Source organism: Staphylococcus arlettae (genome assembly GCF_025560845.1).
Taxonomy (GTDB): Bacteria; Bacillota; Bacilli; order Staphylococcales; family Staphylococcaceae; genus Staphylococcus; species Staphylococcus arlettae.
The window spans coordinates 1499455-1614797 of the sequence record NZ_CP094803.1 but is presented as its reverse complement, the minus strand read 5'-3'; the positions used below and the strand labels follow the sequence as shown (position 1 = coordinate 1614797).

The 115343-nt window shown below is 32.7% G+C and carries 133 protein-coding genes and 3 pseudogenes (2 of these 136 only partly in view); 111 read left to right on the top strand and 25 right to left on the bottom strand.

Annotation, left to right across the window (positions count from 1 at the left end; translation table 11 throughout):
* From MUA37_RS07965 to hfq, 4 genes are all read left to right on the top strand, one after another.
* A protein-coding gene (locus MUA37_RS07965) for a glycerol-3-phosphate dehydrogenase/oxidase (protein WP_021458837.1) crosses the window boundary here: on the top strand, positions 1 to 1246 show its 3' portion. 428 nt of this gene lie to the left of the window's left edge; only the last 1246 of its 1674 coding nucleotides appear in the window; its start codon lies beyond the left edge, outside the window; it ends in the stop codon at positions 1244 to 1246.
* Between the two features lie 280 nt (positions 1247 to 1526).
* A complete protein-coding gene (locus MUA37_RS07960; RefSeq protein ID WP_262624478.1) occupies positions 1527 to 2450 on the top strand; it encodes an alpha/beta hydrolase in 924 nt (307 codons plus the stop codon).
* 24 nt (positions 2451 to 2474) lie between these two features.
* Positions 2475 to 3422, top strand: a complete 948-nt coding sequence (gene miaA, locus MUA37_RS07955; protein ID WP_002511029.1) for a tRNA (adenosine(37)-N6)-dimethylallyltransferase MiaA — start codon at positions 2475 to 2477, stop codon at positions 3420 to 3422.
* Position 3423: 1 nt separating this feature from the next.
* Positions 3424 to 3633, top strand: coding sequence for an RNA chaperone Hfq (gene hfq / locus MUA37_RS07950; RefSeq protein ID WP_002511030.1), 210 nt, complete (start codon positions 3424 to 3426; stop codon positions 3631 to 3633).
* Between the two features lie 98 nt (positions 3634 to 3731).
* Here hfq and MUA37_RS07945 read toward each other — a convergent pair whose 3' ends face one another.
* The gene (locus MUA37_RS07945; RefSeq protein WP_394371096.1) at positions 3732 to 4208 is read right to left on the bottom strand and encodes a glutathione peroxidase; all 477 of its coding nucleotides are present in this window, start codon (positions 4206 to 4208) and stop codon (positions 3732 to 3734) included.
* Positions 4209 to 4314: 106 nt separating this feature from the next.
* Between MUA37_RS07945 and hflX the strand changes: the two genes are divergently transcribed.
* The 7 genes and pseudogenes from hflX (at position 4315) to MUA37_RS07915 (ending at position 10711) form a co-directional block, all read left to right on the top strand.
* Positions 4315 to 5550, top strand: a complete 1236-nt coding sequence (hflX, locus tag MUA37_RS07940) for a GTPase HflX (RefSeq protein ID WP_002511032.1) — start codon at positions 4315 to 4317, stop codon at positions 5548 to 5550.
* Between the two features lie 18 nt (positions 5551 to 5568).
* Complete coding sequence (locus tag MUA37_RS07935; protein WP_103387938.1) at positions 5569 to 6807, top strand: methionine gamma-lyase family protein; 1239 nt, start codon at positions 5569 to 5571, stop codon at positions 6805 to 6807.
* A 237-nt stretch (positions 6808 to 7044) separates the two neighbouring features.
* Entirely contained in the window at positions 7045 to 7413 is a 369-nt protein-coding gene (locus MUA37_RS07930) for a MerR family transcriptional regulator (RefSeq protein ID WP_002511034.1), read from the top strand.
* Between the two features lie 19 nt (positions 7414 to 7432).
* Positions 7433 to 8773 (top strand): type I glutamate--ammonia ligase, encoded by a 1341-nt coding sequence (glnA, locus tag MUA37_RS07925; protein ID WP_262624477.1) that lies wholly within the window; start codon positions 7433 to 7435, stop codon positions 8771 to 8773.
* Positions 8774 to 9570: 797 nt separating this feature from the next.
* Positions 9571 to 9903 carry a P-loop NTPase family protein gene (locus MUA37_RS07920; RefSeq protein WP_002511036.1) on the top strand — a complete coding sequence of 111 codons (333 nt, stop codon included), beginning with the start codon at positions 9571 to 9573 and terminating at the stop codon, positions 9901 to 9903.
* A gap of 128 nt (positions 9904 to 10031) precedes the next feature.
* A pseudogene (locus tag MUA37_RS13360) lies at positions 10032 to 10157 on the top strand (DNA methyltransferase); the annotation flags it as partial.
* A 119-nt stretch (positions 10158 to 10276) separates the two neighbouring features.
* Positions 10277 to 10711 carry a hypothetical protein gene (locus tag MUA37_RS07915; protein WP_021458835.1) on the top strand — a complete coding sequence of 145 codons (435 nt, stop codon included), beginning with the start codon at positions 10277 to 10279 and terminating at the stop codon, positions 10709 to 10711.
* A 30-nt stretch (positions 10712 to 10741) separates the two neighbouring features.
* Here the strand turns inward: MUA37_RS07915 and MUA37_RS07910 are convergent, their stop codons facing one another.
* A complete protein-coding gene (locus tag MUA37_RS07910; protein WP_002511037.1) occupies positions 10742 to 11335 on the bottom strand; it encodes a hypothetical protein in 594 nt (197 codons plus the stop codon).
* A 128-nt stretch (positions 11336 to 11463) separates the two neighbouring features.
* On the opposite strand from MUA37_RS07910, the gene MUA37_RS07905 reads away from it, so the two are divergent.
* The 6 genes from MUA37_RS07905 (at position 11464) to MUA37_RS07880 (ending at position 14378) form a co-directional block, all read left to right on the top strand.
* Positions 11464 to 11904, top strand: coding sequence for an ArpU family phage packaging/lysis transcriptional regulator (locus tag MUA37_RS07905; RefSeq protein ID WP_002511038.1), 441 nt, complete (start codon positions 11464 to 11466; stop codon positions 11902 to 11904).
* A 195-nt stretch (positions 11905 to 12099) separates the two neighbouring features.
* On the top strand, positions 12100 to 12360 hold the full coding sequence (locus tag MUA37_RS07900; protein ID WP_002511039.1) for a hypothetical protein: 261 nt from the start codon (positions 12100 to 12102) through the stop codon (positions 12358 to 12360).
* Between the two features lie 75 nt (positions 12361 to 12435).
* Positions 12436 to 12537, top strand: a complete 102-nt coding sequence (locus tag MUA37_RS07895) for a terminase small subunit (protein ID WP_002511040.1) — start codon at positions 12436 to 12438, stop codon at positions 12535 to 12537.
* A gap of 89 nt (positions 12538 to 12626) precedes the next feature.
* Complete coding sequence (locus MUA37_RS07890) at positions 12627 to 12839, top strand: phage portal protein (RefSeq protein ID WP_002511041.1); 213 nt, start codon at positions 12627 to 12629, stop codon at positions 12837 to 12839.
* Between the two features lie 385 nt (positions 12840 to 13224).
* Positions 13225 to 13542, top strand: a complete 318-nt coding sequence (locus MUA37_RS07885) for a hypothetical protein (protein ID WP_002511042.1) — start codon at positions 13225 to 13227, stop codon at positions 13540 to 13542.
* 638 nt (positions 13543 to 14180) lie between these two features.
* On the top strand, positions 14181 to 14378 hold the full coding sequence (locus tag MUA37_RS07880) for a hypothetical protein (RefSeq protein ID WP_002511043.1): 198 nt from the start codon (positions 14181 to 14183) through the stop codon (positions 14376 to 14378).
* A gap of 111 nt (positions 14379 to 14489) precedes the next feature.
* On the opposite strand, the gene MUA37_RS07875 is transcribed toward MUA37_RS07880, so the two are convergent.
* The gene (locus MUA37_RS07875; protein ID WP_021458834.1) at positions 14490 to 14651 is read right to left on the bottom strand and encodes a hypothetical protein; all 162 of its coding nucleotides are present in this window, start codon (positions 14649 to 14651) and stop codon (positions 14490 to 14492) included.
* A 169-nt stretch (positions 14652 to 14820) separates the two neighbouring features.
* Positions 14821 to 15006: a hypothetical protein gene (locus MUA37_RS07870; RefSeq protein WP_103387934.1), complete on the bottom strand. Its 186-nt coding sequence runs from the start codon at positions 15004 to 15006 to the stop codon at positions 14821 to 14823.
* Positions 15007 to 15197: 191 nt separating this feature from the next.
* Here MUA37_RS07870 and nucI point away from each other — a divergent pair, with 191 nt between their 5' ends.
* Positions 15198 to 15728 carry a thermonuclease NucI gene (gene nucI / locus MUA37_RS07865; RefSeq protein WP_262624476.1) on the top strand — a complete coding sequence of 177 codons (531 nt, stop codon included), beginning with the start codon at positions 15198 to 15200 and terminating at the stop codon, positions 15726 to 15728.
* Positions 15729 to 15842: 114 nt separating this feature from the next.
* On the opposite strand, the gene glcP is transcribed toward nucI, so the two are convergent.
* Together glcP and MUA37_RS07855 are read right to left on the bottom strand one after the other, a co-directional pair.
* Complete coding sequence (gene glcP, locus MUA37_RS07860) at positions 15843 to 17186, bottom strand: glucose transporter GlcP (RefSeq protein ID WP_021458833.1); 1344 nt, start codon at positions 17184 to 17186, stop codon at positions 15843 to 15845.
* Positions 17187 to 17437: 251 nt separating this feature from the next.
* A complete protein-coding gene (locus MUA37_RS07855; RefSeq protein ID WP_002511046.1) occupies positions 17438 to 18304 on the bottom strand; it encodes an NERD domain-containing protein in 867 nt (288 codons plus the stop codon).
* Between the two features lie 271 nt (positions 18305 to 18575).
* Between MUA37_RS07855 and MUA37_RS07850 the strand changes: the two genes are divergently transcribed.
* Positions 18576 to 19028 carry a sugar phosphate isomerase family gene (locus MUA37_RS07850; RefSeq protein WP_021458832.1) on the top strand — a complete coding sequence of 151 codons (453 nt, stop codon included), beginning with the start codon at positions 18576 to 18578 and terminating at the stop codon, positions 19026 to 19028.
* A 106-nt stretch (positions 19029 to 19134) separates the two neighbouring features.
* Positions 19135 to 19728, top strand: a complete 594-nt coding sequence (locus MUA37_RS07845; RefSeq protein WP_002511048.1) for a hypothetical protein — start codon at positions 19135 to 19137, stop codon at positions 19726 to 19728.
* Positions 19729 to 19791: 63 nt separating this feature from the next.
* Here the strand turns inward: MUA37_RS07845 and MUA37_RS07840 are convergent, their stop codons facing one another.
* Positions 19792 to 21159, bottom strand: coding sequence for an aspartate kinase (locus MUA37_RS07840; protein ID WP_021458831.1), 1368 nt, complete (start codon positions 21157 to 21159; stop codon positions 19792 to 19794).
* A gap of 188 nt (positions 21160 to 21347) precedes the next feature.
* Between MUA37_RS07840 and MUA37_RS07835 the strand changes: the two genes are divergently transcribed.
* From MUA37_RS07835 to MUA37_RS07820, 4 genes are read left to right on the top strand one after another with little or no spacing between them, the layout of a single operon-like run.
* Positions 21348 to 22637 (top strand): homoserine dehydrogenase, encoded by a 1290-nt coding sequence (locus MUA37_RS07835; protein ID WP_002511050.1) that lies wholly within the window; start codon positions 21348 to 21350, stop codon positions 22635 to 22637.
* Positions 22637 to 23698: a threonine synthase gene (thrC, locus tag MUA37_RS07830; RefSeq protein WP_002511051.1), complete on the top strand. Its 1062-nt coding sequence runs from the start codon at positions 22637 to 22639 to the stop codon at positions 23696 to 23698. Before MUA37_RS07835 ends, thrC begins: the two co-directional genes overlap by 1 nt.
* 1 nt (position 23699) lies before the next feature.
* Positions 23700 to 24617, top strand: coding sequence for a homoserine kinase (thrB, locus tag MUA37_RS07825; RefSeq protein WP_002511052.1), 918 nt, complete (start codon positions 23700 to 23702; stop codon positions 24615 to 24617).
* A gap of 52 nt (positions 24618 to 24669) precedes the next feature.
* On the top strand, positions 24670 to 25473 hold the full coding sequence (locus MUA37_RS07820; RefSeq protein ID WP_021458830.1) for a Cof-type HAD-IIB family hydrolase: 804 nt from the start codon (positions 24670 to 24672) through the stop codon (positions 25471 to 25473).
* 289 nt (positions 25474 to 25762) lie between these two features.
* Here MUA37_RS07820 and MUA37_RS07815 read toward each other — a convergent pair whose 3' ends face one another.
* The gene (locus tag MUA37_RS07815) at positions 25763 to 26077 is read right to left on the bottom strand and encodes a hypothetical protein (RefSeq protein ID WP_002511054.1); all 315 of its coding nucleotides are present in this window, start codon (positions 26075 to 26077) and stop codon (positions 25763 to 25765) included.
* A gap of 165 nt (positions 26078 to 26242) precedes the next feature.
* The gene (locus MUA37_RS07810; protein WP_002511055.1) at positions 26243 to 27685 is read right to left on the bottom strand and encodes an amino acid permease; all 1443 of its coding nucleotides are present in this window, start codon (positions 27683 to 27685) and stop codon (positions 26243 to 26245) included.
* Positions 27686 to 27907: 222 nt separating this feature from the next.
* Between MUA37_RS07810 and MUA37_RS07805 the strand changes: the two genes are divergently transcribed.
* A complete protein-coding gene (locus MUA37_RS07805; protein ID WP_021458829.1) occupies positions 27908 to 29395 on the top strand; it encodes a catalase in 1488 nt (495 codons plus the stop codon).
* A gap of 176 nt (positions 29396 to 29571) precedes the next feature.
* Here MUA37_RS07805 and rpmG read toward each other — a convergent pair whose 3' ends face one another.
* On the bottom strand, positions 29572 to 29721 hold the full coding sequence (rpmG, locus tag MUA37_RS07800; RefSeq protein ID WP_002511057.1) for a 50S ribosomal protein L33: 150 nt from the start codon (positions 29719 to 29721) through the stop codon (positions 29572 to 29574).
* Between the two features lie 321 nt (positions 29722 to 30042).
* On the opposite strand from rpmG, the gene rpsN reads away from it, so the two are divergent.
* From rpsN to MUA37_RS07785, 3 genes are all read left to right on the top strand, one after another.
* Complete coding sequence (gene rpsN, locus MUA37_RS07795; RefSeq protein ID WP_002511058.1) at positions 30043 to 30312, top strand: 30S ribosomal protein S14; 270 nt, start codon at positions 30043 to 30045, stop codon at positions 30310 to 30312.
* Between the two features lie 184 nt (positions 30313 to 30496).
* Complete coding sequence (gene guaC / locus MUA37_RS07790; RefSeq protein ID WP_002511059.1) at positions 30497 to 31474, top strand: GMP reductase; 978 nt, start codon at positions 30497 to 30499, stop codon at positions 31472 to 31474.
* 9 nt (positions 31475 to 31483) lie between these two features.
* Positions 31484 to 32506, top strand: a complete 1023-nt coding sequence (locus MUA37_RS07785) for a CAP domain-containing protein (RefSeq protein ID WP_262624475.1) — start codon at positions 31484 to 31486, stop codon at positions 32504 to 32506.
* 234 nt (positions 32507 to 32740) lie between these two features.
* On the opposite strand, the gene lexA is transcribed toward MUA37_RS07785, so the two are convergent.
* On the bottom strand, positions 32741 to 33364 hold the full coding sequence (gene lexA, locus MUA37_RS07780) for a transcriptional repressor LexA (protein WP_002511061.1): 624 nt from the start codon (positions 33362 to 33364) through the stop codon (positions 32741 to 32743).
* Between the two features lie 141 nt (positions 33365 to 33505).
* On the opposite strand from lexA, the gene sosA reads away from it, so the two are divergent.
* From sosA to MUA37_RS07760, 4 genes are all read left to right on the top strand, one after another.
* Positions 33506 to 33739 carry a DNA damage-induced cell division inhibitor SosA gene (gene sosA, locus MUA37_RS07775; RefSeq protein ID WP_002511062.1) on the top strand — a complete coding sequence of 78 codons (234 nt, stop codon included), beginning with the start codon at positions 33506 to 33508 and terminating at the stop codon, positions 33737 to 33739.
* A gap of 85 nt (positions 33740 to 33824) precedes the next feature.
* Positions 33825 to 34070, top strand: a complete 246-nt coding sequence (locus MUA37_RS07770) for a DUF896 domain-containing protein (RefSeq protein ID WP_002511063.1) — start codon at positions 33825 to 33827, stop codon at positions 34068 to 34070.
* Between the two features lie 80 nt (positions 34071 to 34150).
* Positions 34151 to 36139, top strand: a complete 1989-nt coding sequence (gene tkt / locus MUA37_RS07765; protein ID WP_262614850.1) for a transketolase — start codon at positions 34151 to 34153, stop codon at positions 36137 to 36139.
* A gap of 336 nt (positions 36140 to 36475) precedes the next feature.
* Positions 36476 to 36715: a YneF family protein gene (locus MUA37_RS07760; protein WP_002511064.1), complete on the top strand. Its 240-nt coding sequence runs from the start codon at positions 36476 to 36478 to the stop codon at positions 36713 to 36715.
* Between the two features lie 84 nt (positions 36716 to 36799).
* Here the strand turns inward: MUA37_RS07760 and MUA37_RS07755 are convergent, their stop codons facing one another.
* The 6 genes from MUA37_RS07755 to MUA37_RS07730 form a co-directional block, all read right to left on the bottom strand.
* The gene (locus MUA37_RS07755) at positions 36800 to 37885 is read right to left on the bottom strand and encodes a tyrosine-type recombinase/integrase (protein ID WP_262624474.1); all 1086 of its coding nucleotides are present in this window, start codon (positions 37883 to 37885) and stop codon (positions 36800 to 36802) included.
* On the bottom strand, positions 37885 to 38337 hold the full coding sequence (locus tag MUA37_RS07750; protein ID WP_262624473.1) for an ImmA/IrrE family metallo-endopeptidase: 453 nt from the start codon (positions 38335 to 38337) through the stop codon (positions 37885 to 37887). The genes MUA37_RS07755 and MUA37_RS07750 overlap by 1 nt, the downstream gene beginning before the upstream one ends.
* 61 nt (positions 38338 to 38398) lie before the next feature.
* Positions 38399 to 38752, bottom strand: a complete 354-nt coding sequence (locus tag MUA37_RS07745; RefSeq protein WP_262624472.1) for a helix-turn-helix domain-containing protein — start codon at positions 38750 to 38752, stop codon at positions 38399 to 38401.
* 45 nt (positions 38753 to 38797) lie between these two features.
* Positions 38798 to 38950: a hypothetical protein gene (locus MUA37_RS07740; protein ID WP_262624471.1), complete on the bottom strand. Its 153-nt coding sequence runs from the start codon at positions 38948 to 38950 to the stop codon at positions 38798 to 38800.
* Positions 38943 to 39461 (bottom strand): hypothetical protein, encoded by a 519-nt coding sequence (locus MUA37_RS07735; protein ID WP_262624470.1) that lies wholly within the window; start codon positions 39459 to 39461, stop codon positions 38943 to 38945. The genes MUA37_RS07740 and MUA37_RS07735 overlap by 8 nt, the downstream gene beginning before the upstream one ends.
* A 48-nt stretch (positions 39462 to 39509) precedes the next feature.
* Positions 39510 to 39863, bottom strand: a complete 354-nt coding sequence (locus tag MUA37_RS07730) for a helix-turn-helix domain-containing protein (RefSeq protein WP_262624469.1) — start codon at positions 39861 to 39863, stop codon at positions 39510 to 39512.
* A gap of 251 nt (positions 39864 to 40114) precedes the next feature.
* Here MUA37_RS07730 and MUA37_RS07725 point away from each other — a divergent pair, with 251 nt between their 5' ends.
* The 7 genes from MUA37_RS07725 (at position 40115) to MUA37_RS07695 (ending at position 42576) form a co-directional block, all read left to right on the top strand.
* On the top strand, positions 40115 to 40306 hold the full coding sequence (locus MUA37_RS07725; protein ID WP_002512332.1) for a helix-turn-helix domain-containing protein: 192 nt from the start codon (positions 40115 to 40117) through the stop codon (positions 40304 to 40306).
* A 15-nt stretch (positions 40307 to 40321) separates the two neighbouring features.
* Complete coding sequence (locus MUA37_RS07720) at positions 40322 to 41083, top strand: phage regulatory protein/antirepressor Ant (RefSeq protein WP_262624468.1); 762 nt, start codon at positions 40322 to 40324, stop codon at positions 41081 to 41083.
* Between the two features lie 23 nt (positions 41084 to 41106).
* Entirely contained in the window at positions 41107 to 41325 is a 219-nt protein-coding gene (locus MUA37_RS07715; RefSeq protein ID WP_262624467.1) for a helix-turn-helix transcriptional regulator, read from the top strand.
* Positions 41326 to 41337: 12 nt separating this feature from the next.
* On the top strand, positions 41338 to 41646 hold the full coding sequence (locus tag MUA37_RS07710; protein ID WP_262624466.1) for an ImmA/IrrE family metallo-endopeptidase: 309 nt from the start codon (positions 41338 to 41340) through the stop codon (positions 41644 to 41646).
* Positions 41647 to 41673: 27 nt separating this feature from the next.
* A complete protein-coding gene (locus MUA37_RS07705; protein ID WP_262624465.1) occupies positions 41674 to 41910 on the top strand; it encodes a hypothetical protein in 237 nt (78 codons plus the stop codon).
* A gap of 57 nt (positions 41911 to 41967) precedes the next feature.
* Entirely contained in the window at positions 41968 to 42210 is a 243-nt protein-coding gene (locus tag MUA37_RS07700; RefSeq protein WP_262624464.1) for a hypothetical protein, read from the top strand.
* Positions 42211 to 42414: 204 nt separating this feature from the next.
* Positions 42415 to 42576 carry a hypothetical protein gene (locus MUA37_RS07695; protein ID WP_262624463.1) on the top strand — a complete coding sequence of 54 codons (162 nt, stop codon included), beginning with the start codon at positions 42415 to 42417 and terminating at the stop codon, positions 42574 to 42576.
* On the opposite strand, the gene MUA37_RS07690 is transcribed toward MUA37_RS07695, so the two are convergent.
* Positions 42537 to 42704: a hypothetical protein gene (locus MUA37_RS07690; protein ID WP_262624462.1), complete on the bottom strand. Its 168-nt coding sequence runs from the start codon at positions 42702 to 42704 to the stop codon at positions 42537 to 42539. The genes MUA37_RS07695 and MUA37_RS07690 overlap by 40 nt on opposite strands.
* A 59-nt stretch (positions 42705 to 42763) precedes the next feature.
* Between MUA37_RS07690 and MUA37_RS07685 the strand changes: the two genes are divergently transcribed.
* Positions 42764 to 42946: a hypothetical protein gene (locus tag MUA37_RS07685; protein ID WP_262624461.1), complete on the top strand. Its 183-nt coding sequence runs from the start codon at positions 42764 to 42766 to the stop codon at positions 42944 to 42946.
* On the opposite strand, the gene MUA37_RS07680 is transcribed toward MUA37_RS07685, so the two are convergent.
* The gene (locus MUA37_RS07680) at positions 42941 to 43318 is read right to left on the bottom strand and encodes a DUF2513 domain-containing protein (RefSeq protein ID WP_262624460.1); all 378 of its coding nucleotides are present in this window, start codon (positions 43316 to 43318) and stop codon (positions 42941 to 42943) included. The two genes, MUA37_RS07685 and MUA37_RS07680, sit on opposite strands and share 6 nt — an antisense overlap.
* Before the next feature lie 97 nt (positions 43319 to 43415).
* Here MUA37_RS07680 and MUA37_RS07675 point away from each other — a divergent pair, with 97 nt between their 5' ends.
* The 59 genes from MUA37_RS07675 to sbcC all read left to right on the top strand — a co-directional run bounded on the left by MUA37_RS07675 (position 43416) and on the right by sbcC (position 92566).
* Positions 43416 to 43649: a helix-turn-helix transcriptional regulator gene (locus MUA37_RS07675; RefSeq protein WP_262624458.1), complete on the top strand. Its 234-nt coding sequence runs from the start codon at positions 43416 to 43418 to the stop codon at positions 43647 to 43649.
* Positions 43650 to 43870: 221 nt separating this feature from the next.
* Entirely contained in the window at positions 43871 to 44008 is a 138-nt protein-coding gene (locus MUA37_RS07670; RefSeq protein WP_262624457.1) for a hypothetical protein, read from the top strand.
* A 92-nt stretch (positions 44009 to 44100) separates the two neighbouring features.
* Entirely contained in the window at positions 44101 to 45063 is a 963-nt protein-coding gene (locus MUA37_RS07665) for a YqaJ viral recombinase family nuclease (protein WP_262624456.1), read from the top strand.
* Between the two features lie 122 nt (positions 45064 to 45185).
* On the top strand, positions 45186 to 46001 hold the full coding sequence (locus MUA37_RS07660) for a recombinase RecT (RefSeq protein ID WP_262624455.1): 816 nt from the start codon (positions 45186 to 45188) through the stop codon (positions 45999 to 46001).
* A 1-nt stretch (position 46002) separates the two neighbouring features.
* A complete protein-coding gene (locus MUA37_RS07655; RefSeq protein ID WP_262624454.1) occupies positions 46003 to 46155 on the top strand; it encodes a hypothetical protein in 153 nt (50 codons plus the stop codon).
* Between the two features lie 4 nt (positions 46156 to 46159).
* On the top strand, positions 46160 to 46411 hold the full coding sequence (locus MUA37_RS07650; RefSeq protein ID WP_262624453.1) for a hypothetical protein: 252 nt from the start codon (positions 46160 to 46162) through the stop codon (positions 46409 to 46411).
* Positions 46412 to 46424: 13 nt separating this feature from the next.
* Positions 46425 to 47204, top strand: coding sequence for a DnaD domain protein (locus MUA37_RS07645; protein ID WP_262624452.1), 780 nt, complete (start codon positions 46425 to 46427; stop codon positions 47202 to 47204).
* Between the two features lie 11 nt (positions 47205 to 47215).
* A complete protein-coding gene (locus MUA37_RS07640; protein WP_262624451.1) occupies positions 47216 to 48001 on the top strand; it encodes an ATP-binding protein in 786 nt (261 codons plus the stop codon).
* Positions 47995 to 48237: a hypothetical protein gene (locus MUA37_RS07635; RefSeq protein ID WP_262624450.1), complete on the top strand. Its 243-nt coding sequence runs from the start codon at positions 47995 to 47997 to the stop codon at positions 48235 to 48237. The genes MUA37_RS07640 and MUA37_RS07635 overlap by 7 nt, the downstream gene beginning before the upstream one ends.
* A 77-nt stretch (positions 48238 to 48314) precedes the next feature.
* Positions 48315 to 48731: a hypothetical protein gene (locus MUA37_RS07630; RefSeq protein ID WP_262624449.1), complete on the top strand. Its 417-nt coding sequence runs from the start codon at positions 48315 to 48317 to the stop codon at positions 48729 to 48731.
* A 1-nt stretch (position 48732) separates the two neighbouring features.
* Positions 48733 to 49236 (top strand): single-stranded DNA-binding protein, encoded by a 504-nt coding sequence (locus MUA37_RS07625; protein WP_262624448.1) that lies wholly within the window; start codon positions 48733 to 48735, stop codon positions 49234 to 49236.
* A 134-nt stretch (positions 49237 to 49370) separates the two neighbouring features.
* Positions 49371 to 49763 (top strand): hypothetical protein, encoded by a 393-nt coding sequence (locus tag MUA37_RS07620; RefSeq protein WP_262624447.1) that lies wholly within the window; start codon positions 49371 to 49373, stop codon positions 49761 to 49763.
* 2 nt (positions 49764 to 49765) lie between these two features.
* A complete protein-coding gene (locus tag MUA37_RS07615; protein WP_262624446.1) occupies positions 49766 to 49978 on the top strand; it encodes a DUF3269 family protein in 213 nt (70 codons plus the stop codon).
* Positions 49979 to 50005: 27 nt separating this feature from the next.
* Positions 50006 to 50251 carry a hypothetical protein gene (locus MUA37_RS07610; RefSeq protein WP_262624445.1) on the top strand — a complete coding sequence of 82 codons (246 nt, stop codon included), beginning with the start codon at positions 50006 to 50008 and terminating at the stop codon, positions 50249 to 50251.
* A gap of 20 nt (positions 50252 to 50271) precedes the next feature.
* Positions 50272 to 50676: a hypothetical protein gene (locus MUA37_RS07605; protein ID WP_262624444.1), complete on the top strand. Its 405-nt coding sequence runs from the start codon at positions 50272 to 50274 to the stop codon at positions 50674 to 50676.
* Positions 50677 to 50691: 15 nt separating this feature from the next.
* Complete coding sequence (locus MUA37_RS07600; protein WP_262624443.1) at positions 50692 to 51009, top strand: hypothetical protein; 318 nt, start codon at positions 50692 to 50694, stop codon at positions 51007 to 51009.
* Positions 51010 to 51138 (top strand): hypothetical protein, encoded by a 129-nt coding sequence (locus MUA37_RS07595; protein ID WP_262624442.1) that lies wholly within the window; start codon positions 51010 to 51012, stop codon positions 51136 to 51138.
* Positions 51139 to 51678, top strand: coding sequence for a dUTPase (locus MUA37_RS07590; protein WP_262624441.1), 540 nt, complete (start codon positions 51139 to 51141; stop codon positions 51676 to 51678). It begins immediately after the preceding gene.
* A gap of 50 nt (positions 51679 to 51728) precedes the next feature.
* On the top strand, positions 51729 to 51953 hold the full coding sequence (locus MUA37_RS07585; protein ID WP_262562046.1) for a helix-turn-helix domain-containing protein: 225 nt from the start codon (positions 51729 to 51731) through the stop codon (positions 51951 to 51953).
* Between the two features lie 86 nt (positions 51954 to 52039).
* Complete coding sequence (locus MUA37_RS07580) at positions 52040 to 52246, top strand: hypothetical protein (RefSeq protein WP_262624440.1); 207 nt, start codon at positions 52040 to 52042, stop codon at positions 52244 to 52246.
* Between the two features lie 913 nt (positions 52247 to 53159).
* Positions 53160 to 53402 (top strand): hypothetical protein, encoded by a 243-nt coding sequence (locus MUA37_RS07575; protein WP_262624439.1) that lies wholly within the window; start codon positions 53160 to 53162, stop codon positions 53400 to 53402.
* Positions 53395 to 53877 (top strand): Holliday junction resolvase RecU, encoded by a 483-nt coding sequence (locus MUA37_RS07570; RefSeq protein ID WP_262624438.1) that lies wholly within the window; start codon positions 53395 to 53397, stop codon positions 53875 to 53877. Before MUA37_RS07575 ends, MUA37_RS07570 begins: the two co-directional genes overlap by 8 nt.
* Before the next feature lie 27 nt (positions 53878 to 53904).
* Positions 53905 to 54354 (top strand): hypothetical protein, encoded by a 450-nt coding sequence (locus MUA37_RS07565; RefSeq protein WP_262624437.1) that lies wholly within the window; start codon positions 53905 to 53907, stop codon positions 54352 to 54354.
* A 201-nt stretch (positions 54355 to 54555) separates the two neighbouring features.
* Positions 54556 to 55020 (top strand): helix-turn-helix domain-containing protein, encoded by a 465-nt coding sequence (locus MUA37_RS07560; RefSeq protein ID WP_262624436.1) that lies wholly within the window; start codon positions 54556 to 54558, stop codon positions 55018 to 55020.
* Positions 55017 to 56411 (top strand): phage terminase large subunit, encoded by a 1395-nt coding sequence (gene terL / locus MUA37_RS07555; protein WP_262624435.1) that lies wholly within the window; start codon positions 55017 to 55019, stop codon positions 56409 to 56411. The genes MUA37_RS07560 and terL overlap by 4 nt, the downstream gene beginning before the upstream one ends.
* A gap of 53 nt (positions 56412 to 56464) precedes the next feature.
* Positions 56465 to 58183 (top strand): hypothetical protein, encoded by a 1719-nt coding sequence (locus MUA37_RS07550; protein ID WP_262624434.1) that lies wholly within the window; start codon positions 56465 to 56467, stop codon positions 58181 to 58183.
* Between the two features lie 9 nt (positions 58184 to 58192).
* Positions 58193 to 60079, top strand: coding sequence for a phage minor capsid protein (locus MUA37_RS07545; protein WP_262624433.1), 1887 nt, complete (start codon positions 58193 to 58195; stop codon positions 60077 to 60079).
* Positions 60072 to 60326: a hypothetical protein gene (locus tag MUA37_RS07540; RefSeq protein ID WP_262562063.1), complete on the top strand. Its 255-nt coding sequence runs from the start codon at positions 60072 to 60074 to the stop codon at positions 60324 to 60326. Before MUA37_RS07545 ends, MUA37_RS07540 begins: the two co-directional genes overlap by 8 nt.
* Positions 60327 to 60577: 251 nt before the next feature.
* The gene (locus MUA37_RS07535; protein ID WP_262624432.1) at positions 60578 to 61228 is read left to right on the top strand and encodes a phage scaffolding protein; all 651 of its coding nucleotides are present in this window, start codon (positions 60578 to 60580) and stop codon (positions 61226 to 61228) included.
* A 3-nt stretch (positions 61229 to 61231) separates the two neighbouring features.
* Positions 61232 to 61600: a hypothetical protein gene (locus tag MUA37_RS07530; protein WP_262624431.1), complete on the top strand. Its 369-nt coding sequence runs from the start codon at positions 61232 to 61234 to the stop codon at positions 61598 to 61600.
* A gap of 29 nt (positions 61601 to 61629) precedes the next feature.
* A complete protein-coding gene (locus MUA37_RS07525) occupies positions 61630 to 62727 on the top strand; it encodes a major capsid protein E (RefSeq protein WP_262624430.1) in 1098 nt (365 codons plus the stop codon).
* A 17-nt stretch (positions 62728 to 62744) separates the two neighbouring features.
* Complete coding sequence (locus MUA37_RS07520) at positions 62745 to 63032, top strand: Rho termination factor N-terminal domain-containing protein (RefSeq protein ID WP_262624429.1); 288 nt, start codon at positions 62745 to 62747, stop codon at positions 63030 to 63032.
* Between the two features lie 10 nt (positions 63033 to 63042).
* Positions 63043 to 63423, top strand: coding sequence for a hypothetical protein (locus MUA37_RS07515; RefSeq protein ID WP_262624428.1), 381 nt, complete (start codon positions 63043 to 63045; stop codon positions 63421 to 63423).
* Entirely contained in the window at positions 63420 to 63764 is a 345-nt protein-coding gene (locus MUA37_RS07510) for a hypothetical protein (RefSeq protein ID WP_262624427.1), read from the top strand. Before MUA37_RS07515 ends, MUA37_RS07510 begins: the two co-directional genes overlap by 4 nt.
* A complete protein-coding gene (locus tag MUA37_RS07505; RefSeq protein WP_262624426.1) occupies positions 63754 to 64233 on the top strand; it encodes an HK97 gp10 family phage protein in 480 nt (159 codons plus the stop codon). Before MUA37_RS07510 ends, MUA37_RS07505 begins: the two co-directional genes overlap by 11 nt.
* A 2-nt stretch (positions 64234 to 64235) precedes the next feature.
* A complete protein-coding gene (locus MUA37_RS07500) occupies positions 64236 to 64646 on the top strand; it encodes a minor capsid protein (protein WP_262624425.1) in 411 nt (136 codons plus the stop codon).
* 37 nt (positions 64647 to 64683) lie between these two features.
* Positions 64684 to 65676 carry an Ig-like domain-containing protein gene (locus MUA37_RS07495; RefSeq protein WP_262624424.1) on the top strand — a complete coding sequence of 331 codons (993 nt, stop codon included), beginning with the start codon at positions 64684 to 64686 and terminating at the stop codon, positions 65674 to 65676.
* A 93-nt stretch (positions 65677 to 65769) separates the two neighbouring features.
* A complete protein-coding gene (locus MUA37_RS07490) occupies positions 65770 to 66282 on the top strand; it encodes a hypothetical protein (protein ID WP_262624423.1) in 513 nt (170 codons plus the stop codon).
* Positions 66283 to 66656: 374 nt separating this feature from the next.
* Positions 66657 to 71987 carry a peptidoglycan DD-metalloendopeptidase family protein gene (locus tag MUA37_RS07485; protein WP_262624422.1) on the top strand — a complete coding sequence of 1777 codons (5331 nt, stop codon included), beginning with the start codon at positions 66657 to 66659 and terminating at the stop codon, positions 71985 to 71987.
* Positions 71988 to 72001: 14 nt separating this feature from the next.
* On the top strand, positions 72002 to 73483 hold the full coding sequence (locus MUA37_RS07480; protein WP_262624421.1) for a distal tail protein Dit: 1482 nt from the start codon (positions 72002 to 72004) through the stop codon (positions 73481 to 73483).
* Between the two features lie 19 nt (positions 73484 to 73502).
* A complete protein-coding gene (locus MUA37_RS07475; protein WP_262624420.1) occupies positions 73503 to 78401 on the top strand; it encodes a phage tail spike protein in 4899 nt (1632 codons plus the stop codon).
* Positions 78391 to 78561: a hypothetical protein gene (locus MUA37_RS07470; RefSeq protein WP_002512374.1), complete on the top strand. Its 171-nt coding sequence runs from the start codon at positions 78391 to 78393 to the stop codon at positions 78559 to 78561. Before MUA37_RS07475 ends, MUA37_RS07470 begins: the two co-directional genes overlap by 11 nt.
* Before the next feature lie 49 nt (positions 78562 to 78610).
* Complete coding sequence (locus MUA37_RS07465) at positions 78611 to 78925, top strand: hypothetical protein (protein WP_262624419.1); 315 nt, start codon at positions 78611 to 78613, stop codon at positions 78923 to 78925.
* Between the two features lie 65 nt (positions 78926 to 78990).
* Positions 78991 to 79398 carry a hypothetical protein gene (locus MUA37_RS07460; protein ID WP_262624418.1) on the top strand — a complete coding sequence of 136 codons (408 nt, stop codon included), beginning with the start codon at positions 78991 to 78993 and terminating at the stop codon, positions 79396 to 79398.
* Between the two features lie 156 nt (positions 79399 to 79554).
* Positions 79555 to 79857, top strand: coding sequence for a holin (locus MUA37_RS07455; protein ID WP_262562086.1), 303 nt, complete (start codon positions 79555 to 79557; stop codon positions 79855 to 79857).
* A gap of 65 nt (positions 79858 to 79922) precedes the next feature.
* Positions 79923 to 81632: a peptidoglycan recognition protein family protein gene (locus MUA37_RS07450; RefSeq protein ID WP_262624417.1), complete on the top strand. Its 1710-nt coding sequence runs from the start codon at positions 79923 to 79925 to the stop codon at positions 81630 to 81632.
* Between the two features lie 158 nt (positions 81633 to 81790).
* The gene (locus MUA37_RS07445; protein ID WP_262624416.1) at positions 81791 to 82168 is read left to right on the top strand and encodes a hypothetical protein; all 378 of its coding nucleotides are present in this window, start codon (positions 81791 to 81793) and stop codon (positions 82166 to 82168) included.
* Positions 82169 to 82330: 162 nt separating this feature from the next.
* Positions 82331 to 83365 carry a hypothetical protein gene (locus MUA37_RS07440; protein WP_262624415.1) on the top strand — a complete coding sequence of 345 codons (1035 nt, stop codon included), beginning with the start codon at positions 82331 to 82333 and terminating at the stop codon, positions 83363 to 83365.
* Positions 83304 to 83678, top strand: coding sequence for a hypothetical protein (locus tag MUA37_RS07435; RefSeq protein WP_262624414.1), 375 nt, complete (start codon positions 83304 to 83306; stop codon positions 83676 to 83678). Before MUA37_RS07440 ends, MUA37_RS07435 begins: the two co-directional genes overlap by 62 nt.
* Positions 83671 to 84333: a restriction endonuclease gene (locus tag MUA37_RS07430; protein WP_262624413.1), complete on the top strand. Its 663-nt coding sequence runs from the start codon at positions 83671 to 83673 to the stop codon at positions 84331 to 84333. The genes MUA37_RS07435 and MUA37_RS07430 overlap by 8 nt, the downstream gene beginning before the upstream one ends.
* A gap of 111 nt (positions 84334 to 84444) precedes the next feature.
* On the top strand, positions 84445 to 84855 hold the full coding sequence (locus MUA37_RS07425; protein WP_262624412.1) for a YolD-like family protein: 411 nt from the start codon (positions 84445 to 84447) through the stop codon (positions 84853 to 84855).
* A gap of 107 nt (positions 84856 to 84962) precedes the next feature.
* The gene (locus MUA37_RS07420) at positions 84963 to 85097 is read left to right on the top strand and encodes a hypothetical protein (protein WP_017723195.1); all 135 of its coding nucleotides are present in this window, start codon (positions 84963 to 84965) and stop codon (positions 85095 to 85097) included.
* A 78-nt stretch (positions 85098 to 85175) separates the two neighbouring features.
* Positions 85176 to 85343, top strand: a complete 168-nt coding sequence (locus MUA37_RS07415; protein ID WP_262615728.1) for a hypothetical protein — start codon at positions 85176 to 85178, stop codon at positions 85341 to 85343.
* A gap of 1 nt (position 85344) precedes the next feature.
* Positions 85345 to 85533, top strand: coding sequence for a hypothetical protein (locus MUA37_RS07410; RefSeq protein ID WP_262624411.1), 189 nt, complete (start codon positions 85345 to 85347; stop codon positions 85531 to 85533).
* Positions 85534 to 85851: 318 nt separating this feature from the next.
* Entirely contained in the window at positions 85852 to 86229 is a 378-nt protein-coding gene (locus MUA37_RS07405; protein WP_262624410.1) for a hypothetical protein, read from the top strand.
* Positions 86230 to 87252: 1023 nt separating this feature from the next.
* Positions 87253 to 87426, top strand: coding sequence for a hypothetical protein (locus MUA37_RS07400; RefSeq protein ID WP_002511073.1), 174 nt, complete (start codon positions 87253 to 87255; stop codon positions 87424 to 87426).
* A 208-nt stretch (positions 87427 to 87634) separates the two neighbouring features.
* Complete coding sequence (locus MUA37_RS07395) at positions 87635 to 88099, top strand: CcdC family protein (RefSeq protein WP_002511074.1); 465 nt, start codon at positions 87635 to 87637, stop codon at positions 88097 to 88099.
* A gap of 306 nt (positions 88100 to 88405) precedes the next feature.
* Positions 88406 to 89533: an exonuclease subunit SbcD gene (sbcD, locus tag MUA37_RS07390; RefSeq protein WP_262624409.1), complete on the top strand. Its 1128-nt coding sequence runs from the start codon at positions 88406 to 88408 to the stop codon at positions 89531 to 89533.
* Between the two features lie 3 nt (positions 89534 to 89536).
* Positions 89537 to 92566, top strand: coding sequence for an exonuclease subunit SbcC (gene sbcC / locus MUA37_RS07385; RefSeq protein ID WP_262624408.1), 3030 nt, complete (start codon positions 89537 to 89539; stop codon positions 92564 to 92566).
* A 99-nt stretch (positions 92567 to 92665) separates the two neighbouring features.
* On the opposite strand, the pseudogene MUA37_RS13375 reads toward sbcC, so the two are convergent.
* From MUA37_RS13375 to mscL, 3 genes and pseudogenes are all read right to left on the bottom strand, one after another.
* Positions 92666 to 92856: pseudogene (locus MUA37_RS13375) on the bottom strand (IS5/IS1182 family transposase); the annotation flags it as partial.
* Positions 92853 to 93026: pseudogene (locus MUA37_RS07380) on the bottom strand (IS5/IS1182 family transposase); the annotation flags it as partial. The pseudogenes MUA37_RS13375 and MUA37_RS07380, both read right to left, overlap by 4 nt.
* A 273-nt stretch (positions 93027 to 93299) precedes the next feature.
* Positions 93300 to 93650: a large conductance mechanosensitive channel protein MscL gene (gene mscL, locus MUA37_RS07375; RefSeq protein ID WP_002511077.1), complete on the bottom strand. Its 351-nt coding sequence runs from the start codon at positions 93648 to 93650 to the stop codon at positions 93300 to 93302.
* A gap of 238 nt (positions 93651 to 93888) precedes the next feature.
* Between mscL and MUA37_RS07370 the strand changes: the two genes are divergently transcribed.
* From MUA37_RS07370 to menI, 3 genes are all read left to right on the top strand, one after another.
* Positions 93889 to 95523, top strand: coding sequence for a BCCT family transporter (locus MUA37_RS07370; RefSeq protein ID WP_107373454.1), 1635 nt, complete (start codon positions 93889 to 93891; stop codon positions 95521 to 95523).
* A 245-nt stretch (positions 95524 to 95768) separates the two neighbouring features.
* Positions 95769 to 98471 carry an aconitate hydratase AcnA gene (gene acnA / locus MUA37_RS07365; RefSeq protein WP_002511080.1) on the top strand — a complete coding sequence of 901 codons (2703 nt, stop codon included), beginning with the start codon at positions 95769 to 95771 and terminating at the stop codon, positions 98469 to 98471.
* Between the two features lie 100 nt (positions 98472 to 98571).
* On the top strand, positions 98572 to 99024 hold the full coding sequence (menI, locus tag MUA37_RS07360) for a 1,4-dihydroxy-2-naphthoyl-CoA hydrolase MenI (RefSeq protein WP_142019670.1): 453 nt from the start codon (positions 98572 to 98574) through the stop codon (positions 99022 to 99024).
* A gap of 135 nt (positions 99025 to 99159) precedes the next feature.
* Here the strand turns inward: menI and MUA37_RS07355 are convergent, their stop codons facing one another.
* A complete protein-coding gene (locus tag MUA37_RS07355; protein WP_002511082.1) occupies positions 99160 to 99456 on the bottom strand; it encodes a HesB/YadR/YfhF family protein in 297 nt (98 codons plus the stop codon).
* A 338-nt stretch (positions 99457 to 99794) separates the two neighbouring features.
* Positions 99795 to 100403, bottom strand: a complete 609-nt coding sequence (gene plsY, locus MUA37_RS07350) for a glycerol-3-phosphate 1-O-acyltransferase PlsY (RefSeq protein WP_002511083.1) — start codon at positions 100401 to 100403, stop codon at positions 99795 to 99797.
* 202 nt (positions 100404 to 100605) lie between these two features.
* Between plsY and parE the strand changes: the two genes are divergently transcribed.
* The 8 genes from parE to mprF all read left to right on the top strand — a co-directional run bounded on the left by parE (position 100606) and on the right by mprF (position 113747).
* Entirely contained in the window at positions 100606 to 102600 is a 1995-nt protein-coding gene (gene parE / locus MUA37_RS07345) for a DNA topoisomerase IV subunit B (RefSeq protein ID WP_031266484.1), read from the top strand.
* On the top strand, positions 102597 to 104999 hold the full coding sequence (parC, locus tag MUA37_RS07340; RefSeq protein WP_262614840.1) for a DNA topoisomerase IV subunit A: 2403 nt from the start codon (positions 102597 to 102599) through the stop codon (positions 104997 to 104999). Before parE ends, parC begins: the two co-directional genes overlap by 4 nt.
* 183 nt (positions 105000 to 105182) lie before the next feature.
* The gene (locus MUA37_RS07335) at positions 105183 to 106643 is read left to right on the top strand and encodes a glutamine transporter AlsT (RefSeq protein WP_002511086.1); all 1461 of its coding nucleotides are present in this window, start codon (positions 105183 to 105185) and stop codon (positions 106641 to 106643) included.
* 216 nt (positions 106644 to 106859) lie between these two features.
* Positions 106860 to 107705, top strand: coding sequence for a glucose PTS transporter transcription antiterminator GlcT (gene glcT, locus MUA37_RS07330; RefSeq protein ID WP_002511087.1), 846 nt, complete (start codon positions 106860 to 106862; stop codon positions 107703 to 107705).
* A gap of 233 nt (positions 107706 to 107938) precedes the next feature.
* Positions 107939 to 108673, top strand: coding sequence for an acyltransferase (locus MUA37_RS13335; protein WP_316965039.1), 735 nt, complete (start codon positions 107939 to 107941; stop codon positions 108671 to 108673).
* A complete protein-coding gene (locus MUA37_RS13330) occupies positions 108642 to 109058 on the top strand; it encodes an acyltransferase family protein (RefSeq protein ID WP_316965038.1) in 417 nt (138 codons plus the stop codon). The genes MUA37_RS13335 and MUA37_RS13330 overlap by 32 nt, the downstream gene beginning before the upstream one ends.
* A gap of 257 nt (positions 109059 to 109315) precedes the next feature.
* Positions 109316 to 110548, top strand: a complete 1233-nt coding sequence (locus MUA37_RS07320; protein ID WP_107377066.1) for an AI-2E family transporter — start codon at positions 109316 to 109318, stop codon at positions 110546 to 110548.
* A 679-nt stretch (positions 110549 to 111227) separates the two neighbouring features.
* Positions 111228 to 113747 (top strand): bifunctional lysylphosphatidylglycerol flippase/synthetase MprF, encoded by a 2520-nt coding sequence (gene mprF / locus MUA37_RS07315; RefSeq protein WP_232190692.1) that lies wholly within the window; start codon positions 111228 to 111230, stop codon positions 113745 to 113747.
* A gap of 380 nt (positions 113748 to 114127) precedes the next feature.
* On the opposite strand, the gene msrA is transcribed toward mprF, so the two are convergent.
* Complete coding sequence (msrA, locus tag MUA37_RS07310; RefSeq protein ID WP_002511091.1) at positions 114128 to 114631, bottom strand: peptide-methionine (S)-S-oxide reductase MsrA; 504 nt, start codon at positions 114629 to 114631, stop codon at positions 114128 to 114130.
* Between the two features lie 140 nt (positions 114632 to 114771).
* Here msrA and MUA37_RS07305 point away from each other — a divergent pair, with 140 nt between their 5' ends.
* Positions 114772 to 115343 carry the 5' portion of an LCP family protein gene (locus MUA37_RS07305; RefSeq protein ID WP_262624407.1) on the top strand. The gene runs 412 nt beyond the window's last position, so the window shows 572 of its 984 coding nt (coding positions 1–572); the start codon lies at positions 114772 to 114774; its stop codon lies beyond the right edge, outside the window.

Sequence of the window (115343 nt, the reverse complement as noted above, 5' to 3'; positions counted from 1 at the left end):
AGAAACATTGGCCAAAGAACCATTAGTTAAACAAGCTGGATTAAAAGGTGGCGGTTCTTATGTTGAGTATCGTACGGATGATGCACGTTTAACAATCGAAGTAATGAAACGTGCTGAAGAAAAAGGTGCGACAATTATTAACCACAGTAAATCAATGCATTTCACATATGATAATAATGAAAAAGTGAATGGTATTAATGTAGAAGACCAAATCTCTGGTGAAACTTATACAATTGGTGCTAAAAAAGTTATCAATGCAAGTGGTCCATGGGTAGATGAAGTACGTAGTGGTGACTATGCACGTAATAATAAACAATTACGTTTAACAAAAGGTGTCCACATTGTTATCGATCAATCTAAATTCCCATTAGGTCAAGCAGTATACTTTGATACTGAAAAAGATGGTCGTATGATTTTTGCAATTCCACGTGAAGGCAAAGCGTATGTTGGTACAACAGATACGTTTTATGACAACGACAAAACATCACCTTTAGCAACACAAGAAGATAGAGATTATTTAATAGATGCAATTAATTATATGTTCCCTGATGTTCAAGTTGAAGATAGCGATATTGAATCATCATGGGCAGGTGTTAGACCACTTATTTTAGAAGAAGGTAAAGATCCTTCAGAAATTTCTCGTAAAGACGAAGTATGGGAAGGTAAATCAGGCTTATTAACTATCGCAGGTGGTAAATTAACTGGATACCGTCATATGGCATTAGAAATTGTTGATTTATTAGCAAAACGTCTAAAAGAAGAATATAAATTAAAATTCAAACCATGTGAAACAAAACATTTACCAATTTCAGGCGGTGACGTTGGTGGTAGTCAAAACTTCGACAATTATATTGAAGAAAAAGTGAAAGACGCTAAAGCTTATCAAATTGATGAACCATTAGCACGTCATATTGTATCTAAATATGGTTCAAATGCAGAAGAACTATTCAAAATTGCACAAACAGCTCAATATCAAGATACAGGTTTACCTTTAGATATATATACTGAACTTATTTATTCAATTCAAAATGAAATGGTATATCGTCCAACAGATTTCTTTATTCGTCGTACAGGTAAATTATACTTCAAAATTGATGACGTCTTAAATTACAAAGAACAAGTTATCGATGTTATGTCTGAATTACTTGGTTATAGTGATGTACAAAAAGAACTTTATAAACAAGAATTAGAAACTGCAATAAATGAAGCACAAACAGGCAATAATCAACCAGCAGTTAAAGAATAATTAAACAATGCATAAATGTTAATTAGCTATAAGCTAATTGATTAATAACAAATAAATAGCCATATATGAGGCGAGTAGATGAAATCAACTATTGATTTCACTCTCGTCTTTTTTATATTGATAAATCATAATTGTGTCTCATAACAGACTATAAATAATGATTAAATGATTAGGGTATAGATATTTAATAGCAAGTTAAAGATGTTATACTTATATATGAATACAAGCTGAACACATATTATATCAACAAACTATAAGTCACAAATGGAGGGCTAAAACCATGGGTCAAAAAGAATTAAATATCACAGTTGCAGATGGCACAATGATACCAGTAAAACTTGATAAAGCTAAAAAAACTACTATTGGTGTCATACATATATTTCACGGTATGGCTGAACATATGGATAGATATGATGGGTTGGTAATGTCGTTAAACCAACAAGGTTACGATGTAATACGTCATAATCATAGGGGACACGGACCAACATGTAATCAACAAGATAGAGGTCATATAGATAGCTTTGAACAAGTAGCAGATGATGCGTTTGAAATAGCGCAAACATTATGTACAAACCATGAAGGATTACCTTATATTGTTATAGGCCATTCTATGGGTTCTATTATTGCACGTTTATTTGTCACGAAATATCCTGATGCTGCAAATGGTTTGATTCTAAGTGGTACAGGTTATTTTTCAAAAATTGCAGGTTACTCAATTGCAACATTGTTGAAGATAATCACGTTGATATTTGGTAAAAGCAAGAGATTGAAGTGGGTAAATAATCTAATGTATAAAACACTGAATAAAAAAATCAATAATCCTAAAACGACTAGTGATTGGATATCTTCAGATGAACAATATGTCAAAAATTTTATTGACGACGAATATACGGGCTTTCTCGTATCTAACCAATTGATCTATGAAACAGTCAGATACATTAATAAATTAAATAGACAAAAATATATACGTAAAATGCATAGAGCAATGCCGATTTTGATGATTTCCGGTAAAGATGACCCATTAGGTAACTATGGTAAAGGTATTCATCGTCTTGGTAAGATCTTCAAACAAGGTCATATAAACCATGTGACCATTCAAATATATAAAAATAAAAGACATGAAATATTATTTGAGCGTGAGCATGAAATAATTTGGCAACATATGTATGATTGGATTCAAAAACAGATTTTAACAGCAAAATGATATAGGAAAAGTGAGTGATTTGAAGTGCAACAAGATAAACCATTTATCATAGTTATAGTGGGACCAACGGGTGTAGGTAAAACAGAACTTAGTATAAAGTTAGCGAAAGAAATTAATGGGGAAGTTATTAGTGGTGATTCCATGCAAGTTTATAAAGGTATGGATATCGGCACTGCAAAAATATCAGTTCCAGAAATGGAAGGTATAACACATCATATGCTTGATATACTAATGCCTGATGAGACTTTTTCTGCATATGATTTTAAAACACGCGCACAACAATTGATATCTGAAATTACTGCTCGTGGAAACGTACCTATTATTGTAGGCGGTACAGGTCTTTATATACAATCGTTAATTTATGATTATGCTTTTCAAGATGAGACGATAACAGAAACAAAAGCAAATGAAGTTGAGCAGCGATTGACGGAGTTGGAAGCACTAAATAATCATGATTTACATGAGTATTTAAAAAGTTTTGATCCAGCATCAGCTGAAGCAATACATCCCAATAATAGAAAAAGAGTAGTGCGTGCAATTCAATATTATTTAAAAACCGAAAAACTTTTAAGTGAACGTAAGAAAGTTCAACAATTTACAGAAAATTATGATACATTATTATTAGGGATGGAAATGACGCGTGAAACATTATATGAAAGAATAAATAAAAGAGTTGATATAATGTTGCGTGATGGATTATTAGAAGAAGTTCAACAACTTGTAGACAAAGGTTATGAAGAATGTCAAAGTATGCAAGCAATTGGTTATAAAGAAATAATCCCAGTTGTTAAAGGTTCTGTATCACTTGAGGAAGGTACGGAGAAATTAAAACAGCATTCCCGCAATTATGCCAAGCGTCAAATGACATGGTTTAAGAACAAAATGAATGTGCATTGGTTAGATAAAGAGAAACAATCACTTTTTTCAATCTTTGATGAAATTTCCGTCTTAATACAGAAAAGGAGAAGGTAATATGCATGCAAAGGAAAACAACCAAGATCAATTACTAAATCAATTTAAAACTGAAAAGACAGATATTATTGTTTTTCTAGTTAATGGTTTTCAAATGAAAGGTCAAATTGAAAACTTTGATGAAAGTAGTGTGACTTTATTTTCCCAAAACAAGCAGCATCTCATTTATAAACATGCCATCAGCACGTTTACAATCGATGATGGGGAATAAAATAAAACATTAAAATTATAAAAGGTTGCAATATAACTAAGACACTTTTTACGACTAAAGTCGAGACGAAGGGGTTCAGTTATATTGCAACCTTATTTTTATAGTAATGTTTCGATATCTTGCTTAAATTGATTTGGGTTTTTCTGTGGAGAAAAACGATTGATTACATTTCCTTCACGATCAACTAAAAATTTAGTAAAGTTCCATTTGATTTTTTCGTTAAAAAAGCCATTTTGTGCTTCCGTTAAAAATTTATACAATGGATGTTGATTTTCCCCTTTGACATCAATTTTTTCATGAATAGGGAAAGTTACTCCGTAATTAATCTTGCAGTTTTGTGTAGCTTCTTCACCAGTTCCAGGTTCTTGCCCGCCGAATTGATTACAAGGGAAACCAAGTATTACGAAGCCTTGATCCTTATATTCTTCATATAGTGCTTGTAAATCTTCGAATTGTGGAGTGAAGCCACATTCACTTGCTGTATTAACAATTAACATAACTTGGCCTTTATATTTATCCAAAGTGTAACTGCTACCATCAGGCATTTGTACGTTTATATCATAAATGTTCATTATGCTTTCACCTCTTTATATTACTAACTTAACATACTTTACTACTGTAGTCTTTAGATATACACTATGGTAAAATAGCTTAGAAAACTTTAAAGAGAGGTGGCATGTTATGAGCCAAGCTAAAAGCTATACGACGAAGAAGCAATTAGAAACGGCGGTATTAGTTGGCGTACATGCTGATGATGAACTACATTTTGATTTCACTTCTACAATGGAAGAATTAGAGTCTTTATCAACGACTTGTAAATTAGATGTGAAAAGTCAATTTACTCAAAACCGTAATCACTTTGATAATAAATATTATGTTGGAAAAGGTAAATTGGAAGAAATAAAAAATTATGTTGAGCATTTTGAAATAGATGTAGTAGTCACAAATGATGAATTAACTACGGCTCAATCTAAATCTTTAAATGGTCAACTGAACGTTAAAGTAATTGATAGAACTCAATTGATTTTAGAAATCTTTGCGTTACGTGCTCGCAGTAAAGAAGGTAAATTACAAGTTGAATTTGCGCAACTTGATTATTTACTACCAAGACTACAAGGACATGGTCGTAGTTTATCTAGATTAGGTGGAGGCATTGGTACACGTGGTCCAGGTGAAACAAAATTAGAAATGGATCGCCGTCACATTCGTACACGTATGAATGAGATCAAACATCAACTATCCACTGTAGTAGAGCATCGAGAGCGTTATCGTCAGCAAAGGGGAAAAAACAATGTATTCCAAGTCGCTTTAATTGGTTATACAAATGCAGGAAAATCATCGTGGTTTAATGCGCTAGTAAATGAAGAGACTTATGAACAAGATTTATTATTTGCTACGTTAGATCCTAAAACGCGCCAGTTACAAATTAATAACGGATTTAATTTGATTATTTCTGATACTGTAGGCTTTATACAAAAACTGCCTACGACTTTAATTGCTGCCTTTAAATCAACGTTAGAAGAAGCGAAAGATGCTGATTTATTACTACATGTTGTAGACAGTAGTCATCCTGAATATAAAACGCAATATGATACCGTTAATCGTATCATTGGAGATTTAGACATGGGTCAAATTCCGCAAGCGATTCTTTTTAATAAGAAAGATTTGCATAGTGGTGAAATACCAACGTCTAGTCATCCTAATGTCTTTGTATCTAGCAAGCAACAAGACGATATTGAAAAGGTAAAATCATTGTTACAACAGCAAATTAAAAAAATATTGTCGTATTACGAAGAAACAGTAAATAGTGCAGATGCAGATCATTTATATTATTTGAAACAGCATACATTGGTTACTGAATTAACATTTGATGAAACTGAAGAAGTATATAAAGTTCAAGGTTATAGAAAAGAATAGAGAAAGAAGTTATGAAAAATGGAATATATTACGCAACTGATAGAAGAAGTCGAAAGTACATTAACGCCTTATTTTAAATCAATTGATGACACTGCTTATATTAATCAAGCAAAGGTGTTAGATGCTTTTCATGCAGTGAAAGTTTCTGAAAGTGATTTACAAGGAACTACTGGATATGGATATGATGATTTTGGTCGTGACCATTTAGAAGAGATTTATGCACAAGTGTTTCAAGCAGAGGAAGCACTCGTTCGACCGCAAATAATTTCCGGTACACATGCCATCACTCTTGCATTGCAGAGTACTTTAAAGCATGGTGATGAATTGATGTATATTACAGGTGCACCATACGATACATTGCTCGAAGTTATTGGAGTGAATGGTAATGGTATCGAAAGTTTAAAGGAACATGGAGTAACCTATAATGAAGTACCATTAACAGATGGTGCAATAGATATTGAGAAAGTACTGACAGCCGTAACACCTGCAACAAAAGTAATAGCTATACAACGCTCGCGAGGTTATGACCAACGACCATCGATAAATTTAGCGCAAATCGAACAGGCTATTTCTGAAATTAAAAAGCATTATCCTGAAATTATTGTATTTGTCGATAATTGTTATGGTGAATTTGTAGAAGAGAGAGAACCTATTGAATGTGGTGCTGATATCATTGCAGGCTCGTTAATTAAAAATCCCGGTGGAGGTCTAGCTAAAATTGGCGGATATATTGCGGGTCGCTCTGATTTAATTCAACGATGCGGTTATCGTTTAACAGCGCCTGGTATCGGTAAAGAAGCTGGAGCATCATTGAATAGTTTACATGAAATGTATCAAGGATTCTTTTTAGCACCTCACGTAGTCAGTCAAAGTTTAAAAGGTGCGTTATTTACAAGTTTATTATTGGCAAAAGTTAATATGCAGACTTCGCCAGCATTCGATGAACATCGTACTGATTTAATACAGACAGTATCCTTTAAAGATAAAGCGCAAATGATTCGTTTTTGCCAAAGCATCCAACATGCCTCACCTATTAATGCTCATTTCAGTCCAGAGCCGGCTTATATGCCTGGTTACGAAGATGATGTGATTATGGCTGCTGGTACGTTTGTACAGGGATCTTCTATTGAGCTATCAGCAGATGGTCCAATACGTCCACCATATGAAGCATATATACAAGGTGGCTTGACTTATGAACATGTTAAATTAGCAGTAACACGAGCAGTAGAACAATTACAACAAGACAACTTATTGTGATATTAAGTAATAATTTAGTTTGTTTAGTTTTTTTCTTCGTTAAGAAGGAAAAATTAAACAAACTTTTTTTATAAAATTAGCTATATTTTTGAATAATCTGAAAATTTTAGTGCGTTTATAGCTCTCAAGGCTTGGTATCATAGGATTTAAATTTTATGTCAGAAAACCTAACATATTTTTGAAATACGAGTTAGTCTATGCTAAATTATTAATAAGTTCAAAAATAGAGGTGAGGGAATGAAGTCAAATGATGCATTGAGACGTAATATGGCTGTCTTCTCTATGAGTGTAGTAAGTAAGTTAAGTGAGTTGTCTCCAAGACAAATTCGCTATTACGAAACACATGAACTTATAAAACCGACTAGAACTGATGGAAATAAAAGATTATTTTCATTAAATGATCTGGAACAATTATTAGAAATTAAAAACTTAATTGAAAAAGGTTTCAACATCAAAGGAATTAAACAAATTTTTAATGATGACCAAAATCATTTATCACAGGATGAACAAGAAATTCGAAAACAAATGATTGTAGATACTACCCAGAAACCACAACGAGAAACGATTCCGATTAATCGTGGAGATTTATCACGCTTTATCAAATAAAACACTGGAGGATTTTACGATGCCAAAACGTACATTTACAAAGGAAGACATTCATAAGTTTGCAAAAGAAGAAAATGTTAGATACTTAAGATTACAATTCACAGATATTCTTGGAACAATTAAAAATGTTGAAGTACCTGTAAGTCAATTAGAAAAAGTTTTAGATAACCAAATGATGTTTGATGGTTCATCAATTGAAGGATTCGTTCGTATTGAGGAATCAGATATGTACTTACATCCTGATTTAGATACTTGGGTAATTTTCCCATGGACAGCAGGACAAGGAAAAGTTGCACGTTTAATTTGTGATATTTATAAAACAGATGGTACACCATTCGAAGGGGATCCACGTGCAAACTTGAAACGCGTATTAAACGAAATGAAAGATTTAGGCTTTACTGATTTGAATTTAGGGCCAGAACCAGAATTCTTCTTATTTAAATTAGATGAAAGAGGCGAACCAACATTAGAATTAAATGACAATGGTGGATATTTCGATTTAGCACCTACAGATTTAGGTGAAAACTGTCGTCGTGACATCGTATTAGAACTTGAAGATATGGGCTTTGATATCGAAGCAAGTCACCATGAAGTAGCGCCTGGACAACATGAAATTGATTTCAAATACGCTGATGCAGTTACTGCATGTGACAATATCCAAACATTTAAATTAGTTGTTAAAACAATTGCACGTCAACATAATTTACATGCTACATTTATGCCAAAACCTTTATTTGGTGTTAACGGTAGTGGAATGCACTTTAACGTATCATTATTTAAAGGTAAAGAAAATGCATTCTTCGATCCTGAAAGTGACATGCAATTGACTAAAGATGCATATCATTTTATTGCAGGTAACTTGAAAAATGCTCGTGGTTTTACAGCAGTATGTAACCCATTAGTGAATTCATACAAACGATTAGTTCCTGGTTATGAAGCACCATGTTACATCGCTTGGAGTGGTAAAAACCGTTCACCATTAATCCGTGTACCATCTTCACGTGGATTGTCTACACGTGTTGAGATTCGTTCAGTAGACCCTGCTGCAAATCCATATATGGCATTAGCTGCTATACTTGAAGCAGGTTTAGATGGCATTAAAAATAAATTAGAAGTTCCTGAACCAGTGAATCAAAATATTTATGAAATGAACCGTGAAGAACGTGAAGCGGTTGGTATCCAAGATCTACCATCAACTTTATATACAGCAATTAAAGCAATGCGTGAAAACCCAACAATTAAAAAAGCAATGGGTAATCATATCTATAATCAATTTATTAACTCAAAATCAATTGAATGGGACTATTACAGATCACAAGTCTCAGAATGGGAAAGAGAACAATACATGAAACAATACTAGGTGCTAATCAAGAGGGGAAACACTTGATTTTAAGGCAACTCGAGTCATTCTATTAGAATGATTTCGGGTTGTTTTTTGCACCCAATTATTTTTTAAGAGTCATTTGGGTGCAAATTGGGTGCAAACTTTTTAAAAAACTCTTTTTCTTGTATTAATTTTTTGGAAATCAACTTTAGCTGTATTGTTCATGATTTTTGTTACGTAGCTCTATATACTTGTACTGTATAGCTCATTACTTTCAAGTAAAAGTGCCACATGTGTATGTCATAATTTATGAATACTCAAACCTCAAACCGTTTTTAGGTTTCACAATTTTTCTGTTACATGTTTTATTGTGTTGTGCAACGTGGTATAGGGCCATCAAATGAATTGCAAAATATAAAATTATAAGGATCATTATACATACTTTCATTTGCTATTCTGATTAAATTTTTAGCTATTTCAATTAAGTTAATTCTTTCGCTAAATCTTTAGTTAAATATATAACACGGTCTTTTTTATTTTGGTAGAATTTCATCTGTTATTTTTTGATTATAAGATTTTGTATTATTAACAGTTTAATTTTTTATCATAATCAGACTATAACAATGCATTAGCTAAGTATACCAGTTTCTATCATAAATATGGACATATAGTATTGATATATCACGTTTTTTAACTACATTTAAAAACGATTTAATTTTATCTCTAAGTGTTTATTTTGCTTTTCCGAAGCTTTTAAGTCTCTTTGAAACCACCTTATAGCAAAGTTAAAATCAGATAGTTATGGCAATACTAATTAATTTAGTAGGGGAATTATGGTAGGTAAATGTGTAAATAAAATATTTATGAATCTCTCCAATTGTATTAATATACGTTACAAGTATAAATCTTGTGGCATGAACACTAAAGAAATGGCACAGTTACTAAAATATTACAGATTTAATGATAGAATTATTTTGTTTAGTCAAGAACCATATACAAAAAATTTAAGGAATTACAATGAAGTAACTGAAATTAAATTTAATTATCCTATGATTTGGAAGAAAAATAACTTCGGAAATCCACTTGATAAGTGGGAAGATTTTAAAAACTATAATGAATTAAGGAAGTTGAAAAAATTATATTTGAGAACTTTCAATTTACAATAGGAAAGAGTCATGTTCCTAAGGTTTTAGAATTTAATAAAGATAGCAAAAGTTTTCACCTGACACAGAAGACAGTAGAACTTTTAGAATATTTGATAAAAGTGTATAGCAATTGAGACGAGACTGTTTTAGATAGTTGCATGGGGTCAGGAAGTACTGGTGTTGCAGCATTAAATATAAATAGAAAATTTATGTGTTTTGAGTTAGATAAGAATTTTTATGAGATTGCTAAAAAACGAATAGAAAACGTTGAATAGTTACAAGCTTAATTAAAAAAGTAAAGCTTTTGATAAAACAAACAAAGGAAATATTATTCTTTATATGTACAATTAATTTAATAGAGAGAATTAAAATTAATTGGAAGGATGAATAATTAATGAAAGACAAAAATAAATTGGTCTTTATTAGTTCTGTGGTATTTTTAATCTATTTATTAGCTTATATATTATTAGCTATATTTCATTTTATATTTTTGCAATCTGGTATGAATAAATGGTGGTTTATAGCATCAATAATATTAGTATTATTGGCATTTGCGTTTATTATAACAATGCAGAAAAATCCTGCTACTAACAAAATACTTAAATTATTAGATTATGCAGGTTATGTATTATTTATAATGTATACCATCATATTTTTTGTTTCTTTAAAATATAATGACTCTAAAACTATAGATGCGTTATTGATAATAACTTGCCATATAGTAATGGTTTTAACATTTATATATTTTGGTTTGAAAAAAATTAAGACATTATCTTTTACTACATTGATATTATTATTTATTCTTTATGTATTATATACACTAATATAAATCAAGAGAGACAAAGTCTCTCTTGATCAACTAATATTTTTTCATCCAAGTAGCATGGTATAGCCAGGTTAATTTTGGAGTAGTGTAGTAACCTTTTCTATATAATTTCTTATAAGCAATTCCGCCTATCTTAATACCTTTATATCTTTTATTTTTATTTAAACTTGATAGACCACCTAAAATCGGGCCAGAAGCAGAAATGACTGGATGCTTTACCAAACGAGATAATCCTACTAAGATTCCACCCACACCTTTTAAAGCATTTGATATTTGATATTTAGTATAGTTATGTGACCATTTCTTCTTGCCATATACTTTTCCGTATTGAGGAGCTCGATATTCTGTAACCGACTTATTACTTTGTATTTCTCGAATATCATTTTCAGAAACACCATGTTGTCTAAGTTGCGCCACAGTTAATAAATTAGGATCTATAACTACAGGCTCTTTAGCGTTTGTAAATTCATCATAAGAATGAACTTCTTTAGGTAATTTTTCATATAAATCAGTATTATCTATTTGAATATTAGTTCTATTATTTTCTGCTGCTTCTAACATTGGTGTGAACGTACCTAATAACAAAGAATACACTACAGTTATAGTAATAATTTTTCTTGATTTCATGTTGAAACCTCCCGTTGTTAAAAATTTATACAATTTTAAATATATAAAATGTCATTTATATAACAAGGGTTTGTTTGATATAAGTAAAAAATAGCTGGTTAAAAGTATAAATATAGTAGGGGAATAAAATGCATAAAATTTTTAGTACAATTGAAGTAGATTATAAAAAGACTAGGAAACAAGTCTATAAGCTATTTGATCGTTATAGATACTTAGTCGAATTGCTGCCTTTAGAAGTATCACCAAGACTTACGCAAAACTTTAGTTTTATTCCTCCATCAACTAAACAAACATTAAACGGTATTGAATCTATAGTGCATAGAAAGATAGAAAGGCAGATGTTAGAAGAAGAATTAGAACTTCTAGGCAATAGATTAAATGAAGCATTACAAGTGTTAAATTTTGAAGAACGTAGAATTATCTATAATAGATATTTAAAATATGAAAATGACACTGATTATATTCTTTACACAGAGTTACATTTAGGCAAGACAAAGTACCATGAAATGAAAAATAGAGCTGTAAATAAAATAGGAATACATCTTAATTTAGAAGTGTACAAAGAATAAAACGCGAACTTTTTACGAACTTTTTGCGAACTACATTTAAATATAACTATGCTATATTGGTATTGTGGTTATCCATCCACATATATTGTACTAATACTATATTATATTTAAGCGCATCACTTTGTGGTGTGCCTTTTTATGAGATATAGGCTATAATAAAAGCGTAGTACAATAAAATAATGGAGGAATAAGGATATGGAAATTACATTTTATAATCAAAATGAGGAAATAGGCAAAACAAACGATTTATATTTATATTCTATTCTGAATATAGATTACAACAAATTTAGTGAACAAGAGAGATACGATGAAATAAAAAGGAAATTAGAAAATGCTAAGATGAATTCTAGCGAAATTACACTACAAGATGATTCTAAATTTAATGCCAGAGAGATAGATAGTATAGAAGTAAGACATCATAACATGTCTAAGCCGAAACCTTTTACAATTTATTAATCCCACGCCTTAAAAGGGCGTTTTTTAGTGCCCAAATTTAAATAAGCAATTAGCATAAGAGGGTGATTGAATGACATGAAATTAACAGTCAAACAACAGAAATTTGCTGATGAATATATAATCAGTGGTAATGCAATAAAGACTGCGATAATCGCTGGATATAGTAAAAAAAGCTAGAGTAGTAGGTGCGGAAAACTTAACAAAACCTAACGTTTCTGAATATATAAATAAAAGTACCTGTCGAAAATAGAGAAAGATATTTAAAGATGTTGTATGACAATATTATGTTATTTGGTCAAGCTGTTGATTTTAGTTCTGACAAATTCGGTTCTGCACCAAGTGGTGTTGCATTGGAATTTTTATATACAAATTTAATGGCTGATAAATTAGCACGCAAAACGAAAGTGGCAGTTCAAGAATTACTTTGGTATGTAATAGAACATCACAACTTAAAGGTGATTATAAGGATATCGATATAAAGTTTAAGTATAACAAAGTAGCCAACACTGAATTACAAATACAAATGGCTCAATCTTCAATGAGCATTTTAAGCCATGAAACTGTTATAGAAAACACCAATTTGTAGAAGATTTAGAAGTGGAATTGCAGAGGTTAGAAAAAGAGCAAATTGAATTAAGCATATGAACAGTAGCATTGATTTTACTAAATGAAAGATTATTATTATCAATTTATCTTGCTTATTTACTGTGCATATTAAAGTGAATATATTAAGTGTATGGAAGTTTCAAATTTAATCCACTTATTGAATTTCCTATAATAAATCTATTTTTTATATTAGAGTTAAAGTAAGTAAAATAAATTTGAGATGAGCATTCAATTAACATAAGAAAAGCGAAGATCTATATGCAGAATAACTTAATAAATAGCATTATAAAGTCATATATGGATGAATGTAATATAAAATTTGAACATAAGGTTAATTATCAAATAGAAGAAGGAAACATAATATATGAAGTATTGAATAGAAACGTCACAGGTTTTTCTAAAAAAACAGTTATAACTTTAGAAATAATAATGAATCTTTTTGGTACTGTAGGAGTTAAGTTTAGACAGCAGACAAATTATGTTTTAAATTCGGATAATATCGATAATATTTTATTGATAACCTCTGCTGTAGAATTTAATAAGTTAGAGCAACATTTCAAAAAACTATTTGAATAAATACGTTAAAAGCAGTTGAATAAATGCATAAATTTACTTTAAGAATTACTATATTTACTATAGTTGTATATACTGTTTACCTATTATAATAAATTCATTATGATGCAGTTATGGATATTTAATATCCGTAGTTCCCTTTAGTTATATAAGTAATTTGTGAATTAAATAGTTTTGCTTATAGAGGCTAGGACAGCATTGATGCGTCCTAGCCTCTTTTTAAATTATCTGTATATGATATTGGTGGACAGATTTGTGAGATAATAGTCATTCTGCATGTGGAGTGATGAATGACTATAAGATTAGATTTCTCACTGAGTATAAACTTATTCACTTCTAATAAAAAAACAGCGCTAATTAGCGCTGTTTAATTAAAAATGGCGTGCACAAATGGTGTTATATATAATAATAATAAAGTAAAACTAATTGCCAAATAGAACATAAATGCACGCGTTTGTTTCATCTTAAAGAAAATAATCACCTCATTTAGTACAGTGATAACATAATTGTAATGTAAAACTATAAAATCAGTCAATTTTAAGCTCTAATAAATTAGGTTACTGTTTATTTTGCATCTCTATTCATATAAGTGTAAAATAACAATTGTACGCAATAATTATAAAATTAAGGATGTGATGGTCGTGCAACAGGTTAAATTAAAAACAGTCAAAGCAAAAACAATTGAGCAATTAGAAGAAGAAATTAATGCAGTTTTGCAAGAAGAAACTGAATTTCAGTTACTCAACACAACGATTAGAGAATTTGAAGCGCACAAATATCCTACGACAGAAGACGCATTTACAGCAATGTTAACACTGGTCACAACGGTTAACTCATAGAAGCTCAAACTTTGTAGAACAACATGAAATTACTATAAGTTTAGTATAAAAAAATTATGTAAACTAAAGTACTATAAAAAATCGCACCCAAAATTGAATAGGTGCGAGTTTTTATATTTTATGAGCATTATATTCTTCAACAATCGTTAAAATTTTAATCACCTTATCTGAGGGTGTATCAATAGGTAATCGATGTTGCAATAAAGTGCCATCTGTTGTTTTAATCGTATAAAGTATATGTTGATCTTCTTTGAGGCATTTTATTATTTGCATATATTCTCTGTCCCTTCAGTTTCATAAATAACACAATTAATATTTGAATATGATAATCTGCAAATATTAACATATTATGTTATACCCTGTATATTCACTTTAAATCTTAAGCGTGCAAAATATAAATAATAAATTATAAAGATAAAACATTACTTACAAATTAAAGTTACTAATTTTTCTTATTAAATATTGATCGGATAACAAAAATAATGAAACCAATAAATATACCCATGAATATGGCTAACATAGCTGATACTAATAAAGGTAATTGCAACTGATATTGTAAAACAAGACCTATTATAATAGCAACGACGATAGCTATAAGCGTTATCATATTTTCTTTAAATATACTCAACTGTATCAACTCCATTCAAAAAAAATTATAACATTTAAAATAGTATTTAACATGTATTCATAAAGATTGTCACAAAAATGATGTATATGTAATTAGACATTACTTATTTTATATATATTGAAGTAAATATTGACGCCTGCATGGTTATTTTATATGATAAATCGGGACAATAAAAAAAGTAGGTGCCAACTATGAAATCAACCAAAAAAATTTCCAGCTTAATTGTAGTGATAGTTGTATTAGGTGTATTATTATTCCAATTTATTAATCATACTGGTCCATTTAATAATAACGAATCATCATCACAAAACGGACCTGAAGATGCTGAACAAGTACATATAGAACGGGTAGTAGACGGAGATACTTTTGTTGCTAAGGATAAGAATAATAAAAGTGTAAAAGTTCGCTTAATTGGTGTAGATACACCTGAGACAGTTAAACCTAATACACCTGTCCAACCATACTGTAAGGAAGCATCTAATTACTCTAAAGAAAAATTGACTAACCAAGATGTCTTCTTAGAATACGATAAGGAAAAAGAAGACAGATATGGCAGAGTATTAGCATATGTATGGTTAGATAAAAAAACTATGTTTAATGAACAATTAGTAAAAGAAGGTTTAGCAAGAGAAAAATATTTTGCACCTAATGGCAAATATAAAAACGTATTTAAAGAAGCTGAATCAGCAGCAAAAGCTGAACATAAAAATATATGGAGTTAAAAAAGTGGGGCGACAACCATGTTAAATACTATGGTTGCTGCCCCACTTTTTTTATCATTATTAAAACTTTATAATCTTTTTAGTAGCTAATTTAAAGCTTAAAAGTTGATAGATTTATTTTGATTTTGCACCTGTACGTAAACGTAAATCATATTCGATTTCTTCTAAACTTCGACCTCTTGTTTCAGGTAAATATTTAATGACAAATGCTAGTGCAAAGACACCAATCATTGCGAAAATCAAGAAAACCCATTCTGTACTTAAAGCATTATTTAATATAGGGAACAGCTGCGCTACAATTAGTGTTCCTATATTTAAAACTAGTGTCGCAACACCTGTGGCAGCACCTCTAGCACGTGTAGGGAACATTTCAGGTAACATAACCCATAAAATTGGTCCCCATGTAATACCGAAAAATACAATAAATAGTGATAAGCAAATAATGATAATCCACGATGAAGATGTAATCCCTATAGTCCAAATTAATACGGCCATTATAATTAAAGATGTGACCATACCGATATTTCCTGTGACTAATAGTTTTTTACGATCAACTTTATCAACTATAAATACTGCTATAATCGTAACTAATACATTAATAGTACCAATACCCACAGTTCCTAAAATTGATGTGGCTTCTCCGAGACCTGCTTTACTAAAAATAGTCGGTGCATAGAAGATAATGGCATTAATGCCGACAATTTGTTGGAATAACGCGAATATACAGCCAATAATTAAAGTTGGGCGCAGCCATGGCGACTTAATTACTGCCCAAGTAGACTCGGAAATAGCTGAAATTTCACGCATTTCCTTAATTTCAGAATTAATTTCTTCGTTATTATCAAAAGTTATTTTCATTACATCTCTTGCAGCTTGTTCACTTCGATGTTCGAGTAACCATCTAGGACTTTCTGGCATAAAGACGATACCAATTAGTAATATTATTGAAGGCACGACTGCTAAACCTAACATCCAACGCCAACCTTCAATATCAGCGAATGCATAATTAACTATGTAAGCACTTAATATTCCGATTGTAATCATTAATTGGTTTAACGTACCTAATGAACCCCTTAATTCAGTTGGAGCCATTTCTGATAAATAAACTGGCACTGTGGCCATAGATCCGCCGACTGCTAGACCGATAATTAACCGACCAATTACTAAAATAGTAATATTTGGAGCAATAAATAACGTGATTGAACCAATAATGTATATAATAGCAATAAAAAGCACTAAGCGACGACGACCTAACTTATCTGCTAAGGGACCACTCGCACCGGAGCCAATAATGGCACCTATTAACATTGATGATACGACTAACCCCTCTGTAAAACTGTTTAGTGGAATATCATTATCTATAAATAATAATGCACCTGAGATGACACCGTTATCATAACCGTATAATAAACCACCTAATGCACCTAAAATAAAGATCAAATACTTCGTAATTTTCATTTTTAATCAACCCCTTTTAAATTAAAAATAATTATAGTTCAAAAATGAAAAATTTACAAAGTATAATGTCACATAAATTTATAATTATCATATAAATTAACGATTATTAATATTTCTGCTATGTGTATCCAACAGTTAATAGTTTTGAATAAAATTCAACCATTAAAAAGGTAGTATGTACTAAAATTGAGTACATACTACCTTTTTGAATGTTTATATGTTTTTAGATGATTTGTTTATAGGCTGTATAATTAATTAAATATTGCTACCAGTTTATCGAATTGCTCTTGTGATAATGCTTCTGTAGATTGTTCTACCGTTTTTGTAATGACCTCGCGTAAATTAGATTTAGACGATACAGTTTCAGCATATTGTTCGCGTTTAGTAGGACCGTCAATTAAATTAACAGAGCCATCTGCAAAGTAAACTAAGCCGATATTGCTTATAGAGTGATTCGATTTTTCTTTGATTTTATTTTCTAACAGTTGTGTGTTAGATGCAGCTTCTTTATATGGATCATGACTGTAAAAGTCATAGACAACTGAATTATTTTTAATGCGTTCTATAAAAGTATAGCTCGTAGGATGAGTAGATTGGAATTGACTATGGAACTGTTGTGCAATGTATCTACCTACAGCTTGGTCAATAGTATTTACATCATCACCATCAGTTGTCGTAATATTAGCATCCGCATTAAAGTGATAAAATGTTTTTTGTTTCCAATTTTTAACATCAATATTGAATAATCCTTTTTCAGTAATTACTATATAATCAAAAGGACGTGCATAGTCGAATAGTGGATGCCTAACTGCTAAACTACTCGTATTAATAATTTCGAAAAAGTTAATTTTTTCAGTATCGATTAAAGTATTCATAATGTCAGTTAATTCTTGTTTTGCTTTGCGAATACCGTGATGATGTTTGTCATTGTTAGCATCTATATTAAGCATTTCGTTTTTTAAATACGTATTTTCTGACGTTAACGAACTAATTTTCGTTACGAGCTGTGTCTTGGCATACGTCTCAGTATCTAGTTTGTTTTGCATAAAATGATGGTTTAAAAATAGTATGACAATTAATAATATAATTATTATTAAAAGTGTAATAGTGAGGAACATAATAATCATCCTAATCTAATTGAAATTTGTAATTAAAAGTATTAACTTGTGAAATGTGGATTGTTTCAAACCACAATTATGATTAATTTTAAATTTAATTATATAGATTATATAATAACACTCGTATCTATAATAACAATACTAGTAGCATACTAAATCGTGAAAAATTTTCTATATTGCACTAAATTTACACAGATTTACTTATAAAAAGTATTTTAGGGTACAAAAAAGTAGCGATTTTATATTTAAAATTCAAACTCGGAGGAACGTCATGCATACTTCAAAAGCAATATTAAAGATACTACAAGAAGAAATACAAAATGATGATGTGATTGCATTTGATCATCATCCTATTGCATATAATGTCATAGACACATTAGTCAGAAATAATATAAAAATTTCTATCATTACTTTCTCTACTGATATTATTCAATATGTCAGTAAGTATACTAATTTTAACATTATTATACCTTCTGCCACTGTTTGTTCTACATTTCATGTACTTGTAGGAGAAAGTGTACAGGATACTTTTAAACAATATAACATTAAACAATATTTTATATCAGCACCATACTATGTAGAAAATCAATTGTTTCAGACGTTTCATGCTGTTGCTCCAATTCAACAAACATTAATTAAAAATGCACAACGCATATATGTTATGAATCAACCCGATCTAAGCTTACCTATAAATATAAATTATTATTGTTTAGGAACTTTTTAAAATTGCTTTATTCCATGCAAAATTTAATAAAATAATGATTTGAAAAATGTGCCAACAAACTATATAATGTAGGTAATGGAAACGCTTACTTTTGGAGGTGAACTTTTTGTGTGACCAAAAATTTAAAAACGTAAGCCCTTTAATGAATGAGTTAATAGATAAAGCGAAAAATATATTTAAATTTAATGGTGAAATCGCTAAACAATTATTTTTATATGATGCATTTGATTTAAATCAGAAAGTTGATATTAGTGTAGAACGTATGTATTTTTCAGAAGTAATTAAACATGTCCCTAAAACGTTTACGATTAAACTGTTTGATGAGCATCAATCTTCTTCTGACTTTTCTGTAATTGATTTTAAAACATTGACACATGCAAATGTGTACGATGGTGACACGATGGTTTTAACTATTATTGTCTATGATACAGAAGGCGATGATTGGATGTTTAGACTAAATAACGATATTAGGTTACCTGCAAAGCATATATATTTTCACTCAATCAAATGGGACGTAGACTATGTTAAACCTGAAATTGTGTTAATGTATGAATTGTTGGATCCCATTGATTATCATCAATTGCCAAATTATAAAAACGTTATTGAGGCACTAAGTTATTATCAATTTGTAATGCTAAGATTGGTCGTAGGCGATGATCGAATTAATCAAGCATTGATTTCTGAGAGAAAAGCAATATAAAATCCTTTAAATCTATCGAAGCATAATTTTAAAATTATACTGCTAGATTTAAAGGATTATTTTTTATGTCAATAGACACTTACCGTTATAACAATATTCATATGTTGCTTTTACCGCTTTTTCAGCATCATTGACATCGATACCAAACATCATCGATATTTCTGATGCACCTTGGTTCATCATTTTTAAGTTGATATTAGCTTCTGCTAATGCATGTGTAATTCGGCTAGCAGTACCAACAATTCTATGCATACCTTCGCCGACAACCATTAGGACAGCTAAATCATGTTCTACTCCTAGTTCGTCAACATCACAGTGCTTACGAATATCATTTAGTACTTGTTCTTCAATATTTTTAATTTCTTTGGAGCGCATAATGATACTAATACTGTCTATACCTGAAGGCATATGATCAAAGGAAATATCATAGTCTTCTAAAACACCTAATACTTTTCGAGTAAAACCAACTTGTCTATTCATTAAATATTTCTTAATGTTGATTACTGTAAATCCAGTGTCACAACTAATACCACTAACCACATTATTAGTATTTATCTCTCGATCATGTCTAATAAATGTACCCAAATCATCAGGACGATTTGTATTTTTAATCACTACTGGAATCCTATCTTTATGTAAAGGTTGTAACGCCTCATCGTGGAATACACCAAATCCAGCGTATGACAACTCTCGCATTTCACGATAAGTAATTTCATCAATGACTTGTGGTTGTTTAACAATACCAGGATGTGCACGATAAATCCCCGATACATCTGTGAAGTTCTCATAAATATTTGCTCGGACACCTCTAGCGACAATAGCTCCTGTTATATCGGAACCACCTCTTGGGAATGTCACTACAAAATTTTGGCGTGATATACCAAAGAAACCAGGGATAATTAACTTCTCTTTATAATCTCTTAATTGATATAAATTCTCGTAAGCTTGATCTAAAATTTGAGCATTTTGTGGTAAATCACTTACTACGATACCAGCCTCACCAGGAGAAATATAACGTGTTGGAATACCTTGACTATTATTGTATGCAGCAATTAACTGAGCATTAAAGTCTTCGCCACAAGATAATAACGCATCAAGTAGACGAGATGGTTTTGACTTTAAGTTAAATATATATTGAGTCAATGTGTGATCAAATGTAGTTAACATTGCATCATCCATTTCTAACGCATATACAATATCTGCATAACGTTGAATAATTTCTTCTTGCTTAGGACGATAATCTAAACCTTCTATTACTTTTTCATATAAACGAATAAGCAAATCAGTTGTTTTTGTGTCGTCACTAGTTCTTTTTCCTGGTGCTGATACAATTACAATTTTACGCTCTGGATCAGCATTTACAATATTTAATACTTTTTTTATTTGTTCTGCATTAGATACAGAACTGCCACCGAATTTAGTTACTTTCATAATTTTACAACCTTTCTAAAAAATCAGAAAATTTTGTTTAGTTTTACCTATAACAATGATAGGATATAAATATGTTTCAACAACTTGAGCTTTACAAATTTTGGGAATGAACTTATACTATACCATATTCTAGTATTTTTCAACTGTACAATTGTATTTTTTAGAAGAACAATCGGAGGAATGAACTTATGAAGGAATTAAATGTAGCATTACTTGGTCTAGGTACTGTAGGATCAGGTGTAGTAAAGATTATTGAAGAAAATAGACAACAAATTATTGATACGATTAATAAAGATATTAATATTAAACATATATTAGTGAAAGATAAATCACGTAAAAGACCAATTAATGTTTCTAAATATCATTTAACTGAAGATGTAAACGATATTTTAGAAGATGATTCAGTAGATATTGTAGTAGAAGTTATGGGAGGTATTGAACCAACAGTAGATTGGTTGAAAGGTGCCTTGAGTCAGAAGAAACATGTCATTACTGCAAATAAAGATCTTCTAGCTGTGCATTTAAGAGTATTAGAAGATTTAGCAGAACAAAATGGTGTCGCATTGAAATATGAAGCAAGTGTTGCAGGTGGCATTCCGATAGTAAATGCAATTAATAATGGATTAAATGCAAATAACATTAGTAAATTTATGGGGATTCTCAACGGTACATCTAACTTCATCCTAAGTAAGATGACTCGCGAAGAAACATCTTTTGACGACGCTTTAGCTGAAGCACAGCGTCTAGGATTTGCTGAAGCGGACCCAACTGATGATGTCGAAGGTATCGATGCAGCTCGAAAAGTGGTTATCACTTCTTATTTATCATTTAATCAGGTCATTAATCTAACTGATGTGCAACGCACGGGTATTAGTGATGTTAGTTTAGCAGACATAAAAGTTGCTGATGAACTTGGCTATAAAATTAAATTGATTGGTAAAGGAACATATGAAAATGGGCAAGTGAATGCTTCTGTGGCACCAACATTAATAAGTAAAGCACATCAACTAGCTTCAGTGGAAGATGAATTTAATGCAATTTATGTAATCGGTGATGCAGTCGGTGAAACTATGTTCTATGGTAAAGGTGCTGGTAGTTTAGCTACTGGTAGTGCCGTAGCAAGTGATCTATTAAACGTAGCATTACATTTTGAATATGATTTACACACACTGCCGCCACATTTTGAATTGAAAACAGAAAAAACAAAAGAAATGATCGACGATGAATCTGATACGATTACATTAAAAGAAAAAGAAAACTACTATGTAGTAGTAGACAAGCAAGGTTTAACTGCAAAAGATATTGCAGAAACTATTAAAGGTGCATTACCATTGCACAAAAATTTAGATGTTCAAGAAAGAAATCAAGATACGGTAAGTTTAATTGTTTATGGTGTAGACGATTCACCGCAACAATCAATTGAAGCAGCAGGTTTACAAGTAAATAAAGTATATCCAGTAGAAGGGGTTCATGCATAATGAAAAGATGGCAAGGTTTAGTAGAGGAATTTAAAACATTTTTACCAGTTAATGAAAATACACCTAAAGTAACTTTAAATGAAGGGCAAACACCTTTAATTTATTGTGAAAATTTATCAGAAATGTTAGATATCGAATTATACGTAAAATATGAGGGTGCAAATCCTACTGGTTCATTTAAAGATAGAGGCATGGTTATGGCAATGACTAAAGCAAAAGAAGAAGGCAAAAAAATTGTTATATGTGCATCCACTGGTAATACATCAGCTTCTGCTGCTGCTTATGCAGCAAGAGCAGGTTTAAAAGCAATTGTTGTAATTCCAGAGGGCAAAATTGCTTTAGGTAAATTATCACAGGCAGTTATGTATGGTGCTGAAATTGTCTCAATAGAAGGAAATTTTGATGAAGCTTTAGAAATTGTTAAAGAAGTTGCAGAAAACGGCGAAATTGAGTTGGTTAACTCTGTTAATCCTTATCGTATCGAAGGACAAAAAACAGGTGCTTTTGAAGTAGTTCACCAACTTGACGGTGAGGCACCTGATATTTTAGCTATTCCAGTTGGCAATGCTGGTAATATTACAGCTTATTGGAAAGGTTTTAAAGAATATCATGATCAATTAAATACCCAATTACCACAATTGTTTGGATTCCAAGCAGAAGGAGCTTCACCTATCGTTCAAAATAAAGTAGTGAAAAATCCAGAAACAGTTGCAACTGCAATACGTATTGGTAACCCTGCAAGTTGGTCTAAAGCTACGAATGCTTTGGAGGAATCAAATGGTCAAATCGATAGTGTAACAGATGAGGAAATTTTAGAAGCTTATAAACTGATGACAACTAAAGAAGGCGTATTTAGTGAACCAGCTAGTAATGCTTCCATTGCTGGTTTGATTAAACTTCACCGAGCAAACAAATTACCTAAAGGTAAAAAAGTAGTGGCAGTATTAACAGGCAATGGTTTAAAAGACCCAGATACTGCTATTTCATTATTAGATAACCCTATTAAACCTCTACCAAACGATAGACAAAGCATTCTAGATTATATTAAAGGGGCACTATAGTATGGTGAAAAGTTTAAATATCAAAATACCGGCATCTACAGCTAATTTAGGTGTCGGTTTTGATTCTATTGGTATGGCATTAAATAAATTTTTGTATTTACAAGTAACAATTACGAATGATGAACAATGGCATTTTCATCATATAGGTCCGAATGTAGAAGGATTACCTACTGACGAATCACATTATATTTATCAAATAGCACAACAAGTTGCCTTAAAATATGATGTAGTTTTGCCTGCATTATCCATCGAAATGCGCAGTGATATTCCCTTAGCACGTGGCTTAGGTTCATCAGCGTCAGCGTTAGTTGGTGCTTTATACATAGCAAATTATTTTGGTGATATTGAGCTCTCGCAGTATGAATTATTACAATTAGCTACTGAATTCGAGGGACATCCTGATAACGTAGCACCAACGATTTATGGTGGTCTAGTGTTAGGCTACTATAATGAAGTGGAAAATGTTACTGAAGTTTCTAGTATCGATACACCTAAAGTGGATGTAATTATCACAGTGCCGTCATATGAATTACGTACAGATGATTCAAGAAATGTGCTGCCAGACACATTTTCGTATAAAAAGGCAGTGCAAAATAGTGCAATCAGTAATACTATGATCAGTGCGTTAATTCAACATAATTATGAATTGGCAGGCAAAATGATGGAGCAAGATGGGTTTCATGAGCCTTTCCGACAACATTTAATACCGGAGTTTGCACAAGTTAAAGCAATTGCAAAATCTCATCAAGCATACGCAACTGTAATTAGTGGTGCAGGTCCTACCATATTAACGCTTATAAGCAAGGAAAAAAGTGGGAAATTAGTAAGAGCGTTAAAAAATGAATTTTCACAGTGTCGCTCAGAACTAGTGACAATTAATGAAACTGGTGTAACATCTGAACTCGTATACCATTCATAATTTTTTGTAGTATGATAGGACTATAGGGTTAATTGGAAAGGAGCACTACAACATGAGTAAATATAAGTTAATTGTCATGGACATGGATGATACATTGATGAACCATGAAAATCAAGTAGGAGAAGAAACAAAAGACTATCTTATTAAAATACAAGACGAAGGTTACAAAGTAGTATTAGCATCAGGTAGACCGACTGAAGGTATGCTACCTACAGCACGATTGTTAAATTTAGATGCACATCAAAGTCATGTTATCAGTTATAATGGTGGCAATACTGTGGATGTAGCTACGGAAAATGTAACAGTCAATAAACCAGTATCAAAAGAAAACTTTGATCAAATTGTTGATTACTGCAGAAAAAAATCATTTTTCGTTTTAACATATCATGATGGCCACATTATTTATGAAGGTGAACATGAATACATGAATATTGAAGCTGAATTAACGGGTTTACCTATGAAAAAAGTTGATGATTTAAAAGCCTATATTCAAGATGCTGTGCCGAAAGTTATGGGTGTAGATTATGTCTGTAATATTGTATTAGCTAAAAGTGATCTTGCTGGTTCCTTCAACGATGAAATAGATGTTACTACAAGTAAACCATACTTCCTTGAATTTATGGCTAAAGATGTTTCAAAGGGGAATGCGGTGAGTGCGTTGTGTGATAAACTAGGGATTAGTTTAGAAGAGGTTATTGCTTTTGGTGATAGTTCTAACGATATATCTATGCTTTCAGTAGTTGGTCATGCTGTTGCTATGGGTAATGCCAATGATGAAGTGAAATCCATTGCTGATGAAGTTACCTTATCAAATGCAGACAATGGTATACCTCATACGTTAAAACAAAAATTATAACCAATGATAGAATTAAAGAAATAAATATGGGAAACACGTTTTACAGTTAAGTCTTAAATAAACAAAACTGTGAAACGTGTTTTTATAATTTAATAAATGATTTATTAGAGCATAATAAAGAGAAAGTTATAGATTTTGTTATTACTGACAAACTAAATTTAATAGTAAAAAACTGACTTCATAACTTGTATGAAGTCAGCGTAGATTAATGGTCAACTGTAACATAGGCAACTAGAAAAATAGAGCTTACTTTATCTCTTAGCAAAATTTATAGTAGTCGTGACTTAAGCTATTTAGCTGTATGTGTCCACTCATTTTTGCCTCGATGACGTTTTACGTGGGCATAAACTTGGTCTGCAGCATAATCTAAATTAGTATAAACTGTAATTGCAAATGCTGATTGATTTTCAGCAAACGGCTCTTCTAAAAACAGTGATTTTAAATGCTCATATAAGTTTTCCATTTGATCGTGTTTAAGGCTACTATATTCTCGTAGAGTTCGCTTAATTAATTGGTCGTGTAGATTTTCTAATGATTGTACAACAATAACAAAGCGTTCTTCTGGTTTGAGTACATCATCGAATAAATTTGTTTGTCCAACCATAATTTTCCACCTCAAGTACTTGATTTTCTTTAATTATACTATATTACGATACAGGTTAAAATAATTGAATACAAAATATTACCAAAGGTACAAATTTGTGAGGGCTAGTTAAGTAAACATAATAAAAGGACAAAACGGGGAAACCGTTTTGTCCTTTACTTAGAGTTATTCATATTTATTATCTAAGTTAATGTCTTCAAGTTTGATAACTTTTGTTTGGAACATAAATTTATGTGTAAGGTAAATAATGAGTAAGATGAATAGTGGTACGATATTTCTTAATAATCCAGCAATATCGCCAGCTATAATAGTACCTACTGAGTTACCAACAAATAAAAATAGTAAAGCTATAATTACCACAATTGGACCAAATGGATAAAATGGAGCTTTATATGGTAAGACTTGTTGCGCATCTTTATTTTGCTTTTTAATAGCCATGCGTAATCGTATTTGTGCTAAAATACTTGAACCCCATACAATGATAACTAAAGAGCCAATGATATTTAATAATGTAAATACGATATTAGATTGAAATTGAGCAAGGACAATAACTGCCAACACAACGATGAAAGTAGTTAATATCGCAGCGATAGGTAATTTTGTACCTTTATTTAAACGTGCCAAAAATTTAGGTGCTAATTTATCATGTCCCATCGAAAATAACATTCGACTTGAAGTATATAATCCAGAATTCGCTGCAGATAATAGTGATGTCAAAATGACAGCATTTATGACTGAAGCTGCAAAAGCGATACCGACACGATCAAAAACAATAGTGAATGGGCTTTGGCTAACAGATTCACTTTCGTTTAGCAGTAATGGATCAGTATATGGGATAATTGCAGCAATAACTGCAATAGACAATACATAGAATAATAAAATTCTCCAAAATACTTGTTTAATTGCTTTTGGCATTGAACGATGAGGATTGTCAGATTCTCCCGCAGTAACAGCTACTACTTCAGTACCCCCAACTGAGAATCCAGCGATTAATAAAACTCCCAAAAAGCCTGACAAGCCACCGACAAAAGGTGCTTCGCCGATAGAGTAGTTTGTAATACCATACGTTTTTCCACCTAAAATACCAACTATCATTAATACGCCAATAACAATAAAGATTAAGATAGTTACTACTTTAATTAACGATAACCAAAATTCAGCTTCTCCAAATGCTTTGACTGAGAAAATATTAAGTAAAAATAATATGACTAAAAAGATCATGCTCCATGTCACAGTGGAAAAGAAATGAAATACATCCCAATAACTTAATACGCTAGCTGCAATAATAATATCCACACTTGCAACAAGCGTCCAAATCACCCAATATAACCAACCCATAGTAAAACCTAATGAACTATCTACAAAACGTGTAGCATATGAGCTAAACGAGCCGGAGACAGGATAAAATGTTGCTAATTCTCCAACTGAAGACATAAGGAAATATAACATGATTCCAATAATTAAATATGCTGCTATGGCCCCACCCGGACCAGCTTGTGATACAACGCTACCTGTGGCAACGAATAGTCCAGTACCGATAGCGCCGCCAATGGCAATCATAGAAATATGACGTGAACTGAGACCTCGATTTAATTTATTTTGTTCCATAATAAGGCTCCTATTTACTTTTAAATTTTGTATACACACTATTTTAATGCTTTTGAGAACCACAAGCAAATATTTTTTATAACTTTAAAGCAATAAAGCGTAAAGAGAATTCAGAAAAATGCGATTTTTAATAGTGGTTTTATTGATTTGAACATAGGGTATACATTAAAATATGTAGTAGATAATAATTATTATTATCTGAACAAATAGGGGGTTATTCGTATGAGCGAACGTAAAAAATTGACAGGTCTTTTTGGTACACCAGTATCTGACAGAGAAAATAGTATGACAGCAGGACCAAGAGGCCCTTTACTTATGCAAGACTGGTATTTTTTAGAACAAATGGCACATTTTGATAGAGAAGTTATACCTGAACGACGTATGCATGCTAAAGGTTCAGGTGCATTTGGCACATTCACAGTAACAAATGACATTACTAAATACACGTGTGCAAGCATATTTTCTGAAGTAGGTAAACAAACTGAAATGTTCGCACGTTTTTCAACGGTTGCAGGTGAACGTGGTGCAGCTGATGCAGAACGTGATATTCGTGGCTTTGCATTGAAATTTTACACAGATGAAGGGAACTGGGATTTAGTAGGTAATAATACGCCAGTATTCTTCTTTAGAGATCCTAAATTATTTGCAAGTTTAAACCACGCAGTAAAACGTGATCCTAGAACAAATATGAGAAGTTCTCAAAATAATTGGGACTTTTGGACATCATTACCAGAAGCACTTCATCAAGTGACAATTTTAATGACTGATCGTGGTATTCCTAAAGGATTTAGAAATATGCATGGCTTTGGTTCTCATACGTATTCAATGTATAATGATAAAGGTGAACGTGTATGGGTGAAATTCCACCATAGAACACAACAAGGTATTGAAAATTTACAACCAGAAGAAGCAGCTCAAACTATTGCTTATGATAGAGAATCTTCACAACGCGATTTATTTGAAGCGATAGAAAATAAAGATTATCCAAAATGGAAAATGTATATTCAAGTAATGACAGAAGAACAAGCTAAAAAGCATAAAGATAATCCATTTGATTTAACAAAAGTTTGGTACAAAGGAGATTATCCATTAATTGAAGTTGGTGAATTTGAATTAAATCGTAATCCGGATAACTATTTCCAAGATGTAGAACAAGCTGCATTTGCACCAACTAATATCGTTCCCGGATTAGATTTTTCACCAGATAAAATGTTACAAGGGCGTTTATTCTCTTATGGAGACGCACAACGTTATAGATTAGGCGCAAACCATTGGCAAATCCCAGTAAATCAACCTAAAGGTGTTGGAGTTGAAAATATTTGCCCATTCAGTAGAGATGGTCAAATGCGCATTTTAGATAATAACCAAGGCGGTAGACCACATTACTATCCAAATAGCGAAGGTGCATTTGAAGATCAACCGCAATATAAAAAACCACCATTAGAAGTAGAAGGTACTGCTTATGAACATAACTTCAGAGAAGACGATGACAACTACTTCGAACAACCAGGAAAATTATTTAGACTACAATCTCCTGAGCAACAAGAGCGTATGTTTGTAAATACAGCTAATGAAATGGAAGGAACAACTCTAGAAGTTCAACACCGTCATATTCGTCATTGCTATAAAGCAGATGAAAATTATGGTAAAGGTGTTGCAGCAGCGTTAGGCATAGATATTGCAGACGTTGATCTTGAAGCGAAAGATTAAGTAGTAAAGTTGTAAATTACATTTAACATTAGAACTTTATAGATTAGATATATTTTATAGCAAGTGTGTAATCAAAAATGACATAATTTGATTACACACTTGTTTTTTTATAATAAAAAAATCATCACCAAAGTGATGATTGGTAATGCTTGTCGTATTCAAAAGATAAGAATTACTTATTTTGTTTCACGATGTAATGTATATTTATTTAATCTTGGGCAATATTTTTTCATTTCGATACGCTCAGGATTTGTACGTTTGTTTTTAGTACTAATATAATTACGATCGCCACATTCTGTACAAGCTAATGTAATATTTACGCGCAAAGTTAACACCCTTTCTACAATTAGGAATACTTACGATTTAAAATTTTAGCATATGTCACATTGTTGCGCAAGGGAAAAACGTGCTATTAGGTCACAAAGATATTGAAGATAATGATTTAATGATACACCAACAATTAATTGGACGATGTTAGTATCATTTAAGTTAAGACAGACAAAGATCATAAATCTACTATTATAAATAACAAGTAAATGTCTGCTTGGTTTTGGATTGTAATTATAGATAAAAACTTTCACTTGATATTTAAGAATGATGTGATATTATTAAAACGTAATTATTACGATTTGTAGGAGGAAAGTTATATGGCAAAAAAATCTAAAGTAGTAAAAGAACAAAAAAGAGAAGCATTAGTTAATAAATATTATGACTTGCGTAAAGAATTAAAAGCAAAAGGTGACTATGAAGCTTTACGAAAATTACCAAGAGATTCATCACCAACACGTTTAACAAGACGCTGTAAGGTTAGTGGCAGACCTAGAGGTGTGTTGAGAAAATTTGAAATGTCTAGAATTGCATTTCGTGAACATGCACATAAAGGTCAAATTCCTGGTGTGAAAAAATCTAGTTGGTAATTTAAGACGTAAGTCCGTTTACATTTAAAGTAAAACATTGTATATTATCTAATGGTAATACAGTAATATTGTTCGTGAAAAAACGTTTTCATTATCGAAAGCTGAGTGAATGAGATGTTATATACTGTAAAAACTTACCATTAGTTTTATGTTTTATTATAAATGTTAGGAGTTTTATATTATTATGAAAATTTTTGATTATGAAGATGTGCAATTGATACCAAATAAATGTATTGTGAGTAGCCGTTCTGAATGTAATACAGAAATTAAATTTGGACCGCGAACTTTTAAGTTGCCTGTAGTACCAGCAAATATGCAAACAGTTATGAATGAAGAGTTAGCGGAATGGTTTGCGGAGCAAGACTATTTTTATATAATGCATCGTTTTGACGAAGCGGCACGTATTCCATTTGTTAAAAAAATGCAGAATAAAGGTCTATTTGCTTCAATTTCTGTCGGAGTAAAGGCACCAGAATTTGATTTTGTAAAACAGTTAGCAGCTGAAGCGTTAGTGCCTGAATACATTACAATTGATATTGCACATGGTCATAACGATTCGGTCATTAATATGATAAAACATATTAAAACGCATTTACCTGAGACATTTGTCATTGCAGGAAATGTTGGAACACCTGAAGGCGTTCGTGAATTGGAAAATGCTGGTGCAGATGCTACAAAAGTAGGTATTGGACCTGGACGCGTATGTATCACTAAAATTAAAACAGGTTTTGGTACAGGTGGTTGGCAATTAGCTGCTTTAAACCATTGTAGTAAAGCAGCGCGTAAACCGATGATTGCTGATGGTGGTATTAGAACGCATGGTGATATAGCGAAATCTATGCGTTTTGGAGCATCTATGGTTATGATTGGTTCTCTTTTTGCAGCACATGAAGAATCTCCAGGAGAAACAGTAGAACTTGAAGGTAAGTTATACAAAGAATATTTTGGTAGTGCTTCGGAATATCAAAAAGGTGAACATAAAAATGTTGAAGGTAAAAAAATGTTTGTTGAACACAAAGGTTCACTACAAGATACTCTAATTGAAATGCAACAAGATTTACAGAGTTCAATTTCTTATGCAGGCGGTAAAGATTTGAATTCGTTACGAAAAGTAGATTATGTGATTGTGCGTAATTCTATCTTTAACGGTGATAGAGACTAAAATACGTAGGTGATGAAGATTAGAAAAATATTATTATATAGTTTAATTTTTTTATGCATAGTATTGATTGTGCCAATAAAAGAGTCACCCTTTATGTTAGACGTTCAACAAGAGGTCAAAGCAAAAATTAATGCTTGGCAAACTAATCAGTCATCATCTACGAAGTCACTCAAAGTGCCAAGTGAACAACAATTTGCTTTAAGTAATATTCAAATGAATATGGATAAAGCAGACGTTGAAAATAAATTTGGAGAAGCTAAGAGTGTAACTTCCAATGAATATGGTACGAGTTGGCATACTTATTATACTGGTGATTATAGTAACTTTGTGATGGTCAGTTATTTAGACGACAAAGTCAATGCACTTTATACGAATCAAAATTCAATTACATCACAGTCAAAAATCAAGTATGGTACACCTAAAGATGTCGTAAGAGACAGATTAGGAGAACCAATTACTGAAAAGAAAAAAGGAAATGTTAGATACCAAATTGAGAATGATGAATATGACACATTTCATGAAAATCAAATCTATACAACGGCATTCTATGATAAACATCAAGATAATGGTTTAACAGCAATACTATTGGTAAGTGATCAGCTTGAACAACGATTGCAAGGACAATATGGTGCACCATCTGAAGCATTAAAAGAAGGTTTTGAACGCCAAAACTTTGAAATTGTAAATGCTGAAAGAAAACAACATCAATTATCTACATTGAATTATGATAGTGATGTTTCAGATACAGCAAGAAAACATAGTAAAGATATGGCGGAGAATGATTATTTTGATCATACCAACTTAGATGATGAATCCCCATTTGATCGTTTGAAAGCTGATGATATTAAATTTAATGCTGCAGGCGAAAATTTAGCTTATGGTCAAATGAATAGTATTTATGCACACGAAGGCTTAATGAATTCATTAGGACATAGAAAAAATATCTTACGTTCTAGTTATAATGAGTTAGGAGTAGGCGTCGCTTTTAATAATGAGCGTCAACCTTATTGGACGGAAAACTATACTAACTAATGTTTGGTGATGAAATGTTAGGGTATCTTATAAAGGTAAGGATGAGATGCTAATGACAATACATGAAAAACATAAATCGGAAGATATATTAGAACGAGTAAAAGAAGTTCTAGACAAAAAAGAAGATAAAGATACAAAATAGAGGCTATGCCGTGACGGCATAGCCTCTTAGTTTGTATGTGTGATTACAAGTTATTATGTTAAATAGTGCTGAATGAGAGTGCTTGGAGACTATTACATTTCACGGAATAATCCGACCACTTTACCAAGTACAGAAACTTGATTTAAATAGATTGGGTTCATTGAGCTATTTTCTGGTTGTAATCTATAGCGCGTTTTTTCTTTATAAAATCGTTTAACAGTTGCTTCATTGTCTTCTGTCATAGCTACAATAATATCTCCGTTTTCTGCAATTGTTTGACTACGCACAATCACTTTGTCGCCATCTAAAATACCAGCTTCGATCATACTGTCTCCAACAACATTTAAAATGAAAATATCGCTGTTATGTGTAGAAGTAAAATGTTCTGGTAAAGGGAAGTATTCTTCTACATTTTCCACTGCAGTAATCGGTATGCCGGCAGTGACTTTACCAATAACTGGTACGTGAATTGTATCTTCGTTATTTATTGGTTCTCCAAGTTGGTCGCTGACAATTTCTATTGCACGTGGTTTTGTAGGATCACGTTTGATATAGCCTTTTTCTTCTAATCTAGATAAATGACCATGAACAGTTGAACTAGAAGCTAAACCGACAGCTTCTCCAATTTCACGAACACTTGGTGGATAACCTTTGGATTGCACGATTTGCTTTATATAATCGAAAATTTCATTTTGTCGTTTTGTTAATTCTCTCATAATAGGCACTCCCTAATTTAATTTAATCCAATTATAGCATGAATTGAAATTTGTTACAAACGTTTGTTCGTTTTGTATTGACTAAGAACACGTGTTCTGTTAAAGTATTTTTACAAACAAATGTTCTAGGAGAGATACTATATGAATTCTATCTATATGTCACAAATCAAAACATATTTATTAATACTTGTTACTACGATGCTGTTATGTACTATATTTGTACTAACGGCAGATATAAATAATAATAGAGAACAAACGTACGAAATGACTGATCATAAAATAACTACAGAGCACAAAGAACAAAATAATAATCAATTACAACAAGATTTAAATAGCGAACAAGCATCGAACCAAACGATGGCAGTAATTAAATAATTAGAATGATAAAAAAGAGCGAATGCATTTAGTTCCGCTCTTTTTTTTGTTAAAATTTATATGATATAAATCTATGGAGGTTATTATGACTGAATCAAATGGTGTAGATATTAATAGAATTAATGAATTAGCTAGAAAGAAAAAAGCACAAGGGCTAACTGAAAAAGAAGCGAAGGAACAATCTAAATTACGTAAAGCTTATTTAGAATCGTTTAGAAAAGGCTTTAAGCAGCAATTAGAAAGCACAAGGGTCATTGATCCAGAAGGAAACGATGTGACGCCAGATAAAATCAAAAAAGTATTGGATGAAAAAGACCAAGATAAAAGATAATCTAATTTTTTGTTAATTATAAGTTAAATAAGTTATAATAATATATGAATCATGCTATTTAAGAAAGGAAGTCATATTAGATGTTTAATGAAAAAGACCAACTAGCGATTGATACAATAAGAGCCTTAAGTATTGATGCTATTGAAAAAGCAAATTCAGGCCACCCAGGTTTACCAATGGGCGCAGCTCCAATGGCATACACTTTATGGACACGCCATTTGAATTTTAATCCTCAATCAAAAGATTTCTTTAACAGAGACAGATTCGTATTGTCTGCAGGACATGGTTCTGCATTACTTTACAGTTTATTACATGTTTCAGGTAGTTTAGAATTAGAAGAATTAAAACAATTTAGACAGTGGGGTTCTAAAACTCCTGGTCATCCAGAGTTCAAACATACGGATGGTGTCGAAGTTACTACAGGTCCACTAGGACAAGGTTTTGCTATGTCAGTAGGTATGGCTTTAGCAGAAAAACATTTAGCAGGTAAATTTAATAAAGAAGATGCTAACGTTGTAGATCATTACACTTACGTTCTTGCATCAGATGGTGACTTAATGGAAGGTATTTCTCATGAAGCAGCATCATTTGCAGGACATAATCAATTAGACAAATTAATTGTTTTATATGATTCCAATGATATTTCATTGGACGGAGAGTTAAATAAAGCATTCTCTGAAAATGTAAAAGAACGTTTCGAAGCTTATGGTTGGGAACATATCTTTGTTAAAGATGGTAACGATTTAGAAACAATTGACAAAGCAATTGAAGATGCTAAATCTAGTAATAAACCAACAATCATTGAAGTGAAAACAATTATCGGCTATGGTGCGCCTAATAAACAAGATACAAATGGCGTTCATGGTGCACCACTAGGTGAAGACGAAAGAAAATTAGCATTTGAAAATTACGGATTAGATCCAGAAAAACGTTTCTTCGTACCAGAAGAAGTATATGAAATTTTCCAAACTCAAATGTTAAAACGTGCAAACGAAAATGAAGAAGCTTGGAATAACTTAGTAGAAGAATATAGTTCAAAATACCCAGAATTAGCTGAAGAATTTAAATTAGCTATTAGTGGTAAATTACCAACAAATTATAAAGACGTGTTACCTAAATATGAAGCAGGTCATAGTGGTGCTTCTCGTGCTGATTCAGGTGATGTAATTCAAGCAATCAGTCAAAGCGTACCATCATTCTTCGGTGGCTCAGCTGACTTAGCTGGTTCAAACAAGTCAAATGTTAAAGAAGCAGTTGACTTTACTCCGGAAACACCTGAAGGTAAAAATATTTGGTTTGGTGTACGTGAATTCGCAATGGGTGCTGCAGTGAATGGTATGGCTGCTCACGGTGGTTTACATCCATATGGTGCAACATTCTTCGTATTTAGTGACTACTTAAAACCAGCACTAAGACTATCATCAATTATGGGCTTAAATTCAACATTTATCTTCACACACGATTCAATTGCTGTAGGTGAAGATGGTCCAACACATGAACCAGTAGAGCAATTAGCAGGTTTAAGAGCGATTCCTAACATGAATGTGATTCGTCCAGCTGATGGAAATGAAACACGTGTCGCTTGGGAAGTTGCATTAGAGTCAGAAAACACACCAACTTCACTTGTATTAACGCGTCAAAACTTAACTGCTTTAGACTTACCAGAATCAGTTGTTGAAGAAGGCGTACGTAAAGGTGCGTATGTAGTTTATGAATCAGAAAAAGATGCTGAATTCTTATTATTAGCGACTGGTTCAGAAGTAAACTTAGCAGTTGATGCAGCTAAAGATTTAGATGCACAAGGTAAAGGTGTACGAGTAGTTTCTATGCCTAACTGGCACGCATTTGATCAACAATCAGCTGAGTATAAAGAATCAGTAATCCCATCATCAATTACAAAACGTATTGCAATTGAAATGGCATCTTCTCTAGGCTGGCATAAATATGTTGGTACTGAAGGTAAAGTTATCGGTATTGATACATTTGGTGCTAGTGCTCCTGGTGACTTAGTCGTAGAAAAATACGGTTTCACTAAAGAGAATGTGTTAAATCAAATTCAAACATTTTAATAATTTGTAGTTATGTAAAGGCTGGGACATTAAGGTGTCCTAGCCTTTAATTTTATCGTTACAAAATGTTGATGGATAAACATGCTTCAAGTCATGTTGTTTTTATCATGATTCAAAAAATTTTAAGTGTACAGTAAATTAACATGTCATTTTCTATTGAAAGTTACATAAATTAAAGCTAAATTAGTGGTTGAACTTATGTTCTTGTAAGTGTATTTACAAAGTGAATTTAATATTGATATAATACATAAGGTTACAGGAGTTTGAAGCTAAACTTCCTTGAAATTAAACATTTAATTTAGTAAAATGCATTAGGATAGGAAAGTGGGTGAAACAATGGCAGTTTGGTTAGCAGTTTTATTAATCGTAATAGCACTAATCATTGGATTAGTAGGTGGTTTCTTCTTAGCAAGAAAATATATGATGGATTATTTCAAAAAGAACCCACCAATTAATGAAGAAATGCTTCGTATGATGATGATGCAAATGGGTCAAAAACCATCGCAAAAGAAAGTAAATCAAATGATGACAATGATGAACAAAAACATGGACTCAAACATGAAGAAGTCTAAATAATGCATAATGACGGTATTTAAAGCACTTTTGTAAGTGTCAATAAATACCGTCATTTTTGCTACTGGCAACAAATTGGCAACAAAACTACAAACTATTATTATATGCGTTGGTTAGAATAGATTGTAATTCCTTTTCGGTGTTCGGATATAAATGACCGTACGTGTTCGCAGTAGTTGTTATATCTGAATGTCCTAGATGTTTAGATATTGTGTATAGCTGTACGTTGTTATTAATTAATAGTGTTGCGTGAGAATGGCGCAGGTTGTGAACTTTAATTGGTTTGACGTTTGCTTTTTCAATACCAATTTTAAATTGTTTGTTCACATTTGCTAATGCCATTGGTTTTGATATACTTCTTACTGTAAAAATAAAATCATCGTTATTAACGTATTTAAACTTTTCTATTTGATATTGTTCTAATTCTTTTAATTGTTCTATTACGTGTTTTGGTATCGTTATTGTACGTTCTGACGGGGTAGTTTTAACCGTTGTGATTGTTTTGTCGTTCCATGAGTTATTGATTTCTATTTCTTCATTTTCAAAATCAACATCGCAATATCGTAAGGCTAATATTTCGCCTTTACGAGCGCCGGACCAAAACAAGACCATGAACAACGTTTTATATACCACGTTGTCTACTACATTTATAAAGTGATTAAATTCGTCTATAGTCCAATATTCTTGTTTGCGACGTTCTTCATGTTTAGGTAGTGATACAACTTTTACAACATTTCGTGACAGATTGTAGAAGTTAACAGCAAAGTTAAAAATAGCAGACAAATTGCGCCGTATATTGCCTAACATTGAATTGCTATAATTATTGAAAATAGATTGGTAAAAATCGTCGATATGTTTTGGTTTGATATTTTTTATCGGTGTTGTTCTAAAATAGGGAATCAGAATGTGGTTAATTAAATTATTTTGATTATAAATAGTAGTTTCTTTTTTACGCCCGTTTGAATATTGCATAAACCTTTCGGCTATTTCACGAAATGTATATTGTGCTTCAATTTCTGTATCGTAAGTTTCCAAAAATTTTTGTTGAGCAATTAAAGCATCTTTCTTTTTAGCGAACCCTCTTTTTTTCTTGTGTACTTTTTCGCCTTGTACATTCTCAACTCTTACAGAATAAAACCATTTATTTGTGTTAGGATCTTTATGGACTGTCATTACAATTCACTCATTTCTGCGGTTACAAAATGATTATAAAGCATTGTCAATCTTTGTCTTGCTACCTCATAAGAACAATGAAAATAACTTGCTAGTTCACTTTCTGTAAATAATTCATTAGCCTCAATTTCTTTTTGAGGATATTGGAAAAGAAAACTAAATTTTTCAGCCTCGTTTTCTTGTTTTTCATTAAATAATTCATTCATAAACATTTGATTTGTTTCATGCATCATTACATGAGCAAATTCATGTATGAAATCTTCCCACATTTTAGTAGCACTATCTATTTTGATAGATATAACATCAAATCCCTTTTGTATAAAATAACCACTGGCATCTTCGTTATATAACACGAAGATATTATAATAATTACTTATACTTTCAATATTTTTGTCGATATGATTATTGTCTAATTCTTCGATTATATTATTCACTAAACTTTCAATTTTCATTATATATCCCCCTTATACAGAACGTATGTTCTTTTGTGCTGTAAAAAAATAACGGTATTGATTAGTTACCGTCATTTTTTTGAATTGCTTTCATAATTAAATAGTCTGCTTGGTCCTCTAGTGTGTCCAATATTCTTTGGCGTTCTTCATTTGATAAATTGTCAAATGCTACTTTATTTTTAAACATAATAGCTTGATAATTTTCCATATTTTTTTCTGAATCCCCAACAATATCGTTTGTTGTACAATCAAGAGCGTGTGCTAGACTAACAATTTGTTTGTAGTTTGGTATTGTGTAGCCTCGTTCGATATTGGATATAATTTGTTTAGTTTGGTTCGTTTTCCTTGCTAACATTGTTTGGGTTAATCCTTTTTGCTTGCGAATGAATTTTATTTGATTACCTACTTTTGACAATTGGTTGCCTCCTTGTATGCTCAATTAAATTGCTAATTATAATAGCTATTCTTCACCTCTATTTTGTTCTTCAAAATCTCTTTGTGTAACAGGTTCATCGTTTTCTATTCTTCTTGCTAATTCTTCCATTGTGTAAAAAGGTATTTTTACCATTCCTTTTTCCTCTAAAGAATTATTTTCTTGTTCATTCTCATTCATTGTTAGCCTCCTGATTATAACCACCTTGTGAGGGTGCGGTTTGTAAACCGTGTGGAGAATTTTTAGAGAGTTCTCTCATTCTTTCAATTTCCGCATCGGTAGGGTTATCCATATCAATACCTTCATTTATAGCTTGTTCTCTTGCTGGGTTGTATATGCCTTCTTGTTGCGCTGGTTGCTTTTGCGCTTGTTGCTGTTGTGTTGGTTGCTTTTGCTGTTGTGCTGGTTGTTCTCTCGTTTGAGGAGATTGATTTGTTGTTTGTTGTTCTTGTGTGTTAACTTGCTCTTGCGATTGATTGTTGCTAGTCACATTTTCTTTGTTAGATTTTTCTTTTTTACTTTCAGATTTTTCGTCATTTGAATTGCTTTTATTTTTATCTTCAGATTTTCTTTCTTTTCCTTCCTTTTTATCATTTTCATTCACTTTCTTATTAGATGACTTATTTTCTTTTTTGTCTTCCGACTTGTATTCTTCTTGACTACATGCCGATAAAATTAGAAAACTTGTCATTAAAAGAGTAATTATTTTTTTAATTTGCGACATCTCCTTTGTATTAAATTATTTATCTTCTTTACTCTTTTGATATTTATAAATTAAAAAATCTGCTTGTTCACGCAATGTTTCTAAAACTTTTTCTCGTTCTTCTGGAGATAAACTATCAAATGCATCTTTATCTCTAAACATTTGTACATCATCTTCTTGTTCGCCTGAATATTCTTCTTTTTCTCTTCCTAATAAGTAGTCTACTGATACATCGAAGTAATCAGCTATTAATCTTAAATGTTCTGAATTAGGATTTGCTTTTTGCCATCTTCTAATTTGTCCATTTGATAAATCTAATTTTCTTTCTAGTTCTGCGATAGTCATAGACCTATTATTAGCAAGTTTTTTTACCACTTGATAAGTATTCATTTTAGCCTCCACTTTTTATTTTTTAGAAATCCATCTAATTAATTGTTGACTAATAGTCAAATATCTATTATAGTTTAAGTATGCTAATTACTAAGCCAATAAAAAAACAAATTCGTTGGGGAACGGAATAACTGTTTGTTTAAAGGCACTTATCTATAAAATGATGGGTTTATTTATCTATGCTTATATATTAGCTTAACGCATTAGATAAGTCAATAATTAGTTGAATATCTAATTAGGAGGTAATATAAATGCCAACAACAGAATTTGGATTGAAAGTTCGAACAGAATTACTTAAACGTAATATGTCTAGTAAGCAATTGGCAGACATGCTAGGTATTTCTGGTGCTTATATGTCCGACATTTTACGCGGACGTAGAGATGCATTTGAACAAAAGAAACGTATCGCAAAAATATTGGAAATAAAAGAAGTTTCTAAATAAAAGGAGGCAATCAAAATGCAAGTATTACAAGAAGTACAAATAGAAAATAATTCAGAATTAGGTCCAGTTGTTTCAAGCAGAACAGTAGCGGAGGAATTGAGAAGAGAGCACAAGAATGTAAGAAGAGATATAGATCAAATTTTAATACGCTCAGATTTGAGCACATTAATTATTCCTAGTAAATATAAAGATTCAAGAGGTCGAACACAAAATGAATATCTTTTAACCAAAGACGGTTTCACTTTATACATGTTCAACATTCAAGGTCATAACGATTTCAAAATGGCTTATATTAATAAGTTTAATGAAATGGAAAAACAACTAAAGCAACCAATTGCTAGTTATATGATAGAAGATCCAGTGAAAAGAGCTGAGCAATGGATAGCTGAACAAAAAGAGAAGAAACAATTAGAACTTGAAAACAACATGAACAAACAAAAGGTAGCTGAATATGAGCCTAAAGCATCATATTTAGACACAATACTAAATAATAAAAGTTTAGTAACGGTAGGGCAAATTGCTAAAGATTATGGTATGTCGGCACAATCGCTTAATAAATTGCTACATGATTTAAAAGTACAGTATAAACAATCGGGGCAATGGTTACTTTACTCAAATATACAAGATAAAGGCTACACGCATTCATCTACAACAGAGATTGAACATAAAGACGGAAGCACATCGGTAAGAATGAATACTAAGTGGACGCAAAAAGGGCGTTTATATATCTATGAGTTGCTTAAAGAGAACGATATTTTACCAACAATTGAAAAATAAATTGATAGATAGGAGGAAATGAAATGAACAAAATACCATACCCATTTTTATACATTATACGTAAGGAATACGGACATTCTCAAAAAGATATTGCAAAGAAACTTAGCATTTCTGCACAACACTATCAATTAAAAGAAACTGGTAAAGCAAATTTCACACTACCAGAAGCAAAAATTCTATCTGAGGTATATGAAATGCCTATAAATGATTTATTCAGTAGTTCAATAAAACCAAGTAGTTAAGGAGAGAATGTAATGCAAATTAACGTGTGCGGTATTAATTACGATGTGATTCAAGTTACAGAAGTTGATAACGATCCAAGTTGTTTAGGACTTTGTATATATAGAGAAAGTCTTATACAGATAAAAAATGGATTATCAACCGAGCGTAAAAAACAAGTGCTAATGCATGAGTTATTACATGCAATACTATATGAAGCAGGTTATGAGGAGCATAATGAAGAACAAGTCAAAAGTTTATCAGTAGTAATTAATCAAGTTATCGCTCAGAACAATATCAAAGCCACTCTAAATGAATTAGAACAGCTTTCATTAGGAGTATAACAAAATGAATTTTTTGGAGGAATAAGAATGAATAAATCAAAATTAATAAATAGTATAACTTGTGCGTCAATTGCTTTTTATGTAATTAAAAAATGTGTGGAAAAAGAAAAGTTAAATCGTATAAAAAAGAAAAATATAGGATTGAGAGATTATACCGGAGATACATTATTTGAATTGATGAATAATATTAAACGAAAAAAGAACCCTGAGCTTATCAGAGAAACTACAGGGTTGTTAGAAGTATGGTTAGATAATATTGACTAAATCACCTCCTTTCTCAAGGAGTATAACAAAACAAATTGAATAACAGGAGGTATCAAAATGACAAAAAAGATTTTACATGAAAAAGATAGATATAAAGCATCAATCAAAAAAATAAAAGGACTACAATTAATAGCCCTTAATATTATAATTATTAGCTTTACTTATCAGTTCTTCAAACTGTGGTATTTGGAGTTTAAAGGATTTGATAACAAGCGTAAAACTTTAAAATACTACTTTAGAACAGCTAAATATTTTCAATCGGTTTTAGATGAATTAACTTTATCCCATAAAGATAATTGAATTTTAGCGCTAGTTTTCATGATTTTCTTTAAATTTAATTTATCAGTACGAGTGAGTGGTTTCGTGATTTCAATGCTAGCGATTAAATTATCAATTTCTTTATCATGATCACTCCAATGTTCATCTACAAATTCATTAATATCTATTTTAATCATCTCCTTTCATTAGGAGTATAGTAAAACAAATTCTTTAGGAGGAATCACAGTGAAAGACTTTAAAAATTTACACAAGAGAGCGTTAAAAATTATCGAACTAGTAGAAAAAGAAGAATGGAGCGAAGAGGAATATATTGCAGTCATAGACCTCTTACACCTCCAAAATAAAAGTTATTTACCAGAATTATCTAAATGTGAAACGACATTATAAAAATGTTGATACATCTTACTAGTGTTTTCTGCACTTGTTTGAGAATGCATAGCTTTGTTATTAACTCTAATATTCAAATGTTCTAAATAACTTTTAGTTAGCTCTAAAGCAATTTCTTTATCTGACAATTTAATACACCTCCTTTCTCAAGGAGTATAACAAAAACTGAATTTTTGGAGGAATAAGAATGAATAATAAAACAGCGATTGTATTTACATTTAAAAATAATGAAAGATTAATAATGGGTACATTGACAGGTAACTTAGAAAATATAGCCGAAATCAAGAAAGAAGACTTTCCTTTAAAAGAGCCATCAAAATACGACAATATTTTTATCGCAATTGATGGCTTAGAATATAGAATTTTATAACCCTAAAAAGTTTGATGCCACTTTACTAGCAAGGTTTTGAAGTACAGGAATTGAGACTGAAGATAATTGAGATGCTTGTTTTTTTGTCTCTGACCAGACTTTAGCATCTCTAATATCTTCTAACAATTGATGTCCTTCAAATGTCATTGAGTTTACTTTATAAAAAGCGAAATAAGCTTCGCCTTTTGCAAACGTAACATTGATATAACCGGCATCGCTTAATCTTTTAAGAGTATATAAAATTTCTTTTGATGTATACTCTGACAATTGTTCATCGCTTTCAAAATTGTCTTTACTAGCACCTTCAAGGGTATAATCTAGCTTTTCAATTGTCAGTAGTATATCCCTAATACAATCGTGCTTTAGTTCCATAAATTCACCTCCTTTTTCAAGGAGATAATTAAATTGTAACAAACAGAATTGTTTAACCGAATAATAAAATTAAAATATTTTTGAAGGAGTTATAAAAATGGAGAAATTAGCAAGGTTAAAAGTAAAAAGATTTAGAGACAGAAACAATTTTAACCAAGAAAAAATAGCGAAAGTATTAAATGTTTCTGTTCAAACATATTGCAACAAAGAAAGTGGCAAAAATGAATTTAGGTTATCGGAAATGCACACATTAGCAAAGTTTTATAACACATCTTTAGACGAACTATTTTGGGAGGATGAAGAACTTGAGAGTGATAAAGGAATTGTTTGATATAGCGTTGGTATTTGGAGCTATAGCACTAACATTTACTTGTAGTTATTTCACTTCATATTTTGTTCAAGACGGAACTTGGCATACATTTTTATATTTCTTCGTTTTCATGGGTGCTGTTCTCGGTGTAAAAAGTCTAGGAAAGTATTATGTAAAAAATTTTCTACAATAATTATCGTTTTAGGTTATAGGGGAACGCTAAACGATATTGGAGGGTGTATATGAATGGATTAATCAGAGAAATATATGGTTTGTCAGAGTTTGACGCAATGTACGACGAGGACGAAAAAGAAAATGCATTTGGCTATTTGATGGAAGATGAACACGATGATATGAGAGCAGAAAAGAATATGAAATAAAATAACGCCCGGTAATCAACCGGACGTAAACCGAGAGAAATAAAACATTGAGAAAAATGTCTATATCAGTATTATAACAGGAGTGAAAAACATTGTCTTATCAAATGAATAAATTGAAGTCTATAAATACTAAAAACATGAGCGATGAAGAATGGAAACAATTAAGAACGCATTCTATCGGAGGTTCTGATTGCGGAACAATATTAGGTATGAATAATTACGAAAGTCCGTTCACTTTATGGCAAAAGAAATTGTGGGCAGACGATTACGAAGAAGATATAAGCGACAAAATACAAGTTAAATTCGGTCATTACAACGAACAATTTGTAGCGAAACTATTTGAAGAAGCAACCGGCAAAAAAGTACGCAAGCATAACAAAATGATGTATCACAAAGATCATGATTTTATAAGTGCTAACGTTGATAGGGTGGTCATTGGCGAAAATGCATTGCTGGAATGTAAGACAACAAGCGAATTTATGAAAGATAAATGGAAAGACGGAAACGTACCGGCAAGTTACATGGCACAATGTTATCACTATATGGCAGTGACAGGCGTAGACGTTGTATATATAGCCGTATTGTTTGGTAATAGTGAATTTCATTACGAGCCAATCGAACGTGACGAAGAAATCATAAACGATATTATTAATGCAGAAGTTGAATTTTGGAATGAATACATTGTTAAGGGGCAACGACCACCAGCAGACGATAGCGAAGTGACTTCAAAAGCATTAAATAACTTTTGGAAAAACACACAACCGGAAGTAGTTAGCTTTGACGAAGAAAAAACAGCATTGTTTAAAAGTATTTTATCAATAAAAGACCAAAAAAAAGAATTAGACAAACAATTGAAAGGGCATCAAAACAAACTTAAAGAGTTATTGGGCGAAAATGAGTTTGGCGAAGTATCAGATTACAAAGCAAGTTGGAAACAGCAAAAACGAGAAACATTCGATGCAAAACGATTTAAAGAAGAACACCCGGAATTATACGAGCAGTATAAAAAAACAAGCACTACACGTACTTTGAATGTAAAAGAAAACAACGGATAACGATATAAAATAACTTTAAATTGTACAAAGAAAGCACACAATGAACAAAAGTAAGTTTTACGAACAAAAACTATCTAAAATAAACAAATGCTTATATAAAGCGTATATGGAGGAATATAAACATGGCTACACAAAATCAATTTAAAAATCAATTAACTCAAAAGAAAGAAAACAATAACCAATCACAACAAAAAGCAGTAGGACCCAAACAAGAAATTAGCAACTTGTTAGATAGAATGGCACCCCAAATACAAAAGGCATTACCACAACACATGAGCGCCGAAAGAATGGCACGTATAGCAATGACGGCAGTATCAAGCACACCTAAATTACTAGAATGTGACCCGAAATCATTAATTGGTGCATTAATGCAATCATCACAAATCGGACTAGAACCAAACACTAATTTAGGGCAAGCGTATTTAATACCATATGGCAAAGAGGTTCAATTACAGGTTTCCTATTTAGGTATGATAGAGCTTGCTAACCGTAGTAAGCAATACAAGGCAATATACGCCCATGAGGTGTACTCGGAAGATTATTTTGAATATCAATATGCATTACAAAAAGATTTAGTACACAAACCGGCAGACAATCCACAAAGTGAACCTATTGGATATTATGCAGTATATCACTTGTTAAATGGTGGCTATGACTTTGTGTATTGGAGTAAAGCAAAAGTGGACGAACATGCAAAACAATTTTCTAAAGCTGTTCAAAAAGGTTGGCAAAGCCCATGGAAAACCAATTTTAATGCAATGGCTAAAAAGACAGTTTTAAAAGACTTGTTAAAATTTGCCCCTAAATCAATCGAAATGAACGATGCAGTATCAAGCGATAGTAAAGCGCAACAATTAGACGATGACGGCAATATCATTGACGTTACAGACTATTCACAAGTTAACGATGAACCGGAACAATTACAGGAGGGACAATAATATGAGATGTATTGCTAAAGAAGAAGGTATCACATGCTATCCGGAAACTCAGGTAGAAGCTAATTTCATTAGTGAGAATAGTGAGTGGTTTAAACAAGAAATGAATAACGAATTAGAACGTTTAATAAATGACGCTACTACAAACAAGGAGTGAAAATATGCAAACGCACAAATCAAACTTCTTATATAAATGTTTTAAATTCAACAAAAACATTGAACTAACTGATAAGGGCGTAACTTTCATGCTTACGCCTTTGTCAGAAAATGAAATTATATATCAAGAAATAATAGAAAGCGAACACGAATTAGAATTTGTAACAAACGAATCATTAAGATATTTAGATGATTGGATAGCAACGAATACAACTGAACATGAAAGAGTTTTTGCTAAATTAACACATTGGAATTAAGAGGTGGAAAAATATGGCGGATAGTATTACTAGTTCAGTCAGTGGTTACGGATTAGTATTTAAACGAGTTATGAAAGATACAAATTTAAGTATTGAGGCAAAGGCATTATATAGTTACTTGTCAGCATATGCTGGTTCAAATGAAACTGCTTTTCCTAGTGTAAGCCTTATATGTCACGAACTAGGTATAAGTGATAAAAGATTTAAGAAATATAGAAAACAATTAGAAGAACAAGGATATTTATCGATTGATAGACAGCGTACTGAAAATGGATTTAGTAAAAATATTTACAAGATAGAACATAATCCCGTATCGGGTAATTTCGTACCGGTACAAAACGTAACGGGACAAAAGTTACCGGGAAGAAACGTAACGGGACAAAATGTAGGTACTACAATTAACAGTTCTACAATTAACAGTATTACAAATAACAATGATACAAGTAACAGTTGTAGTAGTGGTCAGCAGTCGCCGTTTGATTTCTATCAAGAAAATGGTTTTGGAATGCTTAAGCCTTATGTAGCAGAACAAATTAGTTATTGGATAGACGATTTTAAAGAGTATGGCAATGAGATTGTAATTGAAGCAATGAAAGAATCAGTTAACAGCAATGTGACAAACTGGAAGTATGTAAATTCTATATTGAAATCATGGTATAACGACGGTGTAGAAACGATAGAAGATATTCAAGCGAGAAATAATAGACGTTCATATAAAAGTACAGGAACCGACGGAAAGCTAACAGGACAAGCATTAAAAGAAGCAATGCAAGATCCTAGTTATTGGGATTAGGAGGTAAACAAATGCAAAAGTTAATCAGTCCGAAACTAAAAAAGCAACTCAAGCAGTACGAAGCTACAAACGTTACTTATGGTTTGTATTGCAAACAATGTGGGCATAAATACGATTTACACGAGTTTGAAAGTGGTTATACCGTAAAAGACGGTTGCGAGTGTGAAAATATCAAACAAGCGAAAGCAACAACCGAAAGACGTAGAAAAGAATATGAACAACGGAAGATTGATGAGATGTTTAATCAATCTCAAATCAACCCTTCAATCAAAAAAGCTACAGTGAACAACTACCAACCGACAAACGAATCACAACAAAAGGCAAAAGACGTAGCCGTTGAATACGTTAAAACTTTTTCACTAGATAATCCAAAGTCGTTAATTATACATGGTTCAATTGGTACTGGTAAATCGCATTTAGCTTTTGCAATAACTAAAGCGTTAAAGAATCAAGGTTATAAAGTGGCATTTATGCACATTCCTAAATTAATGAACCGGATAAAAACAACTTACAAAAATGATGCAAGTGAAACAGTCGAAGATATTATAAAACAATTAAGTGATTTAGATTTATTAGTGTTAGATGACATAGGTGTAGACGATAGCGCACATGCAATAAGCAAAATGGAGGATATAGTAGATAATAGAGCAGGTTTAAATAATATATATACGACTAACCTAACAGGAAAAGAACTAGAAAAAGATTTAAATTGGCAACGTGTTTACTCACGTATGCAACTTAACGGTAAGCGTTTAAATGTAATAGGCGAAGATTATAGGGAGGGCGACGCATGGTAACACAAATGAAACAAATACAGGAAATTTTAAAATGTAGTAAGGAATATGCACAAAAGGTTATTGATTACGCAGGCGGGGACGAGGACAAACTAAATTATCAAATCGAAAGACAGTTATATAAACAAGCGAACAATCAAGCAATTTTGGAAGTTAAACCACACAAAGCAAATAGAGGTAGCAAATTAAAGCGAAAAGATAATCCTTTAGATTATATCCAAAAATATAAATATGTTTAATATTTGGAATGTGAGGTGCTTTAAAACTGAAAATAAGAACGTAATACGATACTTAATAAAATTTTAGGAGACTTATAATGACTAATTTAATTGATGAATTAGAAGAAGAGATGATTTTAGAGCATATGAATAATGGTGTTGAGGGCATTGAATTTGTTTTCAATCAATGGGATATAGAAAACCTCACTGAAAGTATCTTTGTATTTAATAAAATTTACAAACAACATTTCATTGATATAAATGACTATAGCGTTTTAGAGAAAGAAATGATGTCGTTAGCGATCGATAGCATATACGCTAGTGATTTTATGTTCAGTTATAAACATACTAATTTACCAAGAATTAAACTAAAGCATGCGTTAAATATTATTGTGAAAATGTATGACGAAATCTACTTGCCGGGGGCTAAAAAGGAATTCATTGCACAATTAGAAACGAATAAAAATTTATCAAAATTGGAAGAAGAATTAATAATCGAAGAAGGAGGTTATTAAAATGATTAATTCAGTGGCATTAAGTGGACGTTTAACGAAAGAAGTTAAATTTCAAGTAACAACAAGTGGTGTGCAGGTAGCCAGATTTACATTAGCCGTACAAAGAAGTTTCAAGGACAAAGATAATAACTATCAAGCAGATTTTATTAACGTCATAGCGTTTAGAGGTACGGCGCAAATTGCGAATGACCGTTTAAACAAAGGCGATTTATGTAATATTCATGGACGTATGCAAACAAGACAGTTTGAGAACAACGAAGGTCAAACAGTATTTTTAACCGAAGTAGTAACAGATAATATTCAGTTAATCAACACAGGCAGAAATAACGACGATGCACAACAGCAGGGCAACTTTAACAATCAACAATCACAGCAACAGCGTGGACAAGCGCAAAACAATTGGCAACAGCAAAATAACCAATCACAAGGTAACCAACAACAAGGTAATCCGTTTAATAATGCCAATGGTCCGATTGATATAAATGATGATGATTTGCCGTTTTAGAGAAATAATACACAATGTATAAAATAATGATTAAAAAAGGAGCAACAAAGAGAAAAAGCTAAAAAAGTTAAATTCAGTCAATATTGGTTGGCAACATATAATCAAATGATGAAACAATTCTAGGAGGCTAATAAATGAGTGTACAAGTTGAAACAATAAGTGGTTATACGGACAACATGGCGGAATTTGAAAATATATTAAACGATTTTATCGGTAGTCATTCGGTTATATTCCCAATCGACTACAAAAGTATTAATCCGAAAAACGACACACCACAGATAGTAGCGATAGTCACTTACGAAACTAACAACGAACAATGGCAAGATATTTTTAATCAAGTGAAAGACTATGATTACAACGAGTTGCTAACAGCCGTTTTGAAATTAAGTAATATGAATTTATCCATAGATACGATAGGCGATATTGTAACGAGATATACAGACCCTACAGAATCAATTACAAGTGATTTAGCAAAGCTACACGATGTAAACATCGAATTTGATAAAGACTTTGAAAGTGAGGAATAACATTGCAATTCTATTTATACGACTATTCAAGAAACAAAGTGGCTACAGTTACTAAAAACAACGATTCAGATTTCCATTTGAAAGGACACACAGGCACAAATATAAGTTATAAAGATGAAATGTTAACCGAACATCAATTAAACGAATTTAAGCGTAATTTCGACGTTGTAAGCGAATATGAACTAGGTCAGATAAATTTAGATGATTTATTGTAACAATCTAAAAAGTGCAGAGGGGTAAAAATGATTGAAAAGGTTTGGAACGAACACAAAACATTAGAAATAGGAATTGACGGTGTTGCGTACATAGAATTTTTTAAACACGAAACAGGCAATATTGATATGTATTTAGGCAAAGATGAAAACAATAAAACGTGTGAAATCGAAGGCTTTTTTGTCGGTCAATACGACATTGAATACAGCAAAGAAAAAGCAACAGAAAACAATAGTGCAGAGGTTGGACAATTGGAATTATTCAAAACTTTTTGATTTAAGGAGTGGATAAAAAGATGAAAATTAAAGACTTAGAAAAAGGGCGTTACGTCATTGTTTATGACATGGGCAAAAGTGAGTATTCAGAAGGCATGACAATTGTAGGTAAAGTGGTAGGAAATTTGGAGGTTGACGAAGAAGGTAAAAATACAACAGTTATTGAATCACTACCATTTCATCGATATACCATTTCTGATAATAACCATTTCGATTATTGGAACGATTATATGGAAAGTATAACGGAACACACCAATAACTTAAACGACAGTTGGGCAAGAAAACTTAGAAATTTAGCTCAATATTTTGGGATATGTGACCCAAATGACATTGTGCAGTATAAAAGTATCTCGGACGGATTCGGACATTATGAAGAAATAGAAACAATTGACGGCGTAACGGTCAAAATAGAGGAGTCTGAATAAAAGGAGTGAAGGTTAGTGGATTTAATGCATGTGAAAAAGCAAAAACACATTATTCATAAGTTAGAACAAGAACGTAACCAATACAAATCTGAATATGAAGAATCAATAGGCGATGCAATTTGGTACAAAGCAAAAGCTGAAAGGTTGGAACGTGAAAACAAACGCCTTACAGGTCTTACAAGAAAACTAACAATTCACCGTACCATGTGGGACGCTTTGAAAGATTGGCGCAAAGATATGTTAGAAATTGATAAGAATGATACACAGCTTATTAGTTTGGGATTGGTTATGGACGATTTAGAGAAACGACATTTGTATAAGGAACGTGATTAGATGGCAGATGAAATTGAAGTAACAGTAACGCAATCATTCACTGAATTACAGTTAACTAAAGACAGCAGTATACAAGCAATACCATTAAGCAACAAGGCTTATAAGAAGGCTATTAAGGAGGAAAAATAAATGACTAACACAATTACAGTAGATCAGTTAAAAGAATTATTACAAATACAAAAGGACTTTGACAGTAGAATACCAACACTTAATTTACAGGATAGCAAAGTAGCGTATGTGGTTGAGTTTTTTGAATGGTTTAACACATTAGAAACGTTTAAAAATTGGAAGAAGAAACCGGGTAAGCCGTTAGATTTACAATTAGATGAATTGGCAGATATGTTGGCGTTTGGATTGAGTATTGTAAACCAACAGGAACGCGATGAAATTTTAATAGAGTCTATTGTAGATGCTGTTTTAGAAGATAATAAACCTCACGGTGAGTTTGATTTTGCTAATTTTAAAATATCTAAAATGATGTTGGTCGGTGTTCCAGATACCGTTTTCCGCAAAGATGATATATCAAGAGCATATATTTTAGCATTACCTTTTGGGCTTGCAATCCAATACTACACTATCGATCAACTCATCACAGCATATAAAAAGAAAATGGAAAGGAATCACGCAAGGCAAGATGGAACAGCAGACAAAGACAAAGGATACGTGTAAGAAAGATATACTTCAAAAAGTTAAAGAAATACTTAATAAGGAGTGATTAAATGACTTTTGGCGAAAATCTAAAAGAGTATAGACGTAAACGAAGATTGTCACAACGTGAACTATCAAGGCAAGTTGGATTGTCGCAAAGCTACATAGGCGATTTAGAACGCAATAGAAAGAATGTATCAATATATGTAGTCGCTTATTTAGCAAAACAATTAGACGTTTCGGTTAATTATTTATTCAATGATGATACAGAAGTTAGGAAGTGTAACAATGCCTAGTGTAGAAGAACAATTGGAAAACATTAACAATAAAGATGAATTGATTAAATGGTTAGTAAATGCATATTATTTTCATTAGCAAGTAGGTGTTAACAATCATACTTTATATTATAGCTTATGTGTTGCTTCTGTACCCATTTATTGACGGTATCGTCACAATTCAGGAAGGCATTAAGCATAAAGACAATGCAGAAACAGTTATGGGGATATTTTTAATTACAACAACGATATTACTATTTTTAATGATAACTGGATATTTATTATTTGATGTGTTTTTATTTGGCATTGAGTAACGTATTGCGTTATGATATGTTCATATCACTATTATTGTTAGTGGTAGGTTCAATAATGAAGATAAATTATAATCAATAGTCTTGTAATTACCAGTGTCTTTTAAAAAGTTAGCGTTTATGTCATCAGCAATATTTACTAATGACCCTTTTAAAGACGACGGTTTGAACCTATTATATTTTTGTTTACTATCTTTTATAGTGTTGTATATCATGCGGTAATCTGCATGCATTACCTTGTTATTTTCTTTCATTAACGGCTTTGTATTAATTGCAAAGTCGTTTTTTTATTTGCGTTTAATAACGTAATACGTTTCAATATATGAACGGTCATAAAGTTGTAAACTTGTACTTCAAACTTCATTTACGACTTATAAGTAGTTTATTATAAAACATCTTAATACTATATTATATTTAAACAACGTCAATAAAAGGCGTTGTTTTTTTATGTTTTCGAGTTGAAAAGTAACGGATTATGTTTTAATATAACGGTATAGGATCATTGTTTGACCTCTCAATTTTGAGTTATATTATTTTTATAGTTTTCTGTTTATTTTTAGTGCAGACGTAAGTCAGGCTATGTTTACAAACTCCTTTTAACCATTGATTAATTTCAATGGTTTTTTTATTTGTATAACATGAAATAAATAACGTAAAATGATACAATTATGACGTGAATAACACATAACGTTATAATGATAAAAGAGGGTTTATATGAGGAAATTTATAATCAAAATAATAAGTGTATTTTTAATTATATCTTTTTGGGAATGTTCAAAAACACTATACCTATTTACTAAAGGTTATTTGAATTACAAACCAAAAACATATATTAAAAACATTTATGAGAAACCGGAAACATATATGCATAACATAAAGTAACGTATAATGTTATTTAATTTCGGGAGGTTTTAAAATGCGTATTGATTATGACAAACTTAATTTTGAAAGCGAACATATAAACGAAGAAACGAACGAAACATATTTCATGTATTCAATTCCCGCAGAACCAAACCTGATAATGATTAATAAAGATGATGAAATTATAGGTGGTTGGGAACTTAAAAATTTAAACATTGTACCAATACACGTTGGCACACCTTCTTTTCATAATCTAACCGATTTATTACAAAGAAAAGAAGTGCTAATCAATGAGTAACACCATATACAAAAATAGAGGCGCTTTTTTAGAAAAGGTCATAGAGAAATCCAACAATCAGTATTTAGAACGTGGTTTAGCGCTAATAGATAAAATACCAACACCGATGACCGGGAACACACGTAAAAATACATTTCGATACACAAAGAAAAGCACTGTTGATTTTACAGGTGTTTCACAAGGTCAATTTGTGTGTTTCGACGCAAAGCAATGTAGTACACCTAGATTTGAATTTAGCAGATTACAACCACATCAAGAAAGCTATTTAAAGCACGCACATAAGCAAAAAGGTATTGCGTTTATATTAATACTATTCACTAAAGAAAATGAACTGTATAAGCTCACAATTAGCGAATATGAGTATTTGAAAAACAACTTAACTCGTAAATCAATTTCGTTGGATTGGTTTAGAGAAAACAAACCTCAAATCAAAAGTAAGAACGGTGTTTATTATGATTATTTGAATATTGCATAACGAATTTATGAAAAAGTAGGTGCTATTTTGATATACGAACCAAAACAAGTTATTAACATGCTTAAAACATACAACGATGATGTACATACATTGCACTGTTTAGTTGAAGAATACAACGATAGTGTAGAAGTGGGCGCAGGCGCAATGGCATACGGCGAAGATGCTATGATGCCTAAAGGGAACGGTGTAAGCGACCCCACGTTTAAAAAAGCAAAGCAACTAATGAGGAGTAACAACGTGATACACAACTTAGAACAGAAGATAGCGTTTATTGATAACAATTCATACAAGCTACACAAAGACCAACACATTATTGTTTTTGCTTTAAGAATACAAGGGCATACATGCCAATACATTGCAGACACATTAAGAGTTAAACGCACAAGGGTACAAAACATCATTAATGAGATAGCTCAAATCATGTGTAAATCAGATGAAGAATACAAGCAGTATAAACAAAAGCATGATATTGCTTAATAGCGAGTGACGTTTATTACAGTGAATGACAAACGTGGTTGTAATTATAAACAGGTGGTAAAATCATTTCAGAACATCATTAATTGGTGTTCTAATGTTTTTCTTTGTTTAGCTTTTTCTTTTGTTTATTTTGTTTAAAACGTCACTTTTAATTAAGTGGCGTTTATTTTTTTACCATATTTTAAGTTAGGAGGTGGAATAATGGCTAAACGTGTAAGATTAGAGGATTGGTTAAAAGAAGAAAATTTAATACGTGTGCAAGGTTGGGCGAGGGACGGTTTAACAATGGAACAGATAGCCCATAATATCGGTATTACAAAGCCTACATTGTACAAATGGCAAGAAAGGGATTCTAACTTTCTTAACGCCTTAAAGGTTAGCCGTGATAGTGCTGATAGGCAAGTAGAGAACGCTTTATTTAAAAATGCACTAGGCTTTAAATATATCGAACAACAGCTAACAGATACAGGCGAAGTTGTAGACGTGGAGAAATACGCTAAACCAAATACAACAGCACAAATATTTTGGCTTAAAAACCGTAAGCAAGAAGTATGGCGAGAAAAACAAAATATCGAACATGCAGGTGGCATAGACCAAAAAGTCGATTTATCCGGATTAAGTGATAAAGACATAGAAAAATTAGCGAATATGAGTGATGAAGAATGACGATAACAAAAGAACAAAAGAAATTAATCATAAGAGAGGCAAAGCGTGAAAGTGCAAGGCGCAGTTACCGTAGTTATGTAAAAACGGCACATCATGGAAATTTTGAACATTACGCACACACTGATTTAATTTGTGATTATTTACAACGAATAGTAGACGGCGAGCAAATGCACTTAATGATAGAAATGCCTCCTCGTCATGGTAAATCAATGTCTGTTACAGAAACGTTTCCGTCGTACTTCTTAATGAAAAACCCCACAAAAAGAGTTATTACATCGGCTTATTCTGAAGGATTAGCACGTAAATTCGGTAGGTTAAACCGTAACAAGTTTGAAGAATTTTCTCATGAGTTGTTTAATCTTAATTTATCGGCAGACAACAATAGTACAACAGATTGGGGATTAGCAGATTATAACGGTGGCATGATTGCTACAGGTATCGGAGGCAGTATTACCGGTCAAGGTGCTGATTTAATGGTAATTGATGACCCAATCAAGAACGCAAAAGAGGCACAAAGTAAAACGATACGTGAAAACATTTGGGACGAATGGGAAAGTACATTGTCTACACGTTTACACGACGGCGCAAGCGTTATAGTGATTATGACCCGTTGGCATCAAGATGATTTTATAGGGCGTTTGTTAGAGCAATCCCCGTATAATTGGAAACGGTTAAGATTGCCGGCTATCGCAGAAGATGAGGACGATTTATTAAATCGTGAAGTAGGCGAGCCGTTATGTAGAGAATTAGGATTTGATGAAGAATGGGCAGACCTTAAAAAACGTGAAGTAGGTTCGAGAACGTGGGCATCTTTATACCAACAAAGACCGTCGCCGGCACAAGGTACGATATTTAAGCGTGAATGGGTACAATACTATGACAAAGTACCACCACGTTATGATGATATGTTAATGAGTTGGGACTTTACATTTAAAGATAGTGAATCAAGTGACTATGCAGTTGGGCAAGTATGGATTAAGCAAGGTGCAGACTTTTATTTAATCGACCAAATACGTGCAAAAATGGATTTCACACAAAGTGTTAGAGTTGTTGAAAGCATGAAGAACAAACACCCTAAATGTAGAAAAATATTAATTGAGGACAAAGCAAACGGTCCGGCAATTATAACGACGTTAAAACAAAAAGTTAGTGGTATCATACCGATTACACCTAAAGAAAGTAAGGTAGCAAGAGCATACGCTGTAACACCATTCTTTGAGGCAGGCAATGTATTTGTTGGCAAAAAGGTTCCTAGCGTTGAAGATTTTATTGATGAATTAACAATGTTTGATAACGCAGTACACGACGATACAGTGGACGCTATGACACAAGCATTAAACTACTTTGCATCAAAACCAACGGCTAGTGTGATTACAGGTAATGCATGGTAATATGTAACGTATAAGGTTATTTGATAACGACATAAGATATTAGGAGGGACACAATGCAATATAGAAATCCGGATAACACATGGGTTAAATTTGATAAAGAAATTATTAAACAAGTGCATGATGATATGTATTACTACAGGGCATTATATGAAGGTAGGCACCATGAAATATTTCCACGTGCCGTTAACTTAATTGAACAAGGCGAGATTATAGATGTGTACAGTACACAAAACGAAGTGGCTTCAAAGAATGTACGCACGCCATACTTAATGATAAACATAAGTCGTGTGATAGTTGATTTACCTAGTATGCTTGTAGCACGCACATTAAACGCTATTAAAACAAATTATCCTAATAATAGTTTAGCTCAACAAGATATGCTAGATGACACACAACAAGCTACAGTGGACACACAGACGCAAAAACAAGAACAATTTATAGAACAAACAGAAACAAACGACTTTAACGGTCAAACGACAGACAAGCAACAAGAAGTGATAGACCAAATTAAAAAGAATAGTAATATCAATCACACTATGAATCTAAACCAATTACAAATCGACGGTGGTATTGTTGCCGTACCGATGATTAAGAACGGCAAGATAGCAATTGATATTAAAGAACGTAACGTTTACTTTCCACATGATGACGGATTAGGGGTTGATTTAGTTTATGAATTAGAACCAACGCAGGAAGAAGAAGAAAACGGCGTAAGATACGTTCATGTTTATACTGAAAGAGAGAGCGAAGAAGCTATTGAAACGTTAGACAGATTGTATAAGTCGAATGATGAAAACAATCTTGTGTTAGTCGAAGAACCGGAATTAATCCGAGAAAAACTACAAATCGATGTAGCAGACGCTCATAAGATATTCAACGGACGACAAAGAACATTTGTAAGTTATTTAGCGAATGACCCAACGTTTACGAATCAATTAGGTAATTCGGCTTTACGTGGCATTGCAGGTAAGCAAGAAGAAATTAATTGGACGGTTACACGTACAGCGCAAACGTTCGAGCGTAACGGCAAGCCTAGAATATCTATCCCTAAAGGAACAATGGAACAACTTAAAGCAATTGCGCTTGATACTTTCGGCGATGAAAACAAGATAGACCACCGTAATTTAGAAGTCACTGAAATAGACGAAAACGGTCAATCAATGCAAATACACCAAATTGATACAAGTAAAATCGGCGATATGAATTATGTTAAAGATATTATCCGTATGATGTTAGCAGAAACGCAAACGTCCGAAAGTGCTATTGAATTAGTTAAACAACAAAGCAGTGGCACACAATCCGGCGTTGCTAAATTCTATGACTTGATGTTATCCGTAATCAAATCTGAAAAGATACGTGATGATTACGTAGAGTTTTTACAAAACGCTTTTGAATCGGCGTTATGGTTTGCACACGATAAAGACGATGAAATCATAATTGAAAGACCCAACATTATCGTTAAAGATATGTTGCCGAAACCACAAGAAGAAGTTAGTACCGAAAATATCGCTAAATATAACGCAGGCGTCCAATCATTAGAAGAAACAATAAGACGTATCAATCCGGAAAAATCGGAAGAATGGTTACAAGAAGAAATCGAGCGAATACAAAGCAATCAGACACAAAGTGATAGCATGAGTTTAGATTTAGGTAATCAATCACTACAAAACTTCATGAATAATCGTGATGATAACGGTAATCCATTAGATGAGTTTGGTAATCCAATTGAATCCAACGAACAAAATATAAACGAATTTAACGTGAATGAGTAGGTGTTATGAATGGCATTGACACCGGAACAAGTTAAGAAGTTATCACAGTTTTTGAAGAATCAAGTTAAAGAGTTAGTAAGTGGTGTGAATATCGAAAGCGAGAAAGACACACAGCGTATGTATATGGCTATTGAAAAGTTGTTTGATGATTTAGGTAGTAGTGTTCAAAAAGAAGTACCGAAAACGATATATGAACAATATGCTAAAGGCTTATCTAATGCACAACAACAGTTAATCGATACTGGACTAATAACAAGTGCCGGTAATTTCAATGTACAAAACGCAATCGCTCAACAGTTTGTGCATACCGACGCTATAGTATCTATCGTTACCGATACAATGCAAGACTTAGCAAGTGCATTTAGGACAGCTAAAAAGTATTCTAAAAATAATGTAGATGTTGCGATTAAAGATGTACAAGATGAAGTAGCAAAAGGTTTAATGGTTGGCATGACGAACAAACAAATGTCACAAAGAGTTGCTAAAAAGTTTGGCGAACAAAACATGACTTCATTTGTTACAGTAGACGGCAAACATTTGCCATTAGATTTTTACGCAGAAACAGTAGTAAGAACCAAAACGCAAACAGCATACAACCACAGTCATTTAAACAGATATGCTGAAGATGATATAAAACATGTAACTGTAACGGGTAATATTCCTACATGTGGGGAATGTGTAAGATATAGGGGGCATGTGTTTGCTACAGAACGTGGCGACCAATTCCCATATATCAATTTATATACAACATTTCCGAAACACCCTAATTGTCAATGTAACTTTAGACCTTATATTATTGATTTCAAAAGTGATGATGAAGTCAAAAGAGATTTGGAACACTCAAAAACATTTGACGAAAACAAAGACAGTCGGACGCAGGCAGAGATAGAGCGATACAACACAGACCAAAAGGCAAAAGCTAAAGCAAGACGCAACAGCCTTTCATACAACAAGATGCGCAACCGATTAGGCAGTGACGGACCCCAAACATTCAAAGAATATTTACAAGTTAAAACAAACAACAAAGCTAAATATCATGAATGGGTATCGCAGATGAAAAAAGTCTATGACCCTAACAATGTATCGGGCGAACAACAAAGCTCACAGGAAGCACACACAGACACAAACAACGTATCTGATACAAATAATCAAGACGAAGATAAACAAGCTCAAAACGAGGCTCAAAATAACATACAAGGTAATACACTACCACCTATTGAAACATTAGATGAATTGATTGGTATTACATCACAATTGAGTAAAGGTTTCGACGAAAAATTCAAAACAAATCTATCTAATGCACAAGAATATGGTTTAAGATTCGAAATAAAAGATATAGAAAATGAAAAGGGAATAGAATTTAATAGACTGATTCAAGAAGTTATTAATGAAAAATTTGGATATAATGATTTACCACAATCAATCTCTAAAAATGAATTTGATTTAATAGATGATAACAAAAAATTAATACGTGGTTTGAAAGATTCAGACAATACAAATGCAATGCATTTTATCGAACAATACAAAACCGGAAACCATTATGTCGGGAAAGGATTTTACGGGCATGGTACTTATTCAGCAGTCATGACCGAAGAAAACAAAGAAATGGTGTTCGCAACCTATGCTAACGAGAAAGAAAAAAACATTATGCATATGACAATTAGCGATGATGCGAATGTAGTAACTAAAAAACAAATGCGACGTATTAAGAAAGAATGGCGAACGGATATTAAATCAAATGAAGAAATATCACAGAGTCAAAAAGATATTATATTAGGTGTTATAAGTAATACATCTAATATTGCAATTATGTTAGGATATGACGCAATGTATATTGGTGGTCAAGAATATTATGTATTATTAAATCGTGGGAAAGTGAGTGTTGTCGATGAATAAAAAAGAGCAAAGTATTTGGTTTGATAAAGTAATGCCATTAGCAATTGAAATGTATGCCCTCGAAACACCATTTCAAGAACGATTAACATTTGATGATGTAGCAGACGCATACGCAGATAACGAACCATTAGAAGAAGTGTTCAAACTCATACCTAAAGTTTTATACCCTTATATTGAACAAGCAGATAAGGAAATAGCGAATGAGTACGATAAAAATATAGAAGATTACACACCTTATATGAATTAAATAGTTACACAAGTGACTAATATAACGGTTTTTGTGTTTTGATAACGTTATACGTTATAATATAACAAGCAACGAAAGTTGTAGTCATTATATATATCCCTCACATATAAGACAAACATAAATTTTAAGTACACATCTTTAAGGTGTGTACTTTTTTAATATCTTATATGTGGTTTCGTAGGCGTTACGATACAACGCTAATCCTAATCGGTGTCGCACACCGTAGAAAAAAACGTAAGGAGGAATTTTAAATGAGTTTCACAAGAGATGATTTAAGAGAAATCGGAATTGACGAGGAATCGTTAGAAAAAGTTATGACATTACACGGTCAAGAGGTGCAAGGTCTTAACGACAAAGTAAGTCAAAAAGATTCAAAACTTAATGAGTTGCAAAGCACGGTTGATTCTTACAAAGAGGACAACAAGCAAAAAGACAACGAATTAAAAGACTTGCAAGAGAAAGCTAAAAACGGCGACGACTTGCAACAAACGATTAGTGACTTACGACAAGCGAATGAAGATAGAGAAAAAGAGCGCCAAAAAGAAATTAAAGATTTGAAATTTAATCATAAATTAGAAAACAAATTACGTGATGTTGGCGCACGTAACGTTAAGGCAGTTAGAGCCTTGCTCGATTCTGAAAACCTTAAATTCAATGATGAAGAAAACGAGGTAATCGGATTACAAGACCAATTAGAAAAGTTACGTGAATCGGATTCTTATTTATTCGTAGATTCAACAAATTCTGATAGCTCAACTCAAAGCTCACAACAACAGCAACAACAATCACAATCACAAAGCTATAATCCCGGAAATAAAAAAGGTAATAATGGCTTTGATGATAGTGAAGAAGCAATTGGGAAAAATAATGCACAAAGATTATTAGGAAATAAGGAGGCATAACCAATGAATTTTAAACCAAAAACAAATACATCATTTGGTAAATCGGTTGAGTTTTTACGTGACGGGAAGAATGTTGAATACACAGTAGGTAATACTACATTAGACGGTTCGGCTTTCACAGAAGTTACAGAAGTGCCAATTGGTACAGCTATTTTTCGTAACGAAGATACAGGATTATTTGAACTTGTAACAGGAAGTACACCGGCATCAATGAAAGGTGCAGTATTAACGGCAAACGATGTTGTCGTAGAACCTAACACAAACGAAATCGTTAGTGCAGTACGTAAAGCATCTGTTATTGAAGCACGTTGCAAAGGCGTTACAGACAACTTTAAACAAGCGACACAAGGTCGTTTAGTATTCGATATTTAATTTTATTAACATCATAAGGAGGAATTTTAATGGTATTAGAAGATGCACGTTTACAACAAGCGAGTTTAAAAGCATTTGTTAAAGAAGCCGATAAAATGCGTTCACAAGATACGCCAAATTTATATCCTTTAGCAAGTGCATACCCAATCGAAGAAGTAGAAGAAATTGAAAATGTTTATAACATTGTAGAACAACAAATTAATGCGTCGGCATCAATCACAGGCTTTAACGCAGGCGCACCAATCAAAAATAAAGGTCAAGGTAAGCAAGCAATTGCAAGCCTTACTAAAATTCAAAACGCTAATTTCCTAGATGAAATTGAAATGTATCACTACAGAAATCCACGTAATGACGCAGAACGTCAAAAAATTGTTGACGGCGTTTTAATGGACACAAACGATTTATCAGTTTCAGTTGATGATACAGTTGAGTATATCCGTTCACAAATGGCTTACAATGGTCGTGTAGATTATTTAGACCCAATGACTCAAACACGTTTGACTTTCGACCTAGACCGTCCGGAAGAAAACAACGTTACTGTAGCTAGTGAGTGGGGAACTGATGAAGCTACACCAGTAACAGATTTACAAAATGCAGTTAAGCAATTCCAAAAAACAAACGGACGTAAGAAACCGGAAGTTATTAATATGAACTCAACAACTTACAATAAGTTAGTTGCTTCAGGTCAAATTAAAAGAGAATTATTTAACGACACTAATAGTCCACGTATCGTAAAAGATGAAGATGTTACAGCATTATTAAATTCTGTTAAGTTGCCACAAATTGTTATTGATGATACAGAAACAGCAATTGAAAACGAATTAGGCGAAATTGAAACGCACGAACATTTAGTAGATGACAAAGTTGTATTACGTTCATCTGTATTAGGTTCTACAATGAGTGGACCAAGTGTTGAAAACAACTTTGAAAAAGGCAAATTTGTTGTAACTGTTATTGATAAAGACCCAGTAACAGAAAAAACAATTGTTGGGCAAGTTGTTATGCCAGTTACTAAAAACGTAAACGGCACTGTACACCTTAATGTAGCACCAGAAACTACAAATGACGGTGCAACTGATGACAGCACAACAGACGGTGGCACAGCAGACGACGGCGCAACAGCATAATTGAATAGAGGTGTTTTATGATGAAGAAATGTAGAGTTACTAAAGGCTCAATATCACATCATAAATCATTAGTTAGCACAGGCGATTATATTTATCTAAATGATGATGAGTATAGTCGCCTTAATAATTTGGTTGAAGTAGTCGAAGAAACAGACAACAAACAATCAAACGCTACAAATAGTGTTGACTATGAAGCAATGACAGTTAAAGAGCTAAAAGAGTTAGCGCAAGACAATAATATTGATATTGGGCGTAAAGCTAAAAAATCAGATTATATTGATGCTTTAAAAGAATTAGAGAAATGAGGTGTAAGGTATGGAAATAAACGAACAAGAAGTTAAAAGTTATTTGTCTAAACTACCTACACCGGATTATTTCGACGATTTAACAAGTGATGACCTTACAAAGCACATATTTGGCGCACAAGAGCAAATAAAAGATTTCCTTACTAATTATCCAAATGTAGTTTTATCAAAGCGTATGATAGCCCTACAGACTTTGTACAATGTTGAATCAGAGTATGAAGGTATAGCGATGTTAAAAAGACAAGGAATCACTGATTATACTGTTAAAGATGTGAAAGCCGTATTAGAACAAGACGAAATATTAAGCCCTAATGTTGTTTCTATTATTGAGAAGGAACAAGAGAAAAACAGTACAACAAAAAACACTATGCAAGTAGGTAGGTTAATATGATTCCACCAATGCGACAAAGTATTACAATTTCAATTCCATTACTCGACGATAACGGCAATGAAGTTTACGACGATTACGGAAAACCATTAACTGATACATCAACATTCAAATGTCGTGTGAATGAACACGCTGAATTACAAAGAAGTAAAACTTTTGTATATGATGATGCAGTAGATGAGGTTGACGTAATGCATGATGTCCCTATAGAAACTGGTGTTGAAGTTGAATACACAACAAGGCGTGGAACAGTAAAAAAGGGTACTGTTAAAAGTTATACAGAAACTACTAATTTATCGGCAAGCAGAACTTATTTTAGAACGTTGATTGTTAATGGCAAATAAACATTTCAGTATCAACAATCGAGATACCGAACAGTTTCTTGCTAAGATGAAAACAGCCGATAAAGAATTAGTAACCAATATGACTAAAAAGGGTAATAAAGTAGGCTATCAAGTAGAGGCAGATGCGAAAGCATTAGCGCCACGAGATACGGGACAGTTGGAACAATCAATAAGAAGCACAGGCGTTAAATATGCAAACGGTCAATTGTCTTTATCAGTTGGTTCCCCTTTAGTTTATGCATTGCGTAGACACGAGGAACCGGCAAGACAAGGTATACACGATAAATACGCTAGAGGTGTTAAATACCCCGATTATTATTACAACGGACGAGGCGAGTTAACACGTGCCAAACCTAATGTTGGTAGTTTTGAACCGGGCAGAAAATACTTAACCAATGCAAAACTACTTAATCAAAGTAGGTGGCGCACTGAACTTGCTAAAGCTGTTACAGAAACTTATGGAGGTTAAACATGATAGAGCAAGCGATAATGAATTATTTAAAATCGAACATACAAACTGATATGTTAATTTCCATAAATTTCACGACACGTAATGATAATACAATTGTTGTGTATAGTGACCCGGGAGAGCAACCAAGTATGTATGAAGGGCAATTGGTACAACCACGTTATCAAATCATTGTTAAATCGTCTGATTTTGCTAAAGCAAACGATATTTCGCTACAAATCTATGAGTTATTACATCAATACAGATATGACACTATGACAGTTAGTTATAAAACACGTGAAATTGATTACAACGTGTATTCAATAGACGGCTTACATCTACCGGCTAGATTAGGTGTAGATGAAGATAACATCATGTCATATAGTTTAAATTTTCAATCTCAAATCAAGAAAGCAAGCGAGCGTAAAAAATAACGTTCGTTTTTTTAATACAATCAAGGAGGAAAAAGGAATGACACAACAAAAAGTATTTCCGTTCGCTGATAAAAGCGACCATATTAAATTAAACTTACAGCACTTTGCACAAGCTACACGTCGTGGCGATGATGAAATTATATTCGGTATTTCGGATATTATCATTGGGGAAGGCGACAACATTATTAAATTCGACGGTAAAAACGGCGACGTAAACAGTTACTTACAAGCCGAAGGTGGTTCAGTATCATTTGAACCGGAACTTGAAGATGTTGTTATTGCCGATTATGGTAACAGTCCATACGACCAACGTAGTACCGGCTACAACGTTACGGTTAGTATCGTGGCAGCTCAACAAACTATCGATATGTTACTACTTGCTATTGCAGGTACAGATACTATTGATGAAAACGGAAAAATCACTGGTGTAGCAGATGCACCGTTAGGCGCTTCAAACCGTAAGAACGCTAAACCAGTACGTATTCATAGACGTGCAGACGGCGATAATCATGATAACGATATTAATATCTATAAAGCCGGCGCAAACGATGAAGTAGAAATTTCTAGTGCAAACGAACAAGGTTCACTTGAAATCTCAATGAGTGCATACCCACGTGATAATGCAAACCCTAGTCGTAAAGGTAATTATTTCTTTACTGGTGCAGTTGACCCTAACGGAATCTTACCGAAATGGGACGAACTATTAAGTGGTGCAACATCAAATACAAAACCCGATGAAAATTTAGGGGAAGGCGCAGATGAAACAATAGACACATTAGTTTCAAGCGTTACATTTAGTAGTGAATCACAAACATTAGCAGTTGATGAAACAGTAACATTACAACCAACAGTACAACCTACTGATGCAGTTGATAAATCATTAAATTACACATCAAGTGATGAATCAATCGCAACCGTAGATAACAGTGGTGTAGTTACAGCAGTAGCAACAGGAGAAGCAACAATTACAGCGTCAACTCAAGATGCTAGCGATGTGACTTCATCAGTAACGGTTACAGTTACGGCGTAATATATAAGGTTATAAGGTAGTCGTTTAGGCTACCTTTTTTATTTTTAAAAACAATATTTTAAGCAAAACAAACAATTATCGGAGGAATTTTAAATGACTAAAGTAAATATTCAATTATTCGAGCAAGACAAACAAGGTAACTTACACGAAACAGACCAATCACAAGCAGTAGAAATCAAAGCTATTAGACCCGGACAATTAGGCGCAATCGCAAAAGTTGTTAACGCTATTCAAAAAGATTTACAAGATAACAAAGAATTTCAAGATACAGTAATTAAACTATTCGGTCAGTATCAAGAAGGCTTTGATATTGAAGATTTAATTCGTAGCGAAGATTTTAATATTTTCGATGTTTTATCGGCGTTTGGTTTCTTAATCGAAACAGTACCGGAAAGAACAATTGAATTGACGAGTGTAGCAAGTGGTATCGATAGCGCTTATTTAGAAGTGCAAGATATGGACACATTCTTTGAAATTATTGAGGCAATCGTTGAAGTAAACGATATTGAAAAAATCGTTAAACGTGTTAAATCACTTATGGATAAAGTGGGAAAGGCACTGAACTTCAACAAGGAAGCAAAACAAACAACAAGCAAGAAACAATAACAGTCGAAGATAGTTTAGTTTATACACTAAGTCCAATTGTCGGTGGTCGTGAACAAGTCATAGATGCACCGGCAGTTGATTTACTAGGTTATTTACTAATTCACTTTGAAACCCTTGAACAAGAAGCAGACAGAGAAAAACAACGCTTATATCTTAACCACCTTTCACGTATGCACGCAAACCCACAAGACAAGAACCAAGCAAAAGCAAATAAAAAATTCATGAAGAACATTGAACCCGGAAAAGAAAGTAACGCCGGACAAAATCAAGCACGTTCAAGTGAAGAATTAGAGTGGGACAATATCGAGAAGTTAAAACGAATCGAAAATTCATAGCGTTATATAACAAGTGGTAAGAAAGGAGGGAAAAAGTGAATGGCTGAAATGGATAAAGTTAATGTAAAATTTAATGCTGATGTAACGAAGTTTACAAAATCCGTAGACCGAATGGAACGCAAAATGCGTGAATTTGATGATAAGACAACGGCGACTGAAAAGAATGTAAACAAACGTTTCGATATGATGAATACATCGGTTTCTAAAATTGATAAATCAATGGCTGAAATGGGCGATGATGTAGATTTAAGTAACGTTAAATCAGAATTAAACAGTGCTAAAAAAGAATTTAAAGATACCGGCGAAGTATCACAAAGAACCTTTAATAACTTACAAAATTCAATATCAAATGTTGATACGTCTAAAATGACAGCCAAAACAAGTAAGGCATTTAATACTTTATCAAAAGATGTTGGCAAACTTGATAAACAACTTGTTGAAATGGATAAAATTAATTTCGGCAAGTCTTTAGGCGATGAATTTAAAACAGTTGGTTATAGTTTTAAGGATTTGCAAAGCAAATTAAACAGCACTGAACTGTCGTTAAACAGCATGAAAAAGAAAATGAACGCCAGTGATTTCAAAGCATATTCCAAAAGTATGCATGAAATTAATTCAACGCTACATCAAGCCGAAACAGAATTTAAGCAATTTGGTAATATCTCATATGAAACAACACAGAAACTAAACAAGAACATTAAAAGCATATCTTTTTCACAGCTACCCGGCAAAGCAAAAATTGCGTTTAATTCAATTCGCAATGAAATGTCATCACTCAACAAAGATATTGTTTTCATGAACAATAAATTCGGCAAGACAACAAGAGTTGTAAATAGTGTCGGTGGAACGGTTAAACGTACATTTGGTGGTATGAGAAACGACTTTTCAAAAACGTTTAAAACAATAAATAAAATCGGCAATACCTTGCGTAACGTTGGCGAAGTAGCTAGTGGTATGTTTAAAGGTTTAATGATTTCAAGTTTTACAGCAATCATACCGGTTGCCGGCGCTGTTGTTTCAAGTGTCATGGCTATTGGTTCATCACTAACAGCCGTAGCTGGTGGTGCTGTTGGTCTAGGTGGTGCATTTGGTATTGCTGGTGCAGGCGCAATGACAATGGTTGGCATGTCAAAACGTGCATTAGCAATGTTAGATGAAGGATTGTTAAAAGCAACAGCAGAAACACGAAAATATCAAAGCGCACTATCCGGCATTAAATCGCAGTTTGACGGTTTAGTTAGAGGCAATCAAGCGCAAATATTTAACGTTATGGCAAACGGTATAAACGTTGCAAGATTTGCCTCAACACAACTTACACCGGCAATAAATAAAGTTGCTAGTATTACATCAAATGCATCAAATAAGTTGCTAGATTGGGTTAGAAACAGCGAGAACGCCCAAAACATGTTCAGTATCTTAAATCGAATAGGACCACAAGTATTTAAAAATATTTTAAATGCTATTGGTAGTTTTGGCGACGGTACAGTTGCTTTATTTAATCAACTTAATCCATTGTTCACATGGGCATCACAAGGCTTTGAGAACATGGCACGCAGTTTCCAAAAATGGGCTAACAGTACATCAACAGCAAACGGCATTAAAGACTTTATCAGTTACACGAAAACAAATTTACCTATTTTAGGTAGTATTTTTGGCAATGTTTTTCATGGCATTATCAACCTATTCAAAGCGTTTAGCAGTGAAACCGGTTGGGTTTTAAATGGTTTAGATAGCATGACTAATAAGTTTAAAAACTGGTCTGCGCAATTAAGCCAAAATAAATCATTCCAAAATTTCTTGTCTTATATAAGACAAAATGCCCCAATGGTTGGGCAACTAATAGGTAATATCGTTGATGTATCCGTTCAATTTGTTAAAGCATTAGCCCCACTAGGTTCAATAATGCTAAATATTGCAGTGACAGTAAGTAAGTTTATAGCAGGTTTAATGCAAGCCCACCTTCAAATGTCTAAAGTAGTAGCTTCTGGTATTGCTTTAACAGGTATGATTAATGCAGCCGTTATAGCAGGAGGCATTTTAAGAGGCGTATTCAAAAGAGTATGGAAGGCTTTGAAATTATTACCACCAGTCATGAAGGCAGTAGGTTTAGCATTTCGTTTCATGGGTGGACCGGTAACTATCATCATCAGTATTATAACAGCGCTTGTTGGTATCTTCATTCATTTATGGAAAACAAACGAAGGTTTTAGAAATGCTGTAATAGGTATATGGAACTCAATTAAATATTGGGCTGTTACAATCTTTACGGCTGTTAAAAACTTTTTAATAAATGTATGGACTAACATTAAAAACGGTGTTGTTTTAATCGTTCAAATTTGGTGGCAAATTGTAAAAGGTTATTTCCAACTTTGGAAAACCGTTATAATGTCGATTTTTAACGGCATTAAGAGTTTCTTTGTTTGGGTTTGGAAATTAATTAAAACGCAAGTTGTTGCAAAAATAGTACAAATGTATAACCAAGTTAAGATGTGGTTCAATCAACTTTGGTTTAGCATCAAATCAATATTTACGACAGTTAGAAATTGGCTTTTTGCCGTATGGCTTGCCATTTATTCAAAAGTAAATTATTACGCAAGGTTGATTTGGACAAAAGTTAAGCAATATTTCACTTACCTTTGGAATAGTATTAAAACTATATTCACTACTGTTAAAAACTGGTTAGTAAGTACATGGAACTTCATATACAATAAAATTTCATCATTCGCACGTTGGATATGGACGAAAGTTAAGCAATATTTCACGTGGTTATGGAACAGCGTAAAATCAATTATCACAACGGTTAAAAATTGGTTAATAAGCACATGGAGTTACATTTACAATAAAATATCTAGTTTTGCACGTTGGATATGGAGAAAGGTAAAACAATACTTTACATGGCTTTGGAATAGTACGAAGTCGATTTTTACTTCTGTCAAAAACTGGTTAATCAGTACTTGGAATTATATTTACAATAAGATTTCTAGTTTCGCACGCTATATTTGGACGAAAGTAAAACAATACTTCACATGGTTATGGAATAGTGTTAAATCAATCGTGACTACAGTTAAAAACTGGTTGGTAAGTACGTGGAATTACATTTCTAATAAAGTTGTTTCATTTGCACGCTATTTATGGGATAAGGTACAAAGCGCCTTTATGTCGTTGTGGCGTTCAATTAAATCAATCTTTACAACTGTTAAAAATTGGTTGATTTCAACATGGAATTATATTTCTGACAAAGTGGTTTCGTTTGCTCGTTACTTATGGGATAAAGTACAAAGTGCTTTCATGTCATTATGGCGCTCAACAAAATCAATTTTTAATTCTGTTCGTAAATTCTTGTATGATGTGTGGCGTAAAGTCCGTGATTTCGTTGTAGATTATGCCTTGAAACTATACAACGGTGTTAAAGATTATTTCACAAAATTATGGAATGCAGCGAAACGTATCTTCAATAACGTTTGGGACTTTATGACTGATATTTGGAGTAAAATTAAAAATTCGGTTATTGATACTGCTAAAGACCTTTGGGACCGTGTCGAATCCACGTTTAACAACATGAAAGATGGTTTATCAAAAATTATTGATAAAATCAAAGGGTTTATTGATGATATGGTCGATTCTGTTAAAAAAGGTATCAATAAATTAATTGACGGCATTAATACTGTAGGCGATAAACTGGGTATTGATAAAGAAATACCACATTTAAGCACTGGTACAACGCACAACCAACAAGTGAATAGAAAAGTTAAAACAACAAGTGACGGTGCATTAAAAGAAGGCACATTTGCTACAGTTGGCGACAAAGGTAAAGGCAATGGACCGGGTGGCTTTCGTAATGAAATGATTAAATACCCTAACGGGAAAATTGCTTTTACACCAAATAGAGATACTGACACATACTTGCCTAAAAATACAAAAGTCTATAGCGGTAAACAAACACACGCGTTATTGACCCAAAAACCAACAAACAGTACGCTAGGTGGCGACGCAAACCCACGCTTAAACGGTGGTACAGTTGGTAACGCTTTAAGTTGGGCAGGCGACAAAATTGGTCAAGGTGCTAATTGGGTTAAAACCAAAGCTAGTGAAGGTGGCGAATGGTTAAAAGATAAAATAGGCGATGTTATGGATTGGGCTAAGAAACCCGGTAAGTTACTAGACTTTGTCATTGAAAAAATGGGAATTGACTTTAGCGGTGTTCCGGGTATTGTTGGCGATTTTGCCAAAGGCGGATTTAATCGTTTGAAAAAAGGCGCAGTCGATATGATTAAAGGTTGGTTTGCCCAAGTAACAGCCGGCAACAGTAGTTTCCTAGACTTTTCCCCGGATAACATTAATTTCCCATATAGTCCAAACGGCAGAGCGCCCGGCTATCCGTTCAACAGTCCACATATGGGTATTGACTTAAACTATATCTATGAAAAAGTTTATTCAACAATCAGTGGACTAGCTAGAGCAATACCACAAGACGGTAGTGGTTTTGGTAATCACGTATCTATTAAAAATGGTAGTGGTTTAGAAGTTATTTACGGACACCTAAGCGACTTTGCATTTGACGGAACGAAACAAGTTAAAGCCGGCGACAAACTAGGTACATCAGGTAATTCGGGGCGTTCATCGGGACCACACTTGCACTATGAAATGAGGCAAGACGGTAAACCATTTGACCCGTTACCATGGTTGAAATCACATGTTGGCGGTTCTGGTGGTAACTGGAATGTTAAAAAAGCATTGAAAAAAGCCGGTTTACCGACTTCAAAAGATTACGTAAGTGCATGGCAAAGACAAATACAAACCGAAAGTGGAGGCGATGCTAAAGCTATCGGTGGCACTGACGGATTGTTGGACGGTCGAGCTAAAGGGCTTGTACAAGTTAAGCCCGGCACATTTAATGCCTTTAAACTACCGGGGCATGATAACATCATGAACGGTATGGATAACTTAATTGCTGGTATGCGTTACGCAAAATCAAGATACGGTTCATCAATACTTGATGTAATCGGTCATGGGCATGGTTATGCTAGTGGTGGCATTATCAATAGTCCCGAAATGGCATGGCTTGCCGAAGGTGGATTCAGTGAATCTGTCATAAGTCATGACCCAGCTAACAAAGTTAAATCACAAGCTATTTGGAAAGAAACAGGCGACAAGCTAGGTTTCAGTACCGAAGGCGAAACATTACGTCGTATTATGGAACTTATCGAAGAAGGCAACGAAACGAACGAAACAATCGAAGTTAACACACGTAACAGTGGCAACAATCCAATTTATCTTGATAATAAGAAAGTTGGTAAGCAAGTTGCAGAACCAGTTAAACAAGAAATTGAAAATATCGAAAGAAGAAATAAACGATTTAATCGTAGATAGAAAGGAGGTTGCTAATGAGTAATTTCTCATTTAACGGTATTGAAAAAGATTACTGTTACTACACCGACTATACAACGAGTTGGGGACAAGATAGAGAAATTAACACTACTGATGTACAAGGACGGTCTGGAACCGTCCTAACATCTGTTAGGGATAAAGTAAGAAAAATCGAAGTTAAGTTAATGGTCGACAGTTTAGAAGTTGGCGAAAGTTTAGAACACATAGCCGAAGATTTGGCAGAATGGTTAACAACAGACGAACCGAAACCAATAATATTTGCTAGAGAATCCGACAGAATTTATTACGGAATTTTAGAAGGCACAATCGATAAAGATTATTTTGTTAATTTCGGTAAAGCTACAGTTAATTTTCTTTGTGTAGACCCTTATAAATACGCTAGTAAAAAAACGAAACAAACAGCAATTTCAGACCAAGCGTCATTATATAATGCAGGTACGAAAGATACACCAATCGTGATACAAGCTAGAGCGTTAGAACCTAGTAGTCATTTTATGGTGGCTAAAGGATTTAACGGCGATAGTGATGAATTTTTTATGATTGGCGATGATGACGTAACGAAAGATATAGAAAATTATTATCCTCCCATATACCACACAGAGTTTCACAATTTTACAGGTTGGAACAAAATGGTAGACGGCAATATACCCGATAGGTTTTTAGGTGGCGAAGTTGGGGGTAATTTTGAAATTGCTAATGTTGGCGAAAGTTTTAAAGCAACTGATTTTCCGGACGGTTCCGGTTGGGTTGGCGCAGGCACTAAACGTTCATTACCTCGTACAGCTCAAGATTGGCAAATCACATATAAACTTTTGCTTGAACAAGGAGATTTAGGCGCAGGGCGTACAGCTCAACATATATACGATACCGACAACAGATTGATAGCATCGATCGGATATGAAAATGTGTATCACAACCGTAAATCTGGACACATAGTTGCTACATTGTTTAATCAGAATGGCGACCATCGTAAAATTTACGACCACCAAAACGCACCGTTCACCTATAAATATGACCGTATGGTTGTGTATATAAGATTAAGACGCAAAGGAACAAATTTCCAAGTTAAAACATGGAAATACGACCATGTAGGCGACCCCTCAAGAACAAATCCCGTAGATGTTCATATTGAAGAATTTACGGACGGTGGGGAGTTTTATCAACGTCCTATCGGCGCTATATCAATATATAGTGCAAAGTATAATGGTTATAAATGGATGGAAATGAACGGTTTAGGTTCATTTAACACAGAGTTATTACCTAAAAAAGAAGGCACAAGAGATATGATTATACAAAAAGGCGATGACGTGAAGATAGATACAAAAAACAAAACAGTTATAGTTAACGAAGAACCTATGTTACAAGAAAAAACATTTGCTAGTGATTTCTTTAATATAGAAAGTGGATTAAATGAAATGATTGTGATGCCGGAAAATACTTTTGATACAACGTTTTATTGGCGTGACAGATACTTATAATTGGATTGGGGGTGTTTAATTGATACATCTATTAAACTTTAGAAGTGAAATAATAGATTTTATTTCAGAAAAAGACGGTGCTTTGTTCGAGGCAAAACACAACAGACAAGCAAAAGATAAAAAAGAAACGTTCGATTTTTCTATTCTTTCAAGTCGTGCAGAAAAGTTTAGAGAGCGTAACCGAGTTATTACACAAGATAGCAACGGAAAATACAGGGAATTTATTATAACTGGTATTTCTGATGATGTGGACGGCGTAACTGAAATACAAACTAACGCATCATATCTTGAAGATATTGGAACAGCTAAGCCGTTCGTTCCGGGAGAATTAAAAGATATGACAGCAACACAAGCCTTGTATGAAGTATTAAGAGATACAGGGTGGGAAGTTGCGCCGGACACAGAATATAACGGTATAAAAACAACGAAATGGACGGAACACAAAGCACCATATGACGTAGGTTTACAGTTAGAAACTACTTACGATATGGAACTAGATTTTTATATTGAATTAGGTTCTAACGAAGTCGAACATCGTTATGCAGTTTTAAAACACCCAAAAAGTTTATTTAAAGGTAAAGAAGTTAAATTTGGCAAAGATTTAACGGGTCTATCAAGAGAAGTTGATTTCACAGAAATTAAAACGGCGTTAATGGTTGTTGGTCCGGAAGATGACGACGGAAACACAACAGAGGTTGTTGTAACAGACGACCAAGCGCAAAGACAATTTGGTTTACCTCAACGTTATATTTGGGACGTTTACAAACCACAATCAGAAAACAGTGATATAACAGAAAGTAAATTAAAAGCATTAGGCGAAAACGAATTAGATAAAATTAAAACGGCTAGTGTTACTTACGAAATATCTTCTTTAGATATTGATTACTTATACCAACATGAAACAACATCAATTGGCGATACAATCAGAGTTAAAGACGAAGATTTTAACCCACCGTTGTATTTAGAGGCTGAAGTAATTGGCGAAGAATACGATTTACTAGGAAAAGAAAGTGTTTATACTTTCGGTAAAGTTATAAGATATAGCGAAGAAGATTTGACCCAATTTTTCAGACAACGTTTACAAGAAATTAGAGAAAAATTAAATGATGATATAACTAACCTCAACACACAACTACAAGAAACAGCAGAATATACAGAAAAATATTACGAACAAAAGATTGTTAAGCAGCCCGAACCACCCACAAACCCAGTTGACGACATGTTATGGTACGACACAAGCAATCCGGACGTTGCTGTATTAAGAAGATACAGAAACGACGAATGGCACAATCAAACAGCAAGTGACGTACAACAATTAGGTGGTATGACAAGGGAAGAAACGATTTACAATGAATTAGTAAGCACATTTGAAGATTTGCAGTTACAACATACGATGCTACAAACTGATGTATACGACGTTATTAATAGTCAATATTTAGTTGATACCGAACTAAAAGAACAAGTACAAACAGATTTAGACAGCGTTAGTGTTGTATTTAATCAAATCAAAACTAATTTAGATAGCATGGATAAAGATACGGCTACAATCGGTAAATTGATAGATACACAAGCAATGTTCCAAAATTATAGGGAAAACCTACAGAAACTAAATGATAGCGTACAAAACGCTAAAATAAGCATTGACGAGCGTTTGAAATTATTGCAACAACAATACACCGAAGAAAAATTTAACGATGCAATGACTGAAGTAGCAAATACATTGCCGAATGGGGAATGGGATAGCCAAACAGGAAGGTTGTTAGCTGATATACCTAATCAAGAGCAATTGAACGATTTAAAAACAACTGTTAATGATTATGTAGACGGGGAAATCCAAACGCTTAATGACAATTTAGTGGATAAAATAAACACTGATATTAAAGCAACAAAAGAAGAATTAAGCGCTAGTGTTTCGAGTTTTCAAGAAAAGGTAGACGGTTTGGAAGTAGGGGCAAGAAACTTATTAGTAAGCTATGCAGACCAATATAAAGGAATGGTTAAACACTATATTGAAAGCACACAAAGTTTTGAATTTTCCAGTTGGGGCGATAACCTTTATTCTAGTGAATATATCAACCAAAAATTGAAACCTGAAGAAACATACACAATTTCATATGATGTTGAAGTTATCGGACTAACAGACCTAGCAGAACAATTAGAACCTACAGGCTTATCAACTGGATTAATTCTTTTTGACAGAACGACAAGTGATTTTGCAATGCACGCAAGAAAGAAAATGCCACGTGAAATAGGTTATACCGAACATATTTCAGAAACATTTGAAATGAAAACCGGCGATTATGATTTAATAGGTTATTCAAATCTGTTTAGAGGTAACGTTATTGTTGACAAAGAAACGGATAATGAAACAAAGGACTCTGCAGAAACCACACAGGACGACACAGAAGAACAAAATATAACTTCCGATACAAACACAGCAGAAACAACAATAGGCGATACAATGAGCGCTCAAGAGCCTACAAATGATAGTACAACAGATAATAAAACTCAAACAGTTAGATTATCGGAAAGCGACACTATACGAATCACTAATTTAAAACTTGAAAAAGGTACGGTGGCAACAGATTACACACCGGCTCCCGAAGATTTTCAAAATGATATTAGTAGTATTGGTGCAACAGTCGAAGAACAAAATACAGAAATTAAGTTAATGAAGGATAATATTAATTTAAAAGCTGATGAATCAACAGTTACACAACAACTTGGCGAAGTTGAATCACAAGTGCAAGACAATACAGCACAATTAAATATACAATCTGATGAAATCAATAGTAAAGTTTCGACAAGTGAGTACACAGCAGACCAAGAAAATGTTGTTAATCGTTTAGATAGTGCAGAAACAGAGCGCCAACAATTAAGTAACGAAATCAACGACAGAGTAACATTAAAAGAGTATCAGAACCTTAATATTGGTACACGTAACTTGATGTTAGATACAAAAGAACGTGATGATTTTATAGGTGTAGAAGATACAGAACTTCACATTGAATATGAATTTACTAGACCATTAACCGTTGGCGATGAATACACATTGTCTTATGAAATTTATGACTTGTCCGGAGAACCGATAAATCGTGTAAGTTATTATCCTTATGACCCGGCAGGCGAAAGACGTGATATATCAGTTGTAGATAATAAAGTAATAGCAACGTTTAAGGCACAAGCAAAAAGTGAAAAGATGTATCTTTATAAAGGTCTTGCCGGAATGACAGACCCAACAAAAGACTTTGTAATAAAAAATGCAATGCTAGTTGAAGGTAATAAAGCCGGCGATTATGCAGAAGCACCGGAACACGCCGATACACGTTTAAACGAAATGGAAACATCGATTAAACAAAACGGCGAACAAATACAAGACCGAGTAAGTTTAACCGAGTTTAACGAAAGTAATAAAACATTATCGCAAGTTGTTTCAACACTCACACAAGACACGACAAACGGTTTAACATACACATTTGATGAAAATGGTAAGATAACAAGTTTTAACGTTGGTAATGACGGTGTGACAATCAGAGGCGACAGCGTAGATATTACGGTCAATGATGATTTTAAAGTAGTAGCACAAGATTTAAACAACAAAGTAGACCAAGACAACATTATTAACCGTTTAAACTTATCGCCCGAAGGTTTAGATATCGATGTGAATAATTTAGGTATTAGAGGTGGTAACGATACTAATTATTTAAGCATTAAAAACAAGGAAGTTCTTTCACGTGGTAATGTAACAAGGACTTGGGGAAATGTAACCGACATATCTAATTTAACAATAGGTATAAGAAATGGTTTCATCATGGCTAGTAACGAAGATACTGGTTATAACCTTTATATGACTGAAAAGGGCTTGTCAACAATGATGGCTGGTGGGGTAGGTTCTCATCAAGCCGGTTCTTTAGAATTCCATTATGATTTAATGAACGATGATTCACGAGGTGTGAGATTAAGCTCAACATATGGTGTAGTCTTTTTACATTCAGAAAATAGTAGGATTTATACACGTTCAAAATATACTACAAATATTGAAACATGGGAATCATCAATTTATTTCAGACCGTTTTATAATACACGTCAAGGAGTTAATGAGTTTTCATTATATGTAAAAGATAATGATAACGCTCAATATACAGACGGTTGTATTCTATACGGAGAATTAAGTAACGCAAACGGTTTAGCTGGTTCCGGTATACGTTTCAAGAAAGCTGGGGTAAAAGACGTAGACAGTATGGAATCTATTGTTTACGCTACAAATAATACAGGCGATATAGGTAGTGGTAGTTTTTATGCAGATAAATTATACGGAGATTGGAAATCTAAAACAACTAATTTATATGCTATGACTGAAAGCAATGGAGAATTAAGAGTAACTAATAAAAAAGGATATAATAACGGTGATACTGAATATACTTCAATTCGAGCTAGTGCAATAAAAACAACACACAGCTATGCATTTGCTAATCACAGTGGTAAAGATGTTTACTTTGGCGTTGGTTATAATGAATTGAGAATTACAGCAAACGATTGGTGGAACGGGGGTAGCCCGAAATATCAAGATATTAGATTCAAAAGTTATTACGCTACTTCATCTGAAAATTATAAATATGACATTCAAAAATGGGATTACGAAGTATTAGATGTGATTAAGAATGATTTACAATTGTATTCATTTAAACGTGAAGAAGAAAGAGGTAGCGATTACGAACGTAACCATAGAGGTGTAGTTATTGAACGTGAAACACCTATAGAATGGGTACACAGGGACGGCGTAGATAATTACGAAATGTTATCGTGGTCGTTAAAAGGAATTCAAGAATTAGCCCATGCAAAAGATGAACAAGATATAATCATGCAAAAACAAGATGAAAGAATTAAAAAATTGGAGGAATTAATAAATGCAAAATAATCAAAATGAACAACACAAACCTAATTCAGACTACATGGTTAACTACCTAGTAGATGATAACGCAAGATTAACGAAAGAAAACGCAATGTTAAAAGCGATTATCCAAGAGCAAAACGAAAAATTTAAAGAGTTAAGCGAATCACAAGAAGTTAGCGATTAAATCGTTAGCTTCTTTTTATTATAAAAATTTTTATTAGGAGTGAATTATTATGCTAGAACGTAAAGAACAATCATTTTATTTGGTGGAAAAAGACAAAGAAACAGGTAAAGAATATCCAATGCAAAAAGTGTATAACGGTAGCGCCTTTTCACGTACGACAAGTACATTCAACGCTTATAAATTCGATACTGTAGACAAAGTGAAATCGGCTTGTCAATTACAAAACAGCATGAACGAAATGTTTGGAGAACCGAGCGTTGTTTATTACGCAGAGGAAAATATAACACGAACTTTGTTTGATAAAACAGGCGCAAACGTTGATGAAACAGCAGATTCAACAAATGAAAGCAACACAACAACATAATAAGCAATATCAACAAAGAAATACATTACCCACTACATCATCGGAACTGGAGGGTAATAAGACCATTGGAATCTTACGACGCACGTTTAAGCACAGTGGAAAGAGAAATTAAAGAGCTTAAACAGAAAGACATTAGCCTTGAACAAAAAATAGAAAAAAGTTTTAACGATTTGGATAAAAAATTAGATGCAAAACACAAGGAACAAAACGAGTATTCCAAAGAGTTATCAAAGAAGCTAGACGAAATAAACATAAATCAAGCAGATCAAAAACTTATCAATCAAGAATTACGGTTTACCTTGAATAATTTCAACGAAGATTTAAAGAGAGAAAGAGAAGAAAAGCAAATAGAAAAGAAAGAACGAGAACAAACTAACAAAGAAATTAAGAACACAAGGCGTTGGACAATTGGTATGGTATTTAGTTTTTTAATACCGTTAGCTATTGCTATTATCCAATATTTCTTTCTTTGAAGGGAGGTGAAGCCTTATGTTGAAACTATTAACACAAGCAACCGTACTAGGTTCATTCTTAACATGCTTTTGGTTCGGCGATTGCTAAAAAGTAATAACGAACAAACCGGCTATTAATTTAGTCGGTTTTATTTTATTAATTGGAGGATTTTAAAAATGGAACAAATTATAACTTTTGCAACAATCATATCAGTATTAACAATTGGAATTGTACAAGGTGTAAAACAAACAGGTTCAATACCTAAAAACATTATACCTTTAATATCAATCGTAATCGGTGGTGTTATTGGTGGTGTTTCCGTATTTATTCCAGAAATCTTTTCTGAATTATCAGTAGGCGCTCGTATTTTAGGAGGCGTTATTAGTGGTCTCATGGCTACTGGATTATGGGAAACAGGTAAACAACGTAGTGGTAAGACAAAAGACGACCACCAAAAACAAGGTGGAGGCAAAGTTTAATTATTAAATGATCAACCGGCTATTAATTTAGTCGGTTTCTATATATAAACAATGGAGGTTTTTTAATGGCTCAAGAAAAATGGAATGGCGTTCCGGTACGTTATGAATGGTTGCCAATTGGAACAAGACGAAGTGGACAACCTTTAACTACTGGTAAACCGAAATTTGCGGTAGCACACGACACAGGGAACCTAGACACTACAGCACAAGACAATGTGAACTATTACAAAAATTCATATAATATTGATTGGTCTATTGTCGCAAGTGCTCATATATTCGTAGATGACAAAGAATGTATCGTTTGTATACCCGTTACAGAAAAAGCGTGGCATGTACTATATGGGGCAAGTGCAGACAACCAAATGTACGGTGTAGATGCTAACGACGGGGCGTTCGGTGTCGAAGGTTCATACTTCACAGATAAATCACGTTCTCAAAAATCACTAGATAATTTAGCACGTGTTATATCTTATCTATGTAACTATTGGGAAATTGATTACAAAACAGAATTACCGGGACATCAAGATATTCAAATAGGTAAAGTAGACCCGGGCAACTTATTGGAACACGCCGGTTATAGTCGTAATGTTAGTAATTTAGATAAAATCATCGCTAAATACATTGACGGCGTAGACGAAGAAAGCGATAGCGAACCTTCAAAAGAATTATCAGAACCAACGAAAGAAAAACCAACAGAAAGCCCTAAAACCAATGTTTCATACAAAGAGGCTATAGAGTATATGCACAGCCTCAAAGGTCAATATGTTGATTTTGATAAACGATTTGCCTTTCAATGTCTGGATTTAATCGTAGACTATGCAGACCACGTAACAAATGGCTACAGAATATGGGGTAATGCAAAAGATTTAACTTGGGTTGCTTTGCCTAAAGGTTGGAAACTCGTTGAAAATACCCCCGATTATGTGCCACCTATCGGTACAATCGCAGTATATACTGAAGGTATTTATAAAAAATGGGGGCATACTGGTTTAGTTTGGGACAACAGTGGAGGCACAGAAACATTTGTTATTTTAGAACAAAACTATGATACTTTAGCAAACAGTCCGGCGAAATTGAGAACTGATAATTTTGAAGGTTTAACACACTTCATTGTTCCCGATTTTGTAGATGAAGATGTAGGTTTAGCAGACATCAAACCGACAAAAGTTAAAGGAAGCAAAAAAGGTAAGTCGTTAGAATTAGGCAATGTACCACCTAAAAAACTTACGTGGTCTAACCAACCGTACTTTAGAGCAACAGCAGATAGTGAAGGCGTTTCTATTTGTAGACCAAACCATAACAATGTAATGGTTGTTACTAGCGAAACTTATAATGCCGGTTATGAAGATTTATATATTTATGAAATTCGTGACGGTTGGGCGCGTGTCTACAGTCCTGACAACGACGGTTTTGTTTGGTATGAACGATTACGTATTAATAAAGTATTTAAACCGGGTGGCGGTAACGAATTACATGATGATACTAATTCATACGTCAATGTTTTAGACGATTTAGCGATTGGTTCAATTCCACCCGATGATTTGAATTGGTCTAAAAATGCATATTTTAGAGGTTGTGTTGATAGTTACGGTGTAACAGTGGCAAAACGTACAGGTGATAATAACTATAGTTGGCACTTAACAAACGAAAGTTACAGTGCTGGTTACGATCAATTTTATATATTCGAGATATTAAACGGCTGGGCGCGTGTTTACAGCTCAAGCAATAACGGCTGGGTATGGCACGAACGGCTAAGAGTTGTTGAAGTTTATTAATATGTTACAATAAATTTGACCACATAGTATACAAGGGTAGGCACATAGAAGTGTCTGCCCTGCTTTTTTGTGTTCGATTTTATGTTCTATCTATTCTTTTTTTAACGTGTTGTGTATTATGTAGTTAGTTATAATATAGAAAAAGGGGATAGCAACCCATGGATAAAAAGAATACAATTTTAAGTTTTTTTAATACACCCTATGGTGCATACGGAATAGAAACGCTTGGAACATATTATTTATATTCTGAAAAAACAGAAAATGATTCGAGAAATAAAATATATTTTGCCAATTTAAACAAGAGAATAGAAGGCAACAAAGAGCCTTTTTTTGAATTATCACTCAGAACAACTGAAATTTTTGTCCCAACTGGTAGCGACGCATCTAATAAATTAATCGTAAAACAAGTATTACCAAAGAGTCGAGAACATTCTGATATTGGTTTGAAGATATTTAATAATGAATCTGAAGCAAAACAAGCTATAAAAAAACTTGGAGGCTCACTCAATATAAAAGAAATTTTAGAAATTGATTAGTTGAATAGTTTTTTTAAAAGTAAGCATTCTACTATAATACGTAAAGTGCTAGGGTAGGCACGTTTTTGCTTGCCTTATTTTGCGTTGCATCTATACTTTAATTAATTTTTATATTATTATGTGAATATTACTGTATTAAATATAATGTAGAAGGGGTATAATATGAATGAAGTTACGAGTCTAATTAAAGAAACTGTAAAAGAGTTTAATAATGATAAAAAAGGAAAATTAGTAAGAAATTATTTGAAAAATACAAAAAGTCATGAAGTGAGATCTGTTCAAGAAAAAGATAATATTGAAGAGATAATATCAGATAAAATAAAAAGCGATCCTACAAATGTGAAAAAAGCTTTTGTAGATGTGTTGTTTGAGCAATTATATAAATATTCAGCTATTTTTAAAGTTAATAATTCCAATTATGAGGAGTATATAGAACCTTTAAAAAATAAAACTTATGATAAAGAAAATGTAGAATTTGTATTTAATGAAGATATGCAAAGCATTGTAATAATGGAAGAAAAGATAGGTCACAAACTAGTTGATGATTCACTTATCGAAGTTAAGAGAATAAATACTTCTTTAATTACTATAATTAATTCTGAAAATGGTGCATATCTCGTAATATCTACTGAAAGTATTCCTCAATATTACAGACGTAATGAATCTACACAATATTACTTAAATAAAATTGATAAGATAAGAAATTTTATTGAAAATACGCTTTTTTTAAGTCTGTCTGCCGTTGATTTTAACTACACGATAGAACAAATAAGAAAAAAAGATGACGAAAATGAAATGATAGTAAGCGCACAATCTATGAATACAAATAGTGGGGCTAAGGCAACCTTAGATTCTTCTAGTTCAAAAGACATAATTCTTCCTATTTTAGGAGAAATAAAAAATCTATTAGAAGAAAATGTAGAATTATTCCAACAATGTAATGAAGGGTATGATTTGCTTAAGAATTATATCGAAGAGTTAGAAAAAGAATCTGATTTGCCTTGGATTACATTAAGGTTTAATAATAAAATTCAAGTAAAGTTTTTATTTGAAATAGCTACTAATAAAGATTATACTTTACTAAATTATTATAGTGATTATAATTCAAGTAAAAAAGGAAGGGAAGCGATGAACGATGTCACAAATAAAATTATATCAAAATATAATACATTCAGTAATAACTTCTCAGAAAATTAATATTGGTATGAAAGAAGATTTGGAAAAGAGTATTATTAAAAGTATAGAGAGTGGTCTTTATATACGTCCTGGAACATATAAAAGAAGGTTTAATTTACCCATCAAAGATTTCGTACAAATAATGAATGAGCTAACTAAAGAAGGGATATTGACCTTAAGGTTTGAAATTACTTTAGGTCATGAAACATCTCCGGAAAAATTTAAATTGGGTAATTTACCTAGCTATTATTATGATAATGAGCTTGACCAAAAAATCGAAGTAGATTTAAATAAAAATGTTCGCCCTGTATATGAGGTGACTAACTTTGAGTGATCCTATAAGTGAAGCAATAGAAGTGCTGAGATTTACTAGTATTGAACAGATTGATGACCAATTTATTTTAGATGATAATAGGTATGAAGAGTTGATTGTTGATCTTAAAGAAATGGAGAAAATTGAAAAAAGTACTAAAGATAAAGGTGAAAAATTAGAAAAATTATTAGTTAAAGTTCTTGAAGGAACGAATCTATTTGAATGCAAAATCAATATCAGAACTAGTACTAATGAAATTGATATAAGAGCAGAAAAGAGTGTGCTATTCAACAACGTTAAAGAAAACTATAATTTTAATATAGAGGATATTATATATTTTGAATGTAAAAATTATAAAAAGCCAATTGACGTTACTTGGACCGGTAAGTTTCACTCATTACTTAACGCTTCTAATAATACTTTAGGTATATTTATATCTCCAAAAGGATTAACGGGTAGTAAATGGAGTGATGCACATGGGTTATGTAAGAAGTTGTATTTAAAGACAGGAATAAAAATTATATCTATTACTTTCGATGATTTTAAGGATTTAAATAAAAGAAGTTTAATAATGATTATTAAAAATAAGATTGAAGAATTAATAGAAGATATAGATTTAGATAATGCTTTAAGAGAAACCCACCCTAACGAAAAGAAAATCGAGTTTATAGAATAGTTGTTTTTGCCCCCCCCACCAGTTGGTGGGGTTTTTTATGGCGATTTACATGAAACATACACCTTTACATATACGAACAAGTGTTCTATTATATATTCAAGAGGTGATACTATGAAAATAATAAATCCTAACGCACCAGATGAATATAAATATGAAACTGATTACCATGAGATACCTAGAGAATATCTTAATCCACGCATACCGCAAGGGCGTGGCATAGTTAAGTGGAACGCCTTCAAGACCCTGCTCGAACAATACGAGCAATTAGAACAATACATACAAGACCAAAATAAAATTGATAGACCATCATTAAGTGATGATCAGTTACAACGATTAAATGAAACGTTAGTTTTTAAGATGTTCAATGACCCACATATTAATGTACGGTACTTTAGTAATGGCTATATTAAAGAAAAAGAAGGCGTAATTCATAAAGTTGACCCTTACACACAAACGCTGCATCTATACGAAAATAAAGGGATAGATAAGTTGGATTTGAAAGATATTGTGGAGATAAAATAATTAAAAAAAGTGTAAATAAATAATTGATTACTTACTCCTTGTGTAGTATAATTATATATGTAAGGTTGAGATACACCTTACAACCCTCATGAAAGGGGGTGATTAAAATGTTAGAGATGATAATAAAATCGCTGACACAAATACTAATAACATTAATAGTATTCGCACCAGCGATATTAAAACAACTAAGACTTTGGCATCAAGGTTCATGTCACGACCAAGATAATGAACCGAGAAACTAATTATCATCTGCTCCCGTTAATTCGGGGGCTCCCTCTTTCATGATTAATTATATTATATAGAATTGGAGGTTTCAAGTTATGAATCTGCCAACCATAATAATATGTATTGTAATAGCTTTGATACCTACTATCATTAAAGTAGCAAGAATCTTACATTTAAAACGTAATGGAATTAAATATATTGGTAATAATAAGTTTGAAAAAATTGGTGATAAAAAATATAAATGGTATGAATGGATGAGATAATATGAGTGAATATAAACAAATGATTATAAAACTAATAAACAGTGATGTAACAGGATACCAGATTTATAAAGATACTGGATTAAGCCAAACGGTTATGTCTACATTGAGAACAGGTAAACGTGATATTGATAATTTAAAATTAGGTACTGCAGAAAAACTATATGAATACGCAAAAGCCCACCTTGATTAGGTGGGATGTTTATGAAAAAATGAATATGTATTTGCTTTTTAAATATCTTAATTGATTCAAAAAAACCATCGTGTTATCGTAAAATCACGCCTAAGCTTTAATTACTTCAAGGGACACTTTATTGTGTCCCTTTTTTTATAAACTTATTATATATGTTAATATGTTGTGTAATGTAAGAATTAAAAAGAAAGGTGGGTTAGTATCAAAAATGGTATTATAATATTACTCGGTTTAATCTTATATGTTACTTGTGTTTCTTTTCTTATTTATGAATTAAACAAAGAAAATGATTACACTCCACCTACATATTTACAAGATATGACATTTGATAAAGAGAATGAAGTGAAACTCAATGATATCGGTTATAAAATAAAAAATATTGAAAAAAGTAAAAAATCTATGATAATAACATTAAGGGTTGCTAATTACAGAAACGCATATGTGACTCTGAAATATAATAAGTTTGCTTTAACTAATAACATTGACACGCAAAAACCAAAACCTAAAATAAGTGAAGAACTTAATGAATCGGTTGATAATATGAACAACCAAATAATAGCAAACATTAAAGCTAATAATGTCAAAGAAATTCATTTAGTGTTTAATCTAAATAAAAACTTCATGCAAGCAAAAGATATGTTATTAAATGTTTATTCAGAACCAAAATTTGATAATCAAATTTCTATAATTTTATAATTTTTTATATCATATGAAGCTGAAAATTAATGTACGCCATATTGGAAAAGTGAAAATAAGTGTAGCGATAATACTTAAGCACAATAAAAAAGTATTTACTAGACGGTCCCCATGAATGATAGAAAGAATATTGACTATTAGTAATATAACTAAAAGTATCATGCCATTATAGAAGTATAATTCGCCATTAAAAAATTTATTAAAAGATAAAATAGGGATTAAATAAGCAATTAAGGTTGATAAAGCAGATATAAGAGTCATATAATATTTCATCTTTGAAAACTCCTTTTTAGTGATTTTCTTAATCATATCAAAAAAAATCATATAACTTCTACTAAATTTTTGGGAAATTATTGTTATCTCTTTAAATGACTTATAAGTTGTGTTAAATTGCATTTAGGTCATAGTTCTCCAAACTTTGCCTGTCAGATTCAATGAATTTATTTTATTAACTTATTTTAAGGGAATGAGACAGTTAATACTGTCTCATTTTTTACTGTCATTAAAAATTCATTCATAACGGCGACCGTTATTTCAAGCAAAAACAAGAATACTTGTTCTGTTTTATAAATGATAACACGAACACTTAAAAGCAATGTCTTACATATATAGTGGCAACAAATTGGCAACAAAACTTTTAAAAGAAGTTTTAAAATGCTTTCGTGGCGCTTTTAAATCGTTTTAAGTTTTTAAAGTTAAATTGTTGATTTTAAAGTGTTTTTGAATGTTCGGGTCAAATGATGACAATGATGAACAAAAATATGGACTCAAACATGAAGAAGTCTAATTAATAGACCATTAAAGAGCGGATAACTACTGTCGAACGTAGTTATCCGCTCTTAATTTATGTTGGCAAATCTAATGTGTTTTGGTTATGGAACATATAAAATATAAAATCAATATAATGAAATATTTATTGTAGAATGATGGTATTATTATTGTAATATTCGCACAATTCCGACAAACTATTTGCACATAATTTACAATTATTATATAATATCAAACATAGAAGGGGGAAAATTAATGAAAGATGCATATGATATGGAAGACAAAGAAGTCTTGGATAGATTAGCTTGTGCACATATTAATTTTTGCAATAATGACGAATTTTTACAATATAACAAAGCAATCCAAACACAAGACATGACTTATTTGAGACATTTGTTAAACAATTTAAACTCATCAGTTCCAATGTAATTGTCAGGATTGATTTGGGAATAAGCCTTGAAAAAGGCTTATTTTTTTGTCTTAAATGAACAAAGATAGCTGGTAATTGAATTTATGTAATTTTTGTGGCGATTATTGTTTGGCAGCGCTATAATTTAAGACAAAATGATGAATAACTATAGAGGGAATGTTATAATATCGTTTGTGATATTTGTAAAATATAAAAGAAGGTGTCGTCGTGTTATATTTAGTTTTCTCCATTGTCGTTGCTTTTTTAATGGGCATAGGTGTAATAGTTATAAGAATGAAAGCGCAACAATTTCCTGTTAACGAAAAGAAAATCATTTTACCTCCGTTTTTCATGGCAACTGGTGCGTTAATGTATGTGATACCTTACTTTAGATTGTCAGGACTTGAAATTATTGAATGTATTATTTTAGGTTTATTGTTTTCGACCGTTCTAATATGGACGTCACGCTTTGAAACAGATGGCCATCAAATTTATATGAAGCGATCTAAAGCCTTTCCCATTATTTTAATTACTTTATTACTGATTCGAACAATAATTAAAGTATTTGTTAGTAGTCAAATTGATCCAGGTGAAATTGCAGGTATGTTTTTCTTACTTGCCTTTTGTATGATTGTGCCATGGAGATTGGCAATGCTATATAAATTTAAAAAAGTAAAACGTAACCTTGTATAAATAGTTATGAAACTTTAGCGGTAAGCAAGTATTTGTAAGTTAATAAATAGAGTAATATTTTTATTTATAATGAGGCTAGGACAAAATGGATTTGTCCTAGCCTCTTTCTTATTGTCAGATGATAATTGAACTAAAAAATCCGCTTCAATTATGCTTTTCAATTCTGCTTAGCGATGTTGGAGTGAGACGAGGAAATCTTGTTAATAAAACTTAGATTTCTTACCACTCCCTTTTTCTTTTTATAAACGGTATGATAAACTATTAACAAACAATAGAACGTGCGTTCTGCAAAAAAGGATGGCTAAAATGAAAATTATACATACTGCTGATTGGCATTTAGGACGAATTTTAAATGGCAAGTCATTATTAGAAGACCAAGCTTATATATTAGATGAATTTGTAGCAGCAATGCAAAAAGAGAAGCCTGATGTAATAGTTATTGCTGGAGACGTATATGATACGAGTTATCCAAGTAAAGCAGCGATTATGTTATTTGAAGAAACAATTAACCAATTAAATTTACATATGCAAATACCTATGATTGTGACAAACGGTAACCATGATGGCAAAGAGCGACTTAATTATGGTGCTAAATGGTTCGAAAAGTCACAAATGTATATTAGAACAGAGTTAGCTACTATGGCTACACCTATCAATATAGGAAATGTAAATTTTTATTGTTTACCATTTGCAACCATAAGTGAAGTACAAGCTTTCTTTGATGATAAAACTATTACGACGCATCAAGCTGCTACACAAAGTTGCATCACTTATATGGCTGAAAATTTAGATACATCACAATTTAATGTATTAATAGGACATATAACGGTTCAAGGTGGCACACGTTCAGACTCTGAAAGACCAATTTCTATTGGCACAGTTGAGTCGGTAGAACAGGATGTTTTTGCACCATTTAATTATGTTATGTTAGGTCATTTACATCATCCGTTTAGTATCGATTCAGAGTTTATCCATTATAGTGGTTCGTTATTACAATATTCATTTTCAGAAGTTAATCAGCCTAAAGGCTATCGAATGTTATTGATTGATGAAATGGAACAACAGCAATTATTTATACCGTTAGAGCCTAAACGGCAATTGGAAGTTGTAGAAGGTGATTACGAAGCAGCAATACAAGAAAATATTCCTCTGAAAAATAAAGAAAATTATATTCATTTTAAGTTGAAAAATATGACGCATGTGACTGATCCGATGATGCATCTCAAACAAATATATCCTAATACATTATCACTCACAAATGTGTCGTTTAACTTTGAAACGGCAAGTGTTGAAAATAATACTGAACTTCGTGAACTCAATGATTCAGAAATTATTAATAACTTTTATCAAAGCATGACTGATTCGACACTATCAGAGCTACAACATAAAAAAATAGTGCAATTACTCAATGACTTGTTGGAAGGAGAAGAATAAAAGATGAGACCAATTTCAATAACTTTAACCAATTTTGGTCCGTTTTTAAATGAATATATAGATTTTAGAAACGTACATGAAAACCAATTATTTTTAATAAGTGGTAAAACAGGTTCGGGTAAGACGATGATTTTCGATGCTATTGTCTATGCTTTGTTTGGAGAAGCCTCTACTAAGGGGCGCAAAGAGTTAGATTTAAGAAGTCATTTTGCAGATGGTAAATCGCCAATGACTGTCGTATTTGAATTTAAATTAGGTGACTCTTATTTTAAGGTGGAACGACAAGGTGCATTTTATAAAGAAGGCAATGTGAGCAAGACAAATGGCCAATTAGATATATTTCAATACATTGAAGATGGTTATGAATTAAGAGAAAGTAAAATTACTGCAGGTAATCAAATGCTCAAAGATTTATTAGGGGTAGATGCAGAGCAATTTAGACAATTGTTTATTTTGCCACAAGGTGAATTTAAAAGATTTCTATTATCAAAGAGCATAGAGAAGCAGGAAATTTTGAGAACTTTATTTGATAGTCAACGTTTTGAAATGATTCAAAAGCAACTTACTGATGATGTTAAAGAGAGTCGTGATCAAATAGAACGAAATTTCGACCAACTTGAGAATTATTGGCATGATATTGAAACATTTAACGATGCTTCTTTACAAGAACATAAAGCAACTCCTGTGAGACAAACGGAACAATTATTGAAAGTTATACCTGAATTTGAGCGCACTGGAAATCAACTATTGGAGCAGTTAACAAAACAACAACAATCGCAGCAACAACAATTAGAATCAATACAACAGCAACTCGAGCATAATAAACAACTGCAAGATAATTTCCACAAACTTCAGCAAAATCAAGCCGAGTTAGCAAAGTTAAATGAACGAGAACCTGAAATTGAAGATTTAAAGCAAACATTAACAAAATTAAATGAAGTCAAACCATTAGCCAATTTAATTGAAAATAAAAAAACATTGGATGAAAAACGGCTAGCAACAGAACAACAATTATATCAAGTTGAAAAAACTATAGGACAGTTGGTACAAGAGCAAACGGAGTTACAACAACACTATGATAGACAACAAAATCACAGTGAAACAATAGAACAACAACGCCAATTTTTATCTAATACTAAAATGTTTTATCAGCACATCGAGAAATATAAAACAGCATATAATCAAATTACAGACATTCAACAAGTATATAATGAACAGAGTCAACAATTGACGGAAGTTAAAGAGCGGATTGAGCAGTTACACAATGAACTAAAAGATGAGCAACCGGACTATGAGGCTATTGAAAAAATTGACCAACAAATATACGAGTTGACTAACCAAATTAAGGAATACCAACGTAACGTAACGGCAAAACAACAATATATTAAAAATCAAGAAGAAATTGAGCAGCAACAAGCTAGATTGAAAGAACAGGAACAACGTTTAGCGCAGTTAACTGCAAGTTATAACGACATTGATCAAGTCAATTTACAATTTAGTAATAAACAAGAAGCGATTGCACAAATTCAAACTACTTTAAATATAGGTGATACATGTCCAGTATGTGGTAATGAAGTACATGATCTAGCGCAACACATAGATTTTGAAAATTTAAGCAAACGTCAACAGGAATTAAGTAAGCTAGAACATAGTATGCAACAATGTAAGGAGCAAATTATTCAACATACAACAACATTAGAGCATTTGACAACACAACAAACAGCTAACCCTGTAAATATGGATGAAACGTATGATATTGCTGAATTAGAGCAACAACTTACTCAAATTCAAGATCAACGCACTGCGGCAAAACAACGTAATACTTATATTCAAAATCAACGAACACAATTACAACAATTAGAACAACAAGCACATACTTTAGAGTTAGATTTGAAAAAATCTGAAGCGCAATATCAACAATTTGAAACCTTAATCAATGACTTTGAAAGAGTGACACAGTATTCCGATACGACAGAATTCGTTAAAGCATATGATACGCAAAATGAAGAAGTGACGAATTTTGATAAAACGCTTGAGCGATTAAATAATGACTTGCAACAGTGCCAACATCAATTAAATATTGAACATAATAGTAAGAAATATATAGAAGCACAATTACAAGATGTCAAAAATGAACTTCAATCAACAGAAGAAAAAGTACAACAAGAAATGCAACGCATCGGTTTTACGGCAATGACTCAAGTCCACTCTGCAATGGAACAACTGAGTAATAAAGCGTCAATTGAAATAGAAATTAGTGATTTTGAACAGGAAAAACAAGCTATTACAATTGTGGTTTCACAACTAGAAGCAGCGACGCGTAATCAAACCGTTGCTGATATAGATGAATTAGACCAACAAGTGCAAAAACACCAATCAGCATTAACGCAAATAACTACAGAATTAAATCAACATCAATATAAAGTTGAATTTAACACGGCGAAATTTACAGCAATCAAAAGTTTAATTGCAGAGTTGAACGATTATTTGCATACGCAACAAGAAATTTTTCAGTTGTCAGAAATAATAGCAGGGAAAAATGAGCACAAATTAACACTAGAAAACTATGTATTGATACATTACTTAGAACGTATATTAGGTCAAGCGAATCAACGTTTAGCATTGATGACCAATCAGCGTTACCAATTGAAACGTCGACAACAAGTTTCTCAAGGCTATAGTGGTTTAGAAATAGATGTTTTTGATGCCTATTCAAATCAAACACGCCATATTTCATCATTATCAGGTGGAGAGTCCTTTCAAGCCTCGTTAGCATTAGCGCTTGGTTTGAGTGAAATTGTGCAACAAGAAGCGGGTGGAATTGTACTATCTTCTATGTTCGTTGATGAAGGTTTTGGTACATTAGATCAAGAAACATTGGAAACGGCATTAGATACATTATTAAGTTTGAAGTCTACAGGCCGGATGGTTGGTATTATTTCACATGTAAGTGAGCTAAAACAACGTATTCCTCTAATGTTAGAGGTGAATACTGAAGGATATCAAAGTGTGACACAGTTTAAACAGCAGTAATGGAGCATGAATTTATGAAGTGCATTTTTAGAGGGTTGTTGTAAATATACGAAAGAGCCTGGGGCATAAAATGCTCGGACAAGTGAAAAAAGGTAATTTCTATATTATTTCAATAGAAATTGCCTTTTTCATAATTGTTTTGATTATAGTAGCTCGTTGAGCTACTACTTTTCTTATATTAAGTGCCGTTAATACAAAGTCCAGCTCTCTTTTGACTTTATTTATGCCTCTAACCGACATTCGAGTGAAACCCAAAAAGTTTTCATAAATCCAAAAACAGGTGCTACATCATTTTGGGATGATATGATGTAGCACCATTATGATGTTTGAATTCATCGAATTCATTTTCAGGGATTGTTTCAACGATTTCATTAACATGTCGTGACATATCATTTGTGGGGATAAGAATTAAGGTTTCCATTGGTAGTGTTAGTTGAGTCATGTTATAACCTTTATATATAAAACACCTCGTTAATTTAGTTGAGTCGTGTTTATTAAATGATGTGTAAGGAACTTACTTTTTAAAGTATTTTAATGTAAAAATTATCTATGAATGCGCCGTATTCTGGTGAGATTCTTGAGGGGATAGGATAAGCTGAATACTACAGGCTGAAGCTGTCGCCTAAGAAAGCGAGCCAACAATACGAAGTATTGAATAAAAAAAGAAGCACTCAGATGATTTAATTCGTCTGAGTGCTATTTTTCTGAGATTTATGTCCCAGGCACTTATTAATTAATTTTTTTCTTTTAAGATATCTCTGATTTCAGTCAATAATACTGTATTTTCTTCAATTTCTTCGTCTTCTTGTTTAATAAGGGTATTAGCAATTTTAACAAAGATGAATAATGCAAATGCAATAATGATAAAATCAATTATTGATTGAATGAACATACCGTATTTTATACCCATAAATGACCAGCTTTTCGCAAAATCAACAGTACCAAAAATTAAACCAATTAAAGGCATAATGATATATGTAACTAGGGCAGTAACAATTTTGTTGAAAGCTGCACCCATAACTACTGCAACGGCTAAGTCCAGTACGTTACCTTTTAATGCAAAATCTTTAAATTCTTTTAACATTTTTAAATTCCCTCACTTTGCTATTATATTAAATTTGATTATACTATATAAATAAATTTATGAAAATACTTTTTTAAAGTACATTTAACTTGGGAATTATATTGTATAATAAAAGAAATTAATTAAAGACGATTTGATTAATTTTGCTAGTTTTGCTATCCTAAAACGTGGCTATAATATTAAATAATATTATAAGATTTAGCCTTACAATAAAATTTATGAAGGGGAGTTAATTTTTATGAAATCATCTGAAACGACTAATCGTAATAACAAACGTTCTCCCGTTTTCATTTATAGTGCAATTGTAGTGGCGATAGTTGTACTAATTGGTGCAATTTGGCCAACGCAATTTGGAGACGTTACGAATGAGATTAAACTGTGGATTACTGATAAATTAGGTTGGTACTACCTCATTCTAACAACGATTATTGTATTTTTCTGTGTGTTTTTAATGTTCAGTCCAATTGGTAAACTTAAATTAGGTAAACCCAATGACAAACCTGAATTTAATACAATATCTTGGTTTGCAATGTTATTTAGTGCAGGAATGGGTATTGGTTTAGTATTCTATGGTGCGGCAGAGCCAATGGCACACTTTGCTGCTCCACCAACAGCTGAACCTGAAACTAAAGCTGCATATACTGAAGCATTACGCTCTACATTTTTCCATTGGGGATTCCATGCCTGGGCAATTTACGGAGTAGTTGCACTTGCGTTAGCGTATGCTCAATTTAGAAAAGGTGAGCCAGGCTTAATTTCTAGAACTTTAAGACCAATGTTAGGGAATAAAGTTGAAGGACCTATTGGGACAATTATTGATGTGCTTGCAGTATTCGCTACAGTAGTTGGTGTGGCAGTATCACTTGGTATGGGTGCATTACAAATTAATGGTGGTTTGAACTATTTATTTGATGTTCCAAATAATATTTGGGTACAGGGTATCATTATTACAATCGTAACAATTTTATTTCTTATAAGTGCTTGGTCAGGTTTAAGTAAAGGTATTCAATATTTAAGTAATTTAAACATTAGTTTAGGTTTATTACTAATGATTATTGTGTTAATTATTGGTCCTACAGTACTAATTTTAAACATGATGACAAGCTCAACTGGTAGTTTACTAAATTCATTTTTAGCGAACTCTTTTGATACAGCGGCACAAAATCCTCAAAAACGTGAATGGATGTCTAGTTGGACACTTTACTATTGGGGTTGGTGGTTAAGCTGGAGCCCATTCGTTGGTATCTTTATTGCACGTGTATCTAAAGGACGTTCAATTCGTGAGTTTATTGGTGGCGTACTTTTAGTACCAGCAATTGTAAGTTTCATCTGGTTTAGTGTCTTTGGTGTGCTTGGTATTGAAGCAGGGAAAAAAGACCCTAAATTATTTGAAATGTCAGCTGAAACGCAACTCTTTGGTGTATTTAATGACTTGCCGTTCGGTATAGTATTATCGTTAATTGCACTTGTATTAATTGGATCATTCTTTATTACATCTGCAGACTCTGCGACATTTGTATTAGGTATGCAAACATCATTTGGTTCATTAGAACCTACAAACTTTGTTAAAGTGACTTGGGGTATCGCACAATCACTTATTGCCTTTGTATTATTATTTGCAGGTGGAGGGGACGGTGCCGAAGCATTAAACGCCATACAAAGTGCGGCGATTATTAGTGCCTTGCCATTCTCCTTTGTAGTAATAATGATGATGATTTCATTTTACAAAGATGCAAACCAAGAGCGTAAGTTCTTAGGTTTAACATTGACACCTAATAAACACCGAATGAAAGATTATGTAGAATTACAAAAAGATGAATACGAAGACGACATTATTGAACGTCGTAAAGATTTCAGAAATACAGAACAGTAATATTTTACTAAAGCCGAGGATCATATTGATTCTCGGTTTTTTATTTAGCATCCAATGATAATGATTCTCAATTGATAATGTTTACTTATTGCACTTTAATGGTATGATAAGGTACGCTTATGTTAACTGATTGGAAAATCAAATCTAATTTTGCCGGGAAACTAGCGTTATGTAGTTGTTTTCAGCAAAAGATAATAATACAATTTAGTTAACGGCACAATTAATAAATATCAGGGGGGATATATATGGCTTCTAATATTAAAGCGCAAGCGAAAAAATCGTTTGACCTAAATGGAAAATCATATACTTATTACGATTTGAACACTTTAGAAGAGCAAGGTTTAACTGAAATTTCTAAGTTACCATATTCAATTCGAGTGTTATTAGAATCAGTTTTACGTCAAGAAGATGGTTTCGTTATTACTGACGATCATATTAAAACATTATCAAAATTCGTGGATGGGGCAGAAGGAGAAGTTCCGTTCAAACCTTCACGTGTTATTTTACAAGACTTTACAGGTGTGCCAGCTGTCGTTGACTTAGCATCACTACGTAAAGCTATGGATGACGTAGGCGGAGATTTAAATAAAATCAATCCAGAGGTGCCTGTAGATTTAGTTATCGACCACTCAGTACAAGTTGATAGCTATGCGAACCCAGACGCTTTAGAACGAAATATGAAATTAGAATTTGAGCGTAACTATGAACGTTACCAATTCCTTAATTGGGCAACTAAAGCATTTGATAACTATAGTGCAGTACCACCAGCAACTGGTATCGTGCACCAAGTTAACTTAGAGTATTTAGCAAATGTTGTTCATGTGCGTGACGTAGATGGAGAAGAAGTAGCATTCCCAGATACATTAGTAGGTACAGATTCACATACTACAATGATTAACGGTATTGGAGTACTAGGCTGGGGTGTTGGTGGTATCGAAGCTGAAGCAGGTATGTTAGGACAACCTTCTTACTTCCCAATTCCAGAAGTAATTGGTGTACGCTTAACTAACGCTTTACCTCAAGGCTCTACAGCTACTGATTTGGCTCTACGTGTAACACAAGAATTACGTAAAAAAGGTGTTGTAGGCAAGTTCGTTGAATTCTTCGGACCAGGGGTACAACATTTACCATTGGCTGACCGTGCAACAATTGCTAATATGGCGCCTGAATATGGTGCAACATGTGGTTTCTTCCCTGTAGATGAAGAATCACTGAAATATATGAGATTAACTGGTCGTTCAGAAGATCATATTGAATTAGTGAAAAAATATTTACAAGAAAACAACATGTTCTTTGATGTTGACAAAGAAGACCCAGAATATACAGACGTTGTAGACTTAGATTTATCTACAGTTGAAGCATCATTATCTGGACCAAAACGTCCTCAAGACTTAATTTTCTTGAGCGATATGAAGGAAGAATTTGAAAAATCTGTAACGGCACCAGCGGGTAACCAAGGTCACGGATTTGATGAAAGTGAATTCGACAAAACTGCAACAATCGAATTTAATGATGGTACATCAACAACTATGAAAACTGGTGATTTAGCTATTGCAGCTATCACATCATGTACAAATACATCTAACCCATATGTAATGCTAGGGGCTGGCTTAGTTGCTAAAAAGGCAATTGAAAAAGGCTTAGAAGTTCCTGAATTTGTTAAAACTTCTTTAGCTCCAGGTTCAAAAGTTGTTACAGGTTATTTAAGAGATTCTGGCCTACAACAATATTTAGATGATCTTGGATTTAATTTAGTTGGTTATGGTTGTACTACATGTATCGGTAACTCAGGTCCTTTACGTGAAGAAATTGAAAAAGCGATTGCTTCAGAAGACTTACTTGTTACTTCAGTATTATCTGGTAACCGTAACTTCGAAGGTCGTATTCATCCATTAGTAAAAGCCAATTACTTAGCATCACCACAATTAGTAGTTGCATACGCATTAGCAGGTACTGTTGATATTGATTTACAAAATGAACCGCTTGGTAAAGGTAAAGACGGCGAAGATGTATTCTTAAAAGATATTTGGCCTTCAATCAAAGAAGTATCAGATACTGTTGATAGTGTTGTTACACCTGAATTATTCAAAGAAGAATATGAGTCAGTTTATAATAATAACGAAATGTGGAATGAGATTGATGTTACGGACCAACCATTATATGACTTTGATCCGGAATCAACTTATATTCAAAACCCTTCATTCTTCCAAGGCCTTTCTAAAGAGCCAGGTAAGATTGAACCATTAAATGATTTACGTGTAATGGGTAAATTTGGTGACTCAGTAACAACAGACCATATTTCACCAGCAGGTGCGATTGGTAAAGATACGCCAGCAGGTAAATATTTATTAGATCATGACGTACCAATTCGTCAATTTAATTCATATGGTTCACGTCGTGGTAACCATGAAGTTATGGTACGCGGAACGTTCGCGAATATTAGAATTAAAAACCAATTAGCTCCAGGTACAGAAGGTGGATTCACAACTTATTGGCCAACAGGCGAACAAATGGCAATTTATGATGCTGCTATGAAATATAAAGAAGATGGCACAGGTTTAGTTGTGTTAGCTGGAAATGATTATGGTATGGGCTCTTCACGTGACTGGGCTGCCAAAGGTACTAACTTATTAGGTGTTAAAACTGTCATCGCGCAAAGTTATGAACGTATCCATCGTTCAAACTTAGTTATGATGGGTGTATTACCATTACAATTTAAAGATGGTGAATCAGCTGATAGTTTAGGTATTGATGGTACTGAAATTATTTCTGTTAACGTTGATGAAAACGTGAAACCACATGATTTAGTTAAAGTACAAGCGAAAAAAGACAATGGCAAAGTAATCGAATTTGAAGCAGTAGCTCGTTTCGATTCTAACGTTGAATTAGACTACTATCGTCATGGTGGTATCTTACAACTTGTATTAAGAAATAAATTAGCAGAATAATTTTAAACATCTAACGGCTATGTGAGCTTTTGAGCTTTCATAGCCGTTTTTCTATGTTAGTATTTAAACAGTAATGTATTAATTGAAATGAGGAAAGAGAATGATTTATACACTCACTGAAATAGAAGCAAGATATCAAGAAACAGATCAAATGGGCGTTATCTATCATGGGAATTATCCAACATGGTTTGAGGTGGCGAGAACGGACTATATAACTAAATTAGGTTTTAGTTACAAAGCTATGGAAGATAGTGGTGTTATTTCACCTGTAACGGAAATTAATGTTAAATATATTAAATCAATTACATATCCTGAAAAAGTAACAATTAAAACTTGGGTAGAGCGCTATTCTCGTTTACGTTCACTTTATTGTTATGAAATATACAATGAGGCAGGAGAATTAGCTACAACAGGCTCTACAACGCTCACATGCATACGAAAAGCAGACGGGAAACCAATAAGATTAGATCGTACCTTCCCAGAGTGGCATGCAGTATATAAAGATGTCGATGAACGTAATAAAGCAGGAGAAAATTTAGAAGTTAAAAAATAATAATGCGCAAATAATGTAGTTTTGGCAAACTTTGCACTATACTTTAAGTGCAATTACGAAGTGAGAACAATCCATATAATATTAAAAACAAAAGCGCCTAAGCCATTTGTAATGGTTTAGGCGCTTTTATATGAATTAATTAGCAATGTAAGTAATTTCATCTTCATTGTCAGTTACATCTATAAATAAATTATCATCTTCAAAATACCATAAATCTTTTTCTGCAATAACAACGTCTAAACCGTTATAATTCGTTTCATAACCGATTTCGACATCGTCTTTTTTGTCAACACTAAACGCTGGACTGAATCCTTGTTTTAATTGGAATTCTCCACCATAACGTACGAAGAATTGTAAGACTTTGTTATCCTCAGGCAAATCAAGTTCTTCCTTAAACCAAGATACCGCATTTTCCGAAAGTTTTAATTGCATATTAAAGTCTCCCTTCTGCGTAAGCACTTGTCTTACTACAGTATTTTTAACATATTGCCAATACTCTAACATTACCCCTTTTGGATAATGATAATTGCAGTATAGCACATTTTTCTTCAAAATTTTTAGATTTAAGAATATTCTCAAAAAATTTACATAAAATTCATACTTATGACTTACAAATTTAAATATAAAAGGAAGTAGTATAAAATTCAAATTTTTGAACTCTATACTACTTCCTCGTGTGTATCAAGGTTCTGTAGTAACATGACCTTGACGTAAATAGCTAATGTTGATTTCGAGATTAGTGTGGTATGAAGCTTAGCAAAATAAAAAAGTTACATCCATTTTATTTTAGGTTCTTCACCTTTAAAAATCCTAACGATATTTGTTCTATGTCTAATAATCAATAATATACCAATACATATGCTGACAACTAATAATATATAGTCTCTAATTAATAGTGCACCAATCACACAGCAAATAGATGCTATAATACTTGATAGTGAAACATATTTAGTTAAATAAAGTATCCCGAAGAAAATGGCTGCTAAAATTATTAATAATAGAGGATTCACACCAAATACTACGCCAGCGCTAGTAGCAACTGCTTTTCCACCTTTAAATCCTAGGTATACCGGGTACACATGTCCTAGTATTGCAAATGCACCTACAATTAAACCATTTGTAAACAAAGTAGTAATTGGGCCATCTGCATGTACAGGTAACCAAAGTGGGAAGAATACTACAATAAATCCTTTGAAAATGTCTAAAAATGTAACGATAAACCCAGCAGGTTTACCTAAAACTCTAAAACTATTAGTTGCACCAGTGTTTCCGCTTCCAAATTGTCTAATATCTTTTTTGAAAAATAATTTCCCTATAACATAGCCACTTGGAAATGCACCAATGAGGTAACTCAGTATCAACATAATTACAATCATCATATACATTTACACATCCTTTAATGACATTAATTTTATTTTACCATATGATACTATAATAAAACGACCATAATTTAAAGTAAGTAAATGATTTGTTAATGAAATGTTACTTTGACGCTTGCAATTTAGCTAAATTTATATAAGAATAACTATTGTATAGTTTTAAAAACGAACGTACGTTTGTAGGAGGGCGAAACGATTGGCAATGAATAAGCAAAATAATTATTCGGATGATTCCATTCAGGTTTTAGAAGGGTTAGAAGCTGTTAGAAAAAGACCTGGTATGTATATTGGTTCAACCGATAAGCGTGGTTTACATCACTTAGTATATGAAGTTGTCGATAATTCCGTCGATGAAGTTTTGAATGGCCATGGTAATGAAATTTTAGTAACAATCAATAAAGATGAAAGTATTACTATAGAAGATAATGGACGTGGTATGCCTACAGGAATTCATGCATCTGGTAAACCTACTGTTGAAGTTATTTTTACTATTTTGCACGCTGGTGGTAAATTTGGCCAAGGTGGCTATAAAACGTCAGGTGGTTTACATGGTGTTGGTGCTTCTGTAGTGAATGCTTTGAGTGCTTGGTTAGAAGTAGAAATTTATCGAGATGGAACAATTTATCAACAAAGTTTTAAAGATGGCGGCAAACCAGCCACTGGATTAGTGAAAAAAGGAAAAACTAAAAAAACAGGTACCAAAGTAACATTTAAACCTGATCCTGAGATTTTTAAAAATGCTTCAGCGTTCAACTTTGATGCGTTAAGTGAACGCTTGCAAGAATCAGCGTTTTTACTTAAACGTTTAAAAATTACATTAGCCGACAAACGACAAGGTAAAGAACGTGAAGAAGTCTACCACTATGAAGACGGTATAAAAGAATTTGTTAGTTATGTAAACGAAGGTAAAGAAGTGTTACATGATGTAACAACTTTCTACGGTCAAGCCAATGATATTGAGGTTGAAGTAGCTTTTCAATACAATGATCAATATTCAGAGAGTATTTTAAGTTTCGTTAATAATGTCCGCACTAAAGACGGTGGAACACACGAAGTTGGTTTCAAAACTGCCATGACTCGCGTGTTTAATGATTATGCACGTCGTATTAACGAATTAAAAACTAAAGACAAAAATTTAGATGGTAATGATATAAGAGAAGGTTTGACTGCGATTATCTCTATTCGTATTCCTGAAGAACTGTTGCAGTTTGAAGGACAGACCAAATCAAAATTAGGTACACCGGAAGCACGTAGTGCAGTTGATTCAGTAGTTGCCGACAAATTACCTTATTACTTAGAAGAAAAAGGTCAACTGTCTAAATCACTTGTGAAAAAAGCTGTGAAAGCACAACAAGCACGTGAAGCAGCTAGAAAAGCACGTGAGGACGCTCGTTCTGGTAAAAAGAATAAACGCAAAGATACACTTTTATCAGGTAAATTGACTCCAGCCCAAAGTAAAAATACAGAGAAAAAAGAATTGTATTTAGTCGAAGGTGATTCTGCTGGTGGTTCGGCAAAATTAGGCAGAGACCGTAAATATCAAGCAATTTTACCGCTTCGAGGTAAAGTTATTAATACTGAAAAAGCCAAGTTAGATGATATTTTCAAAAATGAAGAAATAAATACTATCATTCACACTATTGGTGCGGGTGTCGGTAATGAATTTAAAATAGAAGATAGTAACTATAATCGCGTTATTATTATGACTGATGCCGATACTGATGGGGCTCATATTCAAGTATTACTGCTAACATTTTTCTTTAAATACATGAAACCATTAGTGTTGGCAGGACGTGTATTCATCGCTTTACCACCACTTTACAAGTTGGAAAAAGGTAAAGGAAAAACCAAGAAAGTAGAATATGCTTGGACAGATGAAGAGTTAGAAAAGTTACAACAACAATTTGGTAAAGGCGTTACTTTACAACGCTATAAAGGTCTTGGTGAAATGAATCCTGATCAATTATGGGAAACAACAATGAATCCTGAAACAAGAACTTTAATTAGAGTTCAAGTTGATGATGAATTAAGATCTTCTAAGCGTGTTACGACATTGATGGGTGATAAGGTTGCACCACGAAGAGAATGGATTGAAAGTCATGTTGAATTCGGTTTACAAGAAGATTTAAGTATTTTAGATAATAGTGAAATTCAAATACTAGAACAAGATCATCAGAATGAGGAGGATGTAGATTGAGTGAGGTAATTCAAGACCTATCACTTGAAGATGTAATAGGCGATCGATTTGGTAGATATAGTAAATATATCATTCAAGAACGTGCATTACCCGATGTACGTGATGGTTTAAAACCTGTTCAACGTCGTATTTTGTACGCCATGTATGATAGCGGCAATACGTATGATAAAAATTTCCGTAAAAGTGCTAAAACAGTCGGCGATGTTATTGGACAGTATCATCCACACGGTGATACATCCGTTTACGATGCGATGGTTCGGTTAAGTCAGGATTGGAAATTACGTCATGTGTTAATTGAAATGCACGGTAATAACGGTAGTATTGATAATGACCCTGCAGCAGCTATGCGTTATACAGAAGCTAAACTGAGTCAAATTTCGGAAGAGCTAGTCAGAGACATTAATAAAGATACTGTACCGTTTATGCCTAACTATGACGATACGACAAAAGAGCCTATGGTATTACCAGCGCGTTTACCAAACTTATTAATCAATGGTAGTACAGGAATTTCAGCAGGTTATGCGACAGATATTCCACCTCATAATTTAGCTGAAGTGATTCAAGCTACACTTAAATATATAGACAATCCAGATATTACTGTGAGTCAATTAATGCGTTATGTTAAAGGACCAGATTTTCCAACTGGTGCTATTATTCAAGGTGTAGATGGCATTAAAAAAGCATATGAAACTGGGAAAGGTAAAATTGTAGTCCGTTCAACTGTTGACGTGGAAACTTTAAGAAATGGACGTAAAGAATTAGTTGTTACTGAAATCCCTTATGAAGTTAATAAAAGTTCATTAGTCAAAAAAATTGATGAACTGCGTGCTGATAAAAAAGTAGATGGCATTTTGGAAGTACGAGATGAAACGGACCGTACTGGATTACGTATTGCTATAGAGTTGAAAAAAGATGTTAATCATGAAGCTGTAGCGAATTATTTATATAAAAATACAGATTTACAAGTATCATATAGTTTTAATATGGTCGCTATCAGCGATGGACGTCCAAAATTAATGGGTATTCGTGAAATTATCGACAGTTATTTAAATCATCAAGTAGATGTTGTAACTAAACGAACACAATATGACTTGAATCAAGCAGAAAGTAGAATGCATATTGTTGAAGGTCTAATGAAGGCGCTGTCGATTTTAGACGAAGTGATTCAACTCATTCGTAATTCCAAAAATAAAAAGGATGCTAAAGAAAACTTAATCGAGAAGTATGAATTTACAGAAGCACAAGCCGAAGCAATCGTAATGTTACAACTTTATCGCTTAACGAATACAGATATCGTACAATTACAAAACGAACATGATGAACTAAAAGCAATTATCGACAAATTACGTCATATTTTAGATAATCATGATGCCTTGTTGGCTGTTATTAAAGAAGAATTGACTGAAATTCGCAAGAAATTTAAAACAGAACGACGCTCTGTAATTGAAGCGGAAATTTCAGAAATTAAAATCGATAAAGAAGTTATGGTACCGAGCGAAAATGTAATACTAAGTGTCACTCGCCACGGTTACATTAAACGTACTTCGCTGCGTAGTTTCAATGCTAGTGGTGTGGAAGAAATCGGTGTTAAAGATGGAGATAGTTTATTAAAATATATCGACACTAACACATTAGATACTGCCTTAGTGTTTACGAATAAAGGGCGCTATTTGTTTATTCCAGTTCACAAATTAGCTGATATCAAGTGGAAAGATTTAGGTCAGCATGTATCACAAATTGTGCCGTTGGAAGATGATGAATTTGTGATAGATGCGTATTGTGAAAATGACTTTAAACCAGATGCATATTATATTATCGCTACTCGAAATGGAATGATTAAGAAAAGTAATGTATCCATGTTTAAAACAACAAGATATAATAAACCTTTAGTTGCTATGAAAGTAAAAGAAAATGATGCAGTTATTGATATTATGCGCATTTCTGATGAACAAACACTAACAGTACTAACGCATAAAGGCATGTCACTGACATATCCATCTGAAGAATTATCGGATACTGGCTTACGAGCAGCAGGAGTGAAGTCAATTAATCTTAAAGCTGAAGATTATGTGGTACTAACGCAAATTGTCGCGCCTGAGAATACAATTTTAATGGCGACACATCGTGGTGCATTGAAACGAATCGATTATCGTGTCTTACAACTTGCTAAACGCGCACAACGCGGCATAACATTATTGAAAGAATTAAAAGGTAATCCACATCGTATTGTTGCAGCATGTGTTATTCAACCTGATGATACTTCATATACTATATTTTCAACTAATCAACAAGAAAGTGGTTTAATTAAAGATATTCACTTAACTGAACAATATACTAATGGTTCATTTGTAGTTGATGTTGATGAATTCGGTGAGATCAATAATTTGGTTGTTAAATAGTCTATAAAAAAAGAATAGTAACCTCTTTCATTTAATGATAAAATATTTTATGTAATAAAGAGGTCTATAACATAAAATAAATCAAGAGATTTATTATGGGTTGATAGTCGCACAAATTACGCTCATATATAAATCTCTTGCTCTTTATTTACATAAAAATTAAATTCATAAAGGGGGATTAATGTGAATAATTTTGACAGTTTAATTCCAGAATGGTTTAAAGTAATGGTTCAAACTGGGCATGATTTGATCTGGTCTCAGTATTTAATTGGTTTATTAATAACAGCAGGTTTATATTTCACTATTAGTTCAAAATTCGTGCAATTGAGATGGATTCCAGAGATGTTTCGCGCAATTGGTGAAAAACCTGAAACATTAGATAGTGGTAAAAAAGGTATTTCTCCGTTTCAAGCGTTTGCGATTAGTGCCGGCTCTCGTGTTGGTACAGGTAATATTGCTGGTGTTGCAACGGCAATCGTTTTAGGTGGTCCAGGTGCTGTGTTTTGGATGTGGGTTATAGCTTTTATTGGTGCAGCAAGTGCTTTTATTGAAGCAACATTAGCTCAAATCTACAAAGTACCCGATAAAGATGGTGGTTTCCGTGGTGGACCGGCTTATTACATAACTAAAGGTTTAAATCAACGTTGGTTAGGTGTAGTGTTTGCCGTATTAATTACAATTACTTTTGCTTTTGTTTTTAACACTGTGCAATCAAACACTATAGCTGAATCTTTAAATACACAGTACAATGTGAGTCCAGTGATTACTGGTATTGTCTTAGCTTTCTTTACTGCAGTCATTATTTTTGGTGGTGTACGTAGTATTGCTAATATTTCATCTATTATTGTACCTGTGATGGCAATAATTTATATTGGTTTAGTATTAGTTATCTTACTTATGAATTACGATCAAATTATACCTATAATTTCAACTATAATTAAAAGTGCATTTGGCTTCGAACAAGTAACAGGAGGCGCAGTAGGTGCAGCTATTTTACAAGGTGTAAAACGTGGTCTGTTCTCTAACGAAGCTGGTATGGGTTCTGCACCCAATGCAGCGGCTACTGCTGCGGCACCACACCCAGTAAAACAAGGACTAATACAGTCTTTAGGTGTGTTTTTTGATACTATGCTAGTTTGTACAGCGACAGCTATAATGATTTTACTATATAGCGGCTTAGAATTTGGTGAAAACCAACCCGTTGGTGTTGCAGTAACACAATCAGCACTAAATGAGCATCTAGGAAGTGCCGGTGGTATTTTCTTAACTGTAGCGATTACGTTATTTGCTTATTCTTCTGTTATTGGTAACTATTACTATGGTCAATCAAACATAGAATTTTTATCTAAAAACAAAGTATTACTCTTTATTTTTAGATGTTTAGTTGTTGTTCTAGTATTTGTAGGAGCAGTAGTAAAAACAGAAACAGTGTGGAGCACTGCTGATTTATTTATGGGCTTAATGGCAATCGTTAACTTAATAGCCATTATTGGTCTTTCTAATATCGCTTTTGCTGTTATGCGTGATTATCAACGTCAACGTAAAGAAGGCAAAAAACCAGTATTTAAACCAGAAGAATTGGAAATTAATCTTTTTGGTATTGAAAGCTGGGGCGCAAATAAAAAAGAAAAATCATTATATTAATAAATCAATGTTTACAGATTGGTTATTATTGTTGAGAAACACTTTAGTGATTTAATCTTGTAGGGCGAGCATATGAAATCAAACAGTTATATGTTGATTTTTAGCTCGTCCTATTTTTTGTTATTTTACGTTAATTCTTAAGTAATTTAATCTTTTACTGTTCATTTTAAATGATTCAATATATAATTTTAATGATATAAAAGAAAGGTGATTCGTATGAGCCAGTATCACATTACCAAAATCTTAAACAATAATGTCATTATCTGTACGATTGATCGACAAGAAGTTATTTTACTTGGAAAAGGTATAGGTTTTAATAAAAAACCTGGTATGAAAGTGCAACGTGGTGATTCAATAGAAAAGGTTTATAAGTTGGATCAACAACATCAATTAGATCATTATAAACTTTTAGTTGCTCAAACAGATGAGAGTATTATTCATGCTATCATTGAAGCAGTGGATTTAATTACGAGTGAGGAAACTGTTATTGATGATAAGAAACTTGTTATAAGCTTAACTGATCATATTATTTTTGCATATAAACGATTGCAGCAACAACAAAAAATTACGAACCCTTTTATCGCAGAAACACAGCAACTATACAGTGAGTCATATGACTTGGCACAACGTGTCATAGTGCAATTAAATGCTAAATTAGATGTAGACTTTCCAGAAGATGAAATTGGTTTTATAGCGTTACACATAGCATCAAATACGAATGCAATTTCTATTCATGAAGTTAATGCGATGTACAACATGGTGAGTAAAGCAACTAAAATCATTGAACATGATCTACAACAAACAATTGATAAGCACTCGATAAAGTATCAACGTTTCATTAGGCATGTGCAATTTTTAATTAGACGTATTCAACAAGATGAGCGTGCAGCTGCTTCTCAAGTATTTGAAGATATGGTTAAAGCGCATTATGCACTTTGTTACAATGTCGCATTAAAAATTATGAGATTAATCCAACGAGAGTTAAATGTTACAATTCATGAATCGGAAATTGTCTATCTTGCAATTCATATCCACCACTTCACAATATCTGACCAGCCTTAAATAATCTGAAGCTTTATACATATAACTTTAATATAGCACTACAAGAGACAATCATTAAAAAATAGTTTAATGATTGTCTTTTTTACATTAAATTAACAAAGTTAATATTAAAATTACTATAAGAAAATAATTTTAATATTAACTTATGTATAATTGTTTTTGTATATAAATACTATTTACTTTTGCAAATATTATAGTTATTATAGAGTTGTTTGATTAGTTGAGGGGAGCGTTTGGCATACAATATGAAATATTATGATGAAATTCCTGTCATAAGAGCAGTAGCAGCTATGCTAGTAGTAGCCATTCACACTGTGAATAGTATAGCTTATTCAGCAAGTACAGGTGGCTTTACTTCTGAACCGTTAGGGTATATAAATCAATTAGCACGACTAGGCACGCCAGTTTTTGCTGTGATTAGTGGGTTTTTACTGACTATTTCGGTAGTGAATCGAGGTTTTAGTATGTCACACTTTGCTAAATCACGTTTTACTAAAATACTTATCCCTTATATTATATGGAGTATATTTTACTTATTATACAGAGCATTTTATTTACATAATTTAGAACCTGATGGTGAATTAGTGAATTATTTTGTTTATGGTAAAGCTAATTTCCATTTATATTTTATTTTAACGGTTATTCAGTTTTATGTATTATTCCCATTCATTCATAGATTTAAAAAGGGTTGGCCGTTGATAGTTGCATTTTTAATACTTACGGTTATCAATGTGCTTTGGATTAAGGTACAGCCTGTGTCACTCGGTATAGAAAGTTTAGACCGTTTTGTTAATGATAAAATGTTTATTCTTAATTGGATATCATTTTTCATGTTTGGCATTGTTTATGCTAAATTTTATGATGAAATTAAAGCGTTGATATTTAAATATCAAAAAGTATTATGGGTAATAATTTTCATTTTATTTGTTGATCTATTTGTCAGTAATAGATTTAGAAAACTTACATAGTTCGGCACATATTTCTAACTTAATTTATATTCCGTTCTTTATTGTCTTTTTAAATTATCTATATGTCTGGATTAAGCAAGATAAGATATTGCTGAAAACATTTACGCTAATTGGTAACTATTCAATGGGTATTTACTTGGTACATTATGTTGGCATTCAATTTATGAAACGATTACCAGTTATTAATGAGATTGCACCACAAAGTAAATTTGTATTCATCTTTATTGGTGCTGTTGCGTTATCAGTTGGTATGGTGTGGGTTATTGGTAAATTACCATATGGTAATTATATTGTACCTATTCCGAAGAAAAAGGTTACACAACCAACACAAGAGGTACCGAAGAAAAGTCGTATCGATCCACAATTTTCAAATATGAATTCTTAAAGTAAACTACCGTGTATTGAGTTTGACTTAATACACGGTAGTTATGTATATATTATATATGCATGAAATTACTATAAAACGGGTAGAATGCTATGTTATAACGTAATTTATATAACTGGAGTACGATATGAAGTTTTTAAATTGACATCGTGTGTTAGTATGGAGAATAATTAACAACACAGTTGGTTATAATAAATCATGTTTTCATATACAATGAGATGTATAAATAAGTTTGTTTATAAGGTACGGTGAAGATTATGTCGAGCGAAGAAAATGTTAAGCGGCAAGAAAAGAGTAAAAAGAAATTAAATTTAAATTTTCCTGAAACGCGATTTATGCGCTTTTTAGGTGGTAAAGATTTAATTTTTGGTTTATTTATGTTGATTTTGATTGGTATAGTAATTTTTATATTTGATCAAGTTTCTTACATATTCAAACCATTTATTATTGTTTTTAACACTATAGTAGCACCTATTATAGTGTCATTAATTCTTTATTATTTATTTAACCCAATAGTTAACTTAATGGAACGTTATAATATTTCAAGACTTTGGGGAGTAATTATTTTATTTTTAGTAATTATTGGTGTTATATCGTTAGCTATTAATTTATTAATACCAGTGATTAGTAGTCAAATTAAAACATTCGGTACGAATTTCCCGCATTACATTACTAAAGTTAATCAATTTATAGATGATATTACAAAATACACTGTAGCTTCGAATTTTTATAGTCAAATTCAAGACTATTTAAACTCGCTAGCTAAAAAAATTCCATCTATGATTTCAGATTACTTTAATGGTTTTGGTTCGAAAGTGAAAAACATCGCGGAAACAGTTGTTAATGTTGGGGTAGTCATCGTAACAACACCATTTGTTTTATTCTTCATGTTAAAAGATGGCCATCGTTTTAAAGATTTTTCAACAAAAATTGTGCCACCTAAATTCAGAAAAGACTACCATGATTTATTAGATAAAATGAGTGTTCAAGTAGGTTCATACATTCAAGGACAAATTATTGTGTCTCTCTGTATTGGTGTCTTATTGTTTATTGGTTATTCTATTATCGGTTTAGATTATGGCTTGATTTTAGCTTGTATCGCTGCTGTAACGAGTGTAGTGCCATATATTGGACCTACGATAGCTATATCACCGGCTATTATTATTGCGTTAATTACGTCACCAATTATGCTGTTGAAATTAATCGTAGTTTGGACGGCAGTACAATTTATTGAAGGGCATTTTATATCACCGAATATTATGGGTAAAACTTTACAAATTCATCCACTGACAATTATTTTTATATTGTTAAGTGCTGGAAACTTATTAGGAGTTGTAGGTGTGATATTAGGTATTCCTGCTTATGCAATTCTTAAAGTATTAGTTTCTCATTTATATTTCTTATATAAACGTAGATACAATAAATACTATGGTGATGATGCTGGAGAGTATGAATTTAAAAATGATGAACAAGAATATATTAGAGATTGATTTAGTTTTCGACTGTCGACAAAGTTTCTGTCTTTGTTGGCAGTTTTTTTGTGCACGCTTTCCGCGGATACTGCCTTAGCCTGTAGTCTTCGGCGAGTGCCATTTCCGCAGGAGTCGGCCAAATAACAGCCAATCTTAAAAGATTTAAATTAAATAATGGTGGTGTTTATTATGTTGAATAAATCAAAGGATAAAGAGATAATTTGAAATGATTGCTATTTCTAAATAAAGCTCCTAATCATCGTCTATTACATAAAGTCGATACAATATTGATTTTAGATTTAGTTTTCGACTGTCGACAAAGTTTCTGTCTTTGTTGGCAGTTTTTTTGTGCACGCTTTCCGCGGGCACTGCCTCAGCCTGTAGTCTTCGGAGAGTGCCATTTCCGCAGGAGTCGGCCCAAATAACTGCCAATCTTAAAAGATTTAAATTAAATAATGGTGGTGTTTATTATGTTGAATAAATCAAAGGATAAAAGAGATCAATAGAAATGCTTACTATCTCTGAATTTTTATTATCGGCAGACAGCATCATTTCATAGGCTGTATATTTAGTTGATCAACTTTGTCGTGAGAAATATTAACATTTAAAGCTATTTAATTTTATTTTTATTCCATAGTCAAAGGTTTTATGCTATATTTTTATAAAATATAAAAATTTTAGAAGTCGATGTGGTGTTATGACAAGAAAATTTAAAAAGAAAATATTACTAACATTAAAAGTAACCTTTGCAGTAGCGCTATTGGGGATTGTAGTGTTTAATTTAGCGAGAGAGTTAGCACATGTGAATGTCAAACAGACTTTAATTATGTTTGGCCAACTTAATCGTTGGTGGCTTATTACGCTTTTTGTTAGTGGTGGTGCTTCACTTATCATTCTTTCACTTTATGATGTCGTGTTAGCAAAGGCGATGCATATGCGCATAACGTTATGGAAAGCTATGCGCTTAGGCTATATTATTAACGCTGTAAATGCAGTAGCAGGATTTGGTGGCTTTATAGGTGCAACCGTTCGTTACATGGCATATAAAAATGAAACTACAAATAAAAAAGTATTGGTAAAGGCAATTTCAGTCGTCTTAATATCGATGTTAACGGGATTAAGTTTATTATCAATATTAGTTGTTGCACATGTTTTTGATGTATCACATTTGTTTAGTGCTTATCCATGGGTGAGATGGCTATTATATATTGTTGCATTGTTTTTACCATTATTTGTTATTGGCAGTATTATACGTCCAGTCAATGAGCAGAATAAATATTTAGGTGTTTATTGTACTATTGTTTCTGGTTTTGAATGGTTTGCAGCAGCATTAGTTTTGTATTTTGCACTTTTTATAGTTGGTGTACAATTATCATTCCCAGTATTTATGGGTGTATTTATAGTGGCTGCACTATCAGGTTTAATAAGTTTTATTCCTGGAGGCTTTGGGGCTTTTGATTTGATTTTGCTATTAGGTTTACAAGCATTGAATGTACCTGAAGAAAAAATTGTCCTTGCTCTGTTATTGTACCGATTCGCTTATTATTTTTTCCCAGTACTAATTGCCTTAATCCTTTCTATCTTTGAATTTAAAGATGCTGCCAAACGCTATTTCGGTGAGTCTAAAGTGTTTATACCTGTTATAGATATGACGTCACTTTTTAAGTCGTATCAAAAAGATATCATTGCCAAAATACCAGTATTTTCTATGTCTATTTTATTATTTTTTACGAGTGTATTGTTTTTCTTGAATAATTTAACGATAATTATTGATGGCTTATATAATGCTAATCATTATTTAGATTATATTATTGTCTCTGTGCATACCTGTGCCTGTTTATTATTAATGCTCAATGTTGTAGGTGTTTACAAACTATCTAAACGCGCGATTATGGTTTCTGCAGTAGCGTTATTACTTATCATGTTTGTTACACTGTTTACATATTTTTCACTAATATTAATAGGCTGGCTCACAATTATGCTCATATTATTGCTCGTCTTTTATAGACGTGCCAGAGTGTTGAAGCGACCATTTAGATTAGCGTCATTTTGCTGGATGCTTGTCGTTAGTAGTTTTGTACTATATTTAAATCATGTGTACATTTACGAGTCACTTTATACATTAGATGTGTATCAGATTCAAGTTGATACGTCTATTTTACGTTATTATTTCTGGTTTACAGTGTTGTTTGTAGTACTTATCGTTGGGACGATTGTGTGGTATTTTGAACGGAAAGTACAACTACATCATAGTGGAGAAGATATCAAAATATGTGAGAATATTATTCAAGAATATGGTGGTAGTTATTTGAGTCATCTGATTTACACAGATGATAAGCAATGCTTTATTGATGGAAGTCAACGTGCCTTTTTAATGTATCGTTTGAAAAAGGGTGCTTATATTGTTTTAGGAGATCCGGTAGGAGATGAAAATTATTTTAACGCTTTATTAGTTGAATTTTATAGTCATGCGCATGATATCGGTTATGATATTATCTTTTATCAGGTTACAGATAAACATTTAGCATTGTATCATAACTTTGGTAATCAATTTTTTAAATTAGGTGAAGAGGCAGTCATTGATTTAGACACATTTACTGTTGCCGGTAAAAAACGACGAGGATTACGTGCTACACTTAATAAATTATCAGAACAGGGGATGTCGTTTGAGGTTGTAAAGCCACCGTATACACAGTCGTTAATGGTTGCTCTACAGCAAATAAGTGATGATTGGTTAGCTGGTCGAAAAGAAATGCAATTTTCTGTAGGTGCTTTTTATGAATATTATTTAGCACAAGCACCTATTGCAGTTATTAAAAATGAACAACAACAAATTATTGCCTTTTGCAACTTTATGCCCACTTATTATCGAGACACTATATCTGTAGACTTGATTAGGTGGGATCCGCAAGAGGAAATGCCATTAATGGATGCATTATACTTACACATGTTGTTGTGGGCGAAAGAAGCAGGTTACAAACGTTTTAACATGGGAATGGCTACGCTATCTAATGTGGGGCAACTACCTTTTTCATACACAGGAGAGCGATTAGCAGGGCGTGTGTTTGAACACTTCAATAGAATTTATCATTTTCAAGGTTTAAGGCGTTACAAAGAAAAGTTTAAACCACAGTGGGAATCTAGATTTTTAGTCTATCGCAAGAAAAGTTCTTTATGGTTAAGTCTATTAAAAGTATTAAATGTGATTAGACGTTAATGCAAATAATAAAAGCCACCGTTATGGACACGGTGGCTTTTATGCTAAGGAGTTTAAATGTTTAATCAATTTTATAGTTAATAAATTTAGAGAAGTAAGTAATATGATTAACTATAATAAACTAACGCGTAATATTGTGTAGATATTACTTTTGAATCTAACTATACTCGATATCTCGAATACCCCTTTGTTCAACCAAGGCATATGTTTACTATAACAGTTTTAGTAAGCGTTTTCAATGGCGTACAAGATAGATAAAAGTAACATTTTATCATTAAAGGGTCAAAAAACTTATAAAATGAAAAGAATAATAAGCACGTAAAATAAAAAAACGTTACATAGTAGCATGATGGCTATACTATGTAACGTCGGATGATTTGTTATTGCTGATAACGTTGGCGCTCTTGCTGTTCCGCAGCATAGCGTTCAGGATTTTTTTTGTAAAAATCTTGATGGTATTCTTCAGCTTGATAAAAAGTTGAAGCGGGTAAAATTTTAGTAGCAATTGCTTTATCGTGTTCAAATGTATCTTTTAGTTGTTCGATATAATTTTCAGCAACTTGTTTTTGATCGTCATTGGTATAAAAAATTGCAGTTTTATATTGTGCACCTCTATCTTGAAATTGGCCACCTTCATCTGTTGGGTCAATGACAGAGAAAAAGATTTCTAATAATTTATTATAGGAAAATAAGGCCACATCATATTCTATTTCAATTGTTTCGTAGTGACCTGTAGTACCAGTTTTTACTTGTTCATACGTTGGATTATCAACATGACCTCCCATGTAACCTGAAGTTACTTTTTCGATACCTTCAAAAGTGTCAAACGGCTTAACCATGCACCAAAAGCAACCTCCAGCGAAATACGCCTTGTTAATATTCATGCTTAACATCCTTTCTGAATAGCCCTTTAGTCCGATTTATTTAGAAATTACTTGATTTTTACATTAAATTTATATAACTTTAATATGTATTAATTATAGTACATAGATTTGTAATTTTGAAGATATAAGGTTGATATTATATGAGCGAAGATAAGCAAAAGAGAGAATTTAATGAAGGTGATACGCCGCACAAGACTCCACCAAGGCGATCACGAAAGAAAAAAAGAGTAAGAAAACTACCTTTTATAATTTTATTTATCATTATTATTTTAGGTATAGTAATTGGTTATGCTATTCATGGGTATAATTCTGGTATTGATTACGCTAAAGAACATGGTAAAACCATAAAAAAAGAAAAATTTAATGGTGCCGCTAAAAATGATGGAAAAATTACGGTTATGGTTCTTGGCGCTGATAAAGAAGCTGATGGTATGTCCCGTACAGACTCTATTATGATTGCACAGTATGATTACGTGCATAAAAAAATGAAAATGATGTCTGTAATGAGAGACATATATGCAGATATACCTGGACATGGTCAGCATAAAATTAATTCTGCCTATACGATGGGTGGACCTGAATTACTACGTAAGACACTGAAAAAGAATTTAGGTATTGATCCAGAATACTATGCGATTTTAGATTTTACTGGCTTTGAAAAAATGATTGATGAGCTAGAGCCTGATGGTGTCCCAATTGATGTTGAAAAAGA

Bases quoted from the DNA above. Each gene is read 5' to 3' on its own strand.
- MUA37_RS07810 (WP_002511055.1), bottom strand. From the start codon at position 27,685: ATGGAACAAAATAAATTAAATCGAGGTCTCAGTTCACGTCATATTTCT.
- MUA37_RS07650 (WP_262624453.1), top strand. From the start codon at position 46,160: ATGCAAACGCACAAATCAAACTTCTTATATAAATGTTTTAAATTCAAC.
- MUA37_RS07840 (WP_021458831.1), bottom strand. From the start codon at position 21,159: ATGAAAGTAACTAAATTCGGTGGCAGTTCTGTATCTAATGCAGAACAA.
- MUA37_RS07755 (WP_262624474.1), bottom strand. From the start codon at position 37,885: ATGACAGTCCATAAAGATCCTAACACAAATAAATGGTTTTATTCTGTA.
- guaC (WP_002511059.1), top strand. From the start codon at position 30,497: ATGAAAATTTTTGATTATGAAGATGTGCAATTGATACCAAATAAATGT.
- MUA37_RS07725 (WP_002512332.1), top strand. From the start codon at position 40,115: ATGCCAACAACAGAATTTGGATTGAAAGTTCGAACAGAATTACTTAAA.
- MUA37_RS07450 (WP_262624417.1), top strand. From the start codon at position 79,923: ATGGCTCAAGAAAAATGGAATGGCGTTCCGGTACGTTATGAATGGTTG.
- MUA37_RS07720 (WP_262624468.1), top strand. From the start codon at position 40,322: ATGCAAGTATTACAAGAAGTACAAATAGAAAATAATTCAGAATTAGGT.
- MUA37_RS07355 (WP_002511082.1), bottom strand. From the start codon at position 99,456: ATGCAATTAAAACTTTCGGAAAATGCGGTATCTTGGTTTAAGGAAGAA.
- MUA37_RS07370 (WP_107373454.1), top strand. From the start codon at position 93,889: ATGAAATCATCTGAAACGACTAATCGTAATAACAAACGTTCTCCCGTT.
- MUA37_RS07470 (WP_002512374.1), top strand. From the start codon at position 78,391: ATGCAAAATAATCAAAATGAACAACACAAACCTAATTCAGACTACATG.
- glcT (WP_002511087.1), top strand. From the start codon at position 106,860: ATGAGCCAGTATCACATTACCAAAATCTTAAACAATAATGTCATTATC.
- MUA37_RS07320 (WP_107377066.1), top strand. From the start codon at position 109,316: ATGTCGAGCGAAGAAAATGTTAAGCGGCAAGAAAAGAGTAAAAAGAAA.
- MUA37_RS07440 (WP_262624415.1), top strand. From the start codon at position 82,331: ATGAATGAAGTTACGAGTCTAATTAAAGAAACTGTAAAAGAGTTTAAT.
- MUA37_RS07610 (WP_262624445.1), top strand. From the start codon at position 50,006: ATGATTGAAAAGGTTTGGAACGAACACAAAACATTAGAAATAGGAATT.
- MUA37_RS07525 (WP_262624430.1), top strand. From the start codon at position 61,630: ATGGTATTAGAAGATGCACGTTTACAACAAGCGAGTTTAAAAGCATTT.
- MUA37_RS07560 (WP_262624436.1), top strand. From the start codon at position 54,556: ATGGCTAAACGTGTAAGATTAGAGGATTGGTTAAAAGAAGAAAATTTA.
- MUA37_RS07630 (WP_262624449.1), top strand. From the start codon at position 48,315: ATGACTAATTTAATTGATGAATTAGAAGAAGAGATGATTTTAGAGCAT.
- MUA37_RS07655 (WP_262624454.1), top strand. From the start codon at position 46,003: ATGAGATGTATTGCTAAAGAAGAAGGTATCACATGCTATCCGGAAACT.
- MUA37_RS07905 (WP_002511038.1), top strand. From the start codon at position 11,464: ATGCATAAAATTTTTAGTACAATTGAAGTAGATTATAAAAAGACTAGG.
- MUA37_RS07605 (WP_262624444.1), top strand. From the start codon at position 50,272: ATGAAAATTAAAGACTTAGAAAAAGGGCGTTACGTCATTGTTTATGAC.
- MUA37_RS07400 (WP_002511073.1), top strand. From the start codon at position 87,253: ATGAAAGATGCATATGATATGGAAGACAAAGAAGTCTTGGATAGATTA.
- MUA37_RS07710 (WP_262624466.1), top strand. From the start codon at position 41,338: ATGCAAATTAACGTGTGCGGTATTAATTACGATGTGATTCAAGTTACA.
- MUA37_RS07420 (WP_017723195.1), top strand. From the start codon at position 84,963: ATGTTAGAGATGATAATAAAATCGCTGACACAAATACTAATAACATTA.
- MUA37_RS07770 (WP_002511063.1), top strand. From the start codon at position 33,825: ATGACTGAATCAAATGGTGTAGATATTAATAGAATTAATGAATTAGCT.
- MUA37_RS07645 (WP_262624452.1), top strand. From the start codon at position 46,425: ATGGCGGATAGTATTACTAGTTCAGTCAGTGGTTACGGATTAGTATTT.
- MUA37_RS07815 (WP_002511054.1), bottom strand. From the start codon at position 26,077: ATGGTTGGACAAACAAATTTATTCGATGATGTACTCAAACCAGAAGAA.
- MUA37_RS07960 (WP_262624478.1), top strand. From the start codon at position 1,527: ATGGGTCAAAAAGAATTAAATATCACAGTTGCAGATGGCACAATGATA.
- nucI (WP_262624476.1), top strand. From the start codon at position 15,198: ATGAAATCAACCAAAAAAATTTCCAGCTTAATTGTAGTGATAGTTGTA.
- thrB (WP_002511052.1), top strand. From the start codon at position 23,700: ATGGTGAAAAGTTTAAATATCAAAATACCGGCATCTACAGCTAATTTA.
- MUA37_RS07465 (WP_262624419.1), top strand. From the start codon at position 78,611: ATGCTAGAACGTAAAGAACAATCATTTTATTTGGTGGAAAAAGACAAA.
- msrA (WP_002511091.1), bottom strand. From the start codon at position 114,631: ATGAATATTAACAAGGCGTATTTCGCTGGAGGTTGCTTTTGGTGCATG.
- MUA37_RS07625 (WP_262624448.1), top strand. From the start codon at position 48,733: ATGATTAATTCAGTGGCATTAAGTGGACGTTTAACGAAAGAAGTTAAA.
- MUA37_RS07485 (WP_262624422.1), top strand. From the start codon at position 66,657: ATGGCTGAAATGGATAAAGTTAATGTAAAATTTAATGCTGATGTAACG.
- MUA37_RS07530 (WP_262624431.1), top strand. From the start codon at position 61,232: ATGAATTTTAAACCAAAAACAAATACATCATTTGGTAAATCGGTTGAG.
- glcP (WP_021458833.1), bottom strand. From the start codon at position 17,186: ATGAAAATTACGAAGTATTTGATCTTTATTTTAGGTGCATTAGGTGGT.
- mscL (WP_002511077.1), bottom strand. From the start codon at position 93,650: ATGTTAAAAGAATTTAAAGATTTTGCATTAAAAGGTAACGTACTGGAC.
- MUA37_RS07805 (WP_021458829.1), top strand. From the start codon at position 27,908: ATGAGCGAACGTAAAAAATTGACAGGTCTTTTTGGTACACCAGTATCT.
- MUA37_RS07415 (WP_262615728.1), top strand. From the start codon at position 85,176: ATGAATCTGCCAACCATAATAATATGTATTGTAATAGCTTTGATACCT.
- MUA37_RS07735 (WP_262624470.1), bottom strand. From the start codon at position 39,461: ATGACAAGTTTTCTAATTTTATCGGCATGTAGTCAAGAAGAATACAAG.
- MUA37_RS07585 (WP_262562046.1), top strand. From the start codon at position 51,729: ATGACTTTTGGCGAAAATCTAAAAGAGTATAGACGTAAACGAAGATTG.
- MUA37_RS07820 (WP_021458830.1), top strand. From the start codon at position 24,670: ATGAGTAAATATAAGTTAATTGTCATGGACATGGATGATACATTGATG.
- rpsN (WP_002511058.1), top strand. From the start codon at position 30,043: ATGGCAAAAAAATCTAAAGTAGTAAAAGAACAAAAAAGAGAAGCATTA.
- MUA37_RS07425 (WP_262624412.1), top strand. From the start codon at position 84,445: ATGAAAATAATAAATCCTAACGCACCAGATGAATATAAATATGAAACT.
- MUA37_RS07670 (WP_262624457.1), top strand. From the start codon at position 43,871: ATGAATGGATTAATCAGAGAAATATATGGTTTGTCAGAGTTTGACGCA.
- MUA37_RS07635 (WP_262624450.1), top strand. From the start codon at position 47,995: ATGGTAACACAAATGAAACAAATACAGGAAATTTTAAAATGTAGTAAG.
- MUA37_RS07495 (WP_262624424.1), top strand. From the start codon at position 64,684: ATGACACAACAAAAAGTATTTCCGTTCGCTGATAAAAGCGACCATATT.
- MUA37_RS07890 (WP_002511041.1), top strand. From the start codon at position 12,627: ATGTTGTATGACAATATTATGTTATTTGGTCAAGCTGTTGATTTTAGT.
- MUA37_RS07680 (WP_262624460.1), bottom strand. From the start codon at position 43,318: ATGGAACTAAAGCACGATTGTATTAGGGATATACTACTGACAATTGAA.
- hflX (WP_002511032.1), top strand. From the start codon at position 4,315: ATGAGCCAAGCTAAAAGCTATACGACGAAGAAGCAATTAGAAACGGCG.
- sbcC (WP_262624408.1), top strand. From the start codon at position 89,537: ATGAGACCAATTTCAATAACTTTAACCAATTTTGGTCCGTTTTTAAAT.
- MUA37_RS07540 (WP_262562063.1), top strand. From the start codon at position 60,072: ATGAATAAAAAAGAGCAAAGTATTTGGTTTGATAAAGTAATGCCATTA.
- MUA37_RS07760 (WP_002511064.1), top strand. From the start codon at position 36,476: ATGGCAGTTTGGTTAGCAGTTTTATTAATCGTAATAGCACTAATCATT.
- MUA37_RS07705 (WP_262624465.1), top strand. From the start codon at position 41,674: ATGAATAAATCAAAATTAATAAATAGTATAACTTGTGCGTCAATTGCT.
- MUA37_RS07700 (WP_262624464.1), top strand. From the start codon at position 41,968: ATGACAAAAAAGATTTTACATGAAAAAGATAGATATAAAGCATCAATC.
- MUA37_RS07570 (WP_262624438.1), top strand. From the start codon at position 53,395: ATGAGTAACACCATATACAAAAATAGAGGCGCTTTTTTAGAAAAGGTC.
- terL (WP_262624435.1), top strand. From the start codon at position 55,017: ATGACGATAACAAAAGAACAAAAGAAATTAATCATAAGAGAGGCAAAG.
- acnA (WP_002511080.1), top strand. From the start codon at position 95,769: ATGGCTTCTAATATTAAAGCGCAAGCGAAAAAATCGTTTGACCTAAAT.
- MUA37_RS07455 (WP_262562086.1), top strand. From the start codon at position 79,555: ATGGAACAAATTATAACTTTTGCAACAATCATATCAGTATTAACAATT.
- MUA37_RS07520 (WP_262624429.1), top strand. From the start codon at position 62,745: ATGATGAAGAAATGTAGAGTTACTAAAGGCTCAATATCACATCATAAA.
- sbcD (WP_262624409.1), top strand. From the start codon at position 88,406: ATGAAAATTATACATACTGCTGATTGGCATTTAGGACGAATTTTAAAT.
- MUA37_RS07595 (WP_262624442.1), top strand. From the start codon at position 51,010: ATGGCAGATGAAATTGAAGTAACAGTAACGCAATCATTCACTGAATTA.
- MUA37_RS07730 (WP_262624469.1), bottom strand. From the start codon at position 39,863: ATGAATACTTATCAAGTGGTAAAAAAACTTGCTAATAATAGGTCTATG.
- MUA37_RS07575 (WP_262624439.1), top strand. From the start codon at position 53,160: ATGCGTATTGATTATGACAAACTTAATTTTGAAAGCGAACATATAAAC.
- MUA37_RS07850 (WP_021458832.1), top strand. From the start codon at position 18,576: ATGCATACTTCAAAAGCAATATTAAAGATACTACAAGAAGAAATACAA.
- lexA (WP_002511061.1), bottom strand. From the start codon at position 33,364: ATGAGAGAATTAACAAAACGACAAAATGAAATTTTCGATTATATAAAG.
- MUA37_RS07920 (WP_002511036.1), top strand. From the start codon at position 9,571: ATGGTAGGTAAATGTGTAAATAAAATATTTATGAATCTCTCCAATTGT.
- MUA37_RS07405 (WP_262624410.1), top strand. From the start codon at position 85,852: ATGACATTTGATAAAGAGAATGAAGTGAAACTCAATGATATCGGTTAT.
- plsY (WP_002511083.1), bottom strand. From the start codon at position 100,403: ATGATGATTGTAATTATGTTGATACTGAGTTACCTCATTGGTGCATTT.
- MUA37_RS07750 (WP_262624473.1), bottom strand. From the start codon at position 38,337: ATGAAAATTGAAAGTTTAGTGAATAATATAATCGAAGAATTAGACAAT.
- parE (WP_031266484.1), top strand. From the start codon at position 100,606: ATGAATAAGCAAAATAATTATTCGGATGATTCCATTCAGGTTTTAGAA.
- MUA37_RS07740 (WP_262624471.1), bottom strand. From the start codon at position 38,950: ATGAATGAGAATGAACAAGAAAATAATTCTTTAGAGGAAAAAGGAATG.
- mprF (WP_232190692.1), top strand. From the start codon at position 111,228: ATGACAAGAAAATTTAAAAAGAAAATATTACTAACATTAAAAGTAACC.
- MUA37_RS07900 (WP_002511039.1), top strand. From the start codon at position 12,100: ATGGAAATTACATTTTATAATCAAAATGAGGAAATAGGCAAAACAAAC.
- MUA37_RS07885 (WP_002511042.1), top strand. From the start codon at position 13,225: ATGCAGAATAACTTAATAAATAGCATTATAAAGTCATATATGGATGAA.
- MUA37_RS07535 (WP_262624432.1), top strand. From the start codon at position 60,578: ATGAGTTTCACAAGAGATGATTTAAGAGAAATCGGAATTGACGAGGAA.
- MUA37_RS07510 (WP_262624427.1), top strand. From the start codon at position 63,420: ATGATTCCACCAATGCGACAAAGTATTACAATTTCAATTCCATTACTC.
- MUA37_RS07505 (WP_262624426.1), top strand. From the start codon at position 63,754: ATGGCAAATAAACATTTCAGTATCAACAATCGAGATACCGAACAGTTT.
- MUA37_RS07545 (WP_262624433.1), top strand. From the start codon at position 58,193: ATGGCATTGACACCGGAACAAGTTAAGAAGTTATCACAGTTTTTGAAG.
- MUA37_RS07640 (WP_262624451.1), top strand. From the start codon at position 47,216: ATGCAAAAGTTAATCAGTCCGAAACTAAAAAAGCAACTCAAGCAGTAC.
- MUA37_RS07500 (WP_262624425.1), top strand. From the start codon at position 64,236: ATGATAGAGCAAGCGATAATGAATTATTTAAAATCGAACATACAAACT.
- thrC (WP_002511051.1), top strand. From the start codon at position 22,637: ATGAAAAGATGGCAAGGTTTAGTAGAGGAATTTAAAACATTTTTACCA.
- hfq (WP_002511030.1), top strand. From the start codon at position 3,424: ATGCATGCAAAGGAAAACAACCAAGATCAATTACTAAATCAATTTAAA.
- MUA37_RS07685 (WP_262624461.1), top strand. From the start codon at position 42,764: ATGAATAATAAAACAGCGATTGTATTTACATTTAAAAATAATGAAAGA.
- MUA37_RS07935 (WP_103387938.1), top strand. From the start codon at position 5,569: ATGGAATATATTACGCAACTGATAGAAGAAGTCGAAAGTACATTAACG.
- MUA37_RS07835 (WP_002511050.1), top strand. From the start codon at position 21,348: ATGAAGGAATTAAATGTAGCATTACTTGGTCTAGGTACTGTAGGATCA.
- MUA37_RS07895 (WP_002511040.1), top strand. From the start codon at position 12,436: ATGAAATTAACAGTCAAACAACAGAAATTTGCTGATGAATATATAATC.
- MUA37_RS07590 (WP_262624441.1), top strand. From the start codon at position 51,139: ATGACTAACACAATTACAGTAGATCAGTTAAAAGAATTATTACAAATA.
- MUA37_RS07435 (WP_262624414.1), top strand. From the start codon at position 83,304: ATGTCACAAATAAAATTATATCAAAATATAATACATTCAGTAATAACT.
- MUA37_RS07410 (WP_262624411.1), top strand. From the start codon at position 85,345: ATGAGTGAATATAAACAAATGATTATAAAACTAATAAACAGTGATGTA.
- MUA37_RS07910 (WP_002511037.1), bottom strand. From the start codon at position 11,335: ATGAAATCAAGAAAAATTATTACTATAACTGTAGTGTATTCTTTGTTA.
- MUA37_RS07490 (WP_262624423.1), top strand. From the start codon at position 65,770: ATGACTAAAGTAAATATTCAATTATTCGAGCAAGACAAACAAGGTAAC.
- MUA37_RS07620 (WP_262624447.1), top strand. From the start codon at position 49,371: ATGAGTGTACAAGTTGAAACAATAAGTGGTTATACGGACAACATGGCG.
- MUA37_RS07480 (WP_262624421.1), top strand. From the start codon at position 72,002: ATGAGTAATTTCTCATTTAACGGTATTGAAAAAGATTACTGTTACTAC.
- glnA (WP_262624477.1), top strand. From the start codon at position 7,433: ATGCCAAAACGTACATTTACAAAGGAAGACATTCATAAGTTTGCAAAA.
- MUA37_RS07855 (WP_002511046.1), bottom strand. From the start codon at position 18,304: ATGTTCCTCACTATTACACTTTTAATAATAATTATATTATTAATTGTC.
- MUA37_RS07875 (WP_021458834.1), bottom strand. From the start codon at position 14,651: ATGCAAATAATAAAATGCCTCAAAGAAGATCAACATATACTTTATACG.
- MUA37_RS07715 (WP_262624467.1), top strand. From the start codon at position 41,107: ATGAACAAAATACCATACCCATTTTTATACATTATACGTAAGGAATAC.
- sosA (WP_002511062.1), top strand. From the start codon at position 33,506: ATGAATTCTATCTATATGTCACAAATCAAAACATATTTATTAATACTT.
- MUA37_RS07550 (WP_262624434.1), top strand. From the start codon at position 56,465: ATGCAATATAGAAATCCGGATAACACATGGGTTAAATTTGATAAAGAA.
- tkt (WP_262614850.1), top strand. From the start codon at position 34,151: ATGTTTAATGAAAAAGACCAACTAGCGATTGATACAATAAGAGCCTTA.
- MUA37_RS07915 (WP_021458835.1), top strand. From the start codon at position 10,277: ATGAAAGACAAAAATAAATTGGTCTTTATTAGTTCTGTGGTATTTTTA.
- menI (WP_142019670.1), top strand. From the start codon at position 98,572: ATGATTTATACACTCACTGAAATAGAAGCAAGATATCAAGAAACAGAT.
- MUA37_RS07515 (WP_262624428.1), top strand. From the start codon at position 63,043: ATGGAAATAAACGAACAAGAAGTTAAAAGTTATTTGTCTAAACTACCT.
- MUA37_RS07675 (WP_262624458.1), top strand. From the start codon at position 43,416: ATGGAGAAATTAGCAAGGTTAAAAGTAAAAAGATTTAGAGACAGAAAC.
- MUA37_RS07445 (WP_262624416.1), top strand. From the start codon at position 81,791: ATGGATAAAAAGAATACAATTTTAAGTTTTTTTAATACACCCTATGGT.
- MUA37_RS07930 (WP_002511034.1), top strand. From the start codon at position 7,045: ATGAAGTCAAATGATGCATTGAGACGTAATATGGCTGTCTTCTCTATG.
- MUA37_RS07660 (WP_262624455.1), top strand. From the start codon at position 45,186: ATGGCTACACAAAATCAATTTAAAAATCAATTAACTCAAAAGAAAGAA.